This is a genomic window from Bartonella grahamii ATCC 700132, from assembly GCF_000518085.1.
In the GTDB taxonomy this organism is placed as follows: Bacteria; Pseudomonadota; Alphaproteobacteria; order Rhizobiales; family Rhizobiaceae; genus Bartonella; species Bartonella grahamii.
In genome coordinates this window covers 1-115,343 of sequence record NZ_JACX01000001.1, presented here as the reverse complement: position 1 = coordinate 115,343, position 115,343 = coordinate 1, and the positions used below count along the sequence as shown (strand labels likewise).

Genomic DNA, 115,343 nt, shown 5'->3' with positions numbered 1-115,343 from the left:
AAATGTGTTCAGTCAATAAAACGATGAGGAAGTAGGACAGGTGCATGAAAAAAGGCTGTAAAGAAAAAATAAAAGGAGAGCAAGAAAATTGGACACCACTTCTCCATACGAAGGATGCTCTACAACAAATACATAAAATCTCTAATTCAGCACAAATTCGTTCGTCTACTTATCGCTTAGCCTATATCGATCAAGATTTTATGATGCGTCCAGAGTTGCGCTCACAACGTATTGGTCTTGAATTTTTAAAGCCGGAAATAACCCTTAAAGAATATGATATTCAATCAACAGTTGTTTTGTTTGGTGGTGCGCGTATCCCTGAATCTGGGCAAGCAGCGTGGGCTGCAAAAAATGAAATACAAAAGAAAAATTTGCGTGCTATGTCACATTATTACGATGAAGCGAGAGAATTTGCGCGTTTGTGCTCACTTTATTCTGCTACGACAGAATATCGTGAATTTGTGGTTGTTACGGGGGGCGGACCAGGAATTATGGAGGCGGGAAATCGTGGTGCTTGTGATGTTGGTGCCCCAACGATTGGTTTGAATATTATTTTACCACATGAGCAGGAACCTAATTCGTATGTGTCGCCGCATTTGTGTTTCAATTTTCATTATTTGGGGATGCGCAAAATGCATTTTTTAGTACGAGCGAAAGCATTAGCTATCTTCCCTGGAGGATTTGGGACTCTGGATGAATTGTTTGAGACGTTAACTTTAGTGCAGACGGGGCGTATGAAACAGGTACCAATTTTATTGTTTGGCAAAGAATTTTGGAGCAATACTATCAATTTTGAGTATCTGTCTGAACAAGGTACAATTTCTCCTACTGATGTTAATTTTGTGAAATTTGTCAATACAGCAGCAGAAGCTTTTGAAGAAATTCGTTCTTTTTATGAACTGCCTTGACGACTTTTAAGACGTTCACTCTTGAAGGATAATTAATACTCTACTTTGGTTAAATAAAGTCCTGAAGGAGGAGCAACAACACCACAATGTTTACGATCTTTAGCGTGAAGAGCTGCTTCGAGATCTTGAGCTGTCCAACGTCCAATACCTACTTCCATGAGGCTTCCTGCGAATGAACGGATTTGATGATGAAGAAAAGAACGGGCTTGCGCATAAAGGAAAATTTCTTCACCTTCTCTTTGAATATCCAAACGGTCAAGGGTGCGAATAGGGCTTTTGGCTTGGCAATGTGCTGAACGGAAAGTGGTAAAATCATGTTCTCCTACAAGCTTTTGAGCAGCTTCATGCATGGCTTCAGCATTAAGAGGCTTTGGCAACCACCACACGCGTTTGGCATTTAAGGCTGGTGGAGAGCGACGATTAAGAATTTTAAAAATATAATGGCGTTTTACAGCGGAAAATCGTGCATCAAAGTCATCAGGGACATTTTGTACGTTTAAGATTGAAATAGCTTCTCCCTGTTTACGTAAAAGAGCATTGAGCGCATCACGTACAGTATGGGGATGCCAGTTTTTTATGAAATCAACATGCGCAACTTGTCCCGTAGCGTGTACGCCCGCATCGGTTCTTCCTGCTGTTGTTATGGTCAATTGTTGTCCACTAAAGGAAAAGATTGCCTGTTCAAGAGCTCCTTGTACAGTGTGAAGTTTTGCTTGACGCTGCCAACCAGCATAATTTGAACCATCATATTCAAGAGTGAGTTTAAAACGTGGCATCTTAAAAAACAGCAGAAATATGAGCACCTCGCAAAAAGGTTGCGCTATCAAGGACTTTACCACCCGATCTTTGGAGAGAGGTTATTTCTATTCGCCCTTGTCCACAATGGACAATCAAAGAATCTGGTTCTATTCGTCCAATTTCAAGAGAAGGACCTGTTGTTAAGCGACTATCAAGAATTTTTACACGTTCTTCTCGTCCCCCAATATTCATATTGCACCAGCAACCAGGAGAAGAAGAGAGCGCACGGATATGCTTATGAATAAACTCTGCAGGTTTTGTCCAATCAATGCGGGTCTCTTCCTTTTTGATTTTGGCAGCATAGGTGATGCCTTCCTCTGATTGTGGGGTCAGTTTAAGTTGGCCTTTTTCAAGAGTTGATAAGGTTTCTACCATAAGTTCTGCGCCAATATGTGAAAGTTTGTTTAAAAGCTCAGCAGTGGTGGTGTTATCAGTAATGGGGATGGAGCGAGAAAGAGCGATAGGTCCCGTATCAAGTCCTTCATCCATTTTCATGATCATAATACCTGTTTCTTTATCACCAGCCATAATTGCTCGTTGAATAGGCGCAGCACCACGCCAACGTGGTAAGAGTGAAGCGTGGGCATTAAAACAACCAAAACGCGGCGTTTCGAGAATAGCTTTGGGTAAAAGGAGTCCGTAAGCTACCACAATAGCAACATCAACAGAAAGTGCTGCAAATTGCTCCTGTTGTTCGATTGTTTTGAGTGTTTGTGGCGTAAAGATGGGAATAGATTCCTCTTTTGCTACATTGTGAACAGGTGAGGGGATTAATTTAAGTCCTCGACGTCCTGCTGGGCGAGGGGGTTGACTATAAACAGCAACAACATCATGACCTGCATCCAATAAAGCACGCAAAATAGGAACAGAAAAATCTGGTGTCCCCATAAAACTTAATCGTAAAGCCATTACAAAACTGCTTCCTGCATGTTTTTTTCTTTTGCGCGTTTTTTAAATTTTCGTATCACCATATCGCGTTTGATCTTTGAAATGTAATCAATAAAAAGGCGCCCATCTAAATGATCAATTTCATGCTGCAAGCAAGTTGCCAAGAGATCGTCTGCTTCAATTTCTGTTTGTTTTCCTTCACGGTTCTGATAGCGAACACAAAGGCGTTTAGGACGTTCAACCTCTGCAAAATAGTCAGGAATAGAAAGACAACCCTCTTTATAAATATTACGCTCATCTGAAAGCCATAAAATTTCAGGGTTGATAATAACAAATGGTTTTTTCCGCTCATCTTCAGAATTTCCAGAGACATCTATAACCAACATACGTAGCGGTATACCAATTTGAATAGCAGCAAGACCAATGCCCTTAGCATTATACATGGTTTCCAACATATCATCCGCAAGTTTTTGGAGAGCTGAATCGACCTGATCAACGGGTTTGGACACTTCCCGTAAAATCGGATCAGGTAAAGTAACTAAAGATCTCATTGGCATAAGTAGAGATTAATCAATGGTTTGTTATTGGTCAATATTGAATAACGGATTCTTGCGTTTTTTTACAATAAGAGCGTTATATTACCATTTATGTTTGATTCGTTTTTTTCCATACTCGCTGGAGAGTTTTTTTCTAAACTAATGCTTTTGCTTTTATTTATATTTGTCTGTTTGGCATTTTTTATGTTGATACATTCTCATCGAAAAAAAGCATTTTTGGAAAATGAAATTGCTGAACGCGCACGTGAGGCACAAATGCAGATGGCTACCTTGCTGAAAACACAAGCTGAAATGCAAGGGAGAATGCAAACGATGGCGGAAATTTTTGGTCAACGGCAGGCTGAATTGAATAAATCACTCAGTGAGCAACTCAATGGGATGACAACAAGCTTAGGCCAAACACTTCAGGTACAGACCAAATCCACTTATGAAAATTTGAATCGTTTGCAAGAGCGTTTAGCAGTGATTGATGCGGCACAAAATAATATTCAATCTCTTACGGGACAAGTTGTTCAGTTGCAGTCCATTTTAAGCAATAAGCAGACACGTGGTACTTTCGGTCAGGGGCGGATGGAAGCAATTATTGCTGATGCCTTACCAACAAATGCTTATGCTTTTCAGGCTGTTCTTTCCAATGGAAAGCGCCCAGATTGTCTCATTCATATGCCCAATAAAGCCCCTTCTCTTGTTGTTGATGCTAAATTCCCTCTGGAGGCTTGGAATGCTATGCGTAAGGCAGAATCAGCGCAAGAGCGTCAAGAGGCAGAACGCCAATTTCGTACCGATATGGAAGTCCATATTCGTGATATTGCACAAAAATATTTGATTCCTGGAGAAACCCATGACACTGCTTTCCTTTTTGTGCCATCTGAATCGATTTTTGCAACAATTTATGAGGACTTTGAGGCATTGGTACAAAAATCCAATAGAGCTCATGTGATTATTGTTTCACCATCTTTGTTGATGCTCTCTGTCCAAGTGGTACAAACCATTATGAAAGATGCACGGATGCGTGAACAAGCGCATTTAATTCAATCAGAAGTAGCAAAATTGATGGAAGATTTTGGACGAATGGATATACGCGTTCGTGCGTTACAGAAGCATTTTCACAAAGCAGGTGAAGATATAGAGGGAATTTTGATATCGTCTTCCAAAATCATGAAACGGGCAAATCGCATTGAAACTGTCGAATTAAAAGAGAATCATTCTGAACCAACAAAAATGACAACATTGGCTCAGTCGCAAACATTGCGTTTTGCTGACGAGGAATAAAGCAAAGCAAGCTTCTTAAATATCACAAGTCAGATCACGTTCTTTATTGATTGGTAATACTTTTTTAGTATCTCTATCTTGTTTTATTTCTTAAACGAGAGGAATAGGAATATGCGACACCTTTTGTTTTTAGGGGCACTGGTGTTTCTGCTAGATGGGTGTGCAACGACCACTCCCACACACACAAACAATGCTTGTGCTATTTTGGCACAAAAAAATGGTTTTTTTGACAATTGGGGTAAGGCTTCTAAACGTGCAGAAATGCGCTATGGGATTCCTATGCCTATTATTCTTGCAACCATTAATATGGAATCGAGCTTTCGTCACAATGCACGTCCTCCACGTAAAAAACTACTTGGTTTTATTCCATGGAAGCGTCAATCGACAGCCTATGGTTATTCTCAAGCGCTTGACAGTACATGGGCAATGTATCTACGCTCTACGGGCAGATCTTTTGCATGGCGTACGAATTTTGCAGATTCTGCTGATTTTATTGCTTGGTATCATCGCCAAAGTGTTCAACGCAATGGGGTGAGATTTGATGATGCATATAGCCTTTATTTAAATTATCATATGGGACATGGTGCTTATGCGCGTGGCGGGCGTGTCACTGCTGCACTTTCACAGGCAGCACAGCGCATGGCAAGGATATCGAGGCTCTATGAACAGCAATTAAAGAGATGTGGATGGCGTTAGGGAAGATTTTTGAAAATCTCAATTAGGGAATTGTTGCGGTAAAATTATTTGAGAGCCAAATTTCTTATGGCACGATAAGGTTGTATCATTTTTCCGATTTTCAAATGAAATAAATTGTTATTTTTTAGAATAAACCCAAGAGACAGAAAGCTTTTGCAATGCTCAATATATTTGAGTGCACTCTCGATATTTTTACCTTCTTTGTTTAAAAATTTACAATGGAAACTATATTCTATTTGGCTCATGCATTTCGCACAGGTCTAAGTATCAGAGATTATTAAAGAAAAATTTTAAAATTTAATATCATTTTTTATTTTCATTATGCGTATTACTGGCTGATTATTACATGAATATTTTCTTTTTTAGCGTATAAAATAGCAATCAAAAAAATGCAATTCGAGCATCATATTAAAGTAAGAATCTCGAATGGCGTAGGGTTTTATCATTTCAGATCTCTTGAGGTTAAATCAATAAAAACAATTGGCTTGCACATAACAAGCGTAATTGGCATGTGGATAAAAACTGTGAAAGAAAAGACTAAAAATGTTTCTTATGAACATTCTCAAAAGTAAGAATTATCGGCAACATTGGGAATTAGCACATATAATGATGGCGCCACTTTGCTTTCACAACTCAACCTTGCTTGTGACGTGCAAGGAAACAAAATTAATTGATTCAATATGTTATTTAAGCGTGAATATACCTTAGTATTGAGCAGGTAGATGCTACTCAAGGTGGACAATTTTTTAATTGGCAAGACATCTGATCAGGCTAAAAATACTCGAAAAAAGTTCTGATTCGCAATAATTGAGAAGTATATTTCAATATTTTATTCTCTCATCTTCGTTTAGATACTTCGTACCTTTTAAAAAGATATCGATAACCGACATATTATGATTTCGTGGAAATATTGTGATAAAGAGAATTCAAATTTTGTTCTTTAAAACAAGGCGTAAGTTAAACAGCTCATTTTCTGTTTCTGTGCAAAGCATAAAAATTATCTACTTTCACGGTTACGACAGTAAAATTTTATAATCCAACAAATGATTAAAAATGTGTTATAACATCATAAAAATGCAAGGAACAGGCGCTACTGGAATGATGATTAAATAACACATAAAACTTTTAAATTGATGCACACATTCCCTATTATAATTGATATTATAATTAATCCCCTTGATAGAATAGCAGGTCCTTTTGGTGGAGCTAAGCGGGATCGAACCGCTGACCTCTTGCATGCCATGCAAGCGCTCTCCCAGCTGAGCTATAGCCCCTATAAAAACAATTTTTCCCAAAAGGAAAGTATACAATTTCAGCTTTTCTAGAACGATCAAAATTGAAGATCAAGAAGAATTTACATTCAATGGAAAAGATGTCCTCTTTTACTTCTCTTAAGCATCGTCATCATTAGAAACACCGCCTCCGAGAATATCAGTAACGTCATCATCTTCATCGTCATCATCATGAGATAAAAATGTATCATCGTCATCACCAAGATCTACATCACTATCTTCTAAATCAGGAAGATCGTCATCTTTAGAATCCTCGTCATCCTCTTCAAGAAGCATAAAAGCAGATTTTTCAAGTGCTGTATCAAGCTCTTCAGCATCAACGTCTTCCTCATTGTTTGCTTCAGCTGCTGCAACTTCAAAGTAAGAACGCGGATAAGAAATTCCTGTATAGGGCGACACAATAGGATCGCGATTTAGATCGTAAAATTTTTTTCCTGTTTCTGGATCAACACGTTTAGTTCCAAGTTCTTGTTTTGCCATAAACCGTGCCTCTTTGATTAACTATTATTCCATTAAAAGATAAATTTTATGGTGCTTAATCGAAAAATAATGCCTTTGTCAAAGATAAATACACTGTTCCACAGTGATTTTTTCATGACGTCTTTTAAAGCATGTGCTAAAGGATGCACAATTTCATAAAAGTTAGATAGAATTAAATAGAATTTCCATGCAAAAAGCAATCCCTATAACCACCTATAAATCGAGTAGTCTCTCTGGAAAAATTAAAATACCAGGAGATAAATCAATCTCTCATCGCTCTCTTATATTGGGAGGATTAGCAAGTGGTGAGACACATATTTATGGATTACTTGAAAGCGCTGATGTACTCAATACAGCTGCTGCTATGCAAGCTATGGGTGCCTGTATTATTAAAAAAGATGACTTCTGGACTATACGAGGAACAGGGAATGGTTGCCTTTTAGCTGCACAAAAACCTTTAGACTTTGGAAACGCTGGAACGGGTGCTCGTTTGGTTATGGGAATGGTTGGTCCATATCATATGAAAACAACCTTTATTGGTGATGCTTCTCTCTCTAAACGTCCAATGGGACGTATTCTTGATCCGCTGCGTCTCATGGGGGTTGAAATTGAAGCAACGCACAACGATCATCTTCCTTTAACGCTTTATGGTCCGAAAATGGCTAATCCGATTCGTTACCGTGTTCCAATAGCTTCCTCCCAAATTAAATCAGCAGTCTTGCTTGCTGGACTCAATACCGCCGGCATTACAACTGTTATTGAACCAGTTCTAACACGAGATCATACGGAAAAAATGTTAAAAGCATTCGGTGCACAACTTGAAATAGAAAAAGATAATGAAGGTGCGCGTTTGATTCATCTTAACGGTCAACCCCATCTTACTGGGCAAACGATTCATATTCCGGGTGATCCTTCTTCTGCTGCTTTTCTAATTATCGCAGCCCTTCTTGTAGAAGACTCTGATATCACCATTGAAAATGTTTTGATAAATAACTCTCGAATAGGGCTTATCGAAACATTGTGGGAAATGGGTGCTCAAATTGAATTTTTGAACCGACGTCAAACAGGTGGAGAGGATGTTGCTGATCTACGGATAAAATCATCGGTTCTTAGAGGCGTTACGGTGCCCAAAGAACGTGCTCCATCGATGATTGATGAATATCCTGCTTTGGCAGTAGCAGCAGCCTTTGCAGAAGGTAAAACAGTGATGTTAGGAATCGAAGAATTGCGTGTAAAAGAATCAGACCGACTGTCTGCTGTTGCTCAAGGACTCGAAATTAATTGCGTAGACTGTGAAGAAGGACAAGATTTTCTTATTGTTTATGGGAAGGGTTCTGCCAAAGGTTTGGGTGGTGGACATGTCTCCACACATCTTGATCATCGAATTGCTATGTGTTTTCTCGTTTTTGGGCTTGTATCAGAAAAACCTGTTACCATTGATGATAAACGAATGATCGCTACGAGCTTTCCAGAATTTATTCCTTTTATAAAACAACTTGGGGGGAAAATCGCTTGAAGCCTTTTGTTATTGCCATTGATGGACCTGCAGCCTCAGGCAAAGGAACCTTAGCACGCAAAATTGCTGCACATTATCGTCTTCGCCATCTCGATACTGGTCTTACTTATCGTAGTGTTGCTCATACGCTTTTACAACAAAATTTAGCTCTTAATGATGAAAAAAATGCTATTATTTATGCTAAAGAACTTGATTTTAATACCTTAAATCCTGCTCTTCTTTCTTCTCATGAACTTGGTGAAGCGGCTTCAAAAATAGCGATTAATCCTGCTGTACGCAAAATTCTTGTCGAAAAACAACGCAACTTTGCTAAAGTTTTGCCTGGCTGTGTGCTTGATGGACGTGATATCGGAACTATTGTTTGTCCTGATGCCGATATCAAGTTTTATGTTCTAGCCAATGTTCAAACACGCGCCAAACGTCGCTACCAGGAGATTTTAAAAAAGGGTGTTCAAGCAAATTATCATGAAATCCTAACTCAACTTGAACAGCGCGACGGTCGCGATATAACCCGCAAACAAAGTCCACTAAAACCAGCAAAAAACGCCCACTTGCTTGATACGTCAAAATTGAGTATAGAAGCAACATTTGAAATTGCATGTAGTTTTATTGATCCAATCATAAAAATGCATATAATTGGATAAATTCGTTAAGGTGACTTCCAGCCTAGCGCTAACTTTTTTCCTTTATTCAAGGAAAAAGGCAGGGAGTTGCTTATGTTAACACTAACCTAGCGCTCATACCTTATAACACAAGGTACATATTAGGAGTTCTTATGTCACAATACAATCCCACAACAGCGGATTTTGAAGCCCTTTTAACAGAATCTTTTCAAACCAATGATCTTAATGAAGGATCTGTTGTTAAAGGTCGTGTTATTGCAATCGAAAAAGACATGGCCATTATTGATGCTGGTCTTAAAGTCGAAGGACGTATTCCTCTCAAAGAATTTGGAGCTAAAGCAAAAGACGGTTCTTTGCAAGTGGGCGATGAAGTTGAGGTTTACATTGAACGCATTGAAAATGCGATGGGTGAAGCTGTTTTATCACGTGAAAAGGCACGGCGCGAAGAAAGTTGGGTCCGTTTGGAGGAAAAATTCAATGCTGGTGCACGCGTTGATGGAGTGATCTTTAGCCAAGTAAAAGGTGGTTTTACAGTCGATCTTGATGGTGCTGTTGCTTTCTTGCCGCGCAGCCAAGTTGATATTCGTCCCATTCGTGATGTTTCACCTCTCATGCACAATTCTCAGTCCTTTGAAATTTTGAAGATGGATCGTCGTCGTGGCAATATTGTGGTCTCACGTCGCACTGTTTTAGAAGAAAGTCGCGCTGAGCAACGTTCAGAAATTGTACAAAATCTTGAAGAAAACCAAATCGTTGAAGGTGTGGTGAAAAATATCACAGATTATGGTGCCTTTGTTGATCTTGGTGGGATTGATGGTCTCTTGCACGTTACAGATATGGCATGGCGGCGTGTTAACCACCCATCTGAAGTTCTCACAATTGGTCAAACGATTAAAGTTCAAATTATTCGCATCAATCAGGATACGCACCGTATTTCTCTTGGAATGAAACAGCTTGAAAGTGATCCTTGGGAAAGCATCAGTGTTCGGTATCCGATTGGTAAAAAAATTACAGGTGCTGTCACCAACATTACTGATTACGGTGGTTTTGTTGAAATTGAGCCAGGAATCGAAGGGCTGATCCATGTTTCTGAAATGAGCTGGACGAAGAAAAATGTTCATCCTGGAAAAATTCTGTCTACATCACAAGAAGTAGAAGTAGTTGTTCTTGAGATTGATCCTTCTAAACGGCGTATTTCTCTTGGCTTAAAGCAAACATTTGAAAATCCATGGGAAGCTTTTGCCAATAAATTTCCTGTCAATTCGCAAATTGAAGGAGAGGTTAAAAATAAAACAGAATTTGGTCTGTTTATTGGGCTTGAAGGCGATGTTGATGGTATGGTCCATTTGTCTGATCTTGATTGGAACCGTCCTGGTGAACAAGTCATTGATACTTACAATAAAGGCGATATCGTTAAAGCTGTGGTCCTTGATGTTGACATTGAAAAAGAGCGCATTTCTCTTGGAATTAAGCAGCTTTCCAGCGATAAAGTTGGAGAAGCAGCTGCTTCTGGCGAATTGCGAAAAGGTGCTGTTGTAACATGCGAAGTGATTGCTGTTAACGACAATGACATTGGTGTGAAATTGATTGACCACAACCTTGAGACAACCATTCGGCGTGCTGATCTCGCGCGTGATCGTGATGAGCAACGTCCTGAGCGTTTCGCAATTGGACAAAAGGTTGATGCTCGCATCACAGCATTTGATAAAAAAACACGTAAAATTTCAGTATCGATTAAAGCTTTAGAAATTGCAGAGGAAAAAGAAGCTGTTGCACAATATGGTTCTACAGACTCGGGTGCTTCTCTTGGTGATATTCTTGGTGCTGCTTTAAAAAAACAAGAACAAGATTAATCATCAATCATTAAAGCTTACGGTGTTATTAAGGTCACTCATTTTAGGGTGACCTTTTTATTTTCTAAAAAAATTGTCTGCTTATTTTCTAATTATTGCGTAAAAAATTATAACTGCTTGCAACTAAAAACAAAAAGTTTGTTTTTTTGTCTATCAACGGTTCACTATTCAGATAAAATGCTTACAATTTAAATAAACAACGATGTAATTGAATAACAATGGGACATTATGACGTGCATAATACCTTTCATAAAGTGCTTTTTTTCTCAAAAAGAGAAAAAAAACCATTTTATTAATACGGATTTTCCTCTTCGTGCAATTTATAAGGTACGGGAAGATCTTTATAACTTAGGGCATGATATAGCTTCTGGTAAAGAAATTTTACTCCCTGAATATGAAGGAGTAGAAGATTTTCGCAAGAGATTGAATGAAAATGCGAAACTTATTCTTAATGCCTTTCATACCAGTGATTTTGCAGCCCGAAATGATGAGACTATCGCACCGTCTGCTCAATGGCTCATTGATAATCATTACACCATTGATAAAACTATACAAAAGCTACGTCGTAATCTACCCAAGTCCTTCATAAAGCAACTTCCTCTTTCTACACACAAAGCGGAAATACCACGAATTTTTGCTTTAACTTGGCTTTATATTGCGCATACTGATAGCAGCTTTTCACAAGAAACACTCACTGCTATGACCAATGGATTTCAAGAAGTTTGTGCGCTCACAATTGGTGAATTGTGGGCTCTTCCTTCTGTTATGCAAATGCTGCTCATTGAAAATGTCCGTCGTCTTTCAGTACGTATCGAAAAAGCGCGACATATGCGCCATCTTGCTAGCCAAGTGGCTGATAAAATTTCTCTTGTAGAAAATAAAAAAAATCTACACTCTCTCTTTACGCAGTATAAACCATTTACTGTTGATCCAACGTTTTCAGCACATTTATTCTATCGCCTGCGTAGTGCATCTGTCGATTCAACCGTAGCATTAACTTGGCTTGAAAAGCAATTGAAAAGCCAAGGCAGTAGCTTAGAGATTGCAACAGCTGATGAACATACCCGACAAGCAGCAGATGGTGTGACCATGGGAAATATTATCCGTGCTCTTAAAGCTATAGATGATGTTGATTGGACAGAATGGTTTGAAACAGTGAGTTGTGTCGATTCTATTTTGCGTAAAAATAGTGATTTTTCTGAAATTGATTCTCACTCACGCAATATTTATCGACAAGTCATTGAAAAAGTTGCACGCTTTTCGCCTCTTAGTGAGCTGGAAATTGCACATAAAGTTGTAGAAATGGCAAATTCCACTTCTAAAGATATGCCTCATCATTCTTGTGTGGGGTGGTACCTTGTTGATGATGGTCGTGGCATATTTGAAAAGGCTTGTGGATATATCCCGCCCTTTCTCATAAAATGGACACGAGCTTCCTGTTGCTCAAAATTGAGAGTCATCGCCATTCCTGTCTCTTTTCTGACGCTCGCTCTTTTGCTTGTAATTTACGCCCTTTTACAAATATCTGGCATGACATCATGGATGTCTTTTTGCTTTACTGTATTAGCGCTTTTTCCTGCTATCGATGCTGCTTTTGCTTTATTTAGCACTGTTGTTTCATGGTTTGTCCCATCAAGACAACTCATTGGCTATGAATATAAAGAAGGTATTCCAAAACATGCACGGACAATGGTTGTTGTACCTACTTTGATGACATCACGCGATGATATTGATGAACAAGTGCGCAATCTTGAAGTGCACTATCTTTCCAATCCTAAAGGTGCCATTCATTTTGCACTCATTACGGATTGGGTGGATGCTCCATTGAGAGAAACGCAAGATGATCTTGATTTATTGCACTATGCGCAAAAGAGTATTGATAAACTCAATAGTCGTTATCATTGTGATGAACTTCCTCTTTTTTTCCTTTTACATCGCCGACGCCTTTATAATACAAGCGAAAAATGTTGGATGGGATGGGAACGAAAGCGAGGAAAACTTCATGAACTCAATCGGCTCTTAAGAGGCGATAAAAACACAAGCTTTTATCCTCCCAATCCACACCTTCCTATGGATTGCCGTTTTGTTATGACGCTGGATTGTGATACACGTCTTACTCCAGAGAGCGTCGCGAAACTTGTTGGAAAGCTTAACCATCCACTCAATCATCCCATTTTTGATCCGCAAAGTGGAAAGGTTGTAAAAGGCTATAGCGTTTTACAACCACGCATTATTCCTTCTCTTACAACAGGAAAAAAAACATCAATTCTCCAACGGATTTTTTCTATCAACCGTGGCATTGATCCTTATGTTTTTGCCGTTTCTGATACTTATCAAGATCTTTTAGGAGAAGGTACCTTTATCGGTAAAGGTCTTTATAATATTGATGCATTTGAACAAGCGCTTGATGGCAAAATTAAAGAAAATACTATTCTTAGTCATGATCTCTTAGAAGGAGGTTATGCTCGTACTGCTCTGGTAAGTAGCATAGAAGTCATTGAAGACTATCCAACCGCTTATAATATTGATGTTATGCGTTATCATCGCTGGATTCGCGGTGATTGGCAGCTTTTGCCTTATCTTTTTTTCCATCGTCAAATAAGTTCCGTGACGCGTTGGAAAATGCAGGATAATTTACGTCGTTCTCTTACTCCACTTATGTGGTTAATCGCAGCATTTGCAGGATGGACTTTTTTGTCTTTCAAGAGTGCAATTGTCTGGCAAATATTCTTGTTGTTTAGCTCCTTCATTTCTCCCATTCTATGTGTATTAAAAACGCTAGTCTCGTCCAATATAGATCATTCTTTGCGTGGACATTTTCAATTAATTTGGAACAAAACTGCTCTTACAAGCGCTGATATATTTCTTAAAACGACGTTTCTTGCTCATTCGGCGTATTTTATGACCGATGCGATTATTCGTACACTCTATCGTATGACGATTTCAAAACAGCATCTTCTTGAATGGAAAACTTCTGCCGCAACAAAATCTATGCCCAATAGTTTGCGTTTCTATGTTTTTACAATGGCACCAGCATCGCTTATTGGTGTCCTTACTGTAGCACTTTCTCTTTTTTCTGATAGTTTTGCAAGCTTGATTGCTTTTCCTTTTGGGATAGCATGGTTTTTTTCACCCTTCATTGCTTGGATTGTGAGTCAACCTTCAACCTTTCAAGATAGCCTTGATCTTTCTTCAAAAGATGAAAAAAAACTTCGCTCTATTGCACGGCGTACATGGCTTTATTATACAACCTTTGTCAATGCACAAAACAACTATTTGCCTCCCGATAATTTTCAAGAAGATCCTGAACCTCTTGTTGCTCAACGTACATCTCCTACGAATATTGGCGTTTATCTCCTTTCTGTTATTGCTGCACGTGATTTTGGCTGGATTGGTTTTGAAGAGACCATTACCCGTATTGAATGTACATTACGCTCTCTTACAAAAATGGAAAAGTTCCGTGGTCATCTCTATAATTGGTATGAAACGGATACACTCAGGCCTCTTTTACCTACTTATGTATCAACCGTTGATTCAGGAAATCTTGCCGGTTATTTGATAACACTCTCTTCTGCCTTAAGTGAATGGGCTGAAAAACCGCTTCTTTTTTTTCAAAGTGATCGAGAAGGCTTATCGGATGTTCTTGCTATTCTTGAAGAAACTGTCAAAGAAATTCCATATCATCAACCAAATTTACGCTCGTTACGTCAAAAAATCGAAGAAAACATCACTCGTTTTCATGACTCTGTCTTCACTTTTGTAAAACAAGAAAATACGATTCCTTCTCACATCATAGACCTTTCACATGCAGCCCACGATATTGTGCACTTAGTCAGTGAACTTGACCACAAAATTCAAACGATAGAATCTGCTCGTGCGCTTTCTTGGGCTAAATGCCTTATCGATACCTGTAACGCTTATCATCATGATGCGACTGCTCATTGTGATACTGAAAAATTACGTAAAAAACTAAACAGGTTGGCTATAGTGGCACGGCAAATAGCCTTTGATATGAAATTTGACTTTTTAGAACAGCCTAAACGGCATCTCTTATCCATTGGATATCGTGTTCAAGAAAACAAACTCGATGAAAATTGTTATGATCTACTTGCTTCAGAAGCACGTCTTGCAAGTTTTTTTGCTATCGCAAAAGGAGACATAAAACTTAAACATTGGTTTCGTCTTGGTCGACTCCTCGTACCCATAGGTTGGAAAGGTGCGCTCCTATCATGGTCTGGATCGATGTTCGAATATCTTATGCCATCTCTCGTAATGCATGAACCTTTAGGATCTCTCCTAGATCAAACAAATCGATTGATTATTCGTTGTCAAATACAATATGCTCATAAACGGGAATTGCCATGGGGTATTTCAGAGGCCGCATTTAACGCTCGCGATCATTTAATGAATTACCAATACGCTCATTTTGGTGTTCCAAACCTCGGACTCCAACGTGGTCTTTCACGCAATGCTGTCATTGCTCCCTATGCCAGCCTTCTAGCGGCACAATATGCTCCTGCTTGCGCTGTCGCTAATTTAAAACGACTTCGTGATCTTGGAGCTTTAGGAACATATGGTTATTATGACTCTGTCGACTTTACCCCTTCACGCGTGAAAACAGGGGAAAAATACGCTGTTGTACGCAATTATTATGCGCACCATCATGGCATGTCTATCCTTGCTCTTAACAATGTTATTTTTCAAGGGCGAATGCGTGACCGTTTTCACCGTGATCCCATTATTGAAGCAACGCAATTGCTGTTACAGGAAAGAGCGCCTCATCTCATTCCTATTATTCATACCAAAGCTGTTAATCGTATGCGCAATAAGTCTCAAGCACTTGACGCCGCTCCTTTGCGCATTATTACAAACCCGTTGCTTAAACCACGAGAAACGTTACTTTTGTCTAATGGCTTTTATTTTACCATGCTAACAGCGAATGGTTCTGGCTACAGTCGGTGGCACGATTATGCGATTACGCGCTTTATTCCTGATGCAACAGAAGATCAACAAGGTACTTTATTCTTCTTACGCGATACGCATAGTGGACGGTGGTGGTCTGTTACTAGTGAGCCAACACGTGTTATTGAAGAAGAAGCTGTCAGCATTTTTACAGATGAAAAGGCTGAATATACAAAAATGGTTGATGGTATAAAATCAACACTTGAATGTCTTATTACATCTGAAGGATGTGGCGAAGGTAGACGTATTCAACTGATGAATACGACAAATAAAGAGCGCCTCATTGAAGTGACTTCTTATGGTGAATTAGCGCTTGCCACAATGGATACAGACGAAGCTCATCCTGTTTTTTCCCGTATGTTTATAGAGACAGAAATTGCTGAGGAAGGTAAAACAATTTTTGCCAAAAGGCGCAAACGCTCACCTAGCGATCCTGAAATCTATGTTGCCCATTTTGTCTCTAGTACAACAGATATTCTCCAAGAGACAGAAGCTGAAACGGATCGCTCTCTGTTTATTGGGCGGGGTCGATCTATTCATCGGCCCGCTGCATTTGACCAAAATGCTCGTTTCAGTAACAGTCAAGGTTGTGTTCTTGATCCTATTATGTCATTGCGATGTCGTATCAAAATTTCAGCATATGGAAAAGCAGAACTTATTTTTTGGACTTTTGCTGCTCATACAAAAGAAGCGCTGCATAATCATATTAAACATTATCGACAACCCGATATGTTTCAAAAAGAACTTTCAAGGGCATGGACGCGCTCACAAGTCGCACTGTATCAGAGCGGAACCCAGCCTAAAGAAGCTATTGTCTATCAAAAATATGCCACATCGCTTATCTACCTTGATCGAACATGGCGTCTTTCTCCTGAAATATTAGCAAAAACGCTTGGAAAACAGTCTGATCTTTGGCCTATGTCCATTTCAGGAGACAATCCACTATGTCTCCTTAGATTAAATAACGAGGGAAATATCTCTGTACTGCGTGAGCTCCTTAAAGCACACGAATATTGGCGTATGCGCGGACTCATCGTTGATTTGGTGATTCTCAATGAACAAGCATTTTCCTATATACAACATACACAACGGGCTCTTGAATGGGTCTGTGAATCTTATCGGCACCACGCACAAGAAGCAGATGAACGCCAACACATTTTCATGCTTCAGCGTGACAAAATAAATGAACAAAGTTTTAAAATGCTTCTTGCATCAGCGCGCATCGTTCTTGATGCCCAAAATGGCTCTTTATCTGAACAGCTTAAACGACTTGATGAGAGTGATTTTGATCTTACAGTTCATAAAAATTATCATGAATTGCATGATCAATTAGATTACCCAAAATATAACGAAGGAAGGCAAGTTACAACACAAACTGAACAAAATTTTTTTGCTTCCATTGGTCTTATTAGCCAACGAAAACCATCCTCTTTTCCCATAAATGGAGAAGATCTAAAATATTGGAATGGTTACGGTGGTTTTAACCAGTATAACCATTATGTAATACGTCTTCATGGACGTACAACTACACCGCACCCGTGGATTAACGTCATCGCTAATCACAAATTTGGTGTTCATGTCTCTGCTGAAGGTGCAATTTTTACTTGGGTTAACAATAGCCGTGATTATAAATTAACTCCTTGGGCAAATGATCCAACATCTAACCGGCCAGGAGAAGCACTTTATCTGGTTGATCGCCAGTCTTTAAAACGTTTTTCACCCGTTTCTGCTGTAGAATGTGATGAAAATATTGTCTATGAGGCTTGTCATGGTTTTGGATTTTCAACTTTTAAATCGACACATTCAGAAATTGCATTAGAACTGACTCATACACTCGATCCGGAAAAACCAGTTCGCTTTTCACGTCTTACCCTCACGAATGAAGGGACAAAACCACGCAGTTTACGCCTTTATAATTATGTTGAATGGGTTTTGGGAAATACCCGTACAAAATATGCCCCCTTCATTATTTCCTCTTATGAGGACAAAAGGGGTGTACATTTTATTCAAAATCCTTATCACATTGAAAAATCTCAACAAGTCACATTCTTATCGGCATCTGAAATGCCAACCAGCACCACAACCAATCGTGCTGAATTTATTGGTGCAACGGGAACCGTAACGCATCCAACTGCGATCCGTAAAGCTGGTGCTCTTTCGAATACCATTGAAGCAGGATGTGATCCTTGTTCAGCATTTGCCTATGATATTGATCTTCAAGCAGGGCAAACAAAAGAAATCATCTTTTATCTTGGCAGTGCTGAAAATAGACAAGAAGCTGAAAAATTACTTAATCACGTACGTGCAAGTGATTTTGAAATTCTGCTCACAAAACAAAAACAGCAATGGAGCGATTTTGTTTCTCCTTTTCAAGTTAAAACACCGGATCCCTCTTTTGATATTATGGTCAATCATTGGCTTCCTTATCAGACCTACGCATGCCGCATCATGGCACGCGCAGGATTTTACCAAGCTAGTGGTGCATTTGGCTTCCGTGACCAGTTACAAGATAGCTTATCTTTATTATTGCTGGAACCACAACTGGCACGTGAACAATTGTTAAACGCCGCCGCGCACCAATTTCTTGAAGGGGATGTGCAACATTGGTGGTTACTCGATACAAATGCTGGTGTTCGTATGCGCATTTCTGATGATATCGTTTGGCTTGCATATGCAACAGCTCTTTATGTCACTACCACTGGCGATGATGCCTTTCTTGATACACTCATTCCTTTTATTGAAGGCGATGTTCTCAAAAGTGGGCAACAGGATGCTTATTTTCAACCCACCCAATCCTCAAAGGTTGCAACAGTTTATGAACATTGTGTTTTAGCTTTAGACCTTGCCATTAAACGTTGTGGACCCCATGGTATCCCTCTTATTTTAGGTGGGGATTGGAATGATGGCATGAATTTGGTAGGTGTGGAAGAAAAAGGTGAAAGCACTTGGTTAGGATGGTTTCTTGGGTACACATTAAAAGCATTTATTCCTTTGGCCAAAAAACGTGGTGATAACAGCCATATGCAAATATGGAGTACATACCTTGAACGCTTAACAAAATCCCTAGAGGAAAACGGTTGGGATGGTGCTTGGTATCGACGTGGTTATTTTGATGATGGAACACCTCTTGGTTCTAAAATTAATGATGAATGCCAAATTGATACCATTGCTCAATCTTGGGCTGTCATTTCTCAAATGGCGTCGCCTGAACATCAAAAGCAAGCAATGACATCAATGTTGGAACATCTCTATGATAAAAAAGGCGGACTCATTCGCCTTTTTTGGCCACCTTTTGATAAAAGCACACTTGAGCCCGGTTATATAAAAGGTTATCCTCCAGGAATCCGAGAAAATGGTGGTCAATATACGCATGGTGCCATTTGGAGTATTTTAGCATTGGCTGAAATGGAACAAAACGATAAAGCTTACGCTTTATTTTCTATGATTAACCCGATTACCCATGGACAAGATCCTGAAACTTATCGTGTTGAACCTTATGTGATGGCCGCAGATATTTATTCTGTTGAACCACGATGTGGTCAAGGCGGTTGGACATGGTATACAGGCTCAGCCGGTTGGTTTTATCGCGCTGCAACACAAGCTATTCTTGGAATACAGCGTCAGGGAGATCTGTTATTTTTACAGCCACATTTACCCTCTATTTGGCCAAAATATGAAGCAACAATGAAGTTTTATGATGCCGTTTATACCATTAAAGTAAAATGGGGACCTAAAAATATGCTCCATGTTAATGGCAAAAAATATACCGAAGTTCATGCGGGGATAAAGTTACACAAAACAGGTCAGCATGAAATTATACGTATTGTTAAATCTTAGAGATGAAAGATGAAAAAGAGAGCAGACTTTTTTATTCTTGCCCAAAACTGTAGAGTTGTTATATTGCACCGCCTATATTGTCCGTGTTGGTGCATAATATTTTAGATTTTATGAAACTGAAAGAAAAAGGTTATGAATCATCCGGATATTGCTAGACGTGTTTACAATCATACTTGGAAACTTGATCCCATTATTCGTTCACTTCTCGATACGGATTTTTATAAGCTTCTTATGGTACAGATGATTTGGGGGTTGTATCCTAATGTTAATGTTACTTTTTCCCTCATAAATCGCTCTAAAACAATACGTCTTGCCGATGATATTGATGAGAGTGAATTACGTGCTCAACTTGATCATGCTCTTAGTTTGCGCTTTACAAAAAAAGAAATGATCTGGCTTGCTGGTAATACATTTTATGGACGCAAACAAATTTTTGAACCGGATTTTCTTCAGTGGCTTGAGAATTTTCAACTCCCAGAATATGAACTAACCCGCAAAGATGGCCAATATATGCTTCATTTTTATGGTTCGTGGGCTTATAGCTCTATGTGGGAAATTCCAGCCCTTGCTATTATCAGTGAATTACGTTCACGTGCAGCTCTCAAAAAACTAGATCGTTTTGCTCTTGATGTACTTTATGCGCGTGCTAAAGCAAAAATGTGGAGTAAAGTTGAACGTCTCAAAAAATTGCCTGATATTAAAATATCTGACTTTGGGACAAGGCGTCGCCATTCTTTTTTATGGCAGCGCTGGTGTGTGGAAGCATTAAAAGAAGGCATTGGTAATTCTTTTACTGGAACTTCTAATGTTCTTCTTGCCATGGATACGGATTTAGAAGCTCTTGGAACCAATGCACACGAATTGCCCATGGTTATTGCGGCTCTCAGCAACAACGATGATGAATTACGCAGAGCTCCATATCAAGTCTTGCAAGATTGGAACCGTTATTATGGTGGAAATCTTCTCATTGTTTTACCTGATACCTTTGGAACAGAAGCATTTTTACGCAATGCACCAGATTGGGTCGCTGATTGGACAGGTTTCAGACCCGATAGTGCGCCCCCTATTGAAGGTGGCGAACGTATTATTCAATGGTGGAAAGAAAAAGGAAAAGATCCACGCGAAAAACTTTTAATTTTTTCTGATGCTCTTGATGTCAATACAATTGAAAAAACCTATCATCATTTCCATGGCAGAGTGCGCATGAGTTTTGGATGGGGCACGGATCTTACCAATGACTTTACAGGCTGTGCACCTCAGGAAATCGAAACTCTTGATGCTCTTTCCCTTGTTTGTAAGGTGACCTATGTCAATGGTCGACCAGCCGTAAAGCTTTCAGATAATCCTGAAAAAACGATCGGTGATTCAAAAGAAGTACAACGTTATCTCAATTTTTTTGGTAATAAAAAGCGAATTGCTAGACCTATAAAGACGTAGTTTCCGGTTCTTTAAACGAGTATATTGACTCATCATATTGTTTATAAGATTGATTTTTGTCCTGCCCTAAGGATGAGGGTTCTTAACCTTTGCTGGTCTGTAAATAGTTCGGTTGTTTTTTGAGCAGATTCTACTTGGCCTACCACGCATACGCTTCACTTACATAAGGATTCGACAGATCAGACTTAAAAATATTCACTACGCATTAAAAAAATACTTAACTTGCTAGTGAAGTTTAGCCAAGGAGGCTTCCTTATATCATTGTCATAAATAACGGTGTTATACGGCACAACAAGATACTGTTGTTTTGCATGTTGAAAGAGCGTGCGTGAATATCATAAATTTTTTTCATTTCAACCATTTTAAATCAAGCACACTCATCTCCTTACATGTATGAAGGTTTTCAAGTTTTAAGGGTTATTGTTGTAGCTCGACAGTAGGTTTGTACTAAGTGGGAAGAGATAGGATTAAGTAGGAATACGTGGTAATTTGTTGTTTTTATGTACAATTTTGACCATTAAATGCGCGTTTCCATAGTAAAAATGAGAAAAGGCGTTGCCCTCCTTTGAGAACATCTTTAAAACTCTTTGAAAAAAAATAAACTGGTACAAAATCTAGTGTAAAAATATACAAAACCCAATGAAAAGCTACAGTTGTAACATTAGGAATTGCTAAGGCAATATTGGAGGATGACAAATAGCACGGTGACTATCGGTGTGCATTTTGTAAGGCAAGGATGATGATGTTTGCTTTGTATTATATCCTCATTAAGAGATATGAAAACAAACGGAACGTCTTTTTAGAAAGAAAAGGCTATCATATCAATGACTTTTCAATGACGTATATATAGAGATTCATACAAACATGTCTTATAAAAATAATGACTCTCTTCCATGAATGTGGTTTATCCAAGTGAGAACATTTTGAGTGTGCGTAAACAGTCTTCTTTGTTCATAAAAATCATTTCACAAACATATTATTAATTAATTGCTTTCAAAAAGCTTACTACTTCATATGCATTTTGGATATGGAGAGCTTATATTCAAAACTTAAAAGTCCTCATAGTTTTTACAAATAAGTCGAAGCTAAAAAGAATATCTCATAAAGCCTTTTCTATCATTATGAAGATGGACGTGTTACAATATAAATGGCAATCAGCAGTAATATAACCGCAACAAGTAAGGAAATCCATAAAGGAGGGTGTACCATTACGAAAAAGGATAAAAATCCTCCTGTCATACTCATTATTGCAAAAACTTTAATGAATGGAGAGATTGCTTTTTTTTCTTCCCATCGCTTAATAGGGGGACCAAAAATACGATGATTATTCAACCATTGATGAAAACGTGGAGAAGAACGCGTAAAACACCATGAGGCAACTAACAAAAAAGGCACAGTTGGCATAATAGGTAATACTACACCGATAATACCTAATATAACCATTGTCCACCCTGCTATATAATAGCAGATACGCAAAGGGTGAGATATCTTCAAATCTTTTTTCATTTTCTTGTATTTTTTTCCTCTACGCAAAACCCTCTACAAAAACATTATATCTGTTTTTTTCTGTTTACATGTCTGAGTGCACAATTACTTTCTACTCCTTCATGCGTAAGCGTCTTTGCTGTTATAAGTTCCTTGAAAATACCAAATAGCTCACGCAATATGATAATCATTTTAACTGATTTCAAGAAAAGAGAAGAGATTTTAGAAAATCAAAAAAAAATAAAAAGGCTGCAGAATAAATCAATGCAGCCTCTTAATTAAGAATGCAGCGTTGGGGGGAGAAAATGTACCGCATTCACTTGCTAGACATTAGGAGGAAAAATAACCTAGCACCTCGAACTCTAATTAAAATAGAAATGAGAAACAATATATAAAAATGCATGGCTGATATGCATGAATTTTAACACTTTTAAGTTTCTTGAACTGTGTTTTGACGAAAAAAAATCATCATGAAAATAGCCATAAAAATCAACGTCAAGATCAACACAATTGTGGAAGCAGAATCAGAGCCGATAAATAAGCTGAGATAAATCCCTAAAAAACCAGAAAAAGCTGCAACAAGTATCGCGATCATTAACATAAAAGAAAACCGCTTTGTAACAAGATAGGCAATTGCTCCTGGTGCTATCAGTAAAGAAATAACGAGCACGATACCTACAGCTTTCAAAGCCGCAACAATTGTAAGAGAAATCATCGTTAGAAGGGTATAGTGAAGTAGGGATATTGGTAACCCCATTGCATGTCCTTGAACTGTATCAAAAATATACAACATAAAGTCGCGCCATTTTGCTGCTAAAATGAAAGTGACAACAGCAGAAATGATCGCCGTTTGTGTTATATCAAGCCAGTTAACACCTAAAAGATTACCAAATAGAATATGATTCAAATCTAAGCTACTATAAATAGACGTGGCTAAAACAAGCCCCAAACCAAACATCGAAGAAAAGACCACACCCATCACCGTGTCCTGTTTGATACGGCTATTGCTTCCTAAAAAACCCGTTAATAGTGCACACACCATTCCTGCAACAAAAGCACCGCAAGTAATCAGAGTCATTGTAATATTCTCTGGACGCATATGTTGAAACCAAGCAAATGGCAAAGAAGTCAAAAATGCGATTACCCATGGTGTTGTCATATAACCAACAACAACACCTGGAAAAACTGCATGAGAAATGGCATCGCCTAACAGCGCCCATCCTTTCAAAATAAGAAAACAGGAAAGCATCGCCATGGGAATAGAAAGAATCATGACAATAAGCATACCCTTAAGCATAAAAGAAAACTGAAACGGAAGTAGTAATTGATCAATCATGATAATATTACACCCTTTTTTGCCGCATTTATGCGTAAGCGCGCAGCAATATACCCATGTTTAGGAGCAAAAATAAAAGCCAAAACAAATAAAGATGCTTGAAAAAGCACAACAACCCCCCCCGTTTGTGCATTTAAAAAATAACTCACATAAACACCCAAGACACTTGTGAATGTTCCAATTACAACTGCAATAACCAAGATATTCACGAAACGATCACTTAAAAGATAGGCTGTTGCCCCAGGTGTCACAACAAGACAAATGACTAAGAACGCTCCAACGGTTTGCATAGCAGCAACAGTACAAGCGGCAAGCAATGTGAAAAAGAGAATCTTTAAAAACTTTACATTTAATCCAATGGCATGCGCATGCGTTTCATCAAATAACGAAACAAGAAGATCTTTCCATTTCAAAAGCAATATAAGCAACGAAAAAAAGCCGATAAAAGCCAATTGTAGAATATCTGATGAACTAACGGCTAAAATATTTCCCAAAACAATCGTATCAATATTAACAGCCATTGGTTTTAATGATTTGAGAAACAACCCAAAGGCAAAAAAGGAAGAAAAAATGAGCCCAATAATGGTATCTTCTTTCAGCTTTGTCCGGTGGTTAAAAAAGAGCATTGCTGCTGCTGCAAGACCACCAGAAAAAAAAGCACCGAGTGAAAAAGGTAATCCTAAAAGATAAGCTCCTGCTACACCAGGAACAATTGAATGGGAAAGAGCATCACCAATTAATGACCAACCTTTTAACATCAAAAAAGCTGAAAGAAAGGCACAAACACACCCAACTAATCCAGAAACCCACATTGCATTCACCATATATTGATAGCTCAGTGGCTCAAGCAACCAAGAAATCATGCAACGTGCTCCACTCTTTCAATGTCTTCACAAACTGCAGACTGCTTTCTTCCTATGAAAACATCATTTTTTTTTGTGCTTTGAAGATCAAAAATATGGTGGTGCAAAGACCCTCCAAAGGTTTTCTCCAGATTTTCTTTTGTAAAGATTTTTTCTGTTAACCCAGAAGCTAAAACGGTTCCTTTTATTAAAACTGTATGATCACAAAATTCGCGAACAGAACCCAAATTGTGAGTTGAAACCAAGATCACTGCTCCTTCTTTACGAAGATCTTGTAACAAAGCAATGATTTTATCTTCTGTTGTAACGTCAACCCCTGTAAATGGCTCATCTAATAAAATAGCTTTTGCTTTCTGTGCAAGAGCGCGCGCTAGGAAAACGCGCTTTTTCTGTCCACCAGAAAGTTCTCCAATCTGGCGCTTGGCAAAAGCCAACATATCAACGCGTTCTAAGGCAATACGAACGGCTTCATAATCTTGTGTACGGGCATAGCGAAAGAAATTCATATGACCGTACCGCCCCATCAATACAACATCTTCGACCAAGACAGGAAAATTCCAATCAACATCTTCACTTTGAGGAACATAAGCAATAAGGTTTTTTTTCAAAGCTATATCAACGGGCAAATCAAACATGCGAATTTTTCCCTTTGAGGGGCGTACAAACCCCATAATCGCTTTAAATAACGTTGACTTACCGGATCCATTAACACCAACTAATGCCGTAATAGAACCCTTTGGACTTTCAAAATTCACTTCGCGTAAAGCCGTATGTCCATTACGATAAGTTACCGTTACTCCTTGGGCAAATATTCCAGATTCCGTCATTGGCTTTTTACTCCCTCTAATAAAGCATTGCTAATACGCCCACTCGTGACACGTAATAAATCAATATAAGTGGGTACCTCACCATTTTTCTCACTTAAAGAATCAACATAAAGAACGCCACCGTATTTAGCCCCTGTTTCTTTGGCAACCTGCTTAGCAGGCGCAGGGGAAATAGTGCTTTCAGAAAAAACTGCATGAATGTTGTATTTGCGAACCATATCAATAACATGCTTGACCTGCTGTGGTGTTCCTTGCTGGTCAGCATTGATGGGCCATAAATAAAGCTCTTTTAGATTAAAATCACGCGCCAAATAGCTAAATGCTCCCTCACTGGTCACAAGCCAACGCTTATCTTGCGGTACGGCTTCTAATTCAGCCTTAATTGGATCAATCGTTGCACGAATTTTCTGTTTATAAATTTCAGCATTCTCTTTATAAATAGCAGCATGTTCAGGATCATATTTTACAAAAGCATCGCGAATATTATCAACGTAAATCAAAGCAGAGGTTGGTGACATCCACGCATGAGGATTGGGTTTACCGCTAAAAGGGCCCTCACCAATTTTAATGGGTACAATACCTTTTGAAACAACAACACTTGGAACATCCTTGATATTTTGAAAAAACTTTTCAAACCAAAGCTCTAACTCTAATCCATTCCACAATACAAGGTTAGCTCCCTGAGCACGCATAAGATCGCGCGGGGTTGGTTGATATTCATGAATTTCCGCACCTGGTTTTGTAATGGATTCAACCTCAGCGGCATCACCTGCTACATTGCGTGCCATATCAGCAATGATAGTGAATGTCGTAACAGCTTTAAATTTACCAGCACACAAAGCAAAATTGGGTGTAAAAAAAATAACACTTCCAAAAACTATGCTGAAAAACGTTCTTACGTTCATTGATTCTCTCTTTCCTTTATATGCCTTCTTTTTATTGCAAATAATTTGCATTATCATTTAGCAATAGCAGTTATCTTTTACATTTGCAATGAAGGATTAAGAGAAAAAATAACTTTTCAAGATGTTTAAAAACAGCTTTTTTCATATTGAAAAAATTGATGATTTAAGCAGCTTGTTTTGGTAAGGAGATCCGCTTTCAAGAAGCTTTATAGCTCTTGAATGCCAAACAAAAAGCGAGCACTTAAAAATGCTCTCACTTCATGTAAAATATCTCATAAAAAATGAGAATACTCAGTAGCGCAAATATGCACCTGTCATTTTGGTAACATTATCCACGATCTTTAAGGCAAGCTTTTCTAAATCTTCATCTGTTAGAGTCCGCTCTATGGGCTGGATAGTGACTTCAATCGCGACAGATTTTTTATCTTCACCAAAGCTTAAATCTTCAAAAATATCAAAAACCTGCACTGAATGAATAAGTTTTTTATCGGCTCCACTTGCCGCACGAATAATAAGAGAAGAGGCAACAGTTTTATCCGCTATAAAGGCAAAATCACGCCGTACCATTTGAAAAGGTGAGAGTTTCAAAGGAGGACGGCTTTTGGTCGTTTTTTTCTTTGATTCTGGAATTCTGTCTAGAAAAATTTCAAAGCCGCATAAAGGGCCACTGACATCTAACTTTTCTAATGTAGCAGGATGAAAAACACCAAAAAAACCAAGAATAATCTTTGATCCAAGTTTTATGGCACCTGAACGACCAGGATGATACCAATCGGGCGCTCCAACTTCAATCTGCACTTTCCCAACATCCATATCGCATGCTTCTAAAATAGCTAAAGCATCTGCTTTGGCATCAAAAACATCAACGACGGTTGCATTTCCATTCCAAAAACGACCAGCCCCTTTAAATTGCTCTGTTCCGCGACGAATCCCACTAACAACACGGTGTTGTTTATCAGGGGTATCGCCTTCATAAATATTGGAAACTTCAAACAACGCAAGATCTGAAAAACCACGATCAGCATTTCTCTGTGCCGCCATAATCAAACCAGGTAAAAGGGAAGGACGCATCATTGACATATCAGCAGCAATAGGGTTAACTAATTTAAGCTCTTCTTGACCTCCTCCAAAAGCAAGAGCTTGATTTTCAGAAATAAAAGACCATGTTACCGCTTCTTTCATACCACGTTGCACTAAAGCCAAACGTGTAGTACGTGAACGAATTTGTGCGCATGTTAAAATTTGATCTTTTTCTTCTGCGAAGTTTTCCAAAGGAATAGGTTTAATTTTATCTAGCCCATAAATCCTCATAACTTCTTCCACCAAATCGGCTTTCCCCATAATATCAGGGCGCCATGATGGTACTTTTACTGTAACGACATCTCCTTTTCCTTCAACGAAAAATCCAAGTTTTGTTAAAATAGAGATGACTTTTTCAGGATCTATTTCCAAATTTGTTAAACGTTTAATTTCAGAAAAAGGAAAAGCGATCTGTTTGATTTCTTGTTGCTGATAGCCAACGATCCTCTTCTTAGATACTTCACCACCACAAAGACGTAAGACCAATTCTGTTGCAATCTCAAGCCCTGTTTCTATAAAAGCTGGATCAACACCTCGTTCAAATCGATAACGTGCATCACTGATAAGACCTAATGCTCTTCCTGTTTGTGCAATGCTTTGCGCATCCCAAAGCGCTGATTCAATAATAACGCGATGTGTTGTTTCATCACAACTCGTTCTTTCACCGCCCATGATACCGGCAATCGAAACAATCCCCTCTTCATCTGCAATGACACAATTCTTAGCGCCCAAATGATAGATTTTTCCATTCAGTGCTTGAAGCTGTTCTCCCTCACGAGCACAACGTACACACAAATTACCTTTAATTTTATCTGCATCAAAAACATGGAGTGGACGACCAAGGTCAAAACTTATGTAATTGGTCATATCAACAAGCGCATTAATCGGTCTCAAACCAATTGCATTCAAACGCTGTTGCATCCACTGAGGTGATGCACCATTTTGAACATTGCGCACTTCACGCCAAGCAAAACCTAAACATAATGATGAATCTTGTGAAAAATCTAATGAAACATCGAGAGGTGTTTTAAAGGAAGGCTCAAATTTTGACAAGGATAATTCTTTTAATTTTCCCATTCCAGCGGCAGCAAGATCACGGGCAATACCACGAACACCTGTACAATCAGAGCGATTGGGGGTCAAACCAATATCAATGATCGGATCATCTAAACCAGCATAAGTTGCAAATGAATCTCCAATAGGTGCATCTTCTGGAAGTTCGATAATCCCGTCATGTTCATTTGATAATTCAAGCTCCGCTTGCGAACACATCATCCCAAAACTTTCAACACCGCGGATTTTTCCTACAGATAATGTCACATCGAGTCCTGAAATATAAGTGCCTGGTAGTGCCAGAACACCAACAAGACCTGCACGCGCATTTGGTGCTCCACAGACAACTTGAACAGGTGTAGAAGTCCCTGTATCGACGGACAGAATCTGGAGTTTATCTGCATCAGGATGCTTTATTGCTGTTAAAACTTTTGCAATCACAAAACCTTTTAAAGAAGATCGATCATCAACGTAATCAACCTCAAGACCTATAGCTGTTAGTTTCTCACAAATTTCATCCAAAGATGCACTTGTCTCTAAGTGATCTTTTAACCACGACAATGTAAATTTCATTTTAAAACCTCACATGAAAGCGATGACTAAGATCACATATTTCTATTAGGAAAAAAAGCAGGCATATCAAAGCAACGAAAGCCATAATGGTCTAACCAACGCAGATCAGCATCAAAAAAAGCTCGTAAATCAGGCATACCGTATTTCAACATGGCAACACGATCAATGCCCATTCCCCATGCAAAGCCTTGATATTCATCGGGATCTAAACCAACATTTTTCAACACATGAGGATGCACCATTCCGCATCCTAAAATTTCCAACCAATCCTGTCCTTCTCCGAACTTTACTTCTGAACCAGAACGATCACATTGAATATCCACTTCCATAGATGGTTCGGTAAAAGGGAAAAAAGAGGGACGAAAACGCATTTTTACAGAGGGAACTTCAAAAAATTCTTTACAAAAGGTTTCATGTAGCCACATCATATGGGCAATGGTGGAGGTTTTATCAATGACAAGACCTTCTACCTGATGGAACATGGGCGAATGCGTCGCATCCGAATCCATGCGGTAAGTTTTTCCAGGAATAATGATCCGTATCGGTGCTTTTTGTTTTTCTAGTGTGCGAATTTGTACGGGTGATGTATGGGTCCGCAATAATTTTCGTTCTCCCATTTTATCGACACCAAAAAAGAAGGTATCATGCATTTCGCGTGCTGGATGCCCTTCAGGAAAATTCAATGCCGTAAAATTATAATAATCCGTTTCAATATCAGGTCCCTCTGCAAGAGAAAAACCCAACTTCGTATAAATGGCAATAATTTCCTCAATCACCTGTGAAATAGGATGAATGCGTCCTCGTTCTATAGGTGAAGAGCGAACAGGCAAGGTAACATCAACCGTTTCACGAGAAAGACGGGCATCCATTGCCTGTCTTTTCAGAAGATCACGCTTTTGCGCCCATAATTCTAAAATACGATTTTTTAACCCATTAAGAACTGGTCCAACTTTATGGCGCTCGCTAGCATCCATCTTCCCTAATGCTTTTAATTTTTCAGAGATGCTACCTTTTTTACCCAATGCTGCAATACGCACTGCTTCAAGTGCCTGTTCATCACCCGCTGCCTCTAAGGCTAAACAAATTTCTTGTTCCAGACGCTCAATATCGTTCATATTTTTGCCTATTTTTTTAATAAAAAAAACCCGCACTCGCAACAGCCAGCACGGGACCTCGAATAAATAAATGCTTTAAGAGAACACGACTGGCTTACTTGACAGCGCCTTCAAAAGCATTAGGTGTCGTATCTTTTAAATATTCCAAAGCCTTTTTTGCCGAAGCTACTAAAGCAGAAAATGCTTCTGCTTCGTGGATTGCTATATCTGAAAGAACCTTACGATCAACCTCAATACCGGCTTTTGATAAGCCATCAATAAAACGTCCATAAGTTAAACCTTCTGCGCGAACAGCTGCATTAATTCTCTGAATCCACAAAGCACGGAAAGTACGTTTCCTATTTTTGCGATCACGATAAGCGTATTGCTTTGAACGATCAACTGCTGCTTTAGCTGCACGAATGGTATTTTTACGACGACCGTAAAAACCTTCAGCCTGTTTAAGAACTTTTTTGTGTTTAGCGTGTGCTGTCACACCTCTTTTCACACGTGCCATATTATAATCTCCTCAAAATCAAAAGCGTAAGGTTTAAACACCATTCGGCAAATAATGCTGAACGACTTTTTTAGCATCTTGTTCACACAAAACCATTGTTCCACGTGCATCGCGAATAAATTTATTCGAACGCTTAATCATACCGTGGCGCTTACCGGCAGCTGCTACTTTAATTTTTCCTGACGCAGTGATTTTAAACCGCTTTTTAGCGGATGATTTGGTCTTCATCTTGGGCATTTTGCTACTCCGTACATTAATTTATTCAATCAAATATTTTATTCACTCAAGCGGACCAACGCTTGAACAAGCACTTAAACAGCCACGGCATGCCCTGCCGGGCGGTTCTAATAGTGTTTCCATAAGCCACTATACACAAAATAGCAAGACCGTATTACAAAAAAATCGGAGCTCCATTGCCTTGAAGCTCAACTAAAGGTGCCGGAATAGCATTTGTTTTGATAGCTGCTTTACATAGATCAGCAATAATGCATTGCCTACATTGTGCTTTACGTGCTTGGCAAACATAGCGTCCATGTAAAATCAGCCAATGATGTGCATGACGAAGATAATGGATTGGTATAATCTTTAATAATTTCTTCTCAACAATCTCTGGTGTTTTGCCAGGCGCTAAACCAAGACGATTGCTTAAGCGAAAAATATGTGTATCTACTGCCAATGTAGGCTGACCAAAAGCAACATTCAAAACAACATTAGCCGTTTTGCGCCCCACTCCAGGAAGGGACATAAGTGCTTCACGCGTATCAGGTACTTGACCGCCATAACAATCAATTAAACAGTTGCAAAGTGCATAAACATTGCGTGCTTTTGCTCGCCAAAGGCCAATTGAACGGATATGATGTGCTATTTCTTCTTCTCCTAATGCAACCATTTTTTCCGGTTGATCAGCAAGGCGAAATAATTCTTTTGTCGCTTTATTAACGCTTACATCTGTCGCTTGAGCCGAAAGCACAACGGCAACCAAAAGCGTAAAAATATTTGTATAGATAAGATCACTCTTAGGCGCTGGGCGTTGCACAGAAAAACGGCGAAATATTTCTGCAATTTCATTTTCATTATATAATATACCAGATAAACTTCGCACGTTTGACAATTTTATGGTACTTTGAGGCATTGAACTCTCTTAAATCTTCTCTCTTGAAGTTATCATTCACGCTCGCCATATGAGAGGAATGCAGCGAACACTTTTATAGAGTTTGGTCAAGTAAAGCCGTTTTAAAGAGGATACTCATGAATGACACATGTGACACCTTTCTCCAATCCCTTCCTTTTAGGGTTTGAAACCGTAGAAAAAATATTGCAACGTATCGGTAAAGCTGATGAGGCTTACCCAGCCTATAACATTGAACGTTTGCATAAAAATGATGATGCAAATCATATCCGCATAACTTTGGCTGTTGCTGGATTTAAGATTAACCATCTTAATATTTTGCTCGATGATAATCAATTGGTTATTCATGGTAAACAAACAGATAACCAAAATCATCAATATTTATATCGCGGTATAGCTGCGCGACAATTCCAGCGAACCTTTGTTCTCGCGGAAGGGATGCATGTTACAAATGCAGAGTTGAAAAATGGTCTTTTATCAATTAATCTGTATCAACCAAAGTTAAAAAAAGAAATAAAACAGATTCCAATTAAAGTCAGTAGTGGTGAGTCATAAAAGTTAAGGCGTAAAGGAACAGTGAAATGGGAGAACATAAACAAAACTTGTCGTTTCAGAACACATCCTACTCTGATGCGGGACAGATTGCCTATTTAAAAAAAGTTTGTACAGATGATCTGGCTAAAAATTTCCCAGATCTTCCACCAATGACCCCAGGAATTACGATATGGGCTCTCTTTGGTGAAACAGGTTATCCTATCATTTTATCCGATGAGCGTTCTATCGCCCTTGCTGGAGCCAATGAGCATGAACTACAAATTGTAACTCTGCACTAGATTACCTTACGAGAAAACGCTGTACTCTTTATAAATTCTATCTGTTTTTTCGTAAAGGGTGTAATGTGAGTTATAATGAGATAAGTATTGGTTTATATGCATAATTAATTTTTTACAACTGGAATGAGAGTCCCGAATATCATAAGGTTCTCTCATTTTAGATCTTCTTGTATTAAAACAATTAAAGTCACTTGCTTGTATGTCACACGCAGGGAAAGCCGTTTAGATAAAAACGCTTGAAAGAAGGAATAAAAATATCTCTTGTTAATTGTCTTAATTACCAAGGATGTTCGCAATATTGGGGATGAGAAAAATGTATGATGGTATCAGTTTTCTTCTTCATAAGTGTGAAGATGTTCTCTATAGATTTATATTATTCACGGGGATTTTTATACCATTCATAGGCGCTATCGTGAAATAGGTTCGAGTGTGCATTGAAAGATGTAAAGCTGAATTGTAAGGAGATGGTAGATTTTTACATGATGCCTTTATATTCTTTCCAAATTAGGCTGTCTTCTTGTTCCAGAAATTACGCAAACAGATAGATACAATATACTTACCAAATCTGGACAAATCTTGCATACAAAAATCTGGAACAGTTCGTGCTACTCTGAAGCGTTTTGATATTTGTCTCAAACGTGGACTTGCACAGGGATTAGATGTTGATTAACAGGTAATAAGAAAAACAAAGGCTTTACGAAAAAGTTTATGCAGAGCTTTTAATTTTGTGCTTCAACTGCCTCAGTACAAGGTATTTTTCTCTTTTGAATATTAAAGCTCTTGTTTTTATAATGAAGTTACAGCACAACAAGCAAAATGGAATTATTTGAGGGGAAAAAAATAATGCCTTCTTACCGTTCAAGAATATCGACCCACGGGCGTAATATGGCAGGAGCCCGCGGGCTTTGGCGTGCAACAGGGATGAAAGATACTGATTTTGGTAAACCCATTATTGCGATTGCGAATTCTTTTACACAATTTGTACCAGGGCATGTCCATTTAAAAGATCTTGGGCAATTAGTCGCACAACAGATAGCAGTTGCCGGTGGTGTTGCGAAAGAATTTAACACCATTGCTGTAGATGATGGAATTGCGATGGGGCACGATGGAATGCTCTATTCTTTGCCCTCACGTGAAATCATTGCTGATTCTGTAGAGTACATGGTTAATGCACATTGTGCGGATGCACTTGTCTGTATTTCTAATTGTGACAAAATTACGCCTGGTATGTTAATGGCTGCTTTACGGTTGAATATTCCGACAATCTTTGTTTCCGGCGGTCCTATGGAAGCAGGTAAGATTAAATGGAAGGATCAAGATCTAAGGGTTGATTTGGTCGATGCCATGGTTGCAGCAGCTTCAGAACAGAATTCAGAAGAAGAAGTTGCTGAAATGGAGCGTGCTGCTTGTCCTACATGTGGTTCTTGTTCAGGAATGTTTACAGCCAACTCCATGAATTGCTTAACGGAAGCATTGGGGCTTTCGCTTCCCGGAAATGGATCAATGTTAGCAACACATGCAGATCGACGGATGCTTTTTGAAGAAGCTGGAAAACAGATTGTTGCATTGGTTAAACGTTATTATGAAAAAGATGATGAAACAGTCTTACCGCGCTCTATTGCTTCACGCAAGGCTTTTGAAAATGCAATGACCGTTGATATTGCTATGGGGGGATCAACCAATACAGTACTGCATCTTTTAGCCGCGGCGCAAGAAGGTGAGGTGGATTTTACCATGACGGATATTGATCATCTTTCACGTCGTGTTCCTGTTTTATGTAAAGTTGCTCCTGCTGTCGCGAATGTACATATGGAAGATGTTCATCGCGCTGGTGGTATTATGGGGCTTTTAGGTGAATTGGATGCGGCAGGACTCATTGATACGTCAACTTATACGGTTCACGCAAAAACAATGAAAGAAGCTCTTTACCGTTGGGATGTGAAACAAACTAATGAACCAACAGTTCGTACATTTTATCGTGCTGCTCCTGGTGGTATTCCAACACAGACAGCTTTTAGCCAATCTTGTCGCTATGAGAGCCTTGATCTTGATCGTGAAAAAGGTGTGATTCGCGATAGGGAACATGCATATTCACAAGATGGAGGATTGGCAGTTCTTTATGGAAATCTTGCAAAAGATGGCTGCATTGTAAAAACAGCAGGCGTTGATCAATCAATTTTAACTTTTAAAGGTCCGGCAAGAATTTTTGAAAGCCAAGATTCAGCTGTTTCAGCTATATTAACTGATAAGATTAAAATAGGTGAAATTGTTTTAATCCGTTATGAAGGTCCACGTGGTGGACCTGGAATGCAAGAAATGCTTTATCCAACAAGTTATCTCAAATCTAAAGGATTGGGCAAGGTTTGTGCACTTGTTACGGATGGACGTTTTTCAGGGGGAAGTTCAGGGCTCTCGATAGGACATATTTCACCAGAAGCTGCTGAAGGAGGAGAAATTGCGTTGGTGGAGGAGGGGGATATCATAGAAATTGATATTCCAAATCGTAGAATTCATATGTTGGTGGATGACGTTGAGATGAAGCAGCGCCGTGCTAAGATGGAAGCAAAAGGAAAAGGTGCTTGGCAACCGATTGAGAAGCGTCAGCGTAAAGTTTCAAAGGCTCTCAAAGCCTATGCAGCGATGACCACATCTGCTGCAAAGGGTGCAGTACGTAATATTTGATGAGATGAATGACGCGTCTTATAAAAGAGAGATAGTATTCTGATTTTTTGCATCTTTTGCATGATATTCTAAGCTAATTATTTTATGAGTTTATGAGCTTATCAGAATATTTCGAGTCATGATCAGTATGATTAAAAAGCTATCAATACAATTAAAAGCTGCTGCGGATTGCTTATTTTAGCAGCTATGTAAGACAGATAAAGATAGATATGGTATGATTACGCTTCATATCATATTTCAATTTTATACGAAATTACGATTTCCTGTTCTTATATTTATGAAAGATATTTATTGTACTGGTGGCATTATCTTTTTGTACCGTAAAAACACTGTCATTTAGAGCTGTGATATACGGCATCCTACTTAATATATTTAGTGTTTTTTTAGTGTGTGGTGAATATTCTTAGACTTGTTTATCAAACTTTGAGTTTAAGTGAATCACATGACTAGGAAGTCAAGGTAAATCCCTTAGAATCTGGACTTTTTGCAGACTTGATGTGAATGAAAATCTTTATCCTTTGAGGTGTGGGAAGGAGTTCAAAGGATGTTTAGGAAAATAAAATGCTGCTGTGATATATCTGATTATATGGTTCATATGAAAACAGTAAAAGAGCTTTTTATAACTTAAAATGTGAAGAAAACGCGAGACCCATTATCTATGAAGTTATTATGCAAAATGGGGTGGCATCCCAACACCGACAGCTTTAAACTAAAACTGTTGCTATGATAACAATAATATTGATTGTAAAAAAGCATAATTCATTAAATGTTGCGTATTTGCAAGGTGGAGGAGATTTCATGACAATCTTTGCAAAAAACGACTATCTTGTAAAAGTAGTCGATATTGACCAATTTTTTTGTATACGGGCCAATGTTGATCTAAGGAAATATGAAATATAATGCATAGGATTTTGCCTCTATATGCATTACACTTATCAAAATATATTGTGTAGAAAAGCGATGGAGATACTGTAAACAACAGTTTGTGCTGTGGCATACTAAAAAGGGATACTTTATCTCCTATTAAGAAAGCTTTTTAATAAAAAATAACATCCGTTTTCTATAAAGGGTTACTCTTTTCAAGTTGTTTGAGGTGGTAAATTGCTTCTAAAGCTTGTTTAGGGGAGAGTTCATCGGGATGGATATTTTTTAAAGCTTCGTGAAGTACACAATGTTTGTTTCTTGCTTCATTGACGGGAGATGTTGCTTTAAGAGAAAAGAGTGGTAAATCATCAATGAGTTTATGTCCTTTTCCAGCCATTTCACCTTGTTCTAATTGATGGAGTACATCTGTTGCTCGTGTAATAACGGCTGGGGGAAGTCCAGCAAGCTTTGCGACTTGTACACCATAGGAACGGTCAGCAGCTCCTGGTGTGACCTCATGAAGAAAAACTACATCACCATCCCAATTTTTGACTTTCATGGTTACATTATGCAGTCTGTCAAGTTTTTCGGTAAGTGCGGTCATTTCATGAAAATGGGTAGCGAGAATAGCACGACAATGGTTAACTTCATGGAGATATTCAACGGCAGCCCAAGCAATAGAAAGTCCATCAAAAGTTGATGTCCCACGCCCTATTTCATCAAGAATAACAAGGGAATGGTGGCTAGCATGATTGAGAATCGTTGCTGTTTCAACCATTTCCATCATAAAGGTTGAGCGCCCCCGTGCAAGATCATCGGAAGCCCCGACACGACTAAACAGGCGATCAACGACACCAATATGTGCTGAAGTCGCTGGAACGAAGGACCCCATTTGCGCCATAATAGCAATGAGAGCATTTTGCCGCAAAAAAGTTGATTTTCCTCCCATATTAGGCCCTGTCAACAGCCAGATTGCTGCATATTGCTGATTTTTTTGCACAGAGAGATCACAATTATTGGCAATAAAAGGTTCTGCTGCTTGTTTGCGGAGTGCTTGCTCGACGACAGGATGGCGTCCTGCTGTGATATGAAAGGTAAGTGAAAGATCAATTTTAGGTCGGCAATAGCCTTGTTCTTCAGCAAGATATGCTAAGGCGACAGAGACATCTAAAATAGCAAGTGCTTCAGAGGCTTTACGAATAAAATCAACTTGTTCGGTAATTTCCTGAACGAGAATATCAAAAATCTCTAGTTCAAGTGTCAATGCGTGATTGGCAGCATGGGCAATACGGCTTTCAAGGTCAGCAAGCTCTGTTGTCGTAAAACGCATAGCGTTTGCCATTGTTTGCCGATGAATAAAACGTGCTTTAGCTTGTGGATTATTTGTAAGAGCAGATGCTTGTGTACTGGTTACTTCAATGAAATAACCTAGAATATTATTATGCTTTATTTTAAGCGTCTTAATATCTGTTTCTTGGGCATATTGCGCTTGAAGTTCAGCAATGACACGGCGCGATTCATCACGTAACGCACGCATTTTATCGAGCTCTTTATGATAATTTGAACGAATAAAACCACCATCACGTTTAAGGAGTGGGAGATCATCAGCTAATGTTTGTTCTAAATGAAAGTATAACGCTGTGGGTAAGTTTGAGAACACCTGTTGTACATCACTTATTTCTTGAGGCAGAAGCTCATTATTAAGAAGTTGATGCAATTCACGAATGATTTCAAAGCCGCGCTGAATTGTTGCCATATCACGGGGACCTCCTCGTCCAAGAGCCAAACGTGAAACGGCGCGAGGCATATCTGGTCCCCCTTTTAAAATAAGCTTTATCGCTTCTGCAAGAGAAGGATTACGTAGAAAAAAATCGATAGAATCCAAACGCATATCAATAGCTGAAGGAGTGGTGAGGGGAGCAATAAGGCGATCGATGAGAAGGCGTGATCCTCCTCCTGTTACAGTGCGATCAATAGCTTTTAATAAACTTCCATCCCGTTGACCTGATGTCGTACGAATAAGTTCAAGGCTTAATCTGGTTGCGGCATCAATAAAAAGAGTCGCACTTTCATTTTGGCGCTCAGGCTGCATGAGGGGAGGACGATGCGTTATTTGTGTTTTTTCGATATAACGAATAGCAGCTACAATTGCAGAGAGTTCGGAACGTGAATAATCGGCAACACCTTCAAGAGTTGAGAGTTTAAAATAATTGCAAATATCGCGTTCAGCGGTTAGTGCATCAAAGAGACAAGCAGGTTGAGGTGAAATGATACGATCAAGAACATTAAAAAGTGATTTGTGAGATTTATCATGAAAGAATGAATCAGCAACAATGATTTCTTGTGGATCCACACGCATAATATCTGCTAAAAGTTTTTCTTGGCGGCTTTCTGTTACACGAAATATGCCTGTTGAGATATCAATCCAAGAAAGAGCAAATTCCTCTCCATCGCTAGTTTTTATACGAGAAAGTGTCATCAAATAATTTGCGCGTGTTGGATCAAGGAGTTTTTCTTCTGTTATCGTTCCAGGTGTTACAAGACGAACAACATCACGCCGAACAACAGATTTTGAGCCACGTTTTTTTGCTTCAGCAGGATCTTCTATTTGCTCACAAACAGCAACTCGGTAACCACAAGCAATCAGTTTTTGTAAATAATCATCAGCAGCATGAACGGGAACACCGCACATAGGAATATCTTGTCCTAAATGTTTTCCGCGTGCTGTGAGTGTGATTCCTAAAGCCTGAGCAGCTTCAATCGCATCATTAAAAAATAATTCATAAAAATCCCCCATTCGGTAAAAGAGAAGAGAATCATGATGGACGGCTTTGATTTCTATGTACTGCTCCATCATAGGTGTCAGACGTTCTTGAGAGGAAGCAGATGAGGAGGCAGGCTGTGGAGTTAAATTATTTTTATGGTTGTCTTTTTTATCCATTTGTACGAGGCCTGTTTCCTTTAAGTGAAGTTTTTACTCTTTTTTGTTTACTTCAATATCTATTTATCTCTAAATTGCAACGCATCATCAGATTTGCTAAGGCAAGAATAGCGATTTCTAATATATGAATCAAATTTAATGACTATACGCATTATCAAGCAAAATTTACACTGTTTTTGGAGAAAATAAAGTGAGATGAAAGAGAGCGAGCAGGATCAGAAAATGTCTCAAACTGTTTACAGTGCGAGCGAACGAGAAGCTCTAGATTTTCATAGTCGTGGTCGACCAGGAAAGCTTGAGATTATTGCAACAAAGTCTATGGCAACACAGCATGATTTAGCACTTGCTTATTCACCAGGTGTTGCAGTTCCAGTTAAGGCAATTGCTCAAAATCCAGCGTTAGCTTATGATTATACAGCAAAAGGCAATCTTGTTGCTGTTATTTCAAATGGTACAGCTATCTTAGGGTTAGGTAACTTAGGAGCTCTTGCCTCTAAGCCGGTCATGGAAGGCAAAGCAGCGCTGTTTAAGCGTTTTGCGGATATTGATTCCATTGATTTAGAAATTGATATAAACGATACAGAAAGTTTTATCAATTTGGTGCGTCATTTAGAACCTTCTTTTGGTGGAATTAATCTTGAAGACATTAAGGCGCCAGAGTGCTTTATGATTGAAAGCCGCCTACGCGAGGTGATGAATATACCTGTTTTTCACGACGATCAACATGGTACAGCAATTATTGTTGCTGCCGGTGTTCTCAATGCTTTGACTTTAACAGGGCGTGATATGCAAAATACGCGGTTAGTCTGTAATGGTGCTGGTTCTGCAGGAATTGCTTGTATTGAACTGATTAAAGCGATGGGCTTTCGTTCTGAAAATATCATATTATGTGATACAAAGGGTGTGGTCTATGAAGGCCGCAAAGAGGGAATGAATCAGTGGAAATCTGCGCATGCTATTCCAACAGATAAACGTACGCTTATGGAAGCAATGGAAGGTGCAGATATATTTTTTGGGGTTTCTGCTAAAGGTGCTCTTACTCCTGAAATGGTAAGATCTATGGCACTACAGCCGATCATTTTTGCTATGGCTAATCCTGATCCAGAAATTACGCCGGAAGAGGTTATGCAAGTGCGTCATGATGCCATTGTCGCAACAGGGCGTTCCGATTATCCAAATCAGATTAATAATGTTCTCTGCTTTCCTTATATATTTCGTGGTGCACTTGATGTGCGTGCAAGAGTTATTAATGAAGAAATGAAAATTGCTGCGGCAAAGGCTCTTGCCAATTTAGCGCATGAAGAAGTGCCTGACAGCGTTGCAGAAGCTTATCGTGGAAAGCGATTAAAATTTGGTCCTAATTATATCATCCCTGTTCCTTTTGATCCACGTTTATTGACGGTTGTTTCAATAGCGGTAGCAAAAGCAGCAATGGAAAGCGGTGTTGCGCAAAAGAACATAGATGATTTAGAGGCCTATGAGCGCGATTTGAATGCGAGACGTGATCCTACTTCTTCGATGATGCGTGGGGTTTATAACCATGTTCGTCAAGCGCCAAAACAAATTGTCTTTGCAGAAGGTGAAGAAGAGCAAGTTATGCGGGCAGCCGTTTCCTATGTTCATCAAAAATTAGGACAAGCGATTTTGGTCGGTCGTGAAGAGCAAGTAAGAGAAACAGCTGTTATCGCTGGAATTGATCTGGAGCGTGAAGGTATTTCTATTATGAATGCTAAGCTTTCTTGCCGTACAGATGATTATGCGAATTATCTTTATAAAAAGATGCAGCGTCAAGGCTGGCTGTTGCGTGATTGTCATCGTCGTATCAATAATGATCGCAATTATTTTGCTGCGTGTATGGTGGCACTAGGAGATGCTGATGCAATGGTTACAGGGGTGACACGCAATTATGAAACAGCGCTGATCGATATACGTCGTGCAATTGATGAAAAACCAAAAGAACGATTGATTGGTATCTCAATGGCCATTTGCCGAGGACGAACTGTGTTTATTACGGATACAGCTGTTTATGAAAATCCTAATGCTGAAGAACTTGCGGATATAGCGGAACAAACCGCTTCGTTTGTACGTGGATTTGGATATCAACCACGGGTAGCATTTTTAGCATTTTCTACGTTTGGTTATATGAAAGGGCAAATCACACAGCAAATTCAGGATGCGATTAATATTTTGCATGAACGCAAGGTTGATTTTGAGTTTGATGGAGAAATAAGTGCTGATGTAGCACTCAATTCCAAATTGATGCAGCAATATCCATTTATGGGATTAACAGAGCCCGCTAACATTTTGGTTATGCCTGGATATCACGCGTCTTCCATTGCAAGCAAAATGTTACAAGAACTTGGTGGAGCAACCATCATTGGTCCTATTTTAATTGGATTGGAAAAATCTGTCCAAATTGTACCGTTTAGTGGAAACGATACAGATGTGGTCAATATTGCAATGCTCGCGGCTTATCATGCCGCAAAAGCCGTCTAAAGGAAAAAAGCCCCTAATATACCAATAATATATCAAGGGGCTTTATGATAGCAAAAGAATAAATTTTTTAAGAGGGCTGTATTTGATTGTCTTTTTGTTCTTCGGCGAGACGCTTTTGGAAGAGGGCTGCAAAATCAATAGGATCAATCCATAAAGGTGGAAAACCACCATTTTGAGTAGCATCAGATATAATTTGGCGAGCAAATGGGAATAAAAGACGGGGACATTCAATAAAGACCAATGGCATAACATGTTCTTGTGGAATGTTTTCAAGGTGGAAAACACCACCGTAAATCAGTTCTACATGAAATAAGATTTCAGTATTATCATTGGCTTTGACGGAGAGAGACAAAACGACATCATAATTGTCATCACCAATTGGGTTAGCATTGACGTTAATATTGATATCAATTTGTGGTGATTTTTCACGTGTACGCAATGAACGAGGAGCACCTGGGTTTTCGAATGATAAATCTTTTAAATACTGAGTTAATACAGCAAAAACCGGCTCTCCACCACTGTTATTCATTTCATCTTCGGCCATACGACGAACCTCTCTCATTATAATATGTATATTTATTTTAGATCTAAAGACAAAATTGGTTATCACGCCTTGCAAAAGGTTGCAAGAAATGCGCTCTTTATCTTGAATATTTTTTTAGTTTGTTACAGATTTTTTAGGCATTTCAATGGTTATCATCATTTTTGCGCCATGGAGATTCTGTCGTATCATGAATTGTGTAATCTTCTGCGTTAAGATCAATTATTTTTTCAGAGTCATTTTTTCTTTTAGTATTGGGATTTATTTTGTTTTTTAATGATGTAAAGAAATGCCAAACAACAGAGCGAATTGGTTTAATAAGAAGTAATATTCCCAAGAGATCACTTACAAAGCCGGGAAGAATAAGTAAAATTGCACTAAACATGATGAAAGCATCATTAATAATATTATTCTCTAATGTGCGTCCTTGGATAAGTTCAGTTTGTATGTTTCTTAAAAGGCTAAACCCTTGAACTCGCAATAAAACAACCCCAACTATGGTTGTGAGAATAACCAAACTCAAAGTTGCCAAAATACCAATTTCTTGACCAACAAAGATAAAACCAGCGATCTCGATTAAAAGAATGCAAAGAAAGATAACAACAAAAAAACGAGGACTTATAGAATAAAGTTTTATCACATGCAAGTTTCCTTCTGGATGAGGTGGGGAGAAATTCTTAAGAGCACTCCATTTAATATAAAATCTATAAAAATATTTGAATGGTAGGATTCCTTATTTTACATATTTATTGATAAATGGTATTGACTGCAATGTTTATTAGAGATTTAAGCTTTGGAGATTGACAGCGCCCATGGAATTTGACGTTATACTTGTCATAGCTCTTGTTGTTATGGTTGTTATTTTTGTGCAACTCCGTAATGTATTAGGGAAACGAATTGGGTTTGAAAAGCCCCCCTTTGATCCTTATTCGCGTCGTTCTAAAAAACAGGTTGAAGCAGAAACGGCTGATAATATTGTTTCGTTCCCTCATCAGAAAAATTCACAAAAAGACGACTTTAGTGAAATTGATAAAATTTCACCGGAGGGGAGTATTTTGAATAAAAATTTGCGGGAATTGCATAAAATTGATCCTCAATTTTCTCCTCAATTTTTTATAAAAGGTGCACAAATTGCTTATGAAATGATTGTAACAGCTTTTGCCAAAGGTGATCGCAATCAACTTAAAAGCTTGCTTTGTCAGGATGTTTTTGAGAGCTTTTGTACGGCTATTGAGCAACGAGAAAAAAATAAAGAGAGAATAGAGTTCACTTTTGTTGGAATTAATAAGATCGAATTTGTTGCGGCGGCAATACAAGAAAAGGATGAACTTTTAACGATACGTATTGTCAGTGAGATGATTTCTGTTACTTATAATGAACAGGGTGAGCGTATAGACGGTGATCCTGATGCTATTGTAGAAATCAGGGATATTTGGACTTTCGTTCGCAATAGTTTATCGTCAGATCCAAACTGGAAGCTTTTTGCTACAGAAAATGAAAATTAAAATACTTTTTGTTTTTCTTCCATAAGTATTCAATGATTTATGAGAAATTAAAATGTCCTCAAGTAAATGGAGACAAAAAAGAGATTTATTGGCTTCACAGGATCGCCTTTTATGGGAGATGGTTTGTCGTACGATAACACCGCTTCACGGTAAGATGCTCTCTTCTGCTTCAGAAACTATTGCAAATATTAATGATAAAAAACAGCCTGTAACTCAAATCTCCTCATTGTCTCAGGAAAATCAACAATCCTCGACATTTATTAAAAAAGAAAAGAGGGCAGTTACACAAGTACAAAAGATTCATTTCTTTGATCATGTTGCACATCGTAAAATTTCCCAAGGTCGTTATCCTCTTGAGGCGCGCCTTGATCTCCACGGTTATATGCAGGAAGAAGCTTATTTTTTCTTAAAAAATTTTCTACAATCCTCTCAGCAGAGAGGATTGCGTTATGTCCTTGTGATTACAGGAAAAGGACGATCTGTTGGGAGCGATGGAGCTTTGTATAGATTTGTTCCGTATTGGTTATCAACACCAGCTTTTCGATATTATGTCCATGCGTTTGAGCAAGCAGCGCGTCAGCATGGCGGAGAAGGTGCACTTTATGTTTGGTTGCGCCGTTTCGTGTCGGGAAAAGGAAAGTGATGTTATTGTGGTCGTTCTAGGTTTAATATTTATTTATACGTAATAATTTATAGTTTTCGTATATTTCGTAAGAGCCTTGAATACAATATCCCCTTATTTATAATTTTTTATAAAAAATTATAAATATATCATTTTACATTCTACGTATTGCTTCACGATTTTATTTATCGCATTCTTTGATGTGGCACATCCCTCACGCAAAACAGAATGACATTGGATTGCATATATGCACAGGCTTGTTTTAAAGAAACATTTCTCAACGCATCCAAGCCTATTTTGCGACGGCATCCGTGAAGGGTATAACGATAAATCCATTAAGACTCTTATCTTTATGCTTAATAAAAGAGCAAGCTGGCATCATCACACACTTTGCTAGCTCCCAATGTTGCAACAACTCTTGAAGCCCTTGGCACTTGAAAGCATTTGTAGAAGGCATGCTTTTCTTTAAGTGTTTTTACTCTCCCCAGTTCTCATCTCATTCGTGACGCCCAAACGAAAGATTTTGATTGATTCAATATAAGAGGGCTTGAAATGAAAGAGATATTGATCGATCTCATTTAGGTTGCAACGCGATAAATTGTTTTTATAAACCACAGCATTACTCTATTAAATACACGAAGAATAAAAACATGAGAAATTGTCTTATTCAAAAGATATTGCTATGGATAGTGTTAAAAGTAGTACAACTAAATTAAAGAGGATCTTGGAAATAAACAGGAATATAACTTTACAACACATAATTGTGCAATAGCACAAAAGATACAATTTCGTTGAATAGTTTCATGAAGAAATTTTTTCACTCATTAAAAGCTTTATTAAATTTCTTTCTCATAATAATTCGATAATTAAAATTTCATAACGAAGCGCAGAAGGTGTAGAATATGAGATTCAATCGAGGATATTACACTCTTATCCGACGTCTTTCAGATATTGGTTGAAATGCTAGCTTAGCGTGAAAGGCACAATAGGGGCTATTTTCATCAGAATCTGCACCACAAAAATGAAAATCTGCTGATAATGGATCGCCAACCGGCCATCTACATGTATTTTCACTCAATTGTAAAAGATTAAGTTGACGTGATATAGGCACAACTACATTGGATTTTGTGGACATATCAACTTTTTTTATATCTTCCGCTACAAATTCTGTCTTTAAAGCTGTTTCTTCAATACTTACAGATGATGTGTTCATTGGCGATACCGTGGATGTGTTGCGACGCACACGTGGAGATGATGGGCTGCTTCCCACGGGGGGTTTTTGCGTACGCGCGCTTCCTTGTGCTGTCTTACCGCGTCCTGGTAACTTTAATCGGTGTACTTTGCCGATGACTGCGTTTCTGCTGACCCCACCTAATTGAGCAGCAATTTGACTTGCACTTAACCCTTCACTCCAAAGCTTTTTAAGAAGCTCAACGCGTTCACATGTCCAACCCATACCAGCACTCCATTCCGATTACGTCACTAAGATGCTCTCCCCTTTGCATCTTCAAATGTTTTAATAATATTTTCACTACGCTGAATGAAAGAATTTTACACTCTAAGCGAGCATAAGAAAATCATCCAACCTGTGGACTTACAAACTAAAACACATCATCTTGCTTATTATATTATAAATTACAATATGCACTCACTCTATGACAAGAGTCTTTACCTCTTGAAGAGTTTATTTAGAATGTTTTCCCCAACTTGCAAATCAATCATAGGTTAAACTTTCACTTTTGTTTAAGGCTTTTTCCCAAAATGCTTATTTATAGAACCTTCATTGACTTTTTTTCAATTGGTGTAATGATCTATTCCATAGGTGTAATCATTAATCGTAATGAAATGTTGAAAGCACCGTAACAAAATGTACCATGTTGTTTTATTTGTAGTGTTGCTTTGTATATATATTGAAAAGGTTAAAATATAAAGGAAATTATGATGGATGCCGTCTCTATACAACCACTTTATGAATGCTTCGCACGACGAGATTTGCATTTTGAACAGGGGCATGGTGTATGGCTTATTTCCGATAAGGGAGAACATTATCTTGATTTCACATCTGGCATTGCTGTTAATGCATTAGGGTATTCACATCCAAAATTGGTTGATACGCTCAAAATGCAAGCTGAAAAACTTTGGCATGTTTCTAATATTTTTCAATCCCCTGAACAAGCAGCTCTTGCCACGCGGCTTTGTGCAAATAGTTTTGCGGATAAGGTTTTTTTCTGCAATTCAGGCACTGAAGCATTGGAGTGCGCATTCAAAACGGCACGTCATTATTACTATGCTGCTGGTCATTCAGAACGCATTGAAATAATTACTTTTGAAGGGGCATTTCATGGACGTACACTTGCAGCACTTGCTGCGACTGGGCATGAAAAATATCTTGAAGGCTTTGGACCTAAAGCTGGTGGATTTATTCAAGTACCTTTTTGTGATGAAATCGCTTTGCGTAACGCTATTAATAAAAATACCGCCGCTATACTTATTGAACCTATTCAAGGAGAAGGAGGAATACGAACGGTTTCTCATGAATATTTAAGATTTTTGCGCAAAATATGCGATGATAATGGTCTGTTATTGATTTTGGATGAAGTCCAAACGGGTATAGGACGAACAGGGAAGCTTTTTGCTTATGAATGGAGTGATGTTTCGCCTGATATTCTTACCCTCGCAAAAGGATTAGGAGGAGGATTTCCATTAGGTGCTTGCCTTGCAACGGATAAAGTTGCAAAAAGCATGACACTTGGGACCCATGGTTCAACCTTTGGAGGAAATCTTCTTGGAATGGCTGTAGGAAATAGTGTTCTTGATATTTTGTTAGAGCCAAATTTTCTCAACCATGTTCAGCGTATGGGAAATAAACTAAGAAGTGGACTTTTGCACATTCTCAATATCTATCCTGATATTATCTGCGCAGTTCAGGGGATGGGCCTAATGGTGGGTATTCAGTGTGTTGTGTCTTCTAATCTTGTCGTTAATGCTTTAGAAAATGAATATCTCTTAAGTGTTGCTGCCAACAACAATGTTGTGCGCTTATTGCCTCCTCTTATCATTAGGGAAGAAGAAATAGATGAAAGTTTGCATCGTATTGAAAAAGCAATAGCGTATCTTTCGCAAGTAAACAAAGAAAGACAAATATTACACACATGACAAATGCTCTTCGTCATTTCACGGATTTATCCATTTTAACGCCAGCAATAGCACGCGCACTGATCGATTATGCAAAAATCCTTAAAGCATCTTTTAAAGCAGGGAAAGGTTCAAAACCTTTTATAGGTAAAACACTTGCGATGATTTTTGAAAAACCATCCACACGAACCCGTATTTCATTCGATATCAGTATGCGCCAGCTTGGGGGAGATACAATCATGCTCACGGGATCAGAGATGCAGCTTGGTCATAGTGAAACTATAGCTGACACGGCTCGTGTTTTATCCCGTTTTGTGGATATCGTGATATTACGAACAACAAAACATCAACGTATGCTCGAATTGGCACAATATGCACAAATTCCTGTCATTAATGCCCTTACAGATGATACACATCCTTGCCAAATTTTAGCAGATATATTAACGTATGAAGAGCATCGGGGGCCAATTGCTGGCAAAATATTCGCGTGGATGGGGGATGGTAATAATGTGCTCCATTCCTTAATTGAGGCCGCAGCTCTTTTTGATTTTCATTTGCGTATTGCTACTCCAAAGGGCAGTGAACCACAAGAAAAATTTATACATTGGGCACGTGAACGAGGAGCGCACCTTACACTAACTCATAGTCCCCAAAAAGCAGCTCAAGATGCTGATTGTATTATGACCGATACATGGGTCTCCATGGGACAAGAATTTCGTGCTCGCAGTCATTCTATTTTTCTGCCTTATCAAGTCAATGAAGCTCTCATGAAATTAGCAAAATCTGATGCTCTTTTTATGCATTGTCTTCCTGCTCATCGTGGTGAAGAAGTGGTTGATTCTATTATTGATGGACTGCACTCCGTTGTTTTCGATGAGGCTGAAAATCGTCTTCATGTTCAAAAGGCAATTCTTTCTTGGTGTTTACAAGATGCGTTTTTCTCTCCACAATAGCTCCTCTACAACAAATTATATAAAAAAGGCAAAGCTATGAGTAAACAAGCTAAAGATGAAGCCTCTCTCAATAACAACTTCTTGCATGAAGATGATACTGTTATTCCCTTTCAAGTCGAAGAACTTGATATTCGTGGACGTGCCGTACAACTTGGAGAAACTTTAAATTCTATTCTTAACAGACATCAATACCCTGAACCGGTTTCTTATCTTCTAGCAGAAGCTTTACTTTTAACTGTTTTGCTTGGAACTTCTCTAAAGCTTACGGGAAAATTTATTTTACAAACTCATTCAGATGGACCGGTTAATATGTTGGTATGCGATTTTTCGCCTCCTTCCAGTTTACGTGGATATGCTCGTTTTGATAAAGAACAGCTTAAACAAGCCATGGACAATAATCAAATCTCTTCAGAAACCCTTTTAGGGAAAGGCACTTTAGCCTTCACAATTGATCAAGGTCCCCATATGCAGCCCTATCAAGGGATAGTTGCATTAGATGGATCAAATTTACAAGAAACTTCTCGTATTTATTTTGATCAATCAGAACAAATTCCTACCGATATCCGTTTGGCTGTTGCTATATTAATTAATCGTGACCAACAAGGAAAAACGCAGAAAAGCTGGCGAGCTGGAGGTATTTTGATCCAACTTTTACCCCAAGAATTGTCTCATCATAAAATAGATACCCCTCATCAAACGCGAGAAAAAACGAAAACCCATAGCCAATTGGATAACCAATGGCAGGAAGCTAAAATACTCATGGCAACGATTGAAAGTTCAGAATTAACAGATCCCCAAGTTGGTAGTAAACAGCTCTTGTTCCGTCTTTTTCATGAACAAGGTGTTAGAGTTTTTAATCCTTTTTCTCTTCTCGATCAATGTTCTTGTTCACACGAAAAAATTAAAGGAATCCTAGAAGGATTTTCGATTGATGAACGCAATAAAATGGTTAAAAATAAATATATTTCAGTCACATGTGAATTTTGCTCAAAAACGTATTGTTTTACACCACAAGAATTTTAGAAGAAAAAACATAATCAAATATTTTTCATAAAAAAATGATGATTGCAACAAAAGCCTATTTTATTTGCGTCATAAAAGTTTACCTATAAGCTCATATGAACTTCTAGAATATTTCTTGTCTTAGAGTTTTTTAATGTATACGAGTGATCTTTCTGTTGAAATCAGTAATCACGTCACCGAGTGCTTAAAAAAGAGTTCTCTGTAAAATATATTTTCTCCTCTCGAAAAAGCTTCTTGTTTATTTTTTTCATCTCAAAAGCTTATTTCTTACAATGAATTCTTTTATAATATTCATTGATAGATTGATCATGTACTTATAACTTATCTTCTCTGTTAAATGAGATTTTTTGATTGTAGTCATATTTTCTTACTCGAATTTATCTTATTAAAAGTCAAAAAAGCTTATTAGTTGTAATCATAAGATAAATTATCGAAAGAATAAGAATGTATAGACTCAATATGGGCTTTATGGAGTCTATTACGAACAGATAGTGTAATGGGAATAAATATACCAATAACGCTGCGAAGGAATGGATTTGTTATTTTATAAAGATGAAAATAGTGGTGAAGTCCCCTCATAACAATGTGCATTTCAGATAAAAAAGCGGAGACAGAACACTATATGATTTTGAAAATAATAGTTAGTTGCTTTCACTAATCTAACGATGTTTCTATAGCAATATTGTTTTGTCCAAATAATCAAAAATAAAGTTCCAAAACAGATATTTAATCGCTAAAAAAATGAAAACTACTTAAATTTTTGTTATATTTGGGAGGTTTGCTCTACAGATATTTCTTTGCACATGTTTTTGAATCAACAATGGTAATGCTCTTGTCAAATTTTCCTAAGAAGAATGAGGATCCGTATAAATAAAATAGCATACATAGCATGATAAAACGTTATGTTTTTACAAACCTGCATTATTATATTTTTCAACTTAAAATATTGCCAATTATTTTCACGTTTAGACAATTCATAAAAGGTATTTTTAGTCTTTATCTTAAATGTTTTTTTGATTCAACATATAGAAATTTTAAAAAATCTCATAGTATACGGTATTTTCATTTAATAGATAAAAATGGTAAACTATTATTTATAAATCAATATGTTGATATTTTATTTTTCTTCTGTCATGAGCGCTTGTTCAATTTTTGGTAGAATTTTTTTTTGATAAATTTGCCATGTTAAGGGACCAACATGTTTAGCAATAATGGTGCTCTCTTTATTCAAGAGAAAGGTTTCTGGGGGTCCATATATTCCCCAATCAATGGCTGTATATCCTGAAACATCAAAGCCAATAAATTTAAAAGGATTACCAAAACTGTTTAAAAAGCGCAGGGCGTTTGTTTTGTTATCTTTATAATTAATACCAATCAGATCAAAACGTTTATCTTGTGCAATTTTCATAAGAATAGGATGCTCTTCGCGACAGGGCAAACACCAAGAGCCCCAAAAATTGACCAATGTGACACGTCCTTTAAACTGTTTTGAATTGAGATAACTTTCTTTATCAAGAAGAGGAAGATGAATATTAGGAGCAGATTTTTCAGCTAATGCGTTTGGGAGAAGGGAAGAATCTTGAAGGTATTTTTTATCCATAAAGTTGAAAAAAAGCACCATGAGAAGAAGAAAAAGCACAAATGGTCCAAAAAAAACAAGCAGAACAGGCAAAGATATATTTTTTTTAAGTTTTGGAGTGATGTTTTTCATTATACTTTTCTTTTTGTGACAACTCTTTTTTGTTTAGCTGTTGGAGAATTTTTTTTTGGTATAGAGCTTTGCAAAGAATATATCCAATAAGACATAAGAGGGATATTGCAGAAAGCACATAGCTTAAAATAACAATTTGCTCGTGTTTAAGGGTGCTAAGGAAAAAATCAATTTTCTGAGATAGATTTCCTAAAAGTCCGCCCTGGGTGCCATTTAGGTCGAGCATGATGAAGAGTCCTGTTGTTGTGCACGACGGGATTTTTTAATCTGAAGTATTCGGATATAATGACTATTGATTTCATTTCGCATAGCCATCAAATAGAGTGCAATAAACATAAAGATAAAACAAAATAGCATTGTTATAAGGGGCCATAACATAGCATTGTCGATTGTTGATCCTCCAGCACGTAACAATGATGCTGGTTGATGCAATGTATTCCACCAATTAACGGAAAATTTAATAACAGGAATATTAACAAATCCAACAAGTGTAAGAATTGCAGTAGCGCGAGCGGCTTTTACTTGGTTGTCAAAAGCACGTCCAAGCAGGATAATGGAAAGATAGATAAAAAGCAGAATTAAAACTGATGTTAACCGTGCATCCCAGACCCACCATGTTCCCCATGTAGGTCGCCCCCAAAGTGCTCCTGTCATGAGAGCCAATGCGGTAAAAATCGCTCCAATAGGCGCTCCACATTTAAGTGCCACATCAGCAAGATGATATTTCCAAATCAGATTTCCTAATGCTGCTGCACTCATCGTTACATAACAGAATGTAGACAACCACGCAAAGGGTACATGAAGGTACATAATCTTAACAGTAATGCCTTGTTGATAGTCATCAGGGGAATACATCACCAGAATAAGTCCTAAAATAAGGAAACACAATGTTATGCCGGCCAACCAAGGTAAGACGATACTGCTTATTTTCATGAAAAGGGTGAAACTTGCAGGGAGTGACCTGATTTTATATGGACGAGATAGTTCATTCATGAAATTCATAATAGGCAGAGTTTTTCTATGCGGCAATCATCTTTTATTATTCTGATAAAAGTTTAAGCGTTATTGCAGCAACAAAAGAGCCAAAGAGACTCAAAATAAGTGAAAAAGCGCTGAGAAGAGCTAAGGACGTGAGAAAAGAAATATTTGGATTTATTGGGGCTGTAGCAGCCGAAACACCAAAAATCATAATTGGAATGATCCACGGCAAGATAATGATAAAAATAAGCAGAGTACTGTGCAACAATGAGGTTGCGAGTGCAGCGCCTATGGCGCCAATAAAAATAATGGCTGGTGTTCCGCATAAAAGGGTAAGTATTGTTGTAAAAGTTATTGTTGCATCTAAATGGAGCATGAGGGCTAAAATAGGTGTAGCAAAAATAAGAGGAAGCATTGTTCCTACCCAATGGGCAAGACATTTGGTAAAAACAATTAGTGTAAAACTTTGTCTTTTTCCTGAAAGGATAAATTGGTCGAGATTACCATCATCGCGATCGATTTGGAAAAGTTTGTTCAGATTGAGGAGTCCTGCAAGAAGGGCTCCAAACCACAATATACCAGGCCCTATTTGTGCAAGAATTTTGGGATTTGGTCCAATGGCAAAGGGGGTTATGACAACAACAGCGATAAAAAACAATAGTCCTGTTAGTGAAGAGGCTTGTGGCGCTAATAATAGTTTAAGATCACGCCAGAATAGTGCTTTCATTTTATTCTCTCCTAGAGAGGTAAAAATTTTTCCAGAGCGATTTTATGGTTTTCTGGAATACCTAGGGAATTATGAGTTGCAGCGATAATCATACCACCTTGACTGAGATGACGCTGGAAAATACGAGCAAGGAGTTTTTGAGCATGGTTATCAAGCCCAGATATTGGTTCATCTAAAATCCAAAGAGGACGATAGGAGAGCAAAAGGCGAGCAATAGCTACGCGTCTTTGTTGTCCAGTTGACAGAGCTTTAAAGGGTAAATGTTCAAGGTTAGAAAGACCAATATCAGCAAGAACCTCATGCACAAAGCGTAAATGTTGACCATAAAAATCTGCCCAAAATTGCAAATTGTCCATGACAGATAAGAGAGGTTTCATAGCATTTTGAGGACCAAGATAATGACACGCAGTTGCAACAGGGTATATTTGATCATGGTCTTTAAGTATTATATGACCTTCAGCAGCTTCAAGAAGACCGACAATGATTCGGAGTAATGTAGACTTTCCGATACCATTAGGACCAGTGATTGTCATCAGTTGCTGTGAAAATAAACAAAAAGAAAGACCTTTAAACAGAATTTCCTCGTTTCTGTAAGCGGCTAAATCTTTGCCTGATAACACCATGTGATTACCTATTTTGTTTTTATTTTCATATTCTTTATTGCATTATAGAATAAAAAACACATTTTTTGTGCAATTGTACCTAGAATAGTTCTAGAAATAGTTCTATAAGGGATGCCATACATCAATATCTGGTGTAAAATGGTTTCTGGCGCTGATTTCCGCATTTGCCTATGAGAGGGTGGAGGGGGAAATGGATAGCGGAGGTGATTGCGTCTGCGCTCAAGCTGCGACCTTGACTCGTAGTTTGTGTTGTTCATTCCTGGAAATTGGGTGGTTATAGTATGAGGGTGGACAGTCATGACTCAAATTGATAGCTTTAATTGTCGCAGAGTATTAAATGTTGGTGGCAAAGAATATACTTATTATAGCTTGATCGAAGCGGAGAAGAATGGTCTTGAAGGTGTTTCTCGTTTACCGTTTTCGATGAAAGTTATTCTCGAAAATTTGTTGCGATTTGAAGATGGTCGCACAGTTAAAAAAGAGGATATCCTCAATGTTGCTAAGTGGTTAAACGACAAAGGGAGCGCTGGGGCAGAAATTGCTTACCGTCCTGCACGTGTTCTGATGCAGGATTTTACAGGTGTTCCAGCAGTTGTTGATCTTTCTGCAATGCGTGATGCTATGGTTAAACTTGGCGGTAACGCTGAAAAAATCAATCCTCTCATTCCCGTTGATCTCATCATTGATCACTCAGTTATTGTTGATGCTTTTGGCAATTCCATGGCTTTTAAGGAAAACGTTGAGCATGAATATGAACGCAATGGTGAACGCTATCGTTTCCTTAAATGGGGGCAGCAAGCCTTTCAAAATTTTCGCGTTGTTCCTCCAGGAACAGGGATTTGTCATCAGGTTAACCTAGAATATTTAGCACAATGTGTATGGATGAAGAATGAAGAGGGCTGTGAGACGATTTATCCTGACACCTGTGTGGGAACTGATTCGCATACGACTATGGTTAATGGTTTAGGGGTTTTAGGTTGGGGTGTTGGTGGTATTGAAGCAGAAGCAGCAATGTTAGGCCAACCTGTTTCTATGTTGTTACCTGAAGTGATTGGTTTTCGTCTAACAGGTAAACTTAAAGAAGGTGTAACAGCCACCGATCTCGTATTGACTGTGACTCAAATGCTACGCCGGAAGGGTGTTGTCGGTAAATTTGTTGAGTTTTTTGGTCCTGGTTTGGAGCAGATGACGCTTGCTGATCGGGCAACGATTGGAAATATGGCACCTGAATATGGAGCAACATGTGGTTTTTTCCCAATTGATAAGGAGACAGTGCGTTATCTCAATATGACAGGGCGTGATGAAGATCGGATTGCCTTAGTAGAAGCTTACACCAAAGCACAAGGGATGTGGCATGACGAAATGGTGGCTCATCCCATTTTTAGTGATACAATTGAATTGGATATGGGAACTGTTGTTCCTTCTATGGCTGGTCCTAAACGTCCTGAAGGACGTATTGCATTGGAAAACGTTGGGCAGGGTTTTGAGAAGGCATTGGTCGAAGACTATAAGAAGACTTCTGAACAAGATAAGCGTTATCAGGTTGAGGGTGAAGAATATACGCTTGGTCACGGTGATGTGGTGATCGCTGCGATTACGTCGTGTACGAATACATCGAATCCAAGTGTTCTTATTGCAGCGGGTCTTTTGGCAAGAAATGCTGTGGCAAAAGGTCTCAAGAGCAAACCATGGGTAAAAACTTCTCTTGCACCAGGTTCACAAGTCGTTGAAGCTTACCTTCAAAATTCGGGTCTGCAAAAAGATTTAGATGCATTAGGATTTAACTTAGTAGGATTTGGGTGCACAACATGTATTGGGAATTCTGGTCCTTTGCATCCAGCTATTTCCAAAACGATTAATGACAATGGTATAATTGCATCTGCAGTTCTTTCGGGAAATCGTAATTTTGAAGGGCGTGTTTCCCCTGATGTGCAAGCGAATTATTTAGCTTCACCACCGTTAGTTGTTGCACATGCGCTCATCGGGACGGTGTGTAAAGATTTAATCAAGGAACCTCTTGGTGAAGATTCAAATGGCCAACCCATTTATTTGAGAGATATTTGGCCAACCTCTCAAGAAATACAGGAATTCATCGAAAAAAATGTCACGCGTAAGGTTTTTGCTGAAAAGTATGCAGATGTTTTTAAGGGGGATGAAAATTGGCAAAAAGTTCAGATCCCTACGGGTTCTACCTATTCTTGGGATGAGCAATCCACTTATGTACGCAATCCACCTTATTTCGATGATATGCAGAAAACACCTGATATCTTACCAGATATTAAAGATGCACGGATTTTAGGTTTATTTGGTGATAAAATCACGACGGATCATATTTCTCCTGCTGGTTCTATTAAAGCAGCTTCTCCTGCCGGAAAATATTTAATGGATCATGGCGTTAAAGTGGCTGATTTTAATCAGTATGGAACGCGTCGTGGGAATCATGAAGTTATGGTGCGTGGGACCTTTGCCAATATTCGCATTCGTAATTTCATGTTGGGGGAAAATGGTCGAGAAGGAGGTTATACGGTTCATTATCCGTCAGCGGTAGAACAAGCCATTTACGACGCAGCAATGGCGTATAAGCAAGAAGGTACTCCACTCGTTGTTTTTGCTGGTATTGAATATGGCAATGGATCATCGCGTGATTGGGCAGCCAAAGGTACCAATCTTCTTGGTATAAAAGCAGTGATTGTACAGTCTTTTGAAAGGATTCATCGCTCTAATCTTGTTGGTATGGGCATTGTTCCCTTTGTCTTTGAGGAGGGTGTAAGTTGGAAATCTTTAGGCTTAAAGGGAGATGAAAAGGTGACAATTGAAGGAATTCATAACTTGAAACCTCGTCAAAAGACAGTAGCGAAAATTACTTTTTCTGATGGTACGATAAAAACCGCTCCGTTATTATGCCGTATCGATACTGAAGATGAGCTAGATTATTTGCATCATGGGGGAATTTTGCAATATGTCTTGCGTAAGTTAGCCGTTTAAATTCTTTTGTTTGTTAAGGAATATCTATTATTAAGCTATAAAGTTGCGGATCAAACAGTTTGGCTTCGTTTTTTTATGACTATCTTTGAAAATCTAATTGACGTTAGCTTTGGGATTGCGCTATAAGCCACACAGTTATAGGCAGCTTTATAGTTTTGCTTGGGTTGAATTTATTTATATTGGTAGAGTTGTTCTTTAGACTCATTTTACCAAGGTGTTGAAAGAGAGATTATATTTATGGCGAATACACCTTCTGCTCGAAAAGCGGTGCGCAAGGTTGCGGCACGCACACAGGTTAATAGGGCCCGTCGTTCGCGCGTTCGTACCTTTATACGTAAGTTTGATGATGCTTTAGCGGGTGGCGATAAGGCATCTGCAGAGATTGCATTTAAGAATTTTGAGCCTGAAATTATGCGTGCGGTTTCTAAAGGGGTTTTTCATAAAAATGCTGCTGCGAGGAAAGTATCGCGTTTAGCTAAACGTTTGAAGGCTCTCAGCGTTTAAGCTTTTTCTCCTTTATTGAGAATCAAGCCAGTATCCATGAGGATGCTGGCTTTTTGTTTATTATTTCAAAAAGTTTCTATCGAAAATAAGAATCGATAATGATTCTCCTCTTGAAAAAGGAGAGAAAATTTATAGGGGGGAGTATGGTTATCCACAAGCTTTGTGGATTTTTACAGAGTCTTTTTTGTCAAGCATTTTATTTTTTTTTTTAAATCTGAAGAGATTTTTTAATTGTTGGTAAATTTAGAGAAAAAAAATGAATTGAATCAATATTTTTTTCATTCCTCATTGATACAAGCATTTTTTTCGGGTTTTTTGATTTTATTTTGACCTCTTGCATTTTACCTCTGCTGTTTTGTATGGTTCTTATGAAGACTAAAAAGCATGAAGGGGTCACACCAGCACATTGTTCTATATTTTGTTGAGTACAAGATGTTTTGACTTAGGCTTTTCGAAGCTTTTGTGCTGGAAAGGTTTTCTGACGATTTTTTAGTTTTCTGAATAGATATGTTTACCATTTTAGAAGGGTGGGTCATATCATGAGTGCAAGTAAATCTTATTGGTCATCTTTGTTAGTGGGGTTGTGATGAGGCTATCCTAGGGGAGGGTGAGTAATCTTATTTGGGGTAGGGCGTTTTGCCTTCGCTAGATTTATTTTAGCTGTTTGGCAGGACAAAATTTTATTTTTATCAGGATGGAAGATGGTGGATAAATTGAACTCTAAAGCTAGTTCCTTTAAAAGGGTTTCGGTGAATATCCTGTCAGCAGAGAACATAATAAAGAATAGGGTGACGGAGAGTGATGAGGATGTTTGTAGAAATGCTTCTATAGGGCATTCTATTGTTTCAGAGGAGGAAAGTGCGGCGGCTTTTATACGTGTTATGGCGCAATTAAAGGTGCAGGTTGGTGTTGAGGCTTATACCAGTTGGTTTGGACGCGTGAAGCTTGCTGAATATAGCCATACTCTTGTAAAGCTTTCTGTTCCTACTGCTTTTTTACGTTCATGGATTAATAATCACTATGGTTCTCTTTTGACTCATTTATGGAAACAAGAGAATTCAGCAATTCTTCGTGTTGAAGTTATTGTTCGTGGTATGGAACGCGTTTCAAGAGACGTTGTTTGTAAAAGAAGTGTTCCTTCTGTTGTGCTAGAGGAGCAGGCGACTTCATCTTTTGTTGAAAGTTGTGCAGAGCATTCAGTTAAGAATTCTCAAACGGGAGTTTTTGGGTCTCCGCTTGATTCTCGCTATACTTTTGAAAGTTTTGTTGAGGGGGCTTCTAATCGTGTTGCTTTAGCAGCTGCGCGTTCAATTGCGGAGGGGCATAAAAGTGCTTTGCGTTTTAATCCTCTTTTTATTCACGCATCTGTTGGTTTAGGAAAAACACATTTGCTTCAGGCGATTGCTGCTTCTGCATTGAAGCGTTTAACGTCTGCGCGCGTTATTTATTTAACTGCTGAATATTTTATGTGGCGTTTTGCAACAGCTATTCGTGATAATGATGCTCTTTCTTTTAAAGAACAGCTTCGTGATATCGACCTTTTGATTATTGATGATATGCAGTTTTTGCAGGGTAAGTCGATACAACATGAGTTTTGCCATTTGCTTAATATGTTGCTTGATAGTGCAAAACAAGTTGTTGTCGCTGCAGATCGTCCGCCAGCAGAATTAGAATCGCTTGATCTTCGCGTTCGTTCTCGTCTTCAGGGAGGGGTAGCCCTTGAAATTGAAGCACCAGATTATGAAATGCGTTTGCAAATGTTGCGCCAGCGGTTGAAGGTGGCACAACAAGATGATGGCATGGTATCAATTTCTGATGATATCTTGGAATATATTGCGAAAACGGTTTTAGGGTCGGGGCGTGATATTGAAGGTGCATTTAATCAGCTCTTGTTTCGTCAATCTTTTGAGTCTGATTTATCTTTAGAGCGGATTGATGAGTTATTAGGTCACTTGACACGTCCTGGTGAACCTAAGCGCATTCGGATTGAAGAAATTCAGCGTACGGTAGCACGTCATTATAATGTTTCTAAACAGGACTTGTTATCTAATCGTCGAACACGTACGGTTGTGAAGCCACGGCAAGTTGCAATGTATTTAGCAAAAGTATTAACTCCTCGCTCGTTGCCAGAAATTGGGCGTCGTTTTGGTGGACGTGATCATACAACAGTTTTACACGCTGTGTGTAAAATTGAAGATTTGGTTTGTGGTGATCAGACCTTGGCTAAGGAACTTGAACTGCTTAAGCGGTTGATTGGAGAACAGGCTGTATAGTGTTTATCGTTTCTTTCTTTGGAGAAACTTTAAAGAATTTAATGAAAAGATTTATTTTTTCTTATGCAGGAGTGACTTGCCATTTTAAGAGAGGTTTAATAAAGTCTAGCAGGCGATTCTTTGAAGAGGATCTATTTTAATGCTAAGGAATTCTTATAGTTTTTAGTAAATCATACGGGGCTTTTATGCGTATTACAGTTGATCGCAGTCAATTTCTCAAGTCTCTTGGTCGGGTTCACCGTGTGGTAGAGCGCCGTAATACTGTTCCTATTTTATCGAATGTGCTGATTGATGCAGAAAATGGTTCTGTGCAGTTAAAAGCAACAGACCTTGATTTAGAGGTTACGGAATCTTTTGCAGTTAATGTTAAACAAGCTGGAGCAACAACTGTTCCAGCACATTTGCTCTATGATATCATTCGAAAACTTCCTGATAGCAATGAAGTTGTATTATCCGTCGATGAGAATCAGGCAGGTACAATGTCCGTTGTTTCGGGTTGTGCACATTTTCAGCTTCAATGTCTTCCGAAGGCAGATTTTCCAGAGTCGCTTCCTGGGCAGTTTGGTTATCGTTTTTCTCTATCGGCATCAAGCTTAAAACATTTACTTGATTGTACGCAGTTTGCTATTTCTACTGAAGAAACCCGTTATTATCTTAATGGTATTTATTTACATGTTATTAATGACGGTGTTTTGAAATTGCGTTTGGTTGCAACTGATGGTCATCGTTTGGCACAAGTTGAGATGGAAGCTCCTTCAGGAGTTGAGGGAATGCCCGGTGTTATTGTCCCCCGTAAAGCTGTAGGAGAATTGCAAAAACTTCTTTCAGAAGAAAATGATAGCGATGTATGTATAGAGCTTTCAGAGACAAAGATTCGTTTTTCTGTAGGTTCTGTGATTTTTACATCAAAATTAATTGATGGAACATTTCCGGATTATCAACGTGTTATCCCTCTTGGAAATGATAAAGAATTAATTGTTAATAGGCAGGACTTTTCTTCTGCAGTTGATCGTGTTTCAACGATTTCAAGTGATCGGGGGCGTGCAGTTAAATTAACGATTGAGCACAGACAGTTAAGGCTTGTTGTTAATAGCCCAGATTCGGGCAGTGCAGAAGATCAATTATCAGTAACTTATGCATCTGAACCGCTTGAGATAGGATTTAATTCACGTTATCTTTTGGATATTGCTGGGCAGCTTTCAAGTGACGAGATGGTTTTTATGTTGGCTGAGGCTGGAGCACCAGCTCTGATTCGTGATAATGATGATGCGGATGTGCTCTATGTACTGATGCCTATTCGCGTTTAGGGGCAATTGTTTTGCAATGCATGGCCAGTCATGTGCACAAAGTGGCAGTGAGGCAGCTGAAGCTTTTACGTTATCGCAATTATCCTTTTTTCAATATTCATTTTTCTGGTCAGCATGTGGTTTTTACCGGCCATAACGGTGCTGGTAAGACGAATCTTTTAGAGGCGTTATCTTTTCTTTCTCCTGGTCGTGGTTTGCGGCGTGCTGCTTATTCTGACGTTAGCTTTGTAGATGGTGGCGGTGGAGGATTTGTTGTATTTGCGCGTCTTGAATGCGCTCTTTATGGTGAAGTAAAGATTGGTACAGCTTTGGAGGTTAGCGATAACAGTCGAAAAGTCCATATTAATGGTGTGAATGAGTCGGGTGATTGCCTAACAGATTATTGTCATATTAGTGTCCTAACACCGTCCATGGATGGTCTTTTTATAGGTCCTTCGCTTGAGCGCCGTAGTTTTTTGGATCGTATGGTTTTGGCGATTGATCCCTTGCATAGGCGCCGCATAGCCGATTATGATAGAGCTATGCGCGCACGTAATCGTTTGTTTTTAGATGGAAATGAAGATTGTGCTTGGTTTGATGCTTTAGAAAAGCAGATGGCAGAACTGGCGACAGCTATTTCTGCGGCGCGTGTTGATGTTATTCGTCTTTTAAATGATATGTTTACACAAATGCCATCACAGATACCTTTTCCACGAGCTTTTTTGCAAATTGATGGTTTTTTGGAAACAGCTCTTAGTGAAATATCAGCAATTGAAGTTGAAGAAAAATTTTGTGATCGATTGCGGCATAATCGCGCAATGGACCGTGCTGCTGGTCGGACGTTAGAAGGACCACATCGCGCAGATTTGCAGGTTTTTTATGCTGATAAAAATATAGCAGCAACATCGTGTTCAACAGGTGAACAAAAAGCGCTGCTGACAGGTTTAGTTTTGTGTCATGCACGTCTAACAGGTATGATGTCGGAAAAAGCTCCCATTCTTCTTCTTGATGAAATGGCTGCTCATCTTGATTCGCATCGACGTGCTGCTTTATTTGATATTCTTGATGATTTAGCTGTACAAACATTTATGACAGGAACAGATCGTCTTTTATTTGATGACTTAAAAGGACGTGCAGAATTCTTTGAGATTAAGGATGGGGCTTTATTGTCGTAAAAACATGCTAAATATTTTTTTAATAAGTGATAGGTCTAAAAGAAAAGGCATACTATGTCTGAGATGATAACGATTTTAAATGGTCCTAATTTAAATTTTCTAGGTCAACGTGAGCCAGAAATTTATGGAACTGAGACTCTGGAAGATATTGAAAAAAGATGCAGAGAATGGGCAAAAAAAAATGATATCATAATAAATTTTTATCAAAGTAACTGTGAAGGGCAGTTGGTAGCATGGATACAAGAAGCAATAGAGGCAAGTTCTGGATTGATTATTAACCCAGCGGCTTACAGTCATACATCTGTTGCACTTCTTGATGCCCTAAAAATGTTTTCAGGGCCAAAAGTAGAAGTTCATTTATCTCATATTTACCAGCGTGAAGCTTTTCGTCACCACTCTTATACATCTGCAGGTGTAGACGCTATCATAACTGGGTGTGGAGGTGATGGATATTGGTTTGCACTTGAATATATTGCAAAACAATTAAGCAAAACAATTAAATTGTGATAGGTAAAGAATAAGCGTTTGATAAGAGTAATCTAGGCATTGAATTCACTTGATAATTATTTTCAAATCTGTACAATACGAGGTATATATATTTATGACAATTTTTGGTGCATATGACGGGGGTAAATAGAGATGAAAAGCTTTGTTCGACAATTAGAAATGCTTGTGATTTTAGGGGGAGCACTGCTTTTATCTGGTTGTAAAATTGATGTTATACAGCCATCAGGTTATGTTGCACGTCAACAGCTCATTTTGATAGTTGTTTGTGTGGTGGTGATGCTTTGTGTTGTCATCCCAGTTATGGTGAGTGTGGTATTTTTAGCTATAAAATATCGTGCATCGAATATGAAAGCGGACTATTCTCCTGATTGGGCGCATTCAAATAAAATTGAAGCAGTGATGTGGGGTATTCCAGTTGTAATTATAATGGTTTTAGGTTCATTAACAGCTTATTATACCTATAAGCTTGAACCTACAAAACCTCTTCCAGTGGAAGTTGTAGGTGAAAGAAAGCCATTACAGATTGATGCTGTTGCTCTTGATTGGAAATGGATTTTTATTTATCCTGAATATGGAGTTGCATCGATTAATGAGATTTATGCACCTGAAGGACGTCAAGTTTTATTGCAATTGACGTCAGAAAATTCTGTCAATGCTTTTTGGGTCCCCAAATTGGGTACAGTGCTTTATGCTATGCCGCAGATGAATGCTAAGTTGCATTTGGTCGCTGAAGAGCAAGGAGTATTCAAAGGAACCTCAGCAAATTACAGTGGTGATGGTTTTTCGAGTATGCGGTTTAAGTGGCATTCTGTGTCTTTGCAGGACTTTGAGGATTGGATTGTAAAAGCTCGGGCTAATGGTCGAGTACTTGATCGTGCATCTTATCGTCAACTTTCTATTGCGCCTCGTATGGGTGATATTGCTGCGAAGAAAAAAGATGCTGAAGTTCGTTATTTTGCACCTGTGGAGAAGCGCCTTTACTATCGTGTTGTTAATCGATGTGTCGATGAAAATACGGTATGTAATGAGGATTTAATGAAACGTGCTGCTGCTCAGACGCTATGGGGTGCACTATGTTCAGTATTTGATCCTGATGTTATTTAAAGGGTCAGTAAAGAAAGAGCCCTTTTAACATAAGGTTTCTTTTAAACTTGAATTTCATTTGAAATGGGTTGAGAAATGTTTGGAAGACTTACAGATCCTACGGCAGGTGCTTTTCATGCACTTGCACATGAGCCGATCGTTTTATACACGTGTATTGCGATTGTTGTGGTTGGTTTAATTGCTGTTGTTGCTCTAACAGCACTTGGGTGGTGGGGGATTCTATGGCGAAATTGGATTACAACTGTTGACCATAAACGCATAGGCATTATGTATATAGTTCTTGGAATTATTATGCTTGTTCGCGGTTTTGCGGACGCACTCATGATGCGAACACACCAAGCTTTAGCTCTTGGGAGTGAAAGTGCAGGTTATTTGCCCCCTGACCATTTTGATCAAATTTTTTCGGCGCATGGCACTATCATGATTTTTTTCATGGCCACGCCTATTTTATTTGGTCTTTTTAATTATCTTATACCGCTTCAAATTGGTGCGCGTGATGTTGCTTTTCCCTTTGCAAATAATCTAGGTTTTTGGATTACGGCTGCAGGGGCAATATTGATTAACATATCCCTAGGTGTTGGGAATTTTGGTCGTGGTGGCTGGTTGATGTATCCGCCTTTTACAGAATTGCAAACGAGTCCAGATACAGGGGTAGACTATTATTTATGGTCACTTCAGCTTTCTGGTATTGCGACAACAATGGGGTCAATCAATTTTATTGCAACCATTATTAAAATGCGTGCTCCTGGAATGACAATGATGAAAATGCCTATCTTTTGTTGGAGCGCTTTTGTTAGCAATGTTCTTATTGTAGTTATTTATCCCGTTTTAGCTGTAACATTTGCACTCTTGTCATGTGACCGTTATTTGAATATGAATTTCTTTACCAATGTTGCTGGTGGAAATCCGATGGTATGGATTAACTATGTTTGGGTTTTTGGTCATCCTGAGGTTTATGTTTTGGCTGTTCCTGCTTTTGGAATTGTTTCTGAGGTGGTATCAACTTTTTCTTCAAAACGCCTCTTTGGTTATACTTCAATGATATGGGCTATGTTGGTTATTTTAATTCTTTCGCTTCTTGTTTGGGGACATCATTTCTTCACAATGGGTGGTGGGGAAGCTGTAAATACCTCCTTTAGTATTGCGACAATGATCATTGCCGTTCCAACGGGTGTGAAGGTCTTTAATTGGCTGCTAACTATGTATAAGGGGCGGATTCGCTTTGAGCCTCCAATGCTTTGGTGCATGGGCATGATTTTTACATTTGTTGGTGGTGGATTAACCGGTGTTTTATTATCTATTGTGCCAGCTGATTGGCAGTTTCATAATTCGCTGTTTTTGGTAGCGCATTTCCATCATACAATTATTGGAGGTGTCGTTTTTGCTTATTTAGCAGGGCTTGCTTTTTGGTTTCCAAAAGTTTTTGGTTATAAACCAAATCGCATACTAGGCATTGCATCTTTTTGGTGTTGGTTCATTGGTTTTTATCTTGCCTTTTTCCCAGTCTATGCGCTTGGTTTAATGGGGGCGACGCGTCGTCTTCAGCATTACATGGAACCTAGCTGGCAGCCAATGTTTATTATTGCTGCTCTAGGTGCTTTTATTATTTTGCTTGGTATCCTTTGTTTTGTGCTGCAAGTTGTTTTGGCGATTTGGTACGGTATCAAACATAAGGGACGTTTACCTGTAACATTAAATGATTCTTGGGGTGATGCACGGACTCTTGAATGGTCTATCTCTTCACCGCCTCCTTCTTACAATTTTGCAATAGTTCCGAAAATACAGTCTGATGACGCTTATTGGAATATGAAGAAAAGTGGTTATCAACGTCCTACCAGTGGATTTACAAAAATTCATATGCCGTCCAATACATCGGCTGGAATTATTGCGGGATTCTTCTCATTAGTTGTTGGTTTTGCGCTTGTCTGGCATATTTGGTGGCTTGTTGCGGTCGGCTTGATTGGTTTTATTGCAACGCTTGTGTGTCATTCATTAACAGGTGACCATCATGGTTATTATATTCCGGCTGAAGAAGTACAAAAAACTGAAGATGCCTTTACAGCTGTTCTTAAAGAACAAGGAGTGACAGTATGAGTGCAGTAACAATAAATAATGTGAGTGCTGTGGATGAACATCACCACGATAATAGTTCGGTAATGACGTTTGGTTTTTGGGTCTATATTCTTTCAGATTTGATCCTGTTTTCGACACTTTTTTCAAGTTTTGCTGTTTTTTCTGCTTCTTATGGTGGTGGTAAGGCGGGCAATGAGTTTATTGATTTAAAATTTGTTTTGGTTGAGACTGCTTTCTTGTTGTTTTCATCCGTCACTTATGGTTTTACAATGGTACAAGCACATAAAAATAACATCAGTGGTGTGCGTTTATGGATGGCTATTACCTTTGTATTTGGCTGTTGCTTCATTGGTATGGAACTTTACGAATTTCATGAACTTTTGGGTGAGGTCTTTTATTACGATCCAAATGCTTATGCTGGTATTGATCCTGCAACAGGTTTACAGCTTTTTGGTCGGGAGATTCTCTCTGCTTATTGGTCAGCATTTTTTGCTTTGGTTGGCACCCATGGACTTCACGTAAGTGTTGGTCTTCTTTGGATGGTTGTGATGTTTTTTCATCTTCGTCGTAATGGCTTGGATCAGAACAATAAGACACGTTTAGCATGCCTTTCCATTTTTTGGCATTTACTTGATATTGTATGGGTTGGTGTTTTCACCATGGTTTATCTATTAGGAGCGTTGTGATGAGCATGCAAAATGAAACACATGGTCCCAGTACTGGTTCATATTTAGTCGGTTTTATTCTGGCTGTATTTTTCACTTTGGGTTCTTTTGTTCCTGTGATGTATGGAATGATGGAAAGTTGGGCAGTTAGTACAAAGGTTGCGTATCTTCTTGGGATGGCGATTATTCAGATTATAGTACAAATTGTTTTCTTTTTGCACTTGAATTCTGGTCCAGATGCCAAGTGGAATTTAAGCGCGTTGTGGTTTGCTGCTATTTGCGTTTTTGTTATTATTGGGGGAACTTGGTGGGCTATTTCTCATTTGAATTATAATATGATGGGTGGCTCAGGACGTGTTATTGAACCGGAAATATCAAGTAGAGATGATTCTTCAGTATCTGAGCAGTTATCAAACAAAGATATATCCGTAAGAAAACAGCCAGAAAAGATACAGGGCTCAGAAATGCCCATGGAGCAGGGGTTAAGTACGCAAACTCCTGTAGATCAAGTTCCTAGTTCAGAAATGCCCATGGGGCAGGGGTTAAGTACGCAGTCTCCTGTGGAGTAATTGTTAGAAATATCTGTGGAGCTGATGCAGCATGTATCAGCTCTTACAAGAAATTCGTAGGATATTAAAGAGGGGTAGGTACAAGATATCAGTATATCAGTGGAATGAGTATCATGATTTTGAATGTACTTTTATTTCAAAAGAGAAAGTCCACGGAGTATTGAGTCAAGCTTTAATTTTTGAGACAAATAGCTATTTGTAGAATATACAAAAAGTGATGTCTATGCAATTTACTACAAAGAAAGAGAATGTGAGAAACAAGTTTTTATGTTGTGTGGAATAAAAGCTACGAAGCGGTAACGTTTTTATAATTTACAGAATTTATATTAAAGATAGCATTAAAGTTATTTGTAATAATAATATGCACTTGAAATCAAAAGTTTAGAGAATAATCAGAAAACTTAATGAAAACCGTTGCAATGACAATTATTGGTGCTGGTTCTTTTGGTACTGCATTAGCGATTGCTCTTGCCCGTAATGGTCATAATGTTTTACTTTGGGGATATAAACCCCAACATATCAAAGAATTACAGGAACAACGTTGTAATCAAGTATATTTACCCGATATTCAATTTCCTGAAAATTTATTACTTGAAGCTTCGCTTGAAACTGCAATAGCAGCAAGTCACAATATATTAATCGCTGTTCCAAGCCATGTATTTCATCAAGTTTTGTATAATATTCAGCCTTATTTAGATCAGCATTCACGCGTTATTTGGGCAACAAAAGGTTTAGAACATGGTACCGGACGTTTCTTACAAGAGGTTGCTCGTGAGATTTTAGGTGAAAAAATTCCTTTAGCAGTTTTTTCTGGACCAACTTTTGCTCAAGAACTAGCTATTGGTTGGCCTACTGCAATGACGATAGCAGCTTCTGATGTTGAGTTTGGTAAAGAATTGCAGCAATTTTTTCATTGTGACAAAAGTTTTAGAGTTTATAAAAGTTCAGACATGATTGGTGTTCAATTAGGGGGAGCAGTCAAAAATGTTATTGCTATTGGTGCAGGAATATCAGACGGTATGGGGTTTGGGGCAAATGCACGAATAGCTCTCATCACACGAGGACTAGCTGAAATCAGTCGTTTAGGGGGGGCTATGGGTGCTGAGCTTTCTACATTTATGGGAATGACAGGCTTAGGTGATCTGGTTTTGACATGTACGGATAATCAGTCGCGTAATCGCCGTTTTGGAATACTTCTTGGTAAAGGAGTAGATATAAAAGAAGCAGAAAAACAAATTGGTCAGGTTGTGGAAGGGTACTTAAATACCAAGGAAGTACATACGTTGGCGCAACGTATTGGGGTAGAAATGCCCATTGTAGAACAAATTTATCAAATTCTCTATTGTGGTAAAAACATAATTGAAGCGGCGCACACATTACTAAGCCGTACTCTCAAGGATGAAATACAATGATATCTTTTTTTTAAATGATTCCAATCGTAAAAAAATAGAAACATGCTATGAAGACATATAAAATAGATTGTATTGATGGTTGTATAAGACAGTCATATTCGAGCAAATTATAGATTCATATCATTCGATTCTTTATGAAACATGGATGAAATATAAAAGTTTTGGCTTTTGTCTAAGAACTATCTCTTTGAAAATAAATTATCGTTTCCACTTACACATGTTTATGTAATGTAATGAATTTATGCAATGTAATGAACAAGATATTTTGATTTTCTCTTAAATTCATCTCACAATGATATTTGCAAACAGAATAATACAAGACTCATTAGGTGGAAGCATCTTATTTATGTAACGTATAAGCTAAAAATATCATTGCTATTATCCAATTTTCAATATTATTTGCTGCGTGTAATAGCGTTTATATCTCGATAGGGGCAGGGATATCGTGTGTTTCTGTTTGTGTAATTCTTTAAAACAAGAAGACAATCTAATTTGGGAAGAAGATGAAATTTTAAAGATGAAAACCAGTTTCCATTTCTACCATCATTTTTAAATTCAGTTTTATGCTATCTAAAGCATATCTTTTAAATAATGGAGATTACCTCACACTTTGATGTGTCAGGTAAAATAGAACGCCCAAAATAAAACACTATTGCTGTTCTATATTCACGCGCTTGTTTTAAAGAGACTTCTCTTAAAACTCCCAAGCCCAATTCGCGACGGTGACCGTGAATAGTGTAACGATAAAGCCATTGTGCACATCCCCATCTTTACCTTTACGAAGGAGGAAGCCGAGCATCATCACACATCCTACCAGCCCCCAATGTTGAGACAGCTCTTGGCACTTGAGGCTGTTCAGTAGAGATGTTTACGCCTTTTATTTTCTCACATGTCAATTCTATTTTTTATATGCAAGAAATGACTTTTGGAATTATAAATTTGAAAATCTAAAATTGAAAAAATGTTATTGTACTTGTTTGTGGCTGTCATTTAAACTGAAAAAATAATGTGATTATAAAGATAACAAATTGATTTGTATGAATAATTCATTTTATTTTTGTATTAAATTAATTAAAAATATGTATTTTCTTGTCACAAGCGGGTTAGTATGTGGATAAAAATTATTAAAAATACTTCTAATGAATCATCTCAAGTATCAAGGGGTGTTTCAACATTAGAACATGGCAAGTAAAATGATAGTGTCGGTTTGTCATTTGTATAAACATTAAAATGGTGGAGAAAAAAGGATTTATGTACTTCACGGGGATTTTATACGTTCTACAGATACCATTGTGAAATGGAATTGCGTGTATTGAGGGATATCTTTTAAAAAAATGCATGAAGGAGCAACAGCCGTAGTGTTTTTGGGCGTTCTATTTTACCTGATATATCAGAGAAATGCTTTCATGAAAGAACGAGAAAAATAAAGGTGTGAGGTAAAGCGTAATCTCCATTATTAAAAAAATATTGATGTGGATGCTTTTAAAACTGTAAAGCCTCATTAAAGAATAATAGTAAGGCTAATGATTGATTTCTTTACGTCTTCATATTCTTCCTAAATTAGATTGCTTTTGTGTTTCAAGAATAAATAAAACGGTAGGCAATATTTTTTTCAATCTGGTATACAAAAGCTGAAGCTAAGGATTTTAATAATCCTCTAATCTCTGTTTCAAACTGCGATGGCATGAGGGCTGAGGATTGATTTATAAGCAACAGCAAAAGCGTATGCTTTAGTAAGGTAAATAACGTCATAAAATACAAAATTTTTCAACCATGGATTGAAGAAATATTCGGATTTTTATAAAATACTTTGCAAAACAAGGCATTTGGTTTTGTATTATACTTATTCTTATAAAGACCTGCACACGTGTCTTACGTCATATTTTCTAAGTGCGATAATTTTTATTCTTCTTGAGTATCATCACTTTTTTTCAGTTCTTCAAGTATTGGCATAGACATGATGTTATAGCCTGAATCAACATAATGGATTTCACCTGTAACACCTGATGATAAGTCAGAGAGTAGATAAAGAGCAGATTTTCCAATTTCATGAATATTTACGGTACGACGTAATGGGGCATTACGGCGTTGATGTGAAAATATTGCACGTGCAGCTGCAATACCATTACCTGCTAAAGTTCTAACAGGACCAGCGGAAATCGCATTGACACGGATATTTTGAGGACCAAAGTCCGCTGCTAGATAACGTACCATAGCTTCTAGAGCTGCTTTAGCAACACCCATGATGTTATAATTAGGCACAACTTGCTGTGAAGCACCATAGGTAAGAGTTAAAAGTGTTCCTCCATTGGGCATAAGCCTACCCGCGTGCTGGGCAATTTCAGTAAAGGAATAAGCTGAAATAACCATCGTGCGTTGAAAGTTTTCACGTGTTGTAACATCAACGTAACGCCCTTTTAGCTGAGTTTTGTCTGAAAAACCAATGGCATGGACAATAAAATCAATTGTTGTCCATTCTTTTTCAAGTTGCTCAAAGACGTAGTCAATATTTTCAATTTTTTCAACATCACACTCTAGCACTAATTTGCAGCCAAGTTTATCAGCTAGAGGCTGAACACGTTTTCCAAAAGCATTCCCTTGATAAGTCAATGCTAATTCAGCTCCTGCTTGTGCGAGCTGACAGGCAATGCCCCAAGCAATTGAATGGTCATTCGCAATCCCCATAATAAGGCCACGTTTGCCCTCCATCAAACCTTTCATATTATTCTCCGTAAGACCGTACTTTTTTCAATTACTAAGAACTTTTGTTTATTCATAGCGTTGGAAAACAAGCGTTGCATTGGTACCGCCAAAGCCAAAAGTATTTGACAATACGGTATTCAGTTGTTGATGATCACGTCGTTTACGAACGATTGGCATATCAGCAAAAGCTGGATCAAGTTCTTCAATATGGGCACTTTCACAAATAAAATTATGCTGCATCATTAACAGTGTGTAGATTGCTTCTTGAACACCAGCTGCACCCAAGGAATGACCAGTCAGAGATTTTGTGGCAGAAATTGGCGGGCATTGATCACCTGCTCCGAAGATACGGCGGATCGCTTCTATTTCAGGGGGATCACCAACAGGTGTTGCTGTTGCATGGGGATTGATATAATCAATCTTATTTTTGACGGTTGCAAGTGCCATGCGCATGCACCGCTCTGCTCCCTCACCCGATGGAGAGACCATATCGTGTCCATCGGATGTAGCGCCATAACCAACAATTTCTCCATAGATTTTTGCACCACGTGCTTTAGCGACTTCTAGTTCTTCAAGAACCAAAACGCCAGCACCACCAGCAATAACAAATCCATCACGATTAGCGTCATAAGCACGCGAAGCTTTTTCTGGTACATCATTATATTTGCTGGACATAGCACCCATAGCATCGAATAAAACAGATAATGTCCAATCCAGATCTTCGCAACCACCAGCAAAAATGCGATCTTGTTTTCCATATTGTATTGTTTCATAAGCATTGCCGATACAATGATTGGATGTAGCACATGCGGAAGAGATTGAATAGTTTACGCCCTTAATTTTAAAAAAAGTTGCAAGTGTTGCGGATGCCGTAGAACTCATCACTTTAGGCACAACAAAAGGACCGATGCGTTTTGGACCTTTTTGGCGTGTAATGTCAGCAGCTTCTACGATTGAATGTGTTGAAGCACCTCCAGAACCCATAATAATACCCGTGTGTTCATTCGATACTTCATGCGGTTCTAGACCCGCATCAGCAATTGCCTGATCCATAGCGATGTGATTCCATGCTGTTCCACGTCCATGAAAACGTAGAGCACGCCGATCTACGAGTTCTTCTATATTAATATCGGGTTTGCCGTAAACTCTGCTACGAAAGCCTAATTGGGCATATTGAGGTGCGTAAGAAATTCCGGATTTTGCTTCACGTAAACTGGTTAAAACAGCTTCAGGTCCATTTCCAATCGCGGAGACAATTCCCATTCCGGTTACAACAACTCGACGCATTCATACCTCCTCGTTCCATACAGAATAGTGAAAAGTTCTTTCTGACGGAAATAACGTTCAATCTTCTTTGAATAAAGCAACGCGTAAATCATTCGCCTTATAAATAGTTTCTCCATCTGCTTTTAGCCACCCATCAGCTATTCCTAAGACTAAATTTCCACGTCGAATACGCTTAAAATCTATTTCATATTCAAGAATTTTGGTTTGTGGAGTTACCATCCCTGATAACTTTACTTCACCTGTTGATATCGCTCTTCCTTTTCCTGGTTCGCCTAGCCAACCAAGAAAAAAGCCTGTTAATTGCCACATACCATCTAGTCCAAGACATCCCGGCATGACGGGATCGCCTATAAAGTGACAATTAAAGAACCACAGGTCTGGTGTAATGTCAAATTCGGCGCGAACCATTCCTTTATCGTATTTACCATCAGTTTCACTAATTTGAGTGATTCGATGAATCATCAACATTGGCGGTGCTGGCAATTGCGCATTACCTCTACCAAACATTTCGCCGCGAGCGCAGCTTAGAAGCTCTTCATAAGTGTAGCGAGACTTTTGTTCAGCCATTGTTACTCCATTTATTTGCATATATTTTTATTTCTGCGCTTTTCCCAACCTACTTTTAGAGCAAATTTCAAAGAGAGGGAAATGATTTTATATCATTTTTAATGACAAAAGCCCTTTTTTATGTATTCTACACAGGTAATTATTTAAAAATGGAATACAAGATTACACCATACTATTCCCATTTTTTTGTATTTTGATCTTATTTAGCAGGAATATATTTGGGTTTGTAATATGTCAGTAAGTGCAGACGATTTAGATATGAATAATGAAGAACAACAGTTCACAAAAGAGTGTGGAAAAATTGTGCAATATTATTCCATTTCTATGTTAGAAAAACGTTTGCGTCAGAATGGTCTGCGTCCAACACGTCAGCGGTTGGAGCTTGCACATATGATTTTTTCTCAAGGAAATCGTCATATTACTGCTGAAGAGCTCTATGAGGAAGCGGGGAGGGCAGGTGTACCTGTATCTTTAGCAACGGTTTATAATACGCTTCATCAATTTACGGAAGCGGGATTGTTACGGATTATTGCCGTAGAAGGCTCAAAAACTTGGTTTGATACCAATACCTCTGATCACTACCATTTTTATATAGAAGGCGAAAATCGTATTCTTGATATTCCTTACAATTTGGAAGAAGCTCCCATTATTAGAAATTTGCCTAAGCCACCAGAAGGTATGGAAATTTCACATGTTGATTTGATCGTACGATTGAAACCAAAAAATCAATCTTGTGATAGGCAGTGAGGATATTCAATGAGGAATAAAAGTTAAACTTGATAAGTTTGAGTATTCACCAACCTTTTACTTTTTCATCAGGATAGATTCCCCATAACTGGGGTTGCTGAAGCCATCCGCGCGTATTATTAATGTTTAGTTCGCACCATTGTCCATCACATTGGCGGATATTACCAATGACATTAGGTTCTACTTCCGCCACAAGTTCTGCGTTATCGGTGGGGTTTTTTCGTAACATCAGCCTTTTTGTTTTATCTTTTTGCCATGGAATAGTTATAGCAGTTCGCTTTCCCGATAAAAGCGACTGATACACCCACCCCTCATCGCCTTCTGCATCACGAATTTTGCGCCATTGATCATATTCTTGAATGATTTCAATAGGTAAGCCCTTCTTTTTGTAGGTAAAAATGATAGAATAGTTGCTTCCTGGTCCGACGCGTACATTAACGCTGGTGGGTTTAATCGAAGCAAATCGCGGAAGTGGTAAACCGCTGGGCCCTAAATTTTGATTAAATGTTTGTGCGTGCAACAAATGAGGTGAACCCAATACAATGACTGTTGCTATTAAGATACATGATGCGAGTATTGAAACGCGAAACCAACGAGAATTTTGCACACTGAACTCCTTTATTTCGTCATATATTGGAAATTTAAAATCTGAAAGATAAGACTAGAAACTGATAAAAATTATGACATATCGCTCGTTAAAGAGATCTAAACAATGAAAAAATTGTTACGAGAATAGCAAAATAAGGAAAACAAAAGTTTGTATTTTTTAGTGCTTATCTTGTTTATGAGGGGATAAATATAAATAAACACTGGACTTTTATGTAGCTGTACGCGTGATAAAACAGTAAAGTATACTGGGAGCATAGCATTTTTTGTACAGGAAATTAGGGCTAAAGTATTGCATCTCTTTTTTGAGTTTGTTTCTCGAAGTAAAAGTACATGTATGCATATTATGAACAAAGAGCTGTTCAGTAAAGGGGTTATCATGTGGCTTGAAAAGAAGTTTTGAATGGACAAAATAATACGATGAATAAAACATTTAAGCTTAAAAATATAAGCAAAATTATGGAGTAGATTGATATATGAAGGGCTGATTTTAACAGGACAGTTTTTCGTGATAATCCATTTTATAAAATTTGCTATACTATAATCTTATGTCATGATAATGCTTATCCGTATGGCAGATAAGCTGGATCCATCATACCATTTACCAGCTCTCAATGTTATGCAGTTCTTATTATTTATGGCGTTCATAAGAAGCATTTTTATTTTTTTCTTAAATAGCTTTTATTCTATTTGCATACTAACCCTGCTTATGATGTACAAGAAAATAATCTTGATTTATTCAATATAAGAAGGTGTTGAGAAACTTCACGTTATTCAGAATTATTACTTAATATGAAAAACGATTACTTATAACGATAAATCAATGCGTTAAAAACTTTAACTCGTTATTTAAATTGTAAAAATATTTCCATCAAAAATGGTAATAAAAGGCACATTCATTTATCCATATTAAAATACAGTGTTTTCTCTGTTTATTGTCAATTTTCTTTTTCTCTAACTCAGTATAGAAGAAAGTTGAATGAAATAGAGGGGCTTATTCGATACACTTATAGGGGTCATTACATAAGTGATGAATAGAAGAAACTTATCAAGAAAAAAGAATCTGTAGTGCAGTGGTTGAAATTCGTCATCGTTTAGAGAGACAGAGTCAAGAGATATAAAAAGTTATGGAACTATATCGTTTTGTTACATAACTGAAGGGAAAGAAGATTATGCATTTGATATCATATTTTTACACACAATCGCATATTACGATAGTTGCTTTTGTTTTGCAATCTGATCTAGGATGTTCGAAAGATGTAGAATATTTAATGACAAAAAAAGAAAATCATCACGAAATTTGTACATAAAGAAACAGTTATTTAAGAGATATCCGGAAGGAGAAAAATTATAGCGAAAAGTGATAATAAAACACCCTACACTCAATTCACATAAGAACAAGTCGCTTAAATATCTAAAGCGTAGTTTGTTATCTGTTTTTTGAAATATAAGAATGAAAAAACCACCCCTATGACAGAAACCTTATTATTTTCAGATAACTAACATATTAAATAACATTGTACACAAAAAACCATACACAAGCAATTTATTGCAATCGCCTATGAAGATAAAATTTTCTGGAAGCTTATTATCTACTGCTTACGCAATTACATAAAGTATATTACTTTACCGCAACAGTTCGTCCGTTACTAACAAAACCTTCTCTTTGCGCACGCTTACGAGCAAGCTTACGTGTACGACGAATAGCCTCAGCTTTTTCACGAGCACGCTTCTCAGATGGCTTCTCATAATAACTACGCATTTTCATTTCACGGAAGATACCTTCACGCTGCATCTTTTTTTTCAACGCACGGAGCGCTTGGTCAACATTATTATCACGAACGAGTACTTGCACTATCTATCCTGCTTTTTTCAGTGTCATAAATGATAGGAAAAACCTACGTCCTTTTAAAGGCATATCCAAAAGGACAAGCACCTATATCACATAAATAAGACATTTGTCTATATCGCTTTTTAAAATTCTGTTCTTTTTGCAATAAAACGCTTTTTATAATGAATGATAGAATTTACGGTTATAAATTTATGAAAGTCCTTGTATTTGATCATTTTCGTCAAGATGAATTTTTTCAGCCGTGGGATAATGGGGTAGTCCCGGCATGGTCATAACATCTCCACAAATGACAACAATAAAGCCAGCTCCTGCGGAGAGACGAACTTCACGTACGGGAATTTCAAAATCAACAGGAGCACCATATTGCTTGGGATCAGAAGAAAAAGAATAAGGTGTTTTTGCCATACAAATAGGGTAGGCACCAAAACCTTCTTTTTCCCAAGATTCAAGTTGTTTGAGAATAGGGGCTGGGATGATGGCGCCACGCCCACCGTATAGCTTTGTTATAATACAATTAATTTTTTGAACGAGTGGAATATTATCTTGATATAAAACTTTAAAATGAGAATGTTTTTCTTCAATCAAGGTAACGAGTTCTTGTGCAAGTTCTATAGCGCCTTTTCCACCTTGTTCCCAATGCTTACAGATAATAGCTTTGTGTCCAGTTGTTGCAACTATTTTTTGTAATGTTTTTATTTCAGCATCGCTATCGCTTTCAAAATGATTGATAGCCACAACACAAGGAATACCGTAGTGCTCCATATTCTTTATATGTCGTAAAAGATTGGCTGTTCCTTTTTCTAAAGCGGTGATATTTTCTTCTGTCAGGTTATTTTTATCCACACCACCATTCATTTTTAATGCACGAATAGTTGCGACGATCACTGTAGCATTTGGTACAATACCTGCTTGCCTACATTTGATATTGAAGAACTTTTCTGCTCCAAGATCTGCTCCAAACCCTGCTTCTGTGACAACATAATCAGCAAGTTTTAAAGCAGTTTTTGTTGCTATAACTGAATTGCAACCATGAGCAATGTTGGCAAAAGGTCCTCCATGAACGAGAACAGGGTTATTTTCAATTGTCTGTACGAGATTGGGTTGTATAGCATCTTTGAGAAGAACTGCCATTGCACCTTCTGCATTGAGATCAGAAACGGTGATGGGCGTTTTATCATAACGATAAGCAACAATAATTTTTTTGAGTCTTTGTGTAAGGTTTTCTAAATTTTCAGAGAGACAAAGAAGTGCCATAATTTCTGACGCAACAGTAATATCAAAACCTGTTTGGCGTGGAAAACCATTTGTTATGCCCCCCAATGAAATAACAATATCGCGCAATGCACGGTCATTCATATCAAGAACGCGTTTCCAAACAATGCGACGTGGATCAATGTTTAGAGTATTTCCCCAATAAAGATGATTATCTATCATTGCGGCAAGAAGATTATGAGCAGCTGTAATAGCATGAAAATCACCGGTAAAATGTAAATTAAGGTCATCCATTGGAACGACTTGCGCATAACCACCACCAGCAGCACCACCTTTTACACCAAAACAGGGACCTAAAGACGGTTCTCTCAAGGTAGCTATTGTTTTTTTACCAATAAGATTAAGAGCATCACTTAGTCCAACTGTTGTTGTTGTTTTGCCTTCTCCGGCAGGTGTGGGATTGATAGCTGTGACGAGGATAAGTTTACCATCTGGATTTTTATCAAGCGATTTTATGTATTCAGAAGAAATTTTAGCTTTATCATGGCCATAGGGAATGAGATTTTCATGTGAGATACCAATTTTTTTTGCAATTTCAATAATATGCTGCTTTTTAGCAGTGCGAGCAATTTCAATATCTGTTTTAGGCATGGAAAAATTCTTTAAACTTAGCTTTTATTAGTGTTCGGGATCTGTACCCCATGGATTAATTAGAAGAATTCATAGAGAACAGAAAGTATTAAGATATCATAGAAGTCGATGATATGCTATGCAAGAGATAATGCTAAAGAGGCACGAGAAGAGTTTCATTGTTTTTTAGGAAAAAGAATTTCTTTGCTTTTAAGCAGTAAAAATATGTTTAATTCAATTAAAAATATCTCGAAAAGAAGCTTTGGTTTGCAACAAAATGCTAATGATATTAATGGATACCATAAGTGTTTTATGGCGGCACATCTGAAGTCCCTATTAAGATGGGATTGCTAGGAATAAAATATCCAGAAACATCTAGTTATGGAAAAATTAGAAATAAGCACGCAAAAAATTATCTAACTGATTAAAGAGTATAATCCGGAAGAGACTAAAAACAAGCGCATAAATCGAAAAAAGAAAACAACACACGCTGCTTATGCAATCGTTATGATTATTAGCTAATAAAAGCACCTTGGAGCTGAATTGAAGGACTCATAACATCTTATTCTAGCAAAATGGCTAAAGAAACGACTCACAACACAATGAAGTAACAAAATACAAAAAACAAAGATAGGCAAAAATAAATCACAAAATAAAGAATTTAAAGAGCCTGAATTTATAAGAAGATATTATTGATAGATGGCGCACCCGAAGAGATTCGAACTCCTGACCCCCAGATTCGTAGTCTGGTGCTCTATCCAGCTGAGCTACGGGTGCATACATTTCAGTTTTTTACATTATCTACGACAAAGGGTTCCTAATCGTTTCATTAAAGAAATGCAAGTGAAACTTGGATAGTAATAAAAAAAACTCTCTTTTTTATGAGATATTTTAAAAAAGGATATAATATATTATGGTTTCAGTTGGTTTTGATATGATCATTTTTTGTTGTGACCGTACAAAGCAATATGAACGATAGTTAACTTGACGTTTTAATCTATGAAAGATAGTCAAGCAAAAATGAGATGTGTTTTTTGCGGTGGGGGGTAAGATATATACACCTGCTGTTTGGTTTTTGTGTAAAACGCCGATATTACTGTTGAAAACTATTTCAGATGAACATGACACAGCAAGGGTGGATGTATGGCGTTATTAAAAAAGAGCTTTCCGTTGGTATTTTTAATCGTCGTTTTAACGGTTACTTATTGGGCTGGAAAAAAGAGTGCAGAACAACCCATTTCTATGGTGGATAAAACAAGAGTATCATATAAAGCTTCAAAGGAAAAAATGGGAAGACCACCGGCGAATGTTGTCGTTGATCTTGTAAAAGTTCAAGATTTTTATGAACAACTTAACGTTCTTGGGAGTGGAAAAGCTCTTGCAGAAGTCGATCTTACCCCTTTATCCTCAGGTGTTATTGATAAGCTTTTTGTATCAGCTGGTACAAAAGTACAAGTCGATGATGTGATTGCAAAGCTTGATTCTAAAAAAGAGGAAATAGCAGCTGCAAAAGCAAAAGTACAACGTGATAATAATGCGTTAACGCTTTCGCGCATTCTTAAATTACGCGCCAGCAATACAGCAACGGAAGTTCAAGAAATTACGGCACGCTTAGAGTTAGATAACGCAAATTTAGTTTTGCGTAATGCTGAATTAGATCTCGATCGGCGAACAATTCGTGCACCGATTCCTGGAGTTGTTGGTATTTTGCCCGTTGATGTGGGGAATAACGTGACCCTTAATACTGTAATAGGCCGTATTGAGAATAGAGAACGTATTTTGGTCGATATATGGGCCCCTGAACGATATGTGTCGCGCATCCATAAAGGAGATGAGGTAACGGCAACATTAACTGCGCAGTCAGATAAATCTTTTATTGGTCATATTTATGCAATTGATAATATTGTTGATCCAGAAAGTCGCACACTTCATGCTCAGGTTGAAATCAATAATGAAAAAGATACGCTCATGTCTGGTATGTCCTTTTCTGTTGCATTGCAATTTCATGGTGGTTCTTTTCCTGTCGTTAATCCTCTTGCGGTTCAATGGAATAGTAAAGGGTCATTCGTTTGGCGTGTGAGAGAAGGAAAAGTAGAGTCTATTCCCGTATCAATTATTCAGCATAAAGCGGATCAGGTTTTCGTGAAAGCTCCCCTAGAAAAGGGTGATCAAGTTGTCATTCAAGGGGTGCAAATGCTTTATCCAGGAAGTAAAGTAACTATTGATGATCCAAAGTCCCATCAACAGCAATTATCAGCAGTTTATGGAACGGATATACAATGAGCCAAGAATTGAGCACAAAACAGCCTAGGTCAAAGGTGGAGCAAGGTGGTCTCATTGCCTTATTTATTCGCAGACCGGTTTTTACTTTTGTTTTAAATGCTATGATCATCATTGCAGGATTTGCAGCATGGTTGAATGTTGATGTAAGAGAATTACCCGATGTTGATACTCCAGTAACAACGGTTGTGACGATGTTTTCTGGTGCATCTGCAGAAACCATTGATCGTGAAGTAACAAAAGTTATAGAAGATGCGGTTTCCCGTGTTTCCGGTGTTAAGACGATTTCTTCAACATCTTCTTTTGGACGCTCTCGTGTGCAGATTAATTTTAATGTCGGTGTTGATTTGAATGTAGCGGCATCTGATATTCGTGATGCTCTGTCTCGTATTGCTTATTCTTTACCAAAAAATGCAGATACCCCTCTGATCATTAAAGCAGATTCGAACGCTGCTGCCATGATGTATTTGGTTGTGACGTCACCAACAATGAGTATTGATGATTTAACAACGATTGTAAACGATCAGATTGTTGATGCAATTTCTGCTGTTGATGGTGTTGGTGATGTACAGGTTGCTAGTGCTCGTACAAAGATTTTTCAGATTGATATAGATCAAGCAAAACTTGCAAGTTATGGATTAACTGTAGCAGATATTTCACGTGTTCTTGCTGATATGACAACGGATGTGCCAGTAGGATCATTACGCAATTCTAAGCAAACTTTAGTCGTCCGTGCCACTGCACGTTTAACAACACCAGAATCTTTTGAACAAGTTGTTTTAAAGCCTCATGTGCATCTTGGTGATGTTGCGCATGTTACTTTATCGCCGGATATAGAAACGGTTATTCTTCGTATCAATGGAAAGACAGGTATTGGATTAGGTATCGTGCGGAAAGCACAATCCAACACGCTTAATATTTCTCAAGGTGTAAGAGCCGTTGTTGATAATCTCAAAAGTACAGTTCCTTCTTCTGTACATATAGACGTTATTAATGACGATGCAATTTTTATTAAAAGTGCCCTTCACGAGGTTGAAGTTGCGTTGGTCATTGCTATTTTGAGCGTTATTTTAGTCATTTTTCTTTTTCTCAGAGACATTCGTGTAACACTGATACCTGCTTTATCTCTTCCTGTTGCCTTAATTGGTACCATTGCAGCTATTTATCTTGTAGGGTTTTCATTGAATATTCTCACATTGTTAGGACTTGTTTTAGCAACAGGGCTTGTTGTGGATGATGCCATTGTTGTTCTGGAAAATATTGTTCGATGGCGCAATATGGGGTTAGGTTCCAGAGCTGCAGCGGTGTTAGGAACACGTGAAGTTTTTTTTGCTGTTGTCGCAACAACATTGACTTTAGTGGCTGTATTTGTTCCTATTTCCTTTCTTCCTGGGCAAGTTGGAGCGCTTTTTAGAGAATTTGGTTTTGTTTTGGCAATTTCTATTTTGCTTTCTTCAATTGTTGCCTTAACGCTTTGTCCCATGTTGGCTTCACGTTTTCTCAAAGAACATATTGAGGAGAAAGAAGAAAAGTCCCATCATTTTACTTTTTTATATAAATTAGGTACTTTTCTTCATAAGGCATATACTTACAGTTTGCATCAGTGTTTAGAAAAGCCTTGGTCTGTTGTTTTTGCTTCACTTATTTTTGCGGGTCTTTGTATTGGAGGCTATATGAAGCTGCAACAGGAATTAACCCCAGCAGAAGACAGAGCTCTTATCTTTTTGGTTATTAATGGACCACAAGGTATTTCAACACAATATTTGAACGAACAGGTAGAGCAAATTGAAGCAAGTCTACAGCCATTACGTGATGCAGGGGAGATTGCTAACAGTTACTCTATTGCGGGTATTGGTGGTTCACCCAATACTGCTTTTTTGGTTTTATTGCTTTCATCTTGGGATGAACGTTTACGTAGTCAGCAAGAAATTGTGAAGGATGTTAATGCAAAGGTTAGACAGTTTCCCGCAGTTTTTGTGTTTGCTGCGGAGGGAAATTCTCTAGGTGTGAGAGGAACTGGGCAAGGATTACAATTTGCAATTCTTGGCAACGATTATGCAACACTACAACCCATTGCTGATAAGCTGGTGAGTGCTTTACAAGATGATCCGCGTTTTATTCGACCACGTCTTACTGTTGATGCAACACAACCGCAATTTTTTATTGAAATCAATCGAAAAAAAGCCTCCGATTTAGGGATTGATATCACCAATTTGGGCGATACATTACAAGCAATGTTGGATGGTAAAAAGATTGGTTCCATTAACGTGGATGATCATTCTTACGATGTTAAATTGATATCGCGTAAAAATTCTATGAAGAGTCCTAGTGATTTAGAAAATATTTTCTTAAAGACTAAAGACAATCGATATGTTCCTTTATCGGTTATTGCGCATTTACATGAAAAAGCTATCGCTCCCCAATTAAAGCGGGAAAAACGCATGAGCGCTGTTATTTTAAGCACAAATCTTGCTCCAGGTATCGCTTTAGGGGAAGCTTATCAAACTGTACAGAAAATTGCTTCTCCTTTGTTATCAAAAGGAATCTACGTGGTTCCCTTAGGAGAAGCTGAAACGCTTAATGAAACATCTTCCAATTTTATGATTGTTTTTGGCATTGCTTTTTTGATTATTTTATTGATTTTGGCTGCTCAGTTTGAAAGTTTTATTTCAGGATTCATTATCATGGCTACGGTCCCATTAGGGATTGGTTGTGCTGTAATTGCTATGCTATTAAGTGGTGTGAGTCTTAATATTTACAGCCAAATTGGACTAATTTTGTTAATTGGCGTTATGGCAAAAAATGGTATTCTCATTGTTGAATTTGCAGATCAATTACGAGATCAGGGAAGAAGTGTGCGTGAAGCCGTAGAAGAAGCAGCAAATATTCGACTTCGTCCAGTTTGTATGACAATGATTTGTGCCATTTTAGGAGGTATTCCTTTGGTTTTAGCCAAAGGTGCTGGCGCAGAAGCTCGTATAGCTTTAGGTTGGGTTATCGTTGGTGGCTTAGGTTTAGCAACTATTTTTACGCTTTATGTCACACCGGTTGTTTATCTTTTTTTGGGGCGGTTTATAAGACCGAAAGCAGAAGAAGATTTACGCTTAACAAAAGAGCTCAATCAAGTTAAATGATGTATCTGATAGAAAAGATTTGAAAGTTTATTCTTGTAAAAATATCATTTTCGGACCTTATCCTTTTATTTTGTATATTCCTTCATTTTTATGTGAGCAGTGAAAATAGCGAGCAATACGAGCAATACAGGAGACGCTTTCTGCTTTGTTATGGTTTGGGCAATAGATTTCATTATCAATAACCGTATAGGATAAGCTTATGGGAGATAGCTTTTCGATTCGAAATGAAAAGGCTTTTGAAGCCACGTTAAAAGCTTTAAGAAACCATGCCGAAAAGGATGGGGTCTATGATATTCGTCGACATTTTGTAGAAGATGAACAGCGTTTTTCCCATTTTTCCCTCAGACTTGATGATCTTCTTTTTGATTTTTCAAAATGTGGTGTGACATTTAAAACATTGCAACTTCTAGATGATTTAGCTGTCGCAGCAGATGTGTTAGGCCGGCGTGATGCAATGTTTTCTGGTAAGGCGATTAATACAACTGAAAAACGCTCAGTTCTTCATATTGCGTTACGTTTACCTGCTGATGAAATTTTCATGTTGGATGGTCATAATCTTATTCGCGATATTCAAGACGTCCTTGAAGATATGGAAAGATTTTCTGAAAAGGTACGTGATGGCAGCTATAAGGGAAACAGCGGCGAGAGAATAAGTGATATTGTCAATATTGGTATTGGTGGTTCTGATCTTGGTCCTGAAATGGTCACATATGCTTTAAAACCTTATCATGATGGTCCACAGTGTCATTTTGTTTCTAATGCTGACAGTGCCCATATTTCTGATACTCTCTCTATTTTGAATCCAGCAACAACGCTGTTTGTCATTGCTTCTAAAACTTTTACAACGGCTGAAACAATGGTAAATGCTCAAGTTGCACGTCAGTGGATTTGTTCACATTTAGGAGAAGAAGCCGTTGGTACGCATTTTGTTGCTGTTTCAAGTGCGCTTGATAAAGTGGCAGAATTTGGCATAGATTCCACAAGAGTTTTTAAATTTTGGAATTGGGTGGGAGGACGTTATTCAATTTGGTCAGCCATTGGACTTGTTGTTATGTTTGCAATAGGTGGTAGAAATTTTCGCCAATTTCTCAATGGTGCATTGCAAATGGACCAACATTTTAAAACTATGCCTTTGCATAAAAATATTCCTATTCGTTTTGCTCTTTTAGGATTCTGGCATCGTGTTATTTGTGGTTATTCATCACGTTCTATCATTCCTTATGCACAGCGTTTAATACATTTTCCAGCTTATTTACAACAGCTTGATATGGAATCAAATGGTAAGCAAGTCTCGCTGGATGGAAAACCATTAAGTTTTTCAAGTGGTCCGATTGTTTGGGGGGATTCAGGAACAAATAGTCAACATGCTTTTTTTCAGCTTCTGCATCAAGGAACAGATATTATTCCTGTAGAATTTATTTTATTTATAAAAGGGCATGAGCAAAATTTACATTCTATGTATGAGATGTTGCTAGCAAACGGTTTAGCACAATCAAAAGCATTGATGAAGGGGCGTAGTATTGAAGATGCTCGGCATATCTTGATAAAAAATGGAGTTGATGAGGGTGAAGCAGATCATTTAGCACTTCATAGAAGTTTTAAAGGAAACCGTCCCAGCATTACGTTGGTTCAAGATTTATTAACACCTTTTTCACTCGGTCGTCTTATTGCGCTTTATGAACATCGTATTTTTGTTGAAGGGATTTTAATGAATATTAATTCATTTGATCAATGGGGGGTTGAACTTGGTAAAGAATTAGCAAATGAGTTACTACCAATTCTTCGTGGAGAAAGTCAAGCGGATAATCGCGATAGTTCAACATTAGGGTTGCTAGCACATATTCAAGAAAGACGTGCAAAATAAATATAATTTGACAGCAGATTTTGTACTAACTAAGCAAAAGTAGAATGAGAGAGAAATATGAGATAATTCTTTGATTTTACTATGCGTTATCTTATTATCTGAACTATATTTATGTAACAGAAAACCAAAAAGTGAAAAAATTGTAATAATGAGAATTTATTCGCACAAACGATAAAGAGCTTTGAAAAGTCTTGAAGATCTTTTGAAAAATGGATTGATACAAAACCTGCTGACAAACTACACTAGGTAAAAATATACAGAATCCACCGGCAAGCTACGATTAAAGACATTTTAATAATATCGCTTTATAAACTTTGGCGGAGAGAGAGGGATTTGAACCCCCGATAGAGTTGCCCCTATGCCGCATTTCGAGTGCGGTGCTTTCAACCACTCAGCCATCTCTCCATAATAAAGTGAAATAAAAATTGGCACTATTTGAGTGTATAAGGGGTAGATAACCTTCAATTGTTTTTGGTACAACCTTTTTTTCTTTTTTATGGGACTTTATTGACAGAGAATAGAAATTCCTTCATATATACGGAACATGAGCGTGGAGAAATCTGCGCGTATTTGTGTTGAAGAAGGTTTTATCCTTCTTTAAAATCTATTACGACTGATAAAAAGCAGCCTATTTTCCCTTATTTCAAGGCAGAAATTAAATAAGAGCTGGAGTGAACGGAAGGATAAAAAATGTTCGCAGTCATTAAAACTGGTGGTAAGCAATACCGCATTGTTGCTAATCAAGTGGTGAAAGTTGAAAAAGTTAGTGGAAATGCGGGTGATGTTGTTGAATTCAATGACATATTGATGGTTGGGCAAGAAGGTAATGCGGTTATTGGTACCCCTGTCGTTGCTGATGCATTGGTGACAGCCGAGATTGTAGAACAGGCACGTGGGCGCAAGGTTATCGCATTTAAGAAGCGCCGCCGTCAAAATTCTAAACGCACGCGTGGTCATCGTCAAGAATTTACGAAGCTTCGTGTTTTAGAAATTTTAATGGGTGGTTCAAAACCTAAAAAAGCAGCTGCAAAGCCGATAAAAGAAGAGGCAACTGCACCAAAAGAAACAAAAGATGCTGCTTCTGTTGAGAAGACGGCTAAAAAAACTGCTGAAAAAAAGACTGCGTCGCAGAAGAAAGCGTCTGTAGCATCAAAGAGTAAGAAAGATTAAAGGAGAGCGTCTATGGCACATAAAAAAGCTGGTGGTTCCTCGCGTAATGGTCGCGATTCAGAATCGAAACGTCTGGGCGTTAAAAAATTTGGTGGTGAGACCGTTATTGCTGGAAATATTATTATTCGCCAGCGTGGTACACGTTGGCATCCTGGCAACAATGTCGGCATTGGAAAAGACCATACGCTTTTTGCATTATCAAATGGAAAGGTTTCTTTTCAACGCAAAGCGGGTGATCGTTCCTATGTTTCAGTTATTCCTATAGTGGAGGCCGCAGAGTAATCTGTAACACTCTCTAGCAATCAACGAGATTCCATTGAATTGTAGTTGTGGTTTTATAAGTATTAAAAGGGAAAGATAGAATTTCATCTTTCCCTTTTTGTTTTGGTACTATAATAAATGTAGAAGATATACGAAAAAGGTGGAATTGGGGAAATGGCTTTTCTCAATGAGGGGGGATTTGTGCGGTGTTATGTTAGTATTTAGTACTGAACGTATTGATATTATGATAGAATTTGTTGATAAATTTCTGTATAATAATAGTAAGGAGAGACTTTCTTTTTATGCATGAAGAAGTGTCTAGTAATTTCTTTATAAGAGAAGCAGTTTGTTTTCAGGAAATTATGAGAAATTTAATGAAAGCATTATTTATGTAATCATTTTGATAAAGATGGATCTTTTTATTGGCATTGTAGTATTGATGAGTTGTCATACTGTTTTTAGGTGGTGGTGTGGATAGGTGGGGCTATTCATTTAAAAGGATATAGGGATAAAAAATCCATAAGATGGCAGTCAAAATTACTTTGAAAGTGACGTGCATTAAGGAGTTTTCGGTAAATCGAGAGTGAAATTATATTTTTAAGGAGGACGCTGTTTAAAGATATAAAAATAACCAATGTGCAATCAGCGCTCTTCAAGAATATTTTTTCTGATTTCACTATTATTTTCTTGTACATTTTTGAAAATAAACAAGCATAAAAGCTGGGGTTAAGGCAATAACTGCTTTTTATTTTTTACTTTATTTATCTTATTTATAGCGTTTTTCTTGATTTTAGTAGTTGATGATGGTGCTTGGGTGATGCTCGTACTTTGCAAATATGCGACAGAGAATATTGTGTGTTTGCAATATTGATTGAAGTAAAGGAGTATCTTAAAATACATAGATGTTATATATCAATAAGTTAGCATAATAGGATGAGCTGCACGGAATTTTAAAGATGATAAGTTGCATGGAGCGATTTATAATTATGTAATGAATTTATAAAGAGGGATAATAGGTTAAATAAACTTTGAGGAATCAGTTAAAATATTAGCTGAAGTTACAGATCATTGGGAAGGATGCTTTCTTTTAGGGAGAATAATGAAAAGTTGTGTTGAATAACTTGGGATAATGAGAGCGTTTTTAAAACATAGTTTTTTAGGTGATTGGTGCTGTAAAAATCGGGGTTTTGTCTTTGTAAAGTAAAAGAGTAAGAGGCAGACTTGCTTATGATGCTTTTAAGCACCTCGCTAGATGATAATATCCAATTGTATTATCGGTTATATTGAGGTATTTAAGCACCTCACTTAGCTACATTTCGTAAAATATAAAGAGAGCTGTGGTGGTATTTATAGCTTGTATTTTGGGAAATGCAGCTTTGAAAAGGAATTTATCAGAGATATTGGTGTTCAAATGTGAGGCAATTTGAATTCATGATAAGATGTGAGAAAGCAGAAGCAATGAATGTAGATTTTATCGAGAGTGAAATCTTGTCTATAAGATCTGTACAACTTGCAGCTGCTTTTGATCATAAAAATGATGCAATTTATGCTGCTGCTGAATTGCTTGTGCAGGTTGGTGCGGTTGATAAGTGTTATCTGGCAAGCATGCTCGCATGTGAAGAAACAACCAATACTTGGCTTGGAAACGGTATAGCCATTCCCCATGGTATGGCTGAAAATCGTGATTTAATTATCAAGGACGCTGTTGCTGTTATACAGGTCCCTGCTGGTGTTGAGTGGCAGGATGGCAAGAAAGCACATTTGGTTATTGCTATTGCAGCGTGTCCAGATCGCTATAGAGAAATTTGTAAAAAATTGACGTCTCTTTTATTTGATAAAAAACAGCTTGAAGTACTTGCAACAACCATGGACAAACAGCAAATTGTTACAACTTTGTTTGATCAAGATATGAAGATAGAAAAAACTTTTATTGGTGACCTTTCGGTGTGTCAGGAATGGACTTTAGATTATCCAAGTGGTCTTCATGCACGACCAGCTTCTCTTTGGGTTGATTTTGCGAAAAAGGCTCAAAATTCTATCAGAGTTCGCCATGGTCAATATGCCGTTGAAATGAAAAATTTGGTTGGTTTATTGCAATTAGGAGCAAAAAACGGTGATGTTCTGATTTTTTCTACAGATGCTGCAGAAGGAGCACAACTTCTCAATGATGCCATTGCTATTGCAAAAAAAGTGAGTATTAGTGAAAAATGCCTGATGAGAGCAATAGAATCTCAAACAAAGGCTTTTCATGGTTGGTATCCACGCTCTATGCAAAAAGGCATTTCTGGCGTTGGAGCAAGTTCAGGATTAGCATTTGGTAAGATTTTTGTTTTAAGGCAAAATGATATTTCTATAATAGACCAGCCAATTGATTTTGCAGCTGGTGCAGCATGTCTTGAAAATGCTCTTACAAAAACAAAACATAAAATGGCATCTGTGATTTCTGATATTACAGTGCGTATGGGAGCAGATTCTGCTGCGATTTTTTCTGCGCAAATGGTTTTACTTGAAGATGAAAATTTAATAGCTCAAGCTTGTCGTTTTATAGCAGAAGGTCATGGTGTCGCTTGGTCTTGGGATAGAGCGGTTCGTCAATTTTCAGATATGTTTTTTAAGGTAGATAATCCTTTGTTAGCAGCACGTGCTGTTAATTTAGTTGATGTTGGTCGACGTGTTTTAGGTGAAATCAATCCATCCTATAGATCATTCTTTTTAAATGATATTCCACATGGTGTAATTCTAGTTACAAATGACCTTTCTCCTTCTGATGTAGCACAACTTGATTGTACAAGGGTAAAAGGATTAGCAACAGCATGGGGAGGTCCATTATCTCATACAGCTATTTTGGCGCGTACTCTTGGTATTCCAATGGTTGTTGCTGCAGGTGATGATATTTTAGCGATACAGTCTGATATTCAGGCTATTATTGATGGCGATAACGGGTTTATTTATCTTGATCCTACGCTTGAAGACGTTGAAGATGCTCAAAGGCATATTGATACTGTTGTGCAAAAACGTGTCAGTGAAATAAGTGCGTGTAGATTACCAGCGCAAACAACAGATGGTCAAAGAATTCGTATCATGGCTAATGTCAACTACGCAAATCAGGTTCCTGTTGCGCTTGATTTGGGGGCTGAAGGTGTTGGACTCATGCGCACGGAATTTTTGTTTTTAGAGAATCCACATATTCCGGATGAAGAGCTACAATTTAATACATATCGGGCGATGATTACAGCTGTAGGAGATAAGCCATTAATTATTCGTGCACTCGATATTGGTGGGGATAAACAGGTTACGCATTTACATTTATCTAAAGAGGACAATCCTTTTTTAGGTGTTCGAGGGACGCGGCTTTTGTTACGTCGACGTGATCTTTTGGTGCCTCAATTACGTGCTTTGTATCGAGCAGCAAAAGAAGGCGGAGATCTATGGATTGTGTTTCCGATGGTAATGTCTGTTTCAGAGATTGTCACTATAAAAAAGATTGCAGAAGAAATCCGCAATGATATTGATGCACCAAAATTAAAACTTGGTATTATGATCGAAGTTCCAGCAGCCGCCATTATGGCAGATGTGTTGAGCGCCCATGTTGATTTTTTCTCAATTGGAACCAATGACCTAACACAGTATACAATGGCTGTTGATCGGCAAAATCCGTACCTTGTGTCTGAAGCTGATAGCCTTGATCCAGCAGTTTTGCGTATGATTTATCAGACTATTCAGGGAGCTTCACAACATAAGTGTTGGGTTAGTGTATGTGGTGGTATGGCTGGAGATCCTTTTGGTGCAATGATTTTGACTGGGTTGGGAATTAATGAGCTTTCTATGATATCTTGCGATATTTCTCCAGTAAAGGCGTGTTTGCAGACTCATAGTTTTGAAGATATGAAAATTTTAGCACAAAAAGCATTACAATGTGAAACTGCACGAGCTGTACGTGCTCTAAGCAAGGATATAAGGTGATAAAGAACATTAAGGGGAACGAGCTAACTCATTTTGCAGAGTAATCAGATCGTTAGTGCTGTAAAACATTATTCTTTTATACGTTACAGGGAGGAGTAGCGTGTGAAAAACACTTTAAGAAAGAATAAATGCCTTTTATACATTCTCTCAAATAGCAAGGGATGTTTCAACATTAGGGGATAAATAGCGTAATGGTACTTGGCTTGTACTTTTTATTTAAGGAAAGATGATGCTATTCAATAGATTTTATACCATTCATAGACACCGTATGAGATAGATGTGACAATCTTTTTATTCCCATTATTGTATTATACAAACCTATCCACGGAAAAAGTTTTTTCTTAAAAAGACAGGATGTGCTTGTTATTCAACAGATATAAGCTCTTACTTTAATAAATGAATTTGTTTTTTGAACTTTGAATGTATAATTTAGGCTTGCACGTTATTTCTTTCTAGGTATAGTGCGAGACTTCTGGAGAGGTGGCCGAGTGGTTGAAGGCGCACGCCTGGAACGCGTGTATATGGGAAACCATATCGAGGGTTCGAATCCCTCTCTCTCCGCCATTAATTTAAAACGAATTTTCATATGCTTGATATGACATAGCTTAAAAAGCTCAGGATTTTTTTACTGTTTGCAATTGACCAGTTTGCGCCGATCTGTATCTGTCATTATGTATACCTAGAAATTGCAGTTGAATTTCCATGAATTTTATAATTTCTAAGTTACTCTCCTCTCGATCTTTAGATAACCTGATCTAGCATAAACGATCTCTTCAAATATCATTAAGGGATTTTTGCCATTATCACTAACTTCTGATAGAGTTTCAGAATTAATGGTGATCATAGTGCTATTTGCAATTCCGATTAACGGGCTAAATGCATTTTATTCACATGAGAGCTAACGAACACCTCAGCTTTTCTCACGCAATGTGCTCATTTCAAATTAATGTCATGAATATTTGTACAAAATCTTTATCTATACAATAATCAAAAAAAGGCTGACGTAATATAATAATTGAAGATCATTCATGCGGCACTTTCTTTTATTTCTAAGCTTTGTATGTAAATAGATAGTCCGTGTAAAATAAATAAAGGGGCGCAAAAACCTATAAATATACACAGGACGTATAATGTAGAAAATGAAAAAAAATTTCCGGCATATAAAAGCACAATAGAGAATAAAGCTGCTATGATGCGTACACTGGCATCGCCTGCCAAAATCACATCGGCTAAATTTTCACTAGGTGTGATAGCTTGTCCAATTGTTATTCCCGATACCCTAAAATAAAATTGCCCAATACCTAATAAAAAGCCCATAATGTAAAGGGAATATTGAGTAAAATTTAAATATAAAACAAAAGAGATTGCGATCACTGCAAAAGCCGGTGTTCCCCATACAAAAAAACGAATTAAAGATGGAAATTTCCGTAAATAATAGGATGAGATAAGACCATTGACTACAAAACCCAGTGCTGACAAAGCAAAAATAGTATTTTGAATAGCTGTAAATTTTGTATTGTCTGATGTTATAGATGCAAGAACAAGTGGCAATAGAACAATAGGACCCGTATAGAGAAAATTATTCAAAATACGATTAATCGTTAAAAAACGCAACGCAGAAATTCGCCAAAGGCATCTAAAACCAACTCCATAAGCTTTTTGAGATGGCTTTTTTAATAGCTCTTTTGTTCTGTTTATTTGTTGTATAGATTTTATACGAAACCATAGGCTGGCATTCAAAAGATAAATAAACACAATAAAGGCTATGGCTATTTTGTGCCCCAAATGCGCAATTATAAAATATATAAGCAATGGGGATATAATAACAAAAAACTGACAGCAACTAGTATAAAATGCAAAAATTCCAGCTTTTTGTTTGGGAGCTGGAACCAGCTGATTCAAGGCACTGTTGTTATTTGGATTATCAGCCCCCATCAAGAGAGCAAGTAAAAAAAATACAAATAAAATAAGTACCGGATTGTTCATAAATAATAAGAACGATAATAAACAAGCGCAAATAATTTGACTATAAAACCCAATTATAAAGCCTTGATAGCGCACCAACACATTTCCCAAACATAAGCCTGCAATTCCAATTGCGATTAAATTAACAACATTTAAAGTAGCAGATGCTTTTCCAGTTGTATCTTGGAATTGTAACAAAGAAAGGCCAATAGATAATACACCACTAGCACAAAAACTCGTCAAACAACCAATCAAAATCATAAGAAAAACAGAATTACGCAATAGCTTTCTCACTCTTAAACAGAGACTCGAGCCATTTTATGATTTTCTCCATTGTCGAAGATGGTTCGGTACTAAATTCCAGTTTTTCATAAAATTTTAGTTCAAATGCGTCATAGGTACTTATTTTTTGCAAGTCATCTGTCAGCATGAATTCTATACTTGATAACGTTGCGCCCATAGATTGAGACAAATAATAGGAAATTACTTTCCAATAATTTTCCAAGACATATTTCAAGTGACAACCATCTAAAATATATTTCGAACAATGGTGCAAAGGATAACAAATACAAATAGCATCTGTTTCATGTGCGGGACAAGAAGAAATATTAATATTTTTATCATTTCATAATATTATAAAAACTTCAGTGAGCAGATCTTCTAAATTTAGTCTAGTCACAACAAGATTGGGTGCTAATTTTTGGGCAACATGAGATCAAGCCAATCTTACTACTAAAGTTCCAAAAACCTTTAAGTCAGATTCTAGATAAGCTTTTTTTAAATTCCCCACCCATATGGTTCTATGACATATAATAATTGGCTCATCTCGTCTGAATGAACAAGATGTAATTCTAAACCAATATTATCACAAAGGTTTGAGCTCTTGAATTGCTCGTATCCTAATCTGGTATTCTTAAATCATTATAGCAACTAAAGAGTTTTTAAGTATTCCAGCTTTTATTAAACTTTGTAATAATGTATTGGAATCTCCCCTTCACGGACTTCGACAATTATTGTATCACCACTATAAGAACAAAAAAATTATCTTTGAATTTGCTTACTTTTAGAAAGAAAAATGAGCAACACTCTTCCTTAACTAAAAGAAACATGCTCTCTACTTTTTTCTTTATGATGATCAAAAACCTATACTGTTACAATTCGATCATCAATTATTAGGATAAATATTCTGCGTTTAGCCTAATAAACTGTTATGATCAATGTTTCTCTCTGTTCTAAAAATCAGCGCTTTTCTTCCTAGAGATACTCGTAATTGCTGTATAATCTTTCCCAAAAAGGCACTCCTTCAACATTGCTATTAACACGATCATTCTGAAAAGTTTTATACATACACACGGCATTATACGGAATGCTATGTATTTTTTTAACTTACTCAACTAACTAACATCTTTTTGATGGGCAAAATAAATCACGAAATTTGTGTGCTGTCACAATTCGAAAAACAATCATATATCTCCCTCTAATGATAGGCAATGTCATTAGAAGAAAGCCTTAACGATATCGGTAGAAAAAATTAACCAGAAAAAATTGCAGCACTGATGGAACCAATTTTATTTCATACCTTGTAACTCTATCTAAATTTTAATCATTTTTGTTAAAGATTCTTATGCAACTTTTTCTACGTTCAGCATTTTTTTCCACTTGTTTGCAACAAAAGATTAATAGCTAAATTCACCTGTGTCATAATAGCTCTTTTTTGGGTAAAATAGAGCTGCTTCAATCTCGACATATAAATATTTTAGTTCTTTTAATATATTCTCTTCAGATGCTTTAGATTAATAACACACCAAAACCCAAAATAAAAAATATTTATTTTACTTAACTTATTGAATATTATTTGAAAAGTATGGAAATAGAGTGATGCAAGAGTTAAGAAATTATTTAAAAGTTCAAATCCACCTACATTAGAGCCATCACGCATGGTAATAGCAGTTGTCATTAGGTATACTAAGTATGCTTGATAACTTTTCTGCTTCATGCTTGTAGGGAGTTTCAGATAGAGATAATAGCAGAATCCATTCGTGAATGCTCAACAATAAAGCTGTAAACAAAATTATTTCCTTATTGTTTAATCCGTTAAGCTTGATCAATTTTTAATATTTGTCTATATTTTCAATTAGTTACGCTGATGAATCTATGTTTTCTTTCCAATTATTGTATTTTATAAGAAATTGCTACGAATAATCCTCTCCAAAGCTGATAATTCATCATCACTGTGTCCCCAAATTGCTATAATGGCAGGGCAGGTATTTAAATCGATGGTTAGGGGTAGGGGCTCATTTTCTTTAAAAAGGAGCTTAAAATGAACCACATTTTCCCAAGAATGAAGCTTTTGTTGCCATACGTTAACATCTTTTATAATATGACCGTCGATCTTGTTGATAAGAAAGATAATACGCCCTTTTTTCTTAAAGCGACTTGGTGTTTGCGAAAACACGCCTGCAATAAGGTTAACGGAGCTTTCAAGTAAATCATCTTCATAGCAATGCGCGAATAAAGTGGGTGCAATTCCTCCGTGGAGGCGGGCTCCTACTTCGATCATCACTGGACCACAAGCTGTTTGCATGATTTCCATATGCGCGGGTCCATATTCAATCCCCAGCGCGCGAATACATTGTTTTGCATAAGAGATAAGAGGGGCATAAGAGGGATCTTGAGCATCAAGCACATCAAGCGATTCATAAACAAAGGCACTTCCATTATAAATACCTTTTTTATATCGTGATAAAGCACATATCTTTATAGCATCTCCTTTTACAATGGCATCTACGATGTATTCCTCTCCCTCCAATCTTTCTTGGAGCAAATAAGTCTCGTTAGGTGTGCCAAAAATATTTTTTTGCGTCCAGTCAATCTCAGAAATCCACGCTGCTACTTCGTCACGGCTAGAGAAAAACAAAACACCATCAACTCCCAGCAGAATCATTTGGCTTTACCACATAGCCGCTGTGGCTTTCAAAATCATCGATAGCACAATTGTCTTTTGTAAGAATTTTTGATCGGATGTAAGATAAACCATTTTCACAAAGGCGCTTTTGCATTGCTGCCTTTTTCCGTCGCCAATCGGTGGTTGAGGGATTATTCCCAGGGCAATTATAATAAGCCGCCAATTGATCTGCACAATAAATACCTCCTTCGGCGCCTGCTACCACAGACTCTATTGCGCCGATAGGAAAGCGTGTCTTTATCTCATCTACATTATGAAGTTTTGCTTCTGCCATGCCTTTTCCCTGATAAGAAAGCATATAGCGTGAAAAAAGATCTGGTTGAGAGACAACCCCATAACAAGCATAGCCTAATTTTTGCAAAGCAGGGCCATAGAGGGCACCCGTGGAGAAAGGGTCGACAATAAGAATAGTTTTTCTCATACTTTGTTCCGCTGCGATAAAAGGAAAAGAACATAAATAAAGATTATTAAGCCTATAAGGGGGAGAAGATAAACAGCTGCTTGAGGACCCATAAGGGCAGAGCTTGTAAGAAGACCAAGGATAACATAACCCTGCCGATTGGGAGAGAGTATAAAGCATGCCGCTATAGCTTCCCACCAGCTCTGCTTGAGCCTCTGTTTTAGTCGCTTCAATCGTATGTTTGCGGGCATTAATTCGCATGGTATTCATTGAAAAGCCAATAAAAAAGCAAAAGACCACAGCCAAATAGGGCGATTGTGTGGTGCTAAAAATAAGATCAGCTACGCTCAACATAAGGGCTGGGAGAATAAATTCAAAGCGAGGGATTTTGATAAAAGCAGCCAAAAAAGCGCCCATGCCCGCAACCGCACTGCAAAGTCCATAATATTCAGAGCCAAAATTTTTCACACTCTGAAAAAGAATGGTTGCCAGCGTATTATAAGCGCAAATATGAAAGCCAATAAGTCCTATGCAGACGCATAAAAGTTTAAGCTCATAAGAGAGTTCATTCGCTTGCGGTGTAGGTACTGGCTTCTTATCGGTTGCAAGTGCTGTGGTATCTGTAGCGTTATATTCATCGCAAAAGATGATATATCCGGCTATAAGGCTTATAATGATGTCAAACACACAAAGTGCCACAATCAAACCATTATAGCCAATTTCAGCCGCTGCCCCTTGAGGGCTGGTCGCTTCTAAGAGATAACCACTCAGTGCTGCTCCCAAAAAAGCGCCAATTTGCACAACTGTTTGCATAATGCGGGAAGCTTTTTGGGCGCTAATATAACCACCAAGTGCTAGTTTAGTATTATAAGTCTCGAGAGTGCTTAAGGTAATCAAAGAGAGATAGCCGATAGAGATAGAGACAGCGATAAAACCAAAGGGGGAATCAGCATAATGGAAAAGAGCAATCAATAAAAGAAGGCTATAGATAATGATCCGCCTTTTGTATAAATCGACTAACCGCAGTGAGGCTTTAATGCGCACAAGTCCGCTTTTTTTTTAAAGGTAAGGCGTAAGGGTGCCCAAAGCCATGGTTATGCCTAGGAAAATCGATGAGGATGTTATGCGATAAGCATTCCAAAGATTACTTAAAAATAGAACCATATCAGAGAGATATAGTAAGACAACAAGCCCATAAAACCGAAACATCAGTTGTTTGTGCACATCATTCCCCCATTTTGAAATCTCTTAAAACACGCAATATTATAAATCAGCACACATGTTTACGAATAATAAATACACACATACATGGCTGGGCATGTCAAGTTTTTTCGGTAGAAAAAATTGAACGCTGATGTTTATGCTAGTGATAGCTTATTTTCAGGAGAATGAGTAGGATGGAGGCTGGTATTTTTACTGCATCTCTTGGCAGGTGGCTTGCCAATAAGGAACTATGTCCTAGAGATATATTTTGCGCTTTCAAGTTGATTTTGTTTATACTCAAGGTTGAGGTTTTGTTATTGACGGTTGTTAGATGTTGTTGTGACAATAAACTTCGTTATCTATCAGAAACATTTATGGCATTAGCGCTAAGGTGTGCGGTTGTATTAAAGCCTTTACATGGTAGTCTTTTTCATAGAGAAGGTATTATTGGTTCAGTTTTAGGAGGCTTTGTTACGGCTGATTTGGACGTTGTCGTTGTTTGAAGACTTATTATAATATTCTTAGTTTCAGTTTATGAATATACCGAAAGATATAGTGAAACATTTGATTCAAACGCTTTTGCAAGGCATATTTCAATATCTCAGCGATGTTTTCTGAGAATTGTTCTGCTGCTTTTTGACGGAATCGGATATCAAATGCTTATGGCGTGGGCAGTGGTTTGAGAAAAGATAGAGTTGATTTCGTTAGATTCCTATGTAGCGCAATCTAGTATCAGCCCTTAGGGGCAATAATATACTTAGATCGAACTCATTTCTATACGCTTACACGACGTTATAGGAGTAATCCTCAGAAACTCTACTAGAATTCGTTAAAAAATGGCAGGTTATGTAGCGTGAACAAAAAATATATTTTTCAAAAATACTTAATCTCATTTTCAGTTGTCTAAAATATAATCTTACCTTAAAACTAAGTCTATATACCGCCATTTATCATAAAGTTAATAAGTTATACAAATACGGGAGTATTGTGTTTTTCTGTTTAGAGACGAGTAAAAAAACACCTTATTAAACATTAAGAGATTTTAGACATAAAACAATTTAACTTATGGAGAGTATATAGACAAAATGTATCTTGATAAAAAAGTTTATAATTCCATGTGGTCTCCAAAGAAATTTTCCGGTTCTTTTATTGTCTTATGCGGGTTTGATGGGAGTGGAAAGACAACACAAACAAAAGAAATTGCTCACCATTATTCAACAGAAAAACATATAATACAAACTTTTCAACCCAGTTATTGGTATAGAAATAATCCAGAAATTAGATATTATTTAGATAATGGAAAAGCAATTGATATGTTACTTTAGCACTCTTATCAGCGACAGATAGAGGCAAACATACGCTTGAAATTATTGAACCTTCCTTAATGTCATCGCAAAATTTATTAATTAGCGATCGATATGTTTATTCTAGTCTTGCTTATTTTTATGCTTGAGAGCTTTCTGTTGAAAGTGTAGTTAAATTAAATCAATCTATTCCAAGACCTCATATTACATTTTATCTTCATTTACCGCCCACTACTATACTGGAGCGGTTGCAGAAAAGGGATGGTTTAAACTTAAAATACGAAGAACAACTCTCTTTTATTGAAAAAGTTTATGAAGTATACCAAGTTTTATCAGAGATAGATGAGCGGTTTATAACAATTGATGGAACTGCTTCTGTTTCTTTAATTCATCATCAAATACGACGTCATATAGATGAAGTTTGTTTTTGATTATGAATAAAATCACTTATTAATCAATTTATCCACGATAAATCCTTCTTATGTATTTGTACTCTAAATCTGAAACTTTAGAGATATGATTGCAATAATTTAACTGCTCAGGAAAAATATCACGTTATATATTTTAATTGGAAAATTAACTGTAATGGATTTGTTTTAAAAGATTTAGAGAAGGGGAGTAGAAAAGTTATCAATATTTATCGTGAGAATAATAGTATGTTTATTCTTTTAGAGACGAAGTGTGGTGATAGAAGAACGACATAGAGGGGTATATTCGAGCACATTTTTGTGCATAAATGTTTTGTTTTCATAGAAGAATTAATCAATACCACAGCACAAAGATTTTAAAAGCCTCAAAAAAGGAATTTTGCTTTCTTAAATTTAATGATCTAAAATGAAAACCGTAAGAATGCATGTTTTTAAACAGGATGTATCATGCATATCGACGGGTATTTATTTTAGAGGATAATTTATGTTCACTTCAAATTTGAAGGAACGCATTGCTTTATTTGAAAATAGAACTTTTCTCTATTTTACTTTGAGTGGCTTATTTGCTACATTTGGGAATGGACTAAATTATATTGCATTGTCGTGGCTTGCTTACAATCAGACGAGTTCAATCCGTGGTGTAGCGTTGATGATGCTTTTTCTTTGGACGCCTAGCATTATTTTTGCCCCTATTTTGGGCATATTGGCGGATAAATATAATCGTAAAACGCAAATTATTATTTCAAATCTTGTGAGAGGTTTGGTAATCGTTGGCTGGGTAATGCTATGGCATTTTGGTATAGAAATTGAATTGATGGTCTTATCTGCTCTTTTGGGTATTTTTATCTCTTTTTATATGCCATCAGCTATTTCTTTAATTCAAAGTATTGTGCTGAAGGAACAGCTCATCAATGCAAATGCGACTATCGATATGATTTACGAACTTGGCACTATCGCAGGTATGGGCTTAAGTGGATTGATACTGTCCTATGCAGGAACAAAAGGAACTCTTCTAATAGGTGGTATATTCTTTATTATTGCTGGTTTATTTAATTGTGCAATGAAGGTACCTAAAAACCGAAGATCTAAAAATCAAAACCAGCAAAACTGGTGGGAAAATTATACAGCAGCACTTCATTATTTTAAACAGAATCCGGCTCTTTTTGTACCTTATGTAAGCCAGATGATTATTATGACTCTTTTGATGACCATTCCTGTTATTCTCGTTCCTTATATACAAGAGGTTTTGCATGCGGATAGCAGGACCTTTGCAATATTTGAGGTGCTTTATTCTATGGGCGTATTGACAGGTGCGGTTTTTTCACCACTTCTTTGTAAAGTTTTATCCATACGGAAAACATTAGCCATTTTATTAGCTTTTATGGCTATTGGTCTCGCTATTCTCTCTGTTAATACACACAATTTTGTTGTTTTTCCTGTTTACTTTATGATTGGATTTGGACTTTCAAGTTGGGCTCTTTCGATTTCTTTATCACAACTCTCTTGTGATCCTGAATACCAAGGAAGATTGCAGGCAAGTTTTAATGGTATCTCTGGATGCTTGATCCTCGCAGTCTATCTCATTATGGCACGCGATAACAGTAGCATATCACCTCAATCAATATATTTTTTTCAAAGCATTTTTGCGCTTGTTGGAATACTCATAGTGCTGTTTTATAGACATGAAAAACAATAAATTACATTTATAAGTGTGGTAATACACGCTATTTTATAAACATTTACGCTACAGCATATTTCATATTTTGCTTTTACAGGGAAGTGAGAAAATGTAAAAATTGGTGCTTAATGAATAAAGCATAAATTGATGTATGCTAGAGAATACTCTCTATTTTTTGATAACGACCCACAAGAATTTCTGGGTTTCTTTAATTCATCGCACTGTTGTTAAGAAGATGAAACCGCAACACTTTAAATCTTCTTGAAAGTTTTTTTGTTTAAGCGCAGTAGAAAATAAAGCGATGAGGTAATATCGTATCATACGGGGAGAGTGTTACATTATTTTTGTTTTTCAAAATCCATATGAAAAATTGTATCAATTTCATCTTCATTGGAATGGGTATTTCTACGACGATGTAAGGTTTGCACAATCTCTTTTTTTAAAACGGCATCTGTTTCACTTAAACGGTGAATACTGAGTTCCAATTCAAGAGATAACGCCAAATCCACGCACAATTTAAGCTCTTCTCCAATGTCGAAACCGCGTTGATAGTCGTCATAAAGACCAACCAATGTATCAGATAATTCTTTATCGCATAAAGAGGTCATGCTTAATTCCTCCGCGTTGCGGTTTCCATGCAGCTTTTTTAAGTATCACTCCACTATTCTCACTTAGAATTGCCATGTATACGAACCTCATGGTTTTGTCAATTTTCTGCAAAATACGCGCTTTTAAACCAATGTCTATTAAAGACTGTATTACTTCAAGATTTTGAAGCGCCCAATTGTAAATATGGATGGTAATGTGTTTACTATAGAACTTATAGCATTTAAAATACATCGCTAAAAGGCTTTTAATATGCATAGAGGAGGAGCATTCTGACGATAAACCAAACACCCTGAAATCTCTATTGCCAATTACAGCTAACTTAGCACCATTAATATATAAAATAAGCAAATATGGTTTGTAAACGTCTAACTTTTTAATAACGAGTGATGATCTCATTTTTTGTAGAATACCAATTATTTTGCCTATTTTATATTGATTTTTAGACATTGATAAACTTTTTACCTTATGTTGTAATGTAAAAACTTTGGGAAGTGTATTTATAGATTTTTGCAAAAAGGTTTAAGCAGGTTTACTAGGCTGTTGAGTGAGAGAACCTGTGTTGGGCTTTTTGCTTCTGAAAGAATATGACTGTGACTTTTGAGAAAGCAGTTGGCAAGAATTTGCTTGGCGTGCAAACTGATGGAGTTGGCAGTGGCGCATTTAGCTTTTTCATTAGGCTGTGTCCAAATGTTTTTGACTCTGGAAAATAGCCTCTGATAGGCTTGAGTTTTTCCAAAGTTATATTACAGGGGCGCAGTTCAGTAAAATACCACGGCGATTGCATTTTTTGTGTGATTGTCATAAATTTCGCTCCTGCATACGGATGCTGCAACATCTGTTTTTGTGGGGTTATGTATGTAGATCTTTGCCTAACATAAGGGGCAGTAACAAGAGGTATAATACAAATATTGAATTAAGTCAATGCAATATTTGTATTATTATGTAATTTGGCAAAAAAAGAGATTGAACCCAAAACAGAACAAGCGAAGCGATTACGTTTGATACGAGAAAGTTTGCTATTTAGTAGGCACCAAATAGCAACCCGTTTAGGTATTAATAAAGCCATTTATGATCACGCTGAAAGAGGAACGACCTTTCCCAATGTAGAATTTTTGGCTGTTTTATCACAGAAATTAAAAGTCAATTTAAACTGGCTTGTAACGGGCAATGGTGAGATGTTTTCAGATATGGCAAAGGCGAAAGCAGCTGGTTTTAAACCACAAGCGATTCCTGCTGGGCTGATGAAAAAGCTTGGATATTTAGCTTATACGACCTATCATGATGCAAAAATAGATCTTTCTCCTGAAGATGTTGCGGAATTAGCAGCAGAGCTTTATGGAAAATTGCAAGAGCTTATTCAAAACCTCAATGATATGGAAGAAGTCGAAGCCACTTTGCCACTTTTAAAATTACATTTAAAGCGTAAAATCGAATCTGAAAAGCACATCTAGAAAATTCATAAGATACAAACGAACAGCCTTTTTAAAAAATAAAACTTTTTTGGTCTCTTATTCAATATGAATAAATTATCATTATAAATTAATGTATTGCTCTAATAAAGATAAAACTACTTATAAAAAGAATTACAGTTAGTAATACAAAAAAAATTATACAACAGTGAAAATACAATGACGATGTTTTGTTCCTATAAAAGGGTCACAGACATATAAGAAAGAAGAGCTAAGAGATATTTATAGGCACGCTTTTGTTTTTTTATGAAGATGATGAGATGAGCACATTGAAACTTTTTATAGAGCGTGCATCATTTATATTAAGAAAGATTTCTTTCAAAGATATATATCATATATTGAAACAGCTCACCTTGCAGAAAAGAGTGAGGTCATTATGATAATCGTCATCCATTACATTATGCTATAAGTTAAAAAAATCATAAATTTGTGCTTATAAGAACAGTTAATTTATTGAGAAGTATTTTTACAAATTTATAAAAAATTATTTTTTGTACTCTTGCCATTCTTCTAAGGTGCTTTATCTAAAAAGTAGAATTGCTCTTTAGTGAAACTATTTTTGTTAAGAGATAAATCGCAGTGTTTTTGAATGGAGATCAAGTTATATTTTCAAAGTCTTGTGTTTTTATTTATTTTTTAGCTTGAATCCCTCTAGCTAAAAGGGTTGGGGACTTTTCTAGATTCGATGTTGTTGCAAAGATTTTAGGGCGATGCCGTAATAAATAGCGGTGTCGAGGTGAGGGTTATGTCTTGATTTATTGGTTTTTGAAGTGCGCAAACTAAGGGTTTTGCCATGTGCGTTTTCACGCGTTGTAATGATGTTGAACTCTGTTGGAGGAGGTTCTTATGAAAAAAAAATATTCCACACCAAATTTAATTAAATCTGTCTCGCTCAGCGCGGCAATGACCGCACTGTTATCAAGTGTTTCGCCTATTTTGGCTGCGAATATCGCGATAACAGGTGAAAAAATTATGAGTTCGAATGCTCCTGGTGTGGAATATCCACATGGCAGTCATGGCAGTATTGTTTTTGCTGGTGATGATAATTACTGTGGTGTAGATAATGTTGTTGATCGTGGTGGCAAACAACAGCAGGGCATACCCAATACTTCTCGAATATCTGCAAAAGAACAATATGACAGATTTATCGAAGATAGAGAACTTAATGGTCGTCACCCTTATGGTACAACCACTGAAAAAGAGATTTGGTCTGGTGATGGTTTAACAAATAAGCTTAATGGTACGCCTGGTAACGGCTATATGGGGGTATTTTCTACCTCAGGTATCGCTAGTGCGTTGCCTGAGGCTTATGGTATGTATTCTTTTGCAACTGGTTGTGGATCTGCTGCGACAGGTAATTATTCAACCGTTTTTGGTGCAGGCGCAACAGCAAAGGCTGGAGGGGCGCAAGCCTTTGGTGTTTCTGCACTTGCAAGTGGAAGAGCAAGTGTTGCTATGGGGGTTGGTTCAGAGGCATCAGGGCTCTCTGCGCTTGCTATCGGTGGGCTTGCGACTGCTTCTGGTAAAAATAGCATTTCTATGGGTGTGCGTTCCCAAGCTACGTTAGACGATGCGATTGCGTTTGGTTCAGACGCAACAGCGAGCGGTATAAATAGTGTTGCTATTGGTAAGGTGGCATCTGCATCTGGTTACGATAGTATTGCATTAGGGTTGAAGACAAAGGCAACTGACGAGTACGCGGTTGCTATAGGCACGAAGGCTGAAGCTCAGGCTCTTGGTTCTATCGCAATAGGTGGTGGGGAACCTGCAGAAAGCGGGGAGGAAAGAAAAGTAATAGCGAAGGGTAAAAATTCGATTGCCATAGGTACTCATACTTATGCTGAGACGGATCATTCAGTTGCAATTGGTATAAACGCACATGTACGTGTTATAGATGGTGTTGCTGTGGGTGGAGGATCTGTCTCTCGTGTTGAGAGAAATGCGTTGGGTTATGATCCTGTAACAAATACTACAACAACAAAGAGTGATCTTGCATGGAAAAGCACTGCAGGTGATTTTAGTGTTGGTAATACTGAGCAGGAATTAACGCGACAGATTACAAATGTTGCAGCGGGGAGTAAAGACACTGATGCAGTGAATGTTGCACAGTTGAAAGCTTTGAGAGACGTCATGGCAGGAGCAGGAGGAGGCTGGAAACTTTCTGTTAGCAATGGAAATCCTACAGATGTTACTCCAGGCAGTACAGTCGATTTTTCAGTGCAAAGTACAGAAGTAGGAAAAGACAATTTAACGATTCAAAAGGCAAGTGGAGATAATAAGCAAAAAGTCCAATTTGTTTTGAGTGATACTCTTAAATTGGCTAGTGTCACTACAGGACAAAGTTCTATGAGTGACGATGGTTTTATGATCGATAATGGACCAACTATAACTATAGACGGTATTGATGCTGGCAAGCAACAGATTACGGGAGTAGCAGACGCGACTGAAGATGACCAAGCAGTGACTTATAGACAGTTGAAAGATATAGAAAAGGCAACCAAAACGAGCTGGCAGCTTTCTGTTAATGGTGGAAATGCTACAGCTATTGGACCAAATGGCACAGTAAATTTCCAAGCAGCTGGCCATGAAAACAAAAAGAATATTAAGATTGAAAAAGACGAAGATCACAATGTCACATTTGACCTAGCTGATGATATTCAGGTAAAGACTGTCACAGCAGGAGAAAGCGTTATGAGTGCTGCTGGCTTTGGGTTTACTGATGGTACTGGGCCGAGCATAACTGTTAATGGCATTCATGCTGGTGATAAAATGATTAAAGGAGTAGCAGCAGGGAAAGAAGATACCGATGCAGTGAATTATAAACAGTTGCAAGATGTAAAAACACTTGCAGAAAACGGTTGGAAACTTTCTGTTGATAGTAAAAATGCTACAGACGTTAAAGCTGGGAGTACAGTAGATATTGTTGCGGCTGCGAGTGGGGATGGAAGCAAAAATATAAACATTGAAAAAGCCAATAATAAAGTCACTTTTTCTTTGAATGATAATCTTAAATTGACGAGTGTCACTACAGGCAGAAGCATTATGAGTGATAATGGCTTTATGTTTACTGATGGTACTGGGCCGAGCATAACTGTTAATGGTATTAGTGCTGGCAATCAAAAGATTACAAAAGTGGCAAAGGGAACTGAAGATACCGATGCTGTAAATTTTGCACAATTGAACGAAATCAAAAATGAAATGGCAGGAGATAGTCTTGTTAAATGGGACGAAGGACAGGAACTTATCACCATTGGTAAGGAAAAAGGCGGCCTGTCAATTACTGTTCAAAATAATAAAGGCGGTGATCGGGCTATTAGGGGTGTTGCATCTGGGGCGGTTAATGAGAATTCATCTTATGCAATAAATGGTTCCCAGCTTTATGCTATGGGTAGAGACATTGCTAGGTATTTTGGTGGTGGTGCTAGCTATGAGAATGGGACATGGACTGATCCTACTTTCATAGTTGTGCAGCCTGACGAGAAGGGTGCTATTCTTGCGAAGGAACACCATAATGTCGCTGATGCTTTAGGTGGTGTCAACAATTCCATCGTGGATATTTACAATCAGATTAACGATGCGACAATAAATAGTCTTGTTAAATGGGACGAAGGACAGAAACTTATCACCATTGGTAAGGAAAAAGGCGGCTTGACAATTAGTGTTCAAAATAATGAAGGCCGTAATCGGGTTATTAAGGGTGTTGCATGGGGGATGGTTAATGAGAATTCATCTGATGCAATAAATGGTTCCCAGCTTTATGCTATGGGTAGCGACATTGCTAGGTATTTTGGTGGTGGTGCTAGCTATGAGAATGGGACATGGACTAATCCTACTTTCAGTATTTTGCAGCCTGATGAGGATGATATTTTTACTAGTACGTCATACAGTAATGTCGCTGATGCTTTTCGTGGTGTCAATAGTTCCATCACGAATCTTCATAATAGAATCTTTGATATAACAGAAAATAGTCTTGTTAAATGGGACGAAGATGGGAAATTCATTACCATTGGTGCTGAAAAAGACGGTATCGAAATCAAAGTTGCGAACTCTGAAGGCGAGAATCGAATTATTTCTGGCGTTGCAGTTGGAAAGGTCAGTTCCGATTCGACAGAAGCAATAAATGGCCATCAGTTATTTAGTTATATTACTAATATAGTGGATTTTTTTGGTGGTGAGGAGACAGATGTACTTAATGGTATCAAACCAACTTTTACGGTTCAGAAAACGAAACATAATAATGTAACTGATGCTTTCGCTGCTGTCGATAGCTCTATCACAGATATTTATAGTCAGATTAACAATGTAACAGAAAATAGTCTTGTTAAATGGCATGAAGATCAGAAGCTTATTACCATTGGTAAAGAAAAAGGCGGTACGAAAATTGATATCACAGGTACTGAGGGAGCTCGGACTATCGCGGGCGTGAAAGCTGCAGAGAACGATGATGAAGCTGTTAATAAAAAACAACTCGATGACACTGTAACAAATATTAATAATAATGTTATTAATCAAATGGATAAATTTGCGGTTCTCTATGATAAGAATGATGATAATTCTGTTAATTATAATAGTGTGACCTTAGGAGGTAATAAGATTAACGGGCAAGTTGCTCTTCATAACGTCAAAGATGGAAAGATTTCTGATCAATCGCATGACGCTATCAATGGTAGCCAGATTAATAAAATATCCCAAAATGTTGCTGAGTTTTTTGGTGGTGGGACCTCATTCGAGAATGGAGTCTTTAGAAAACCGAGATATAATTTAACTACTATTGATGAAAATGGTCAGGTAAAACAGCAGGAACATAATGATGTTGGATCGGCTTTGTCAGGGCTTGATACAAATATCAGGCATGTTAATCATCATTTAGTCCTTGCAATGAAGGACGTTGCTTCTTATTTTGGTGGTGGCGCTGGATATGATGAAAATGGAGAATGGCACGCTCCTACTTTCAATGTTATCCAATTCAAGAATGATGGAACTTCCTCTAAGCAGCCTTACTCAAATGTTGCTGATGCTTTTGAAGGCGTGAATAATTCTTTCACGAATATTCATAATCAGATTTTGGATATAAAACAAAATAGTTTAGTTCAGCAAGAAGAAGATTCTGGACTTATCACCATTGGTTCTCAAACAGATGGTACGAAAATTGATATCACAGGTACTGATGGAGAACGGATCATTACGGGTGTTTCAGAGGGGGAGGTTACTGAAGACTCCACTGATGCAATCAATGGTTCTCAGCTTCATTCAATGGGTAGTCAGATTGCTAATTATTTTGGCGGTGGAGCTAGCTATGAGGATGGAAAGTGGAGAAAGCCTACTTTCAAAATTTCTCAGCGTAATGAGGATGGCACTATTGTTGAGAAAAAGCATCATAATGTTGCTGATGCTTTTGAAGGTGTCGATAATTCTATCACAGATATTTATAATCAGATTAATAATGTGACAGAAAATAGCCTTGTGAAGCAAGAAGGAGAAAATGGTCTTATTACCGTTGGTAAGGCAACAGGTGGTACTAAAATCAGCATTGCAAATAAGAACAATGAGGAGCGGACACTTTCTGGTGTGAAAAATGCGACACTTTCGATAATCTCGACTGAAGCAGTAAATGGTTCACAGCTCTTTACGACTAATCAGAATGTTAGCGCTGTAACAGGTGATCTGAAAAAAGTTGCTGAAAATACATCAAAATATTTTGGTGGCAATACAGATGTACTTGCCGGTATAGAACCAACCTTCATTATTCAGGATACGAAATATAATAATGTTTTTGATGCGTTTACGGGTGTCAATACTTCTATCACAAATATTGATAATAAGATTATTGAAATGAAAGAAAATAATCTTGTTAAGCAAGACGGAGTTTCTGCTCCTATCACTATTGGTAAGGATACAACGGGTACTGAGATCAATGTTGCGGGTGTTGGTAAGGTAGCACGCAAGATTTCTGGTGTTAGGGCAGCAGAGAGGGGCGATGAAGCTGTTAACAAAGATCAACTTGATAAAAGCATAGATAAGATTTCTAAAGATATTGAGACAGTAACTGCTGCTGCGGTTCTCTATGATAAGGATGACGATGGTAATGTTAATTATGGTAGTGTAACTTTGGGTGGCGATCAGAACAACGGACCAGTTGCTCTTCATAACGTAAAAGATGGTAGCATTTCTGAAAATTCCCACGATGCAATCAATGGTAGTCAAATTAATAAAATATCAGCAGATATTGCAAAGTTTTTTGGCGGTGGTGCAAAGTTCATTAACGGTGCTTTTGAAGGGCTGAAATATACTTTATCGGCTATTGTAGATGGTAAGGTAGGGCAGGCTGATTTTTATGACGTTGGTTCAGCTTTAACAGGTCTTGATAAAAATGTTCAAGATGTGAATCAACGCTTAACAAATGTATCCAATGAGTTTAATCAGCAAATTGAAGATTTCTCAAAAGATGCTTTACTGTGGGATGATGAAGAAGAAGCATTTGTTGCACGTCATGAAAAAGATGGCAAGAAAACAAACAGCAAATTGAAGTATCTTTTAGATGGTGAAATTGCTAAAGGTTCAACGGATGCTATTACGGGTAACCAGCTTTATCTCATGAGCAACCAGCTTGCTAATTATTTCGGTGGCGGTGCCAAATATGAGAATGGCAAGTGGACAGATCCTACTTTTAAGATTGTTCAAGTCAATGCTGATGGTACGACTGTTGAGAAAGAGCACCATAATGTCGCTGATGCTTTTGGTGACGTCAATAAAAATATGTCAAATATTAATAACCGTATTGATGATGTCATCGACAAGGTCGATTCAGATACTTTAAAGTGGAACAGTGATAAAAAAGCCTATGATGCTGGTCGCGATGGTAAGCCGAGTAAGATTATCAATGTAGCTGATGGTAAAATTGAAAAAGGTTCGAAAGATGCGGTTAATGGTGGTCAGCTTTGGGAAACCAATGAACGTGTTACGAGTGTTGAAAAAGATGTGAAGCATCTTAACAACAGAGTCGATAATATTTCCACTACGGTTACGAATATTGGTGAAACGGTTTTCAATATTGAAAACAAAGTTGATAATATTGATAATAAAGTTAACGATATTGCTGAGGACGCTGTTCGTTATGACAGAGATGAAAACGGCAAAAAAACCAATAAAATCACATTAGCGGGTGGTGATCCTAGTGAACCTGTTATGATTGATAATGTAGCTGATGGTAAAATTGAAAAAGGGTCGAAAGAAGCTGTAAATGGTGGTCAACTCCATGACTATACTCAAGAGCAGATGAAGATAATTCTTGATCAATCTAAACACTACACAGATCAACGGATAAATAATATTGTGATTGATGCGATTGATGATGCTGTTGATCGGGCTAAGCAATATACAGATATGAAGTTTGATGTTTTAAACTATAGTATTGAGAGTGTGAAAAAAGAGGCAAGACAAGCAGCTGCGATTGGTTTAGCAGTGTCTAACTTACGCTACAATGATACACCTGGAAAATTAAGCGTTGGATTTGGTACTGGTTTATGGCGTAGCCAATCTGCATTTGCCTTTGGTGCAGGTTACACCTCAGAAAATGGAAAATACCGTTCTAACATATCCGCAACAACTTCTGGAGGTCACTGGGGTGTAGGCGCGGGATTCAATATGACATTGAACTGATAATAAACAAAATACATAAAAAACTCCTTTCACCCCTGTCTCATGAGGCAGGGGTGAATTGTTTTTACGGATGTAAAAATACACAGTATATAAATTGATAAGCGCTATAATGATAAATACAGGTTTAAAAAACAGAAAAACCGCACACTTTCAACAAAGCGAACGTCTTATTTCAAAATAAGATAACGAGTTTTCTCATAAATTATAAGGTTCATTATTTTCTGCTTTAATTTTTAAATATAAAAAATCTGTAGCACTCTACAGATAAAAAAACCTTTCACTTTCTAGAAATCTATTAAAAAATTTTCTAATAAGACAAAAGTATATATTTCAATTTTACTGGAGTAAGTTATAGAAACAATATACTAAACTAACTCTACCCCTTGCAAAAAACAACCAATAAGTTTAAAGGTTAAAAAAGCAATCACCACAAAAGAAATTTATCTTTTTAGGAAATGTAAAAGAGCAAAACACGTTAACCATAAAACCTAAAAACACAAATTTTCTATCTTTTCAATCAGGTGCTAACCTCTTGAATATGTTTAGAAACAAATTTTAAGAAATCTTATAGCGTTTAAATGTGTTTTTTTTGTGTTTATAGTTATTTTTTTCATTGGGGAGTTTATTATGAAAAAATTATATGCCATACGAGTAGCGAGCGAATTAAAACGTTCTCGTTTTTCTTTTGTTAAAGTTCTTTCGTTGGCTACAGCGGTTACATTTTTATCGAATGCTTCTCCTGTTTTTTCAGCAAATTCTGATTTTAGAAACACATTTCTCGAAGGTGTTAACAGTGCTGGTGTCTCTTATCCAGAAAACATCATCTCTGTTGCTGGTTTGAATGCTTCTTCTGTTTCAAAAGACAATTATTTAACAGCATTGAATGTTGCTTTGACACCCAAGGTAAATGCTTCTGATGACTATGCAAATTTTTTAACCAAAGCTCTTCTAAGTCCGAGCGATGAGAGTTCTATAATCAATGTTTTGACAGCAAACAGTAATAACCTATCGAAAAAAACGTTAAATGCAGGGGTGCAAAATAAAAAGCCTCTCGTCAGCCCACAGACATTTATGGTTGATAGCGCTGAAGGTCTACAAGCGAATAATATGAATGAAGGAGAGAAATTTGGAAGATTACTTGCCTCTGCAAAGGAACAAGTAACCCCATCGGCGAGTAACTTAACAGAATTTATGACAAGGGGAATGTCAATAGCTGTGAGAGAAGGCGTGTCTCCAAGAATAAAATTAGATCCAAAAGAAGATTATAAAGAGACGCGCGCTCATAGTTTTACCGAGGGTTACAAGGCAAGAGGTAACGATGATACTATTAGCATTGGTCCATGGTCTATTGCATCGGGTGCAATTGGTATTGCTATAGGTAAACTTGCTGAGGCTGAAGGTATAGGTGATATTGCAATAGGTGGTGTAACTAATAGTGCTATTAGACAGGCCGATAGAGATGTTGATTTTGAAGGTAACACAGCTGCAAGTGGTGGTTATGCAATCGCTTTAGGCACTGAGGCTCGGGCTATGGACTATTCTACGATTGCTATTGGTCTGGAAACAAAAGCGAAAGGTCAACAGGCTATTGCTTTAGGCAAGCGCGCAGAGGTATCACAAGAAAATAGCATTGCTTTTGGTTACAAAGCAAAAGCATCAGTTAAAGATGGTATTGCTCTAGGAAGCGATTCTGTAGCCAATAGGGCTGCTGGTGAGTTTGGTTATACTTCTGTGTTGCAGGGTCCTGCAACAAACACAGAGGCGCAATGGAAAAGTACGCGGGGCGCAGTGAGTGTTGGTGATTATAGTAAGGGTATAACCAGACAAATTACAGGCGTAGCAGCTGGTTCTGAACCTGCAGATGCAGTGAATGTTAGGCAGTTAAGAGACTTAGAAGATGTTGTAAGAAAAAACGGTTGGAAACTGTCAGTTGGAGATAAGAATGCTACAACTGTTCTTATGGATAGCGTAGTAGATTTTTCTGCTGGAAGTACAAATCTTCAGATTACAAAAGGCGAAAAAGACAATAAGCTAAAATTTGATCTGGCTCAAGATGTTGTATTAACGAGCTTAAAGGCAGGCACAAATACCTTCGATGCCACGGGCTTAGTAATTACTGATGGTCCGAAAATAATCACTGCTGGTATTGATGCTGGAAATAAAAGGATAACGGGTGTTGCGCCTGCTGATCTTAGTGCAGATTCAAAAGACGCGGTAAATGGTAGTCAGTTGAATGTTGTAGCTACCCATATAGCTCGATATTTAGGTGGTGGTGTTAAATTTACAAGTGGACAATGGGATGATCCAAAGTTCAAAATTAAAACTTTCAATCCTGAGACGAATGAGATTGAAGAAGAAAGTTTTCCGGATGTAGCAAAAGCTCTTGAGGGTGTGGGTAAGTCTTATGTAAATCTTCACAATGAGATTAAAAAAGCTACCGATGATAGTGTCTTTAAATGGAATGCCGAATCGAAGAGCATTAAAATTGCCGCCGCTGAGGGAAAAGGTGGGCAAGGAAGTATTGCTATAGGTAATCTTTCAAATGCAAATGCCGAAAATAGTATTGCATTAGGTGGTTTTGCAGCGGCATCTGCTGAAAATAGTATGGCATTAGGTGGACTTTCAAATGCATCTGGTGCAAATAGTGTGGCATTAGGTTCAAATGCACAAGTACAAGCTGGTGTTACTGGTGGTGTTGCTGTGGGTTATAAATCTTTTTCTCGTAACCCAGCGTCCACTGTTGGCTATGATCCTTCCATAGGGAGCCAGTCAACAGATGATGGTGTGATATGGAAGAGCACCCAAGGAGCTTTTAGTATTGGTGATACTCCGAATAAGATAACACGACAGCTTACAGGTGTGGCAGCGGGTTATGCAGATACTGACGCCGTCAATATTGCGCAGCTGAAAGCACTAAGAGCGTACGCAAGTAAAGGTTGGAAACTTTCTGTTGATGATAAAAATACCAAAGCCGTTAGCATAGATGATACAATAGATTTTTCAACTGGAAGTAACAATTTTAAGATTACAAAAGGCGATAAGGACAATAAGCTAAAATTTGATCTGGCTCAAGATGTTGCATTAACGAGCGTAAAGGCAGGCACCAATACCCTAGACGCAACAGGCTTAGTGATTACTGGAGGTCCGAAAATAACCACTTCTGGTATTGACGCTGGCAGTAAGAAGATAACAGGCATTCAAAGTGGCGCACTCACAGCAGAATCAACCGAAGCTGTCAATGGTTCCCAACTTTTGGCAACAAATACTGAAATTGCTAATGTAAGAGACAGTATTCTTGTTAAGCAAGTAGCAAAGAAGACTTTAACGCGTAGTCTCCGTGATGGAGGAGTAGGTCCTATCACTGTTGGTATGGAAACGGGTGGTAGCGAAATCAGTATTTTGAACAAAAGTAATGAAGGGCGGAAACTTTCCGGTCTACTTGGCGGGGCAATCAGTGGAACTTCAACAGACGCAGTAAATGGCTCACAGCTTCATACATTGGGCACAGGGGTTGCATCTTATTTAGGTGGTGGTGCTGTCTATGCGGATGGGAAATGGACCGCTCCTACATTCAAGGTAAAAACAATCAAGGAAGATGGCAGCCCTGAAGATAAGGAATATCCTGATGTAGCAAGTGCTTTTGCAGGAGTTGGTAGTTCTCTCACGAATGTTCAGAATAAATTGACTGAACAGGTTAATAATGTGATTAACAAAGTAGAAAGCGAAAGCTTTGTTCAGCAAGACCAAACAACGCATCGTCTTACTATTGGAGCTGCAGTAGAAGGCAGTGAAATCAATGTTGCCAATAAGACCGGGGCGGATCGGACGCTTTCTGGCGTGAAGGAGGCGACAAAGAACAATGAAGCTGTTAATAAAGGACAGCTTGATAAAAGCTTGAAAGAGCTTTCGAACAGTCTTCAGTCTGATGAATCAGCAGTTGTTCATTATGATAAAGATTCAGATGGTAAAACTAATTATAGTAGTGTGACTTTAGGAAAAGCTAAAGATAAGACAGCTGTAGGTCTCCATAATGTTGCTGATGGTAAGATTGCCAAGGATTCACATGATGCAATCACGGGTGGCCAGATTAATACCATAGCTTCGGATTTATCAAAAATTTTAGGTGGAGATGTATCCTTTGATGGAAAAAACTTTAAAGGGCCAACTTATAATTTATCGAATATTGATGAAAAAGGTGAAGTAACAGATAAACCGCATACCGATGTTGGTTCTGCCTTTAAAGGACTTGATGATAATATCAAGAATGTGAATGCTCGCATTAAGGAAGTCTCAGAAGGAGTTGCACAAGATTCTTTATCTTGGAGCGATGGTGACAAAGCTTTTGTGGCTCTGCATGGGGAAGGGGATGACAGAAAAGCCAGTAAAATCACATCGCTTGCTGTAGGAGATATTACGAAAGAATCGACGGATGCAGTAAATGGTTCTCAACTTTATTCACTGGGCGATAAGGTTGCAAAATATTTTTCTAATGACGCTGAATATAAAGATGGGGAATTGAATGTTCCTGATTTTAAGCTCAAAACTATCAATGATGATGGCACTGAAGCTGAATCAAGCTATAAGAATGTATCAGACGCATTTTCAGGTGTGGGTAAACTTTTCACAAAGGTTCAAAATGCAATCAGCGATGTAATTAGTAATCTTCTTGTTACGAAAAATGAAGATGTTATCAACATTGGTAAAGGAGTAGAAGGTAGTGAAATCAATATCGCAAACAAGAGTGGTGCAGCACGGACTGTTTCTGGTGTGAAGGCAGCAGAAAAAGATAATGAAGCGGTTAACAAGGGACAGCTTGATAAAGGTTTGAAGGATCTTTCTGATACCCTTCTGTCTGATAGTTCTTCTGTTGTTCTTTACGATAAAACAACCGATGATCAAATTGATTATACAAATGTAACTTTTGGTAAAGGGAAGGATGCTACACCTGTTGCACTGCATAATGTAGCCGCAGGATTGATTGCAGAAAACTCAACAGATGTTATCAATGGAGGACAGATTCACATCCTTTCAACGGATGTAGCAAAATTCTTGGGTGGAGATGCTGAATTTAAGGATGGTGCTTTTAAAGGGCCAACTTATAACTTATCCAGTATTGATAAAGATGGTGAAGTAACAGATAAACCGCATACCGATGTTGGTTCTGCCTTTAAAGGACTTGATGATAATATCAAGAATGTGAATGCTCGCATTAAGGAAGT

Annotated in this window: 76 protein-coding genes, 4 tRNA genes and 2 pseudogenes; 44 read left to right on the top strand and 38 right to left on the bottom strand. The window is 37.7% G+C overall.

The window, feature by feature from the left end; all coding sequences use genetic code 11:
- The first annotated feature begins 44 nt into the window (after nucleotides 1-44).
- Nucleotides 45-908, top strand: coding sequence for an LOG family protein (locus U736_RS0100445; protein ID WP_012754495.1), 864 nt, complete (start codon nucleotides 45-47; stop codon nucleotides 906-908).
- A 32-nt stretch (nucleotides 909-940) separates the two neighbouring features.
- On the opposite strand, the gene truA is transcribed toward U736_RS0100445, so the two are convergent.
- From truA to def, 3 genes are read right to left on the bottom strand one after another with little or no spacing between them, the layout of a single operon-like run.
- Nucleotides 941-1,684 carry a tRNA pseudouridine(38-40) synthase TruA gene (truA, locus tag U736_RS0100440; protein WP_012754496.1) on the bottom strand — a complete coding sequence of 248 codons (744 nt, stop codon included), beginning with the start codon at nucleotides 1,682-1,684 and terminating at the stop codon, nucleotides 941-943.
- Nucleotide 1,685: 1 nt separating this feature from the next.
- A complete protein-coding gene (gene fmt, locus U736_RS0100435) occupies nucleotides 1,686-2,615 on the bottom strand; it encodes a methionyl-tRNA formyltransferase (RefSeq protein ID WP_026500135.1) in 930 nt (309 codons plus the stop codon).
- A complete protein-coding gene (gene def / locus U736_RS0100430; protein WP_012754498.1) occupies nucleotides 2,615-3,151 on the bottom strand; it encodes a peptide deformylase in 537 nt (178 codons plus the stop codon). The genes fmt and def overlap by 1 nt, the downstream gene beginning before the upstream one ends.
- A gap of 90 nt (nucleotides 3,152-3,241) precedes the next feature.
- On the opposite strand from def, the gene U736_RS0100425 reads away from it, so the two are divergent.
- Both U736_RS0100425 and U736_RS0100420 read left to right on the top strand, forming a co-directional pair.
- Nucleotides 3,242-4,423, top strand: a complete 1,182-nt coding sequence (locus U736_RS0100425) for a DNA recombination protein RmuC (RefSeq protein WP_026500134.1) — start codon at nucleotides 3,242-3,244, stop codon at nucleotides 4,421-4,423.
- A gap of 111 nt (nucleotides 4,424-4,534) precedes the next feature.
- Nucleotides 4,535-5,119, top strand: coding sequence for a transglycosylase SLT domain-containing protein (locus U736_RS0100420; protein ID WP_012754500.1), 585 nt, complete (start codon nucleotides 4,535-4,537; stop codon nucleotides 5,117-5,119).
- A 1,198-nt stretch (nucleotides 5,120-6,317) separates the two neighbouring features.
- Here the strand turns inward: U736_RS0100420 and U736_RS0100410 are convergent.
- Nucleotides 6,318-6,393: transfer RNA gene (locus tag U736_RS0100410), tRNA-Ala, on the bottom strand.
- A gap of 117 nt (nucleotides 6,394-6,510) precedes the next feature.
- Entirely contained in the window at nucleotides 6,511-6,891 is a 381-nt protein-coding gene (locus tag U736_RS0100405; protein ID WP_012754501.1) for a TIGR02300 family protein, read from the bottom strand.
- 187 nt (nucleotides 6,892-7,078) lie between these two features.
- On the opposite strand from U736_RS0100405, the gene aroA reads away from it, so the two are divergent.
- The 5 genes from aroA to pncB all read left to right on the top strand — a co-directional run bounded on the left by aroA (nucleotide 7,079) and on the right by pncB (nucleotide 21,119).
- Nucleotides 7,079-8,407, top strand: a complete 1,329-nt coding sequence (gene aroA, locus U736_RS0100400; RefSeq protein WP_012754502.1) for a 3-phosphoshikimate 1-carboxyvinyltransferase — start codon at nucleotides 7,079-7,081, stop codon at nucleotides 8,405-8,407.
- A complete protein-coding gene (gene cmk, locus U736_RS0100395; protein WP_012754503.1) occupies nucleotides 8,404-9,051 on the top strand; it encodes a (d)CMP kinase in 648 nt (215 codons plus the stop codon). Before aroA ends, cmk begins: the two co-directional genes overlap by 4 nt.
- Before the next feature lie 131 nt (nucleotides 9,052-9,182).
- Nucleotides 9,183-10,883: a 30S ribosomal protein S1 gene (gene rpsA / locus U736_RS0100390; RefSeq protein ID WP_026500132.1), complete on the top strand. Its 1,701-nt coding sequence runs from the start codon at nucleotides 9,183-9,185 to the stop codon at nucleotides 10,881-10,883.
- A gap of 228 nt (nucleotides 10,884-11,111) precedes the next feature.
- Nucleotides 11,112-19,682 carry a GH36-type glycosyl hydrolase domain-containing protein gene (locus U736_RS0100385; protein WP_026500131.1) on the top strand — a complete coding sequence of 2,857 codons (8,571 nt, stop codon included), beginning with the start codon at nucleotides 11,112-11,114 and terminating at the stop codon, nucleotides 19,680-19,682.
- A gap of 132 nt (nucleotides 19,683-19,814) precedes the next feature.
- Nucleotides 19,815-21,119: a nicotinate phosphoribosyltransferase gene (pncB, locus tag U736_RS0100380; protein WP_012754506.1), complete on the top strand. Its 1,305-nt coding sequence runs from the start codon at nucleotides 19,815-19,817 to the stop codon at nucleotides 21,117-21,119.
- A 1,119-nt stretch (nucleotides 21,120-22,238) separates the two neighbouring features.
- Here the strand turns inward: pncB and U736_RS0100375 are convergent.
- The 10 genes from U736_RS0100375 to nth form a co-directional block, all read right to left on the bottom strand.
- Nucleotides 22,239-22,625: a YbaN family protein gene (locus tag U736_RS0100375; protein ID WP_012754508.1), complete on the bottom strand. Its 387-nt coding sequence runs from the start codon at nucleotides 22,623-22,625 to the stop codon at nucleotides 22,239-22,241.
- 409 nt (nucleotides 22,626-23,034) lie between these two features.
- On the bottom strand, nucleotides 23,035-23,940 hold the full coding sequence (locus U736_RS0100370; protein WP_012754509.1) for a metal ABC transporter permease: 906 nt from the start codon (nucleotides 23,938-23,940) through the stop codon (nucleotides 23,035-23,037).
- Complete coding sequence (locus U736_RS0100365) at nucleotides 23,937-24,803, bottom strand: metal ABC transporter permease (RefSeq protein WP_012754510.1); 867 nt, start codon at nucleotides 24,801-24,803, stop codon at nucleotides 23,937-23,939. Before U736_RS0100365 ends, U736_RS0100370 begins: the two co-directional genes overlap by 4 nt.
- Nucleotides 24,800-25,630 (bottom strand): manganese/iron ABC transporter ATP-binding protein, encoded by an 831-nt coding sequence (locus U736_RS0100360; protein ID WP_012754511.1) that lies wholly within the window; start codon nucleotides 25,628-25,630, stop codon nucleotides 24,800-24,802. Before U736_RS0100360 ends, U736_RS0100365 begins: the two co-directional genes overlap by 4 nt.
- The gene (locus tag U736_RS0100355) at nucleotides 25,627-26,535 is read right to left on the bottom strand and encodes a metal ABC transporter substrate-binding protein (RefSeq protein WP_012754512.1); all 909 of its coding nucleotides are present in this window, start codon (nucleotides 26,533-26,535) and stop codon (nucleotides 25,627-25,629) included. Before U736_RS0100355 ends, U736_RS0100360 begins: the two co-directional genes overlap by 4 nt.
- A gap of 291 nt (nucleotides 26,536-26,826) precedes the next feature.
- The gene (gene pheT / locus U736_RS0100350; RefSeq protein ID WP_012754513.1) at nucleotides 26,827-29,241 is read right to left on the bottom strand and encodes a phenylalanine--tRNA ligase subunit beta; all 2,415 of its coding nucleotides are present in this window, start codon (nucleotides 29,239-29,241) and stop codon (nucleotides 26,827-26,829) included.
- Between the two features lie 32 nt (nucleotides 29,242-29,273).
- On the bottom strand, nucleotides 29,274-30,356 hold the full coding sequence (pheS, locus tag U736_RS0100345) for a phenylalanine--tRNA ligase subunit alpha (RefSeq protein ID WP_012754514.1): 1,083 nt from the start codon (nucleotides 30,354-30,356) through the stop codon (nucleotides 29,274-29,276).
- Nucleotides 30,357-30,450: 94 nt separating this feature from the next.
- Nucleotides 30,451-30,852: a 50S ribosomal protein L20 gene (rplT, locus tag U736_RS0100340; protein WP_012754515.1), complete on the bottom strand. Its 402-nt coding sequence runs from the start codon at nucleotides 30,850-30,852 to the stop codon at nucleotides 30,451-30,453.
- Between the two features lie 33 nt (nucleotides 30,853-30,885).
- The gene (rpmI, locus tag U736_RS0100335; protein ID WP_012754516.1) at nucleotides 30,886-31,089 is read right to left on the bottom strand and encodes a 50S ribosomal protein L35; all 204 of its coding nucleotides are present in this window, start codon (nucleotides 31,087-31,089) and stop codon (nucleotides 30,886-30,888) included.
- Between the two features lie 154 nt (nucleotides 31,090-31,243).
- Nucleotides 31,244-31,984, bottom strand: a complete 741-nt coding sequence (gene nth, locus U736_RS0100330; RefSeq protein ID WP_012754517.1) for an endonuclease III — start codon at nucleotides 31,982-31,984, stop codon at nucleotides 31,244-31,246.
- A gap of 120 nt (nucleotides 31,985-32,104) precedes the next feature.
- On the opposite strand from nth, the gene U736_RS0100325 reads away from it, so the two are divergent.
- From U736_RS0100325 to ilvD, 4 genes are all read left to right on the top strand, one after another.
- Nucleotides 32,105-32,536 carry an Hsp20 family protein gene (locus tag U736_RS0100325; RefSeq protein WP_012754518.1) on the top strand — a complete coding sequence of 144 codons (432 nt, stop codon included), beginning with the start codon at nucleotides 32,105-32,107 and terminating at the stop codon, nucleotides 32,534-32,536.
- Nucleotides 32,537-32,562: 26 nt separating this feature from the next.
- On the top strand, nucleotides 32,563-32,814 hold the full coding sequence (locus U736_RS0100320) for a BQ00720 family protein (RefSeq protein ID WP_012754519.1): 252 nt from the start codon (nucleotides 32,563-32,565) through the stop codon (nucleotides 32,812-32,814).
- Between the two features lie 517 nt (nucleotides 32,815-33,331).
- Nucleotides 33,332-33,484 carry a hypothetical protein gene (locus tag U736_RS12080; RefSeq protein ID WP_155914947.1) on the top strand — a complete coding sequence of 51 codons (153 nt, stop codon included), beginning with the start codon at nucleotides 33,332-33,334 and terminating at the stop codon, nucleotides 33,482-33,484.
- A gap of 173 nt (nucleotides 33,485-33,657) precedes the next feature.
- Nucleotides 33,658-35,496 carry a dihydroxy-acid dehydratase gene (gene ilvD, locus U736_RS0100315; RefSeq protein WP_012754520.1) on the top strand — a complete coding sequence of 613 codons (1,839 nt, stop codon included), beginning with the start codon at nucleotides 33,658-33,660 and terminating at the stop codon, nucleotides 35,494-35,496.
- A gap of 1,060 nt (nucleotides 35,497-36,556) precedes the next feature.
- Here the strand turns inward: ilvD and mutS are convergent.
- Nucleotides 36,557-39,301: a DNA mismatch repair protein MutS gene (gene mutS / locus U736_RS0100310; RefSeq protein WP_012754521.1), complete on the bottom strand. Its 2,745-nt coding sequence runs from the start codon at nucleotides 39,299-39,301 to the stop codon at nucleotides 36,557-36,559.
- Between the two features lie 195 nt (nucleotides 39,302-39,496).
- Between mutS and U736_RS0100305 the strand changes: the two genes are divergently transcribed.
- The gene (locus U736_RS0100305; protein WP_012754522.1) at nucleotides 39,497-41,797 is read left to right on the top strand and encodes an NADP-dependent malic enzyme; all 2,301 of its coding nucleotides are present in this window, start codon (nucleotides 39,497-39,499) and stop codon (nucleotides 41,795-41,797) included.
- Between the two features lie 67 nt (nucleotides 41,798-41,864).
- Here U736_RS0100305 and secB read toward each other — a convergent pair whose 3' ends face one another.
- A complete protein-coding gene (gene secB / locus U736_RS0100300; protein WP_012754523.1) occupies nucleotides 41,865-42,341 on the bottom strand; it encodes a protein-export chaperone SecB in 477 nt (158 codons plus the stop codon).
- Between the two features lie 142 nt (nucleotides 42,342-42,483).
- Nucleotides 42,484-42,978, bottom strand: a complete 495-nt coding sequence (locus U736_RS0100295) for an FxsA family protein (protein ID WP_012754524.1) — start codon at nucleotides 42,976-42,978, stop codon at nucleotides 42,484-42,486.
- A 172-nt stretch (nucleotides 42,979-43,150) separates the two neighbouring features.
- On the opposite strand from U736_RS0100295, the gene U736_RS0100290 reads away from it, so the two are divergent.
- Both U736_RS0100290 and U736_RS0100285 read left to right on the top strand, forming a co-directional pair.
- Nucleotides 43,151-43,843 carry a Tim44/TimA family putative adaptor protein gene (locus tag U736_RS0100290; RefSeq protein WP_012754525.1) on the top strand — a complete coding sequence of 231 codons (693 nt, stop codon included), beginning with the start codon at nucleotides 43,151-43,153 and terminating at the stop codon, nucleotides 43,841-43,843.
- A gap of 52 nt (nucleotides 43,844-43,895) precedes the next feature.
- Nucleotides 43,896-44,486 carry a Smr/MutS family protein gene (locus U736_RS0100285; RefSeq protein WP_012754526.1) on the top strand — a complete coding sequence of 197 codons (591 nt, stop codon included), beginning with the start codon at nucleotides 43,896-43,898 and terminating at the stop codon, nucleotides 44,484-44,486.
- Nucleotides 44,487-45,387: 901 nt separating this feature from the next.
- On the opposite strand, the gene U736_RS0100275 is transcribed toward U736_RS0100285, so the two are convergent.
- Entirely contained in the window at nucleotides 45,388-45,921 is a 534-nt protein-coding gene (locus U736_RS0100275; RefSeq protein ID WP_012754527.1) for a GcrA family cell cycle regulator, read from the bottom strand.
- A gap of 485 nt (nucleotides 45,922-46,406) precedes the next feature.
- On the opposite strand from U736_RS0100275, the gene U736_RS0100270 reads away from it, so the two are divergent.
- The 3 genes from U736_RS0100270 to U736_RS0100260 are packed head-to-tail and all read left to right on the top strand — an operon-like array spanning nucleotide 46,407 to nucleotide 49,576.
- Nucleotides 46,407-47,621 (top strand): aspartate aminotransferase family protein, encoded by a 1,215-nt coding sequence (locus U736_RS0100270; protein WP_012754528.1) that lies wholly within the window; start codon nucleotides 46,407-46,409, stop codon nucleotides 47,619-47,621.
- Nucleotides 47,618-48,553, top strand: coding sequence for an ornithine carbamoyltransferase (gene argF, locus U736_RS0100265; RefSeq protein WP_012754529.1), 936 nt, complete (start codon nucleotides 47,618-47,620; stop codon nucleotides 48,551-48,553). The genes U736_RS0100270 and argF overlap by 4 nt, the downstream gene beginning before the upstream one ends.
- Nucleotides 48,554-48,589: 36 nt before the next feature.
- Entirely contained in the window at nucleotides 48,590-49,576 is a 987-nt protein-coding gene (locus tag U736_RS0100260) for an Hsp33 family molecular chaperone (protein ID WP_012754530.1), read from the top strand.
- Between the two features lie 1,117 nt (nucleotides 49,577-50,693).
- On the opposite strand, the gene U736_RS0100255 is transcribed toward U736_RS0100260, so the two are convergent.
- Genes U736_RS0100255 through ccmA form a run of 5 tightly spaced genes read right to left on the bottom strand, consistent with a single transcriptional unit; the run spans nucleotide 50,694 to nucleotide 53,615 of the window.
- Nucleotides 50,694-51,287, bottom strand: a complete 594-nt coding sequence (locus tag U736_RS0100255; protein ID WP_012754531.1) for a DsbE family thiol:disulfide interchange protein — start codon at nucleotides 51,285-51,287, stop codon at nucleotides 50,694-50,696.
- A complete protein-coding gene (locus U736_RS12625; protein ID WP_012754532.1) occupies nucleotides 51,262-51,513 on the bottom strand; it encodes a heme exporter protein CcmD in 252 nt (83 codons plus the stop codon). The genes U736_RS0100255 and U736_RS12625 overlap by 26 nt, the downstream gene beginning before the upstream one ends.
- Nucleotides 51,501-52,280 (bottom strand): heme ABC transporter permease, encoded by a 780-nt coding sequence (locus U736_RS0100245; RefSeq protein ID WP_012754533.1) that lies wholly within the window; start codon nucleotides 52,278-52,280, stop codon nucleotides 51,501-51,503. The genes U736_RS12625 and U736_RS0100245 overlap by 13 nt, the downstream gene beginning before the upstream one ends.
- A gap of 46 nt (nucleotides 52,281-52,326) precedes the next feature.
- Complete coding sequence (gene ccmB / locus U736_RS0100240; protein ID WP_012754534.1) at nucleotides 52,327-52,992, bottom strand: heme exporter protein CcmB; 666 nt, start codon at nucleotides 52,990-52,992, stop codon at nucleotides 52,327-52,329.
- 11 nt (nucleotides 52,993-53,003) lie between these two features.
- Nucleotides 53,004-53,615, bottom strand: a complete 612-nt coding sequence (gene ccmA, locus U736_RS0100235; RefSeq protein WP_012754535.1) for a heme ABC exporter ATP-binding protein CcmA — start codon at nucleotides 53,613-53,615, stop codon at nucleotides 53,004-53,006.
- Between the two features lie 297 nt (nucleotides 53,616-53,912).
- On the opposite strand from ccmA, the gene acnA reads away from it, so the two are divergent.
- From acnA to gpsA, 11 genes and pseudogenes are all read left to right on the top strand, one after another.
- Complete coding sequence (acnA, locus tag U736_RS0100230; protein ID WP_012754536.1) at nucleotides 53,913-56,600, top strand: aconitate hydratase AcnA; 2,688 nt, start codon at nucleotides 53,913-53,915, stop codon at nucleotides 56,598-56,600.
- A 237-nt stretch (nucleotides 56,601-56,837) separates the two neighbouring features.
- Nucleotides 56,838-57,104, top strand: coding sequence for a 30S ribosomal protein S20 (gene rpsT / locus U736_RS0100225; protein ID WP_012754537.1), 267 nt, complete (start codon nucleotides 56,838-56,840; stop codon nucleotides 57,102-57,104).
- A gap of 701 nt (nucleotides 57,105-57,805) precedes the next feature.
- Entirely contained in the window at nucleotides 57,806-59,377 is a 1,572-nt protein-coding gene (gene dnaA, locus U736_RS0100210) for a chromosomal replication initiator protein DnaA (protein WP_026500129.1), read from the top strand.
- Nucleotides 59,378-59,562: 185 nt separating this feature from the next.
- Complete coding sequence (gene dnaN / locus U736_RS0100205) at nucleotides 59,563-60,684, top strand: DNA polymerase III subunit beta (protein WP_012754539.1); 1,122 nt, start codon at nucleotides 59,563-59,565, stop codon at nucleotides 60,682-60,684.
- A gap of 20 nt (nucleotides 60,685-60,704) precedes the next feature.
- Complete coding sequence (gene recF / locus U736_RS0100200; RefSeq protein ID WP_012754540.1) at nucleotides 60,705-61,838, top strand: DNA replication/repair protein RecF; 1,134 nt, start codon at nucleotides 60,705-60,707, stop codon at nucleotides 61,836-61,838.
- 54 nt (nucleotides 61,839-61,892) lie between these two features.
- The gene (aroQ, locus tag U736_RS0100195) at nucleotides 61,893-62,345 is read left to right on the top strand and encodes a type II 3-dehydroquinate dehydratase (RefSeq protein WP_026500128.1); all 453 of its coding nucleotides are present in this window, start codon (nucleotides 61,893-61,895) and stop codon (nucleotides 62,343-62,345) included.
- Between the two features lie 132 nt (nucleotides 62,346-62,477).
- On the top strand, nucleotides 62,478-63,449 hold the full coding sequence (gene cyoA, locus U736_RS0100190; RefSeq protein ID WP_012754542.1) for a ubiquinol oxidase subunit II: 972 nt from the start codon (nucleotides 62,478-62,480) through the stop codon (nucleotides 63,447-63,449).
- 75 nt (nucleotides 63,450-63,524) lie between these two features.
- Nucleotides 63,525-65,543 carry a cytochrome o ubiquinol oxidase subunit I gene (gene cyoB / locus U736_RS0100185; protein ID WP_012754543.1) on the top strand — a complete coding sequence of 673 codons (2,019 nt, stop codon included), beginning with the start codon at nucleotides 63,525-63,527 and terminating at the stop codon, nucleotides 65,541-65,543.
- A complete protein-coding gene (locus U736_RS0100180) occupies nucleotides 65,540-66,208 on the top strand; it encodes a cytochrome (ubi)quinol oxidase subunit III (protein ID WP_012754544.1) in 669 nt (222 codons plus the stop codon). Before cyoB ends, U736_RS0100180 begins: the two co-directional genes overlap by 4 nt.
- Nucleotides 66,208-66,753, top strand: a pseudogene (gene cyoD, locus U736_RS10710) (cytochrome o ubiquinol oxidase subunit IV); the annotation flags it as partial. The gene U736_RS0100180 and the pseudogene cyoD, both read left to right, overlap by 1 nt.
- 407 nt (nucleotides 66,754-67,160) lie before the next feature.
- Nucleotides 67,161-68,168: an NAD(P)H-dependent glycerol-3-phosphate dehydrogenase gene (gpsA, locus tag U736_RS0100170; protein ID WP_012754546.1), complete on the top strand. Its 1,008-nt coding sequence runs from the start codon at nucleotides 67,161-67,163 to the stop codon at nucleotides 68,166-68,168.
- 584 nt (nucleotides 68,169-68,752) lie between these two features.
- Here gpsA and U736_RS13050 read toward each other — a convergent pair.
- The 4 genes from U736_RS13050 to fabA all read right to left on the bottom strand — a co-directional run bounded on the left by U736_RS13050 (nucleotide 68,753) and on the right by fabA (nucleotide 72,725).
- On the bottom strand, nucleotides 68,753-68,881 hold the full coding sequence (locus U736_RS13050) for a hypothetical protein (protein ID WP_342210369.1): 129 nt from the start codon (nucleotides 68,879-68,881) through the stop codon (nucleotides 68,753-68,755).
- A 1,189-nt stretch (nucleotides 68,882-70,070) separates the two neighbouring features.
- Nucleotides 70,071-70,889 (bottom strand): enoyl-ACP reductase FabI, encoded by an 819-nt coding sequence (gene fabI / locus U736_RS0100165; RefSeq protein WP_012754547.1) that lies wholly within the window; start codon nucleotides 70,887-70,889, stop codon nucleotides 70,071-70,073.
- A gap of 48 nt (nucleotides 70,890-70,937) precedes the next feature.
- Complete coding sequence (gene fabB, locus U736_RS0100160; RefSeq protein WP_012754548.1) at nucleotides 70,938-72,158, bottom strand: beta-ketoacyl-ACP synthase I; 1,221 nt, start codon at nucleotides 72,156-72,158, stop codon at nucleotides 70,938-70,940.
- Nucleotides 72,159-72,215: 57 nt separating this feature from the next.
- Nucleotides 72,216-72,725, bottom strand: coding sequence for a 3-hydroxyacyl-[acyl-carrier-protein] dehydratase FabA (gene fabA / locus U736_RS0100155; protein WP_012754549.1), 510 nt, complete (start codon nucleotides 72,723-72,725; stop codon nucleotides 72,216-72,218).
- Nucleotides 72,726-72,956: 231 nt separating this feature from the next.
- On the opposite strand from fabA, the gene irrA reads away from it, so the two are divergent.
- A complete protein-coding gene (gene irrA, locus U736_RS0100150; RefSeq protein WP_012754550.1) occupies nucleotides 72,957-73,472 on the top strand; it encodes an iron response transcriptional regulator IrrA in 516 nt (171 codons plus the stop codon).
- A 46-nt stretch (nucleotides 73,473-73,518) separates the two neighbouring features.
- On the opposite strand, the gene U736_RS0100145 is transcribed toward irrA, so the two are convergent.
- From U736_RS0100145 to U736_RS0100120, 4 genes are all read right to left on the bottom strand, one after another.
- On the bottom strand, nucleotides 73,519-74,079 hold the full coding sequence (locus U736_RS0100145) for an SH3 domain-containing protein (protein ID WP_026500127.1): 561 nt from the start codon (nucleotides 74,077-74,079) through the stop codon (nucleotides 73,519-73,521).
- Nucleotides 74,080-75,699: 1,620 nt separating this feature from the next.
- Nucleotides 75,700-75,933, bottom strand: coding sequence for a 30S ribosomal protein S21 (gene rpsU / locus U736_RS0100135; RefSeq protein WP_012754552.1), 234 nt, complete (start codon nucleotides 75,931-75,933; stop codon nucleotides 75,700-75,702).
- A 186-nt stretch (nucleotides 75,934-76,119) separates the two neighbouring features.
- Nucleotides 76,120-77,793 (bottom strand): formate--tetrahydrofolate ligase, encoded by a 1,674-nt coding sequence (locus U736_RS0100130; RefSeq protein WP_012754553.1) that lies wholly within the window; start codon nucleotides 77,791-77,793, stop codon nucleotides 76,120-76,122.
- Between the two features lie 679 nt (nucleotides 77,794-78,472).
- Nucleotides 78,473-78,549 (bottom strand) — tRNA-Arg (locus U736_RS0100120).
- Nucleotides 78,550-78,915: 366 nt separating this feature from the next.
- Between U736_RS0100120 and U736_RS0100115 the strand changes: the two genes are divergently transcribed.
- The 3 genes from U736_RS0100115 (at nucleotide 78,916) to pgi (ending at nucleotide 85,050) form a co-directional block, all read left to right on the top strand.
- Nucleotides 78,916-80,055 (top strand): efflux RND transporter periplasmic adaptor subunit, encoded by a 1,140-nt coding sequence (locus tag U736_RS0100115; protein WP_012754554.1) that lies wholly within the window; start codon nucleotides 78,916-78,918, stop codon nucleotides 80,053-80,055.
- Nucleotides 80,052-83,186 (top strand): efflux RND transporter permease subunit, encoded by a 3,135-nt coding sequence (locus U736_RS0100110; RefSeq protein ID WP_026500125.1) that lies wholly within the window; start codon nucleotides 80,052-80,054, stop codon nucleotides 83,184-83,186. Before U736_RS0100115 ends, U736_RS0100110 begins: the two co-directional genes overlap by 4 nt.
- 199 nt (nucleotides 83,187-83,385) lie before the next feature.
- Nucleotides 83,386-85,050: a glucose-6-phosphate isomerase gene (gene pgi / locus U736_RS0100105; protein ID WP_012754556.1), complete on the top strand. Its 1,665-nt coding sequence runs from the start codon at nucleotides 83,386-83,388 to the stop codon at nucleotides 85,048-85,050.
- Between the two features lie 315 nt (nucleotides 85,051-85,365).
- On the opposite strand, the gene U736_RS0100100 is transcribed toward pgi, so the two are convergent.
- Nucleotides 85,366-85,455 (bottom strand) — tRNA-Ser (locus U736_RS0100100).
- Nucleotides 85,456-85,740: 285 nt separating this feature from the next.
- On the opposite strand from U736_RS0100100, the gene rplU reads away from it, so the two are divergent.
- From rplU to U736_RS0100075, 4 genes are all read left to right on the top strand, one after another.
- On the top strand, nucleotides 85,741-86,220 hold the full coding sequence (gene rplU / locus U736_RS0100095; protein WP_012754557.1) for a 50S ribosomal protein L21: 480 nt from the start codon (nucleotides 85,741-85,743) through the stop codon (nucleotides 86,218-86,220).
- A gap of 12 nt (nucleotides 86,221-86,232) precedes the next feature.
- The gene (rpmA, locus tag U736_RS0100090) at nucleotides 86,233-86,502 is read left to right on the top strand and encodes a 50S ribosomal protein L27 (RefSeq protein WP_012754558.1); all 270 of its coding nucleotides are present in this window, start codon (nucleotides 86,233-86,235) and stop codon (nucleotides 86,500-86,502) included.
- 1,410 nt (nucleotides 86,503-87,912) lie between these two features.
- Nucleotides 87,913-90,444 (top strand): phosphoenolpyruvate--protein phosphotransferase, encoded by a 2,532-nt coding sequence (gene ptsP, locus U736_RS0100080; protein WP_034451432.1) that lies wholly within the window; start codon nucleotides 87,913-87,915, stop codon nucleotides 90,442-90,444.
- A gap of 474 nt (nucleotides 90,445-90,918) precedes the next feature.
- Nucleotides 90,919-91,008 (top strand) — tRNA-Ser (locus U736_RS0100075).
- Nucleotides 91,009-91,470: 462 nt separating this feature from the next.
- On the opposite strand, the gene U736_RS0100070 is transcribed toward U736_RS0100075, so the two are convergent.
- From U736_RS0100070 to U736_RS10695, 3 genes are all read right to left on the bottom strand, one after another.
- Nucleotides 91,471-92,691: an MFS transporter gene (locus U736_RS0100070; RefSeq protein WP_244596097.1), complete on the bottom strand. Its 1,221-nt coding sequence runs from the start codon at nucleotides 92,689-92,691 to the stop codon at nucleotides 91,471-91,473.
- A gap of 1,897 nt (nucleotides 92,692-94,588) precedes the next feature.
- Nucleotides 94,589-95,353 carry an ATP-grasp domain-containing protein gene (locus tag U736_RS12620; protein ID WP_244596098.1) on the bottom strand — a complete coding sequence of 255 codons (765 nt, stop codon included), beginning with the start codon at nucleotides 95,351-95,353 and terminating at the stop codon, nucleotides 94,589-94,591.
- On the bottom strand, nucleotides 95,334-96,818 hold the full coding sequence (locus U736_RS10695; protein ID WP_244596099.1) for a hypothetical protein: 1,485 nt from the start codon (nucleotides 96,816-96,818) through the stop codon (nucleotides 95,334-95,336). The genes U736_RS12620 and U736_RS10695 overlap by 20 nt, the downstream gene beginning before the upstream one ends.
- A 344-nt stretch (nucleotides 96,819-97,162) precedes the next feature.
- Here U736_RS10695 and U736_RS0100050 point away from each other — a divergent pair, with 344 nt between their 5' ends.
- The 4 genes and pseudogenes from U736_RS0100050 to U736_RS0100035 all read left to right on the top strand — a co-directional run bounded on the left by U736_RS0100050 (nucleotide 97,163) and on the right by U736_RS0100035 (nucleotide 100,405).
- Nucleotides 97,163-97,480: a hypothetical protein gene (locus U736_RS0100050; protein ID WP_143711770.1), complete on the top strand. Its 318-nt coding sequence runs from the start codon at nucleotides 97,163-97,165 to the stop codon at nucleotides 97,478-97,480.
- A 582-nt stretch (nucleotides 97,481-98,062) separates the two neighbouring features.
- Nucleotides 98,063-98,302 carry a hypothetical protein gene (locus U736_RS10690; protein ID WP_187147392.1) on the top strand — a complete coding sequence of 80 codons (240 nt, stop codon included), beginning with the start codon at nucleotides 98,063-98,065 and terminating at the stop codon, nucleotides 98,300-98,302.
- Between the two features lie 41 nt (nucleotides 98,303-98,343).
- Nucleotides 98,344-98,712 (top strand): annotated as a pseudogene (locus tag U736_RS0100040) (dTMP kinase).
- Nucleotides 98,713-99,193: 481 nt separating this feature from the next.
- Nucleotides 99,194-100,405 (top strand): MFS transporter, encoded by a 1,212-nt coding sequence (locus U736_RS0100035; protein WP_026500120.1) that lies wholly within the window; start codon nucleotides 99,194-99,196, stop codon nucleotides 100,403-100,405.
- A gap of 320 nt (nucleotides 100,406-100,725) precedes the next feature.
- Here U736_RS0100035 and U736_RS0100030 read toward each other — a convergent pair whose 3' ends face one another.
- Together U736_RS0100030 and U736_RS12075 are read right to left on the bottom strand one after the other, a co-directional pair.
- Nucleotides 100,726-100,995 carry a hypothetical protein gene (locus U736_RS0100030; protein ID WP_012754562.1) on the bottom strand — a complete coding sequence of 90 codons (270 nt, stop codon included), beginning with the start codon at nucleotides 100,993-100,995 and terminating at the stop codon, nucleotides 100,726-100,728.
- Nucleotides 100,976-101,443, bottom strand: coding sequence for a hypothetical protein (locus U736_RS12075; protein WP_114647992.1), 468 nt, complete (start codon nucleotides 101,441-101,443; stop codon nucleotides 100,976-100,978). The genes U736_RS0100030 and U736_RS12075 overlap by 20 nt, the downstream gene beginning before the upstream one ends.
- 500 nt (nucleotides 101,444-101,943) lie before the next feature.
- Here U736_RS12075 and U736_RS0100015 point away from each other — a divergent pair, with 500 nt between their 5' ends.
- The 3 genes from U736_RS0100015 to U736_RS0100005 all read left to right on the top strand — a co-directional run.
- On the top strand, nucleotides 101,944-102,447 hold the full coding sequence (locus U736_RS0100015) for a helix-turn-helix domain-containing protein (protein ID WP_012754564.1): 504 nt from the start codon (nucleotides 101,944-101,946) through the stop codon (nucleotides 102,445-102,447).
- Nucleotides 102,448-103,311: 864 nt separating this feature from the next.
- The gene (locus tag U736_RS0100010; protein ID WP_026500119.1) at nucleotides 103,312-110,124 is read left to right on the top strand and encodes a Vomp family autotransporter; all 6,813 of its coding nucleotides are present in this window, start codon (nucleotides 103,312-103,314) and stop codon (nucleotides 110,122-110,124) included.
- A gap of 627 nt (nucleotides 110,125-110,751) precedes the next feature.
- The coding region (locus U736_RS0100005; RefSeq protein ID WP_026500118.1) for a hypothetical protein at nucleotides 110,752-115,343 on the top strand (4,592 nt) is incomplete at its 3' end.

What these genes read in the sequence shown, in the direction of transcription:
- U736_RS0100445 (WP_012754495.1), top strand. Translation starts at nt 45, where the DNA reads ATGAAAAAAGGCTGTAAAGAAAAAATAAAAGGAGAGCAAGAAAATTGG.
- truA (WP_012754496.1), bottom strand. Translation starts at nt 1,684, where the DNA reads ATGCCACGTTTTAAACTCACTCTTGAATATGATGGTTCAAATTATGCT.
- fmt (WP_026500135.1), bottom strand. Translation starts at nt 2,615, where the DNA reads ATGGCTTTACGATTAAGTTTTATGGGGACACCAGATTTTTCTGTTCCT.
- def (WP_012754498.1), bottom strand. Translation starts at nt 3,151, where the DNA reads ATGCCAATGAGATCTTTAGTTACTTTACCTGATCCGATTTTACGGGAA.
- U736_RS0100425 (WP_026500134.1), top strand. Translation starts at nt 3,242, where the DNA reads ATGTTTGATTCGTTTTTTTCCATACTCGCTGGAGAGTTTTTTTCTAAA.
- U736_RS0100420 (WP_012754500.1), top strand. Translation starts at nt 4,535, where the DNA reads ATGCGACACCTTTTGTTTTTAGGGGCACTGGTGTTTCTGCTAGATGGG.
- U736_RS0100405 (WP_012754501.1), bottom strand. Translation starts at nt 6,891, where the DNA reads ATGGCAAAACAAGAACTTGGAACTAAACGTGTTGATCCAGAAACAGGA.
- aroA (WP_012754502.1), top strand. Translation starts at nt 7,079, where the DNA reads ATGCAAAAAGCAATCCCTATAACCACCTATAAATCGAGTAGTCTCTCT.
- rpsA (WP_026500132.1), top strand. Translation starts at nt 9,183, where the DNA reads ATGTCACAATACAATCCCACAACAGCGGATTTTGAAGCCCTTTTAACA.
- U736_RS0100385 (WP_026500131.1), top strand. Translation starts at nt 11,112, where the DNA reads ATGACGTGCATAATACCTTTCATAAAGTGCTTTTTTTCTCAAAAAGAG.
- pncB (WP_012754506.1), top strand. Translation starts at nt 19,815, where the DNA reads ATGAATCATCCGGATATTGCTAGACGTGTTTACAATCATACTTGGAAA.
- U736_RS0100375 (WP_012754508.1), bottom strand. Translation starts at nt 22,625, where the DNA reads ATGAAAAAAGATTTGAAGATATCTCACCCTTTGCGTATCTGCTATTAT.
- U736_RS0100370 (WP_012754509.1), bottom strand. Translation starts at nt 23,940, where the DNA reads ATGATTGATCAATTACTACTTCCGTTTCAGTTTTCTTTTATGCTTAAG.
- U736_RS0100365 (WP_012754510.1), bottom strand. Translation starts at nt 24,803, where the DNA reads ATGATTTCTTGGTTGCTTGAGCCACTGAGCTATCAATATATGGTGAAT.
- U736_RS0100360 (WP_012754511.1), bottom strand. Translation starts at nt 25,630, where the DNA reads ATGACGGAATCTGGAATATTTGCCCAAGGAGTAACGGTAACTTATCGT.
- U736_RS0100355 (WP_012754512.1), bottom strand. Translation starts at nt 26,535, where the DNA reads ATGAACGTAAGAACGTTTTTCAGCATAGTTTTTGGAAGTGTTATTTTT.
- pheT (WP_012754513.1), bottom strand. Translation starts at nt 29,241, where the DNA reads ATGAAATTTACATTGTCGTGGTTAAAAGATCACTTAGAGACAAGTGCA.
- pheS (WP_012754514.1), bottom strand. Translation starts at nt 30,356, where the DNA reads ATGAACGATATTGAGCGTCTGGAACAAGAAATTTGTTTAGCCTTAGAG.
- rplT (WP_012754515.1), bottom strand. Translation starts at nt 30,852, where the DNA reads ATGGCACGTGTGAAAAGAGGTGTGACAGCACACGCTAAACACAAAAAA.
- rpmI (WP_012754516.1), bottom strand. Translation starts at nt 31,089, where the DNA reads ATGCCCAAGATGAAGACCAAATCATCCGCTAAAAAGCGGTTTAAAATC.
- nth (WP_012754517.1), bottom strand. Translation starts at nt 31,984, where the DNA reads ATGCCTCAAAGTACCATAAAATTGTCAAACGTGCGAAGTTTATCTGGT.
- U736_RS0100325 (WP_012754518.1), top strand. Translation starts at nt 32,105, where the DNA reads ATGACACATGTGACACCTTTCTCCAATCCCTTCCTTTTAGGGTTTGAA.
- U736_RS0100320 (WP_012754519.1), top strand. Translation starts at nt 32,563, where the DNA reads ATGGGAGAACATAAACAAAACTTGTCGTTTCAGAACACATCCTACTCT.
- ilvD (WP_012754520.1), top strand. Translation starts at nt 33,658, where the DNA reads ATGCCTTCTTACCGTTCAAGAATATCGACCCACGGGCGTAATATGGCA.
- mutS (WP_012754521.1), bottom strand. Translation starts at nt 39,301, where the DNA reads ATGGATAAAAAAGACAACCATAAAAATAATTTAACTCCACAGCCTGCC.
- U736_RS0100305 (WP_012754522.1), top strand. Translation starts at nt 39,497, where the DNA reads ATGAAAGAGAGCGAGCAGGATCAGAAAATGTCTCAAACTGTTTACAGT.
- secB (WP_012754523.1), bottom strand. Translation starts at nt 42,341, where the DNA reads ATGGCCGAAGATGAAATGAATAACAGTGGTGGAGAGCCGGTTTTTGCT.
- U736_RS0100290 (WP_012754525.1), top strand. Translation starts at nt 43,151, where the DNA reads ATGGAATTTGACGTTATACTTGTCATAGCTCTTGTTGTTATGGTTGTT.
- U736_RS0100285 (WP_012754526.1), top strand. Translation starts at nt 43,896, where the DNA reads ATGTCCTCAAGTAAATGGAGACAAAAAAGAGATTTATTGGCTTCACAG.
- U736_RS0100275 (WP_012754527.1), bottom strand. Translation starts at nt 45,921, where the DNA reads ATGGGTTGGACATGTGAACGCGTTGAGCTTCTTAAAAAGCTTTGGAGT.
- U736_RS0100270 (WP_012754528.1), top strand. Translation starts at nt 46,407, where the DNA reads ATGGATGCCGTCTCTATACAACCACTTTATGAATGCTTCGCACGACGA.
- argF (WP_012754529.1), top strand. Translation starts at nt 47,618, where the DNA reads ATGACAAATGCTCTTCGTCATTTCACGGATTTATCCATTTTAACGCCA.
- U736_RS0100260 (WP_012754530.1), top strand. Translation starts at nt 48,590, where the DNA reads ATGAGTAAACAAGCTAAAGATGAAGCCTCTCTCAATAACAACTTCTTG.
- U736_RS0100255 (WP_012754531.1), bottom strand. Translation starts at nt 51,287, where the DNA reads ATGAAAAACATCACTCCAAAACTTAAAAAAAATATATCTTTGCCTGTT.
- U736_RS12625 (WP_012754532.1), bottom strand. Translation starts at nt 51,513, where the DNA reads ATGCTCGACCTAAATGGCACCCAGGGCGGACTTTTAGGAAATCTATCT.
- U736_RS0100245 (WP_012754533.1), bottom strand. Translation starts at nt 52,280, where the DNA reads ATGAATGAACTATCTCGTCCATATAAAATCAGGTCACTCCCTGCAAGT.
- ccmB (WP_012754534.1), bottom strand. Translation starts at nt 52,992, where the DNA reads ATGAAAGCACTATTCTGGCGTGATCTTAAACTATTATTAGCGCCACAA.
- ccmA (WP_012754535.1), bottom strand. Translation starts at nt 53,615, where the DNA reads ATGGTGTTATCAGGCAAAGATTTAGCCGCTTACAGAAACGAGGAAATT.
- acnA (WP_012754536.1), top strand. Translation starts at nt 53,913, where the DNA reads ATGACTCAAATTGATAGCTTTAATTGTCGCAGAGTATTAAATGTTGGT.
- rpsT (WP_012754537.1), top strand. Translation starts at nt 56,838, where the DNA reads ATGGCGAATACACCTTCTGCTCGAAAAGCGGTGCGCAAGGTTGCGGCA.
- dnaA (WP_026500129.1), top strand. Translation starts at nt 57,806, where the DNA reads ATGGTGGATAAATTGAACTCTAAAGCTAGTTCCTTTAAAAGGGTTTCG.
- dnaN (WP_012754539.1), top strand. Translation starts at nt 59,563, where the DNA reads ATGCGTATTACAGTTGATCGCAGTCAATTTCTCAAGTCTCTTGGTCGG.
- recF (WP_012754540.1), top strand. Translation starts at nt 60,705, where the DNA reads ATGGCCAGTCATGTGCACAAAGTGGCAGTGAGGCAGCTGAAGCTTTTA.
- aroQ (WP_026500128.1), top strand. Translation starts at nt 61,893, where the DNA reads ATGTCTGAGATGATAACGATTTTAAATGGTCCTAATTTAAATTTTCTA.
- cyoA (WP_012754542.1), top strand. Translation starts at nt 62,478, where the DNA reads ATGAAAAGCTTTGTTCGACAATTAGAAATGCTTGTGATTTTAGGGGGA.
- cyoB (WP_012754543.1), top strand. Translation starts at nt 63,525, where the DNA reads ATGTTTGGAAGACTTACAGATCCTACGGCAGGTGCTTTTCATGCACTT.
- U736_RS0100180 (WP_012754544.1), top strand. Translation starts at nt 65,540, where the DNA reads ATGAGTGCAGTAACAATAAATAATGTGAGTGCTGTGGATGAACATCAC.
- gpsA (WP_012754546.1), top strand. Translation starts at nt 67,161, where the DNA reads ATGAAAACCGTTGCAATGACAATTATTGGTGCTGGTTCTTTTGGTACT.
- fabI (WP_012754547.1), bottom strand. Translation starts at nt 70,889, where the DNA reads ATGAAAGGTTTGATGGAGGGCAAACGTGGCCTTATTATGGGGATTGCG.
- fabB (WP_012754548.1), bottom strand. Translation starts at nt 72,158, where the DNA reads ATGCGTCGAGTTGTTGTAACCGGAATGGGAATTGTCTCCGCGATTGGA.
- fabA (WP_012754549.1), bottom strand. Translation starts at nt 72,725, where the DNA reads ATGGCTGAACAAAAGTCTCGCTACACTTATGAAGAGCTTCTAAGCTGC.
- irrA (WP_012754550.1), top strand. Translation starts at nt 72,957, where the DNA reads ATGTCAGTAAGTGCAGACGATTTAGATATGAATAATGAAGAACAACAG.
- U736_RS0100130 (WP_012754553.1), bottom strand. Translation starts at nt 77,793, where the DNA reads ATGCCTAAAACAGATATTGAAATTGCTCGCACTGCTAAAAAGCAGCAT.
- U736_RS0100115 (WP_012754554.1), top strand. Translation starts at nt 78,916, where the DNA reads ATGGCGTTATTAAAAAAGAGCTTTCCGTTGGTATTTTTAATCGTCGTT.
- U736_RS0100110 (WP_026500125.1), top strand. Translation starts at nt 80,052, where the DNA reads ATGAGCCAAGAATTGAGCACAAAACAGCCTAGGTCAAAGGTGGAGCAA.
- pgi (WP_012754556.1), top strand. Translation starts at nt 83,386, where the DNA reads ATGGGAGATAGCTTTTCGATTCGAAATGAAAAGGCTTTTGAAGCCACG.
- rplU (WP_012754557.1), top strand. Translation starts at nt 85,741, where the DNA reads ATGTTCGCAGTCATTAAAACTGGTGGTAAGCAATACCGCATTGTTGCT.
- rpmA (WP_012754558.1), top strand. Translation starts at nt 86,233, where the DNA reads ATGGCACATAAAAAAGCTGGTGGTTCCTCGCGTAATGGTCGCGATTCA.
- ptsP (WP_034451432.1), top strand. Translation starts at nt 87,913, where the DNA reads ATGATAAGATGTGAGAAAGCAGAAGCAATGAATGTAGATTTTATCGAG.
- U736_RS12620 (WP_244596098.1), bottom strand. Translation starts at nt 95,353, where the DNA reads ATGATTCTGCTGGGAGTTGATGGTGTTTTGTTTTTCTCTAGCCGTGAC.
- U736_RS0100050 (WP_143711770.1), top strand. Translation starts at nt 97,163, where the DNA reads ATGAGTAGGATGGAGGCTGGTATTTTTACTGCATCTCTTGGCAGGTGG.
- U736_RS10690 (WP_187147392.1), top strand. Translation starts at nt 98,063, where the DNA reads ATGTATCTTGATAAAAAAGTTTATAATTCCATGTGGTCTCCAAAGAAA.
- U736_RS0100035 (WP_026500120.1), top strand. Translation starts at nt 99,194, where the DNA reads ATGTTCACTTCAAATTTGAAGGAACGCATTGCTTTATTTGAAAATAGA.
- U736_RS0100030 (WP_012754562.1), bottom strand. Translation starts at nt 100,995, where the DNA reads ATGACCTCTTTATGCGATAAAGAATTATCTGATACATTGGTTGGTCTT.
- U736_RS12075 (WP_114647992.1), bottom strand. Translation starts at nt 101,443, where the DNA reads ATGTCTAAAAATCAATATAAAATAGGCAAAATAATTGGTATTCTACAA.
- U736_RS0100010 (WP_026500119.1), top strand. Translation starts at nt 103,312, where the DNA reads ATGAAAAAAAAATATTCCACACCAAATTTAATTAAATCTGTCTCGCTC.